Here is a 114,371-nt window from a genome sequence, read left to right on the forward strand (position 1 = left end):
CAGCCTCGTTCGCGGTCTCCTAGCAGACAATCCCGAAGTCATCACAGTAATGTCAAGCAGCTCCTATATCTCTATCACTGAATTTGAATCTGACAATCTTGCATTCATGTTCTACATTCTGTTTTTGATTGGACTCAGTGTTTTCTTTGTCGTTATAGGAATTATTGGCCGCAAGAAAAATATTGCTGCCTACGAAGAAATCTATGCAGCCTATCCAGAGGCCAAGAACAATCTCAATATCCTGCTGGAGCAAGCGTCTTTCCACGACGATGTGCTGAAAACTGCTGTTTATAAAGACCATCTCATTAGCTACTATCGAGGTTTCAAGGCGATTGATCTCAAACAGGTCGTCCATCTCTACCACCATATTCTCACCATGCATCGCGGCTTCGTTGCTTCAAACAGAAACTCAACCTTAGTTGCTGTTCGAAACAATCAAAAGAAATACCAAATGCCTATTAAGAACATTGGTAAAACAACTGACACCAAACTCCAGTCAACCTTTGACTATCTCTACAACCACTTCCCTCATATCAGATTGGGAGTGTAATAGCACATAAAACTCAAGCTAGAAAATCTAGCTTGGGTTTTTTAGATACAAAAAACAGGAGCAGGATACAATCCAGCTCCATTTGTTTTTATGATATGCTTGTCAGAACGTTTTTCAGCAAGTTACTTGCCTTCTTTTTCCTTTCTGCGCTTGGCCAAGGCGCTGTTAATCTTCTTGGTCTTAAGATTTGTATCCAAGTAACGAAAGAGCCATACAAAGAGATAAATCAGAATAAAATTAAACCAGAAATGCCAGCTGGCAATTAAAAATCCCCAGTTATTATAGACCATGAAACAGCATACTAAGACTGCGACAGCGGCGAAATGCAGTAAAATCGAGACTGAAAAAGAGAATCGGTCTTCAAGAGTTTTTAACATTGAACTGATAATTCCAATCAAGCCGCTCATCACCATGACACTGACGATATTACTTGTTGTGGGCGGATTTTTTTGAATAGAGAGAGCAAGGACAATCAGATAGACTGCACTCCCTGTTTGGATGCCCATTAATATAGCGTGTAGACATTTTTTTATACTCATCACTTACCTCCTAGATTCCCAGATATTCCATCAAGAGCTTGACATAGCGACGGCTGACTTCGGTTTTGATTTGATTGGTCAGCTTGGCCGTCATATTGCCAGAAAAGCTGTCAGACAAGGACTCCAAATGGTCAATATTGATGACAGCATGCCGGGAAACCTGGATAAAGTTCGAGCTGCTAATCCGCTGCTGAAAGCGAGTCAAGGTCTCTGTCGTCTGGTAAATGCCATCTCTACTGTAAATCATCAGAGTTGTCTGGTTGATGTCTGCTAGGATAATATCTTCAGTTTTCAGCATGACCAGCTTATCATCCGACTTGATAGGCAGGACGCCACTTGGCCCTGCCTTGTACTGCTCTAAATAATCTAAGATGGCCTTGGCTTCTGCCCCTAGCTGGTCTGCCTTGACCACAACCAGCGGATCCTTGGATGAAATGGTTGGATCTGTTTCAAATTTTGCTTGCAAGAGGAAGCTCCCTATTCACATTCTATTGTAGTTTCAGCCGGCGGATGGCAATCATATTTTGCACCATCCAAATAAGCGCTATTGCAACTAAAACTATTCCAACTATATAGAAAGTTTCTGTCCTTGTCAAGAGCTCCTGCCATTCAATGCGAATTCCCATTGTTTTTTCAAAAGCTGCTTGTGACTGGCTGCTATTAGTAAAAGTATCTGCTAGACTTTCTTTCATGAGAACCTGTCTAAAAAGAGATGCCATGTAGTTAGAAGGCGTAAGCTTCATCAGGTTTTGCGCCATATTCGGCAAGGTTCCAATGGGGATATAGGTACCCACTAGAAAACCAGAAGTTGCTCCGACTACTGTTGCCAATTTCCCCAGACTATCCAGTGATTTGAAGCATTGAACAATCAGAGCATTTATCAGTGTGGCCAAGAGACTATTTAAGAGCATCAGAAGAACCAGGTAAGGAAGGATTCCCCACTCAAAGGAAATGTTATCCGCCAGCGTAAAATAGCTGAGCATAAAGGCAAACATAATGACCTGCATCAAAAAGCCGATAATAACAGAGCTGACAAGATAACTAAGCTGCAAGCCCCATGGTCCCAAGTCTGTGATAAAGAGGTCGTCTGTCACCTTCCGCTCCCGGTCTTCGACCTGCCGAGAGAAAGCTGCTAGGGTGGTCGTTAATCCTGTAACTGCCATCACGCCGCCAATCAGCCACAAGTCCATCAGCTGGCTGGAATGGTCTTTGTAATTATTTTTCAAAAAAACGATATAAAGCACAAAGGGAATAATGGCTCCGAAGAGGGACAAAATTACCCCACTGCGGTTGCGGAAATAAAGTAAAAAATTACGTTTTATCAAAGCGAGCATATTAGCGTACCTCTCTTCCTGTCAGTGCCATAAAGGCATCGTCCATGGTTCCGGGTTGGAATTCAAATTGTTCGATATAGGGACCAGCCTGAGCCAATAAGGTCAGAGCTTCTTGAGTCGTTTTAGGGTGGAGGATAAATTCCCCTTCCTTAACTTGCTCCCAAGCGCAGCCTCTTGGCAAGCTTTTCTCTAAACCTGTTGCATCTTGACTCAAAATCCTTAAGACATTGCGGGCATAGTTTCCCTTAATCTGGTCTGCAGAGCCTTGGGCAATGACCTGACCATGATCTACGATATAGATCTTATCTGCATCATCAGCTTCATTGAGATAGTGGGTTGTCAAGACAATGGTCATCTGCTCCTCTTTCTGAATCTGCTTGAGCAGACTCCAGATACTCTCCCGAGTTTGAATGTCCAGGCCTGTCGTAGGCTCATCCAGAAAGAGCAGGTCGGGACTGTTGAGCAGGGCTCGCGCAATGTCCACCCGACGCTTTTGGCCACCAGACAGCGTTCCATAAGGCTGCTTGGCAAAGGCTGATAAACCTAGCTGAGACACCAAGCGCTCAATTCTACCTGCCGGTATCTCCTTGTACTGCTTGGCTCTGATGGTCAGATTTTCCAAAACTGTCAGCCGGGCGTCCAATACACTATTTTGGAAAACCACACCCAGCCTAGGCTTTTCAGCATAGCAAATCTGCCCCGACGTCGGCTGCAAGAGACCAATCAGCATCTGAATAGTAGTTGATTTTCCTGCTCCGTTTGGTCCTAAAATAGCTGTGAAACTGCCTCTCTCAATCTGAATATTCAGATCATTAACTGCCACCTTATCGCCATAAACCTTGCTAAGATTTTTCGTTTCTACTAACATGATCTTTTCTCCTTTTCTTTACTTCTGAGACTATGATAGCAAGTCTTTTTTGAAAAATCTCAGCTTTTTGGACAAGCGGTAAAATGAGGGAGATGAGAGGTGAAAATCCAGACATCAAAAAATCCCCGACCAGAGGTCAGGGATTTGCTCTTAGCGGGCGACAATCTTGCGGTAGCTACGTGAAGTCAGTAAGAAAACTAAAATATAGGTCAGGAGGAAGACACCGCAAGTTGCAAGTGTTGTCTGAATCAAAAGAGGAAGATTGGTCACACCCAATAGGGCAACTATCAAGCGCAGCATATGAAAGACCGCTGCTACATGTAGAAAAGCAAAGATGAGAGGTAGGAAGAAAACAGTCAAAATCTGCTTACGAATGGTACTTCTAGTCTGCTTTTCATCTAAACCAACTTTTTGCAAGATGATAAAGCCATCTCGGTCTTCATATCCTTCAGAGATTTGCTTGTAGTAAATCACGAGAACAGCTCCTAGAAGGAAGATAACCGAGAGGAAGACACCGATGAAGAGCAAGGTTCCAGTAAGTTCCTGATAGCTCTTTTCTGCACTATAACGGTCACTAGCCATTGCGAAGCTACTATCTTGAGCTTGTTCCTGATCCAAAGTGTCCCTCAACCCCAGTTGGACTTGCTCGACAAACTTTTTACTGCCCTTAGTCTCTGAAGCAACTCCAATGTAGTAGTAATGATCCACATCGAGATTAACCTCTTTGCTATCATTGACCACCATATAGAGCCCCTGTTCCATGGTTACATCGTTTGGATTAGGAATTTCCCCATGCGTGAAATTCGACGATAAAAGCTGCTTAATCTTCCAGTCCTTACCATTCACTCGGAGAGGCTTATCCTTATTCAAGGAAATATTTTTCCCGTAAACCAGGGTTTCATCGTCTGCTAAGTCTATCTTTTCCCCTGTCATTTTTTCATAATCTTGACGATTGATGACCGTAATCGTACCAGCAGACTTAGTCAAGATACTTGTATCCGACTCCAGCTCTCTTTGCATTGGAACTGTCACATCATTACCAGCCAGTTTCGTAATGAAGGCTGATTGGTAGAGATAGGTAGTATAGCTTAGCTTCTTCAGACCTGAGTCCTGAGCTACTTGCTGAACCTTGTCCAACAGAGCCTCCTTCTGATCGGTCGATTTCGGCAAGACGACGCTGACATTGTAATCCTTTGGATGCAAGGTAGTAATATAATCCTGACCTCCAACATAGATATTAATTGTACCAACCAGAGTCACAAGGAGCATGGTAGATAGAATGGAGATAGTTGCCAATCCTGCTGCATTTTTACGCATCCGCGAGATGAGATTGGAAACAGAAATGAAATTCTGCGTTTTATAGTAGTAGCCTTTGCGCTTTTTGAGAAATTTCAATAGTGTAATTGTACCTGCATTAAAAAGCAGATAGGTTGCGATAATAACCATGACCACAGCTATAAAGAAATTGCCGATAGCGGCGACAGGTTTGGTAACGGTCAAAGCCATATAATAAGCTACACTCATGAGCAGGAGACCCAGCAAGGTTTGCAGAAAAAGGAAGCGTCCCTTCTTCTCGCCAGCTTTCTTTTCTTTCATTAGATTAAGAGAGCTATAGCGTAGAAGACGCGTAGAGTTGAGCAACAAAATCACCGCAAAAGCAATACCCAGACTGGCTAGAGTCATCAAAACATTCTGCCATTGGAAGGTCGAGGCAAGAACTGCCGGCATTCCCATCAATTTCAAAAGGACTGCGTAGAGCATCTTATCTAAAGCTAGGCCAGACAAGATACCCAGACCGACTGTAACCAGATAAAAGACACAGAGTTCAAAGAAGGTCATGACTAGCAGATGCTTTTTCTCCATGCCCAGCAGACTATAGACTCCCAACTCTCGGGAGCGGTTTTTCATGACGAAGCTATTAGCATAGGTAATGAGGATAAGGACGGCAATCTGAATGACATGGATGCCAAACTGCAAGGTCATGCGAGCAGCTGCACCGCCATAAGAGGTCTCCATATTGGGGCTATAAGCTAGTGAGACAAAACTATACAAAATCGCTGTTGCCAGTACCGTCGCCAAAGCAAATGGATAATACAAACTGCGATTTTTAACTAGATTTGACAAAGCCAGTTTACTCGTTAGTTTGAACATAATTGCCCACCTCACTTGCCATAACTGTCAGAGTATCGGAAATCTCTTGGAACATCTGCCGCTCGGTCTTGTCACCACGGAAGATTTGGTTGTAGAGAATCCCATCCTTGATAAAGAGTACCCGCTTGGCGCGACTAGCCGCTGCTGTCGAGTGGGTCACCATGAGAATAGTTTGACCACGGGCATTGATGTCGTCAAAGACATCCAGCAGGGCTGCTGAAGATTTGGAATCCAAGGCTCCCGTCGGCTCATCCGCCAGCAGAATCTCAGGATCTGTGATGATGGCCCGAGCTACTGCAACCCGCTGCTTCTGGCCACCGGAAATCTCATAAGGAAACTTCTCTTGCAGCTTGTTAATCCCCAGCTCGTTGCAGGTCGTGACCAGCTTTTGCATCATCTCGGTAATGGGACGGCGGGAGAGGACCAGGGGCAGGAGAATATTATCCTTGACCGACAGGGTATCTAGCAGATTGAAGTCCTGAAAGACAAAGCCTAATTTCTCCCGACGGAAGCTGGAAGCCTGGCTGTTTTTGATGGTTGCCGTGTCAGTTCCGTTGAGAAAGACGCGGCCCTCTGTTGGCTTGTCCAGCATGGCTAGGATGTTGAGCAGGGTGGATTTCCCAGAGCCTGACTCCCCCATGATGGCGACATATTCGCCTTTTTCTACTGTAAAGTGAATGTCCTTCAGTGCCTCTACTTGGCTGCCCTGAAAGCGGGTTTTATAAATCTTTTTCACGTGCTGTACGTCTAATAATGTCATCTTGCTTCCTTTCTGTTTAGCAGGTAATTATCAGATCCCTGCTTTTAGCAGTTTTTATAAACTGCCTCCTATTTGATAAGTCTATTTTATCTCAATACCAATCGCCTAGCCATAACCTAAGCTTACATTTTAAAGTGCAATCTTACACTTTTGTAAGATGAGATGGGCTTTATTTTACCCAAAAGGCAACCAAAGCAATTAGCCAAAGGTGGGCTGGATAGAAAATATAGAAGAAATATTTGCTCCACTTGCTGCTGGATCCTCGCTCACCGTTATAGAAGTGCAAGAGGGGAAGAACACTGATAAAGAGCCAGTCTGAATTATAGAGCAGCATTGATAGCGTGTCCTGCAAGGTTGGATAAATTTGAATACTCATGGCAAAGAGAACTCCCGCCCAAACTACATAGGACAAGTTTCTGAAAAAGACTTGATTTCTAAAAAGGTAGGTCAAGAGCATGAAAGGAAGCAGAGCCATGCCGCCTTCGCTAAAGACAAGCCCAGCCAGCAAGACTAATACTCCTGCCGCTATCCGCAAGCCACGCTTCCTACCCTTAGCAGCTCCGTCATTGTCAGAAAAGCCAAAGAAAAGACTCAGCATGAGGACCCCGCAGGCCAAGGTCAGGAAGATGTTGTGAGTGAGGTAGATGCCCTTTTCCTGAAAGAGGAGTGTCAGGATACAGTTTCCTGTCTGCATCAGGGCTGCCCAAAAGAAGAGCCGCATATTGTAAGCCAGGCGGTTGCGAGTGTGGAGAAAACCTTCCACTGCCATGAAGGCAAATGCTGCTCCGACACAGCGGGTTAGGGCATGCAAAACGCCATCCCAGCCATCCGGCACCAGCCCCGGTATCTGGCTGATATGGTCAAAAACCATAAGAAACGCCATGAAGAGCTTCAACTGAAGAGCATTCAAACCTTTTGATTTCATTTTTCTGTCTCCTTCTTATTTCTTGCCTCTATGATAATAAAAAAGAAAGGTCAGTACCATAACCTAACCTTTCATTTGCTAGTTTTATTCTTACAATTTTGTCACTTTTAAAAATCTTGCAGGAGCATTCGTAAAACTAGGACAAAACCTAGTGGTTTTTATGAAAGCTTTCATCTGTCTGCAACTGTTCTAGAAAGCCTTTGACCGCTTGTCGGTCTGCTTCCGTTCCAGAGCCCTCTATGTTACGAATATGGCGGAGGCCGTACTGCTCCACTATCTTATCCGTCGCCCCGCAAAAGGTCTGCGGATAACGCTTCTGATTGCCATTAATGACAAAGCCTTTGATTAGATGCTCATACTTTCTGATGAAACGCTTGGACGTCCACGGAATCTGCCCTGCTCCGCTATTTCTGCTGACCAAAATACAGGGTCCCTCCAGCTTTTTCCAGACTGACTGGCTAGGCAGTCCCAGACTATTAGCAAACTTCTTTCCCAAACCAGTCAGACTATCATAAACCACTACTAGCAACTTTCTTCCTCCTATTCAAAGATCAATTTCTTCTCAGGAAAGGCGATGGAAACCGTCGTTCCCTGACCAACTTGAGAGTCTATAGCAATCTTGTGTCCCAGCTGGTCAGCAATTTTCTTGGACAGATAAAGACCTAAGCCTGAGGACTGCTGGGTCAGACGACCATTGTAGCCTGAGAAACCACGCTCAAAAACCCGCAGCAAATCAGCATTTTGAATCCCCAAACCTGTGTCCTTGATGTAGAGGCTGCCCTCATGAAAATAAATCTCTATACTGCCTTCTTTGGTGTATTTAAGACTATTGGACAGGACCTGCTCTAAAATCACAAGAAACCACTTTTTATCAGTGACAATCGTGTGGTCTAGATCATGAAGATTGAGACTGAGTCCTTGCTGAATAAAGAAAAGAGCGTATTTCTTGACTACTTCTCTGACCAAATCAGCCAGATTTTCCTGCTTCAGCACTAGATCGTCATGGAAGCTTTCCAGACGGAGGTACTGGAGCACCAGATGAACGTAGGACTCGATCTTAAAGAGCTCCTGCTCCAACTGAGACTTGGCTTCCTTATCCTTCAAGTCACCAATTAAAAGTGAGCTGGCAGCAATAGGTGTCTTGACTTGATGAACCCACAGAGTATAGTAGTCCAGTAAATCATTGTATTTTTCCTGTTCAACCAAGAGCTGATTCTTCTGTTCGTACTCCAACTCTTCCACTCGTTCCTGCAAGAGCTTTTCTAGAGGAGTCTGAGCCTGAGCAGAGAGCTGCAGCTTCTGGCTGCGATAACTCTTAAAGACCGTCCAAGCATCTGCTCCGATAAACAAGAAAGACAGAAAAGCCAGCAAGAGCGCAACGTATTCCAGCAGACTGCGGTAAGCATCAAAGACAAAGGCAAAGAGCAGAATAAAGCCTAGCAGCAAAATCAACAGAGCTAGAAAAAATCTCCGCGAATAAAGGTAAGACTTAAGAAAGAAAAATTTATCCTGTATGTCCATTGATGAGACCGTATCCTATTCCTTTTTTGGTTTCGATGAAATTCTTCAGTCCGTGCTCTTCAAGCTTCTTACGCAGGCGAGCCACATTGACCGACAGGGTATTGTCATCGATGAAAAAGTCACTATTCCAGAGTTCCTTCATCAGATCATCACGCGCCACAATACCATCCGAATGCTCGAAGAGGACCCGCAAAATCTGAAATTCGTTCTTGGTCAAGGTCACCACTTTCCCATCAAAGACCAGATCTGTCGACTTGAGATTAAGAATGACACCCTGATGCTCCAGGAGACTCTGGTCGTTTCCAAACTCATAGGAACGGCGCAACAATCCCTGAACCTTAGCCAAAAAAACATTATTGTCAAAAGGCTTGGTCACATAGTCATCTGCCCCCATATTGATAGCCATGACAATGTCCATGGACTGATCGCGAGAAGACAGAAACATGATGGGCACCGTTGAAATCTTACGGATTTCCTGACACCAGTGATAGCCGTTAAATAAGGGCAGGCCGATATCCATCAGCACCAGATGCGGCTCCTCTCGAACAAAGACAGTCAGCACATCCATAAAGTCCTCAACTGCCACTACCTGAAAGCCCCATTGTTCCAGCATTTTCTTAATCATCTGACGAATGACTGGATCATCTTCTACTAGTAAAATCTTGTGCATCTTTCCCTCCCGATTGCTTGCTAGTAACATTATACCAAAAAATGCGATTGCTTGTTTATCATCCTCAGTCTAAGGTAGGATTTTTCTGGAAAAGAGAAATTCTATCTAAAAAATATGCTATACTAACTAGTAGAAATTGGAGATATAACATGAGCAATATTTTTACTTACCTTGAAGAAGTCCAGCATGACAGTATTTATGATAAACCTTTCAATGAACTGGATCTGCTAATTCTGACAGAGCTAACCTACTTGCCTTTTGACCAACTAGTGCATGAAGACATGTCCCCCTACTGCGACTGCCGGCTGCTGGATTTGGCCGATCAAGTACCGCGCGACCTCTCCATGATGGTCAGCAAAAACCGACTGAAACTGCTGGATTTGGCCACAGCCTCTACCCGCTTTAAAAATCTAAAACTGATGGGCTATGTCAACGATGTTGACCAAGATATCCAGAAGCAATTCGCTGCCTTGATTTTCAAAATCAAGCCCGATACCTATGTCCTGGTCTTTCGCGGAACGGACGACTCCATTGTCGGCTGGAAGGAAGACTTCCACATGACCTATATGGCTCAAATCCCTGCTCAGAAAATGGCTGCCCGCTACCTGCAGAAAGCCTTAGAAAGTCTGCCTGGTAACTTTATCCTAACCGGTCATTCCAAAGGGGGAAACCTGGCTTCTTATGCAGCCAGTCAGATGGAAGCATCGCTCCAAGACCGTATTGAAGCCATCTACAGCTATGACTCTCCCGGTCTCAATCACTCTGTCACCGAAAGCGATGGCTATCAGGTCGTGGTTGAAAAGATGAAACGCTACCTGCCTCAGAACTCCATCGTCGGCATGATGCTGGAAACACCTAAGGAAGCAAGAATTGTCAAAAGCAGTGCCATCGGTGGCTTTGCCCAGCACGATACCTTTTCGTGGAAAACCAAGGGAGACTCTTTCCTATTGCTGGATACACTAGATGCAGAGAGCCTGCAGATTGACAAAACGTTTAAAAATTGGGTAAGCACCGTTTCAGATGAAGAACTTAAAGACTTTTTCGATCTCTTTTTCGGACTGATTTTGGATGCTGGTATCCAGTCTGTCGACGAACTGTCCAATGTTGAAAACTTTAACAAAGTCCTTGATATCCTGAAAAATGCTCAATCTCTATCAGACCAAGAACGTGACATGCTGCTACGCTTGTCCAAGCTCCTACTGGATATGCGTGTCCAAAGCTGGAAGGATGACATTAGCATACCTAATCTTTCTGAAATTGGCAAAGATATCCGAGAAAACCTATCACGCTGGAGTAAGCAGTTGCCTTTCGGCCAGTCTGAGACTGATAAAGTGGAAGAGACTGCTGCAGAGGTTCAAGAGTAAAATCACAAATCTCTTCTATAGCTTGGCTAACGGAAGAATTGACCTATTCATACCAAAAACAAAACAAGCTCTTATCTTGACAGCTTGTTTTTTCTTTGTTAAAATGTAACAAAAACATTTACAACTAAGTAGTAATAAAAACAGAAAGGAAACCATCATGAAATCTATCAAAGGAATCGCTCTTATCGCTGTCAGCATAATCCTGACCATATTTGCTTGGGCTTCAGCTGGGATGACCAACTTTATCGTACCCGGTCTGGCCTTAACTACCCTTTCGCTGACCTTTTTACTTGCGACTCGGAACGCCCTATTGGAAAAATGGTTCCATGGCATCGAAAAGATGTACGCCTATCATAAGTTTACAGCTATCTTTTCCGTCGTCCTGCTCGCTCTCCACAATGTTGCCATGGGCGGCAGTCTCTGGGGATCTCATCTGGCAGCCCAGCTTGGGAATGTCGGCATCTATCTCTTTGTCAGCATTGTTCTGGTGGCCTATCTTGGCAAGCACATCAAATATGAGGCTTGGCGCTGGATTCACCGCTTTGTGTATCTGGCCTATATCTTTGGTCTCTTTCACGCTTATATGCTGATGGGCGGTCGACTCCTGACACCGACCTTGCTAGGCTTCGTAGTCGGATTCTACGCTATCATCGGTTTAGCTGCTGGCTTTTATATCATCTTCCTCTATCAAAGTTTGGCCTTTCGACATCTGGGGAAAATTCTGCAGGTCAAACGACTGAACCACGATACCGTGGAGTTGAAAATCCAACTCAGTCAAAAGCTAGACTATCAGTACGGTCAGTTTGCCTTCGTCAAGATTTTCCAAGAAGGATTTGAAAAAGCGCCACATCCTTTCTCTATCTCTGGTGGCCATGACAATATCGTCTACTTTACTATCAAGAACTCTGGCGATCACACTAAGAAACTTTATGACAAGATCCAAGAGGGAACCAAGGTCACCATTGACCGAGCTTATGGTCACATGATTCTGGACCAAGGGCAGGAAAAACAAATCTGGATTGCTGGTGGGATTGGCATTACGCCCTTCATCTCCTATATCCGAGAAAATCCTAATCTGAATCGTCCAGTCAGCTTCTACTATGCTTATACCGGAGCAGAAAATGCTGTTTACCTAGACCTACTCAAAGACTATGCAGCCAAGAATCCGCAGTTTGACCTTCATTTGGTCGATAGCAAGGTCTTTGGTTATTTGGACTTCAAGAATTATCCTTTGGACGACAAAACTACGGTCTTCATGTGCGGCCCTGTCAAGATGATGGATAAACTAGCCAACGAATTTAAAAAGACCAATCCTAAAGCAGATCTGGTCTATGAAGGCTTTAAATTTAAATAAAGAGTATAAAACATCAGGAGCAACGATAAGGTTGCCCCTGATGTTTTATTGTCTAGTAATAAATTGAAATGAACCATGATACAGCTTCGGAAGTCTACCTAATTCGGAAAAATCTTCTCCAAGGAATCAGGAACAATTTCAATAGCTGATGTTACTGTTTTTTAGGCATGTTTGAAACAAAAATATAAGACATTTTCAAAACACTTACCAGTTTATCACGTTTCTCTTTTAAGTTCTGCAGGAACGGATCCCGTACTTCTGCTGGAACTTCTAAATCATCTGAACCATACTGAGATAATTGATCACTAAGAGTCTGTTTTGATTCCTCAAAAGCTTTCAAACCTTCTTCCGCTTCTTTGTCAAAATCTGCTCTTTCAGACTCGGGGAGTTTTTCTTTAATTTCTCCACTATATTTGATGTAATTATCCGCAAGCTTATTGTATACGGTTTTCAAATCGCCAATTGTTGTTGCATTAGCGATTTCTTCGTCTGTAACCAAAACAAAGTCAGGTGTTTCTAAATTGGCACTTGACGAAGTGCTTGAGCTGCTTGAGTTACTTTCTTTACTACTTGATTTTGAAGACTTTTTAACTGAGCTAGAAGCAGCCTTGCTTTCTGAAGATTTAGAAGTAACGGATGAATGATTATTTGAACATGCTGCTAAGGTAACTGCTGCTAAAAAAATCACGCTGGCTGAAAAAATCTTTTTCATTTTTATCTCCTTAAATAATAAGTAATTTCATTATAGAATAAAACTAATGAGCTGTCAAAAAGTTGCTGAAAACTTGTCATCCAACAAGCGACTGCCGACCATAGTCTGTTAGGTCACTCCCCAAGCGAGCGTAGAGGCCTTGGGCAGTCTCTTCTTCATTGAGGATTTGCTGTAATTCTGCATCTGTCACACCAACCAACTCAATAAAATCTACCCGGCCGTGGACTGTCTCCAAAGGCTGGGCTTCTACATCCGGAACCGTTATGAAACCTGTCAAAGCAGATTCCTGTTCACGGTCAAAGCCTAGAAGCTGTCCAGTATAAATGTACTCAAAAGGCTGATAAACCTCTCCGGTCTCAAAGGTCCGGCGCGCCAATTCCTGAAAAATCGTGACGATATTGATAAATTCATCATTAGCTGGGTAATTTCCTTTCTTCAGTCGCATGGTAAATTCAAAACCATAGCCACTATAGTTTGAATCTTCACTGAGCTTTTCATACAGTTCAGACAAGCCATAACTAACCAAATGCCAAGAGTCACCTGCATCATAGACATCTACACCATCCAGCGGATCCGGCCCGCCAAAACGCCATTTTACAATGGCCTCAATATGATCCACCGGCTCTTGATTATTATATATCCGAGCAAATTCTGTTGAGATGGCTTCCCATCCCGGAGCTTCCACATAATCTTCTACCGGCTCGACATCCTCTACTACTTCTTCGTACTCTTCATAGACAACTTCCTCAGCTTCCTGATTTTCCGACTGTTTTTTAAAGAAATCAAAAATTCCCATTTTTTCCTCCTTGAATTAGTTTGAAAACAGTATAGCATAAAAAATAAGGAATTACTTTTATGATAGAAGGAAATTTATTTTTTTATTTATCGTTTTTCGATATATTTTTCTTGAAATACAATAAAAAATAGATTATAATAAGAATAAAAGGAAAAGAAAATCTACTGCCGGCTGATTTTCGATAGAGGTAAGCATCATGAAAAAGATTGAATTAAAAAATAACTCTTTGCTCAAAGATATCGTTACTCTTCTGAATCTTATCATAGTGGGTTATGCTGCTATTCTGGTCTTTCTTACTATCCTAAGTGTGATTTCTTACACCGGTCTTTCCGACAGGTTGGAAATAAAGCTCAATGTTCAATTTCTGCCCTCAGCTGATTTTTCAAATTTGTGGAGTATTTTAGCCTTTGTTATAAATCTTCTCACAGCTTCTTTGACTATTTATCTCATCTATCTTGCTCGTAATTTCATCAAAAATTTGATTGGTGGAAAGATTTTTGATTCATCAAACACGCAACTAGCTGATAAGGCATGGAAAGTATTTCTGGCTCTGACCTTTCTTTCCGTTAAGGTTGCTGCATCAGGCAATCCCATCGCCCTCCCCTTCTCTTTTAACGCCAGTATGAACTTTACACCTCTCTTGGGTGCTCTGATTATTTGGCTGATGATGAAAATTCTGGAAAAAGGGATTGATATTGCTGAAGAAAATGAATTTACCATCTAGGAGGCTGCTATCATGATTATCGTTAATCTTGATGTCCAGCTGGCCAAGAAAAAGATGAAACTGGGTGAACTGGCCGATATCATCGGTATTACCAACGCCAACCTTTCCATTCTCAAAACGGGCAAGGCTAAGGCTATTCGCTTTAGCACCCTCAATGCTATCTGTAAAGCCCTTGATTGCCAGCCCGGAGACATCCTAGAATTTACAGATGATGAAGAATAAAAAAACTCCCGTCCTAGCCGATTCCATTCAGCTGAGGAGGGAGTTTTGCTTTTCTATTCAATCATTTGTGTTTCGGCTAGTTTCTTATACCAGTGAGCGGATTTCTTCGGATAGCGTTCCTGCGTTTCAAAGTCAACGTAGAATAAGCCGTAGCGTTTTTCATAACCGTTAGACCAAGAAAAGACATCCATCAGAGACCAGATAAAGTAGCCCTTGACATTAGCCCCGTCTGCAATCGCATCGGATAAAACTTCCAGATGCTGCTTGACGTAATCAATTCGAGCATCGTCGTAAACTGTATTGTCCACAAATTCATCTTTATAACCCAGACCATTTTCCGTGATATAAATCTTCTTGTAGTTTGGATAATCTTTCTTAATCCGCATGATTTGGTCATAGAGACCTTGCGGATAGATAATCCAATCCCAATCGGTTTTCGGAATATGGGTTGGAGACTCTCTGCGCCCCACACCCTTAATCTGGTACTTGGAGCTTCCCTTTTCGCCTTTTCCGTTATGGATAATTTCCGTTTCACCATCAAAGTCACTCATCCAATCACTCATATAGTAGTTGATGCCGAGGAAGTCATTGAGGTCTTTAGCTGCTTCTAGAGAAGCAAAGTCTTCATCTCGTAGATCCAGCTGACCACCATTGACCTTAAGGATATGATTCACTCCTGCCAGAGTTACATCTGAATAGTGCCCCAGATAAGTCGCATCTAGGATAAATTTGTTATGAATAATATCTTCCAATTCTGCCGCTCTGACATCTGCTGGATTTTCTGGATCGTAAGGATATTTTGTCGGAAGTGCATGAACAACACCAATTTCACCCTTGTAGTCCTTGTCCTTATAGAGCTTAACGGCACGGGCATGAGAGACCATCATGTTATGATGGGATTGGAAAACCTTGGCCAAGTCATACTGGATACCTGGAGGGAATTTTCCTACTAAGTACTGACCATCACCAATTGGGCCAATTTCATTGAAAGTCGTCCAATAGCGAACTTCTGGAAATTCTTCAAAACAGAAAGCCGCATAGTCCACAAAGTGCTCAATATTTTCTCGATTGAGGAAATCGCCATTTGAATGAAGGGCCTCTGGTGTATCAAAGTGGTGAAGGGTCACAAAAGGTTCTACATGGCGTTTGTGGCATTCTGCGAAAAGATTATGGTAAAATTCTACACCTTTTGGATTGACCTCGCCATAGCCTGTCGGGAAAATCCGTGACCAAGCAATGGAGATTCGGATACCATTGACACCATACTCTTCAGCCAATTTCAGATCCACTGGGTATTTGTGGTAAAAGTCACTGGCAGGTTCTGCCGTGTACCAGTAGTTATCCTCTAGATATTTATCCCAGGCAACTGGTCCTTTTCCATCTGTGTGGGTTGCTCCCTCAGCTTGATAGGCTGCTGTTGCACCACCGAAAATAAAATCTTTAGGTAAGCTTTTTGTCATCTTATTTTCCTTTCAATAGCCTTTGAGGTGAAACAAGTGAGTAAATAGGTAAGTAACAGGGGAATTGAACTTTGCTTCACCTCAAATGAACTAACAAATTAGTTGTTGAATTGCTCCTGAACGAAGGCCAGAGCTCCTTTACCATCACGGGTTAGTTTGATGTATTGGGAACCTTCTGTCTTAGCCAGTTTGATACCCAATTTATCAGTTTCGGCCTTCATATCTTCAAAGTTGGAGGCAACTTGAGGAGCCAGGATAACCAGGTCAAACTCAGGCAGCATTTCACGGTGAGCACCGTAGCCACCCGCTGCTGCTTTGACAGGAACATTGTATTCAGCTGCTGCTTTATTCAAAGCGTTGGCCAGCAATCCACTAGTCCCACCGCCTGCACAGAGCACCAGAACATTGGTTTCTTCGCTAATATTGTTTTGCGCTGGAGCTTCTTCATCCACTCCTGCTTTTTCAAGGATAGCATCCGCTTTAGCAGTGTTAAAGTTAGCTGCTACTTTTTCTTTAAGAGCATCGTTAGCTTTGCCAGAACGTTCTTCTTCTAGGATTTGTTCATCATAAACCTTGACAAATGGATAGTAAATAATCACATCCACTACGACAAGAAGTGCTGCTAGTACAAAAGACAGAAGCTGGAAGTTGGTACCCAGCACAATTCCCAGAGGTCCAGGTGTCACCCAAGGAAGGTTGGCTGAGAAGGAGTTCATGTTTAACGTATCAACAAAGAATTTGAAAATCCATACGTTTGCGATAGGAGCAAAGATAAATGGAATAAAGAAAATTGGATTCAGTACGATTGGAGCACCAAAGAGAATGGGCTCATTGACACCAAAGAAGGTTGGGACAACAGATGCTCGACCAATTGCACGATTACGCTCGGACTTACAGATCCACATGAAGAGGAATGGAACAATCAAGGTCGCACCAGTACCACCCATGGTAACGATGAACATTTGAGTACCAGAAGTGATGACCTTATCCGCATGCTGACCAGCTTGAACCAGAGCCAAGTTAGCATCGATATTGGCATAAGTAATGGCAGCAATGGCAGGCTCAACGATAGACGGACCGTGAATTCCTACGAACCAGAAGAAAGCATAAGCACCAAAGATAAGCGTGATTCCCAGATAGCCATCAGCTGCTGAGAAAAGCGGAGCAAGAAGCGTTCCGATGGATTCTGCAACGGTTACTCCTAGACTTGCTTTAACAAGCAGTTCCAAACCGTAGAGCAGAACGACTGAGACAGTAAATGGAATCAAGTCTTTAAATACTTGCGAAATATTTGGTGGAACTTCTTCTGGCATGCGGATTGTGACATTATTTTTTACACAAACCTTGTAGACATTAACCGTAACGAAGGCTGCGATGAAAGCTGTCAAAAGACCTTTGGTTCCCATGAAGGCAGTTAGGAAGCCACCTTCCTTGGCAGGTTCAGCCGCCATGAGGAGGAAGCCGACCATAGAAGCCAGCATAGTAGACAAGAAGTTAATCTGGTTTGTCGCAGGCAGGTCGCGATTGACAGAGTCTGTCAGCGCCTTAGCAGTGGTCCCACCCACAAAGAAAGCCAGAATCCCCATCGAATAGCTATAAGGGGTCATTAGGAAAGTTTCAATGTCCTTAGACCAGTGGAACCCCCAAGCATTTGGCACATAGGCAATCAAGATAAAAATAGATGAGAAGAGAATGACTGGCATACCAGCGATAAAGCCATCCCGAATAGAACGGAGATAGATATTCCGAGAAATCTTCTCAAAGAAAGGCTTCCCTTTCTCAATAAGTCCGATGAGTTTATTCATTATTTTACTCCTCTTTTGTATAGTTCAATCAAATGGTGCATCATGTCTTTTAGCAAGATAGTAGTCATTAAGTGATCTTGGCCGTGCATCATGGTCACACTGTAAGCCAAGTCCTCACCAGCAGCTTCTTTTGTCAAGAGACTGGTCTGAGCATGGTGAGCTTCAGCGATGCAACCATTGGCTTCTTCTACCAAGGCATCTGCCTTAGCAAAATCCCCAGCCTCTGCGGCTTTCAAAGCTTCCAGGAGCTTGGATCGAGCGTCACCAGCGTAGGCTACAATTTCAAAACCGAGCAATGTTACTTCTTCTCTATTCATGAGAGTTCCTCCTTGTATTCTTATGTAAAATGTTATTATTGTTTTCTATTTATAAAAGACGTTGAATATGCAACACCAGGTAGACCCGTTCGCTGCGGTAGAGATCAATTCCCGTCTTCTGGGCAATGATTTGGTAAATATCACTTCCGACCTGATAGGCTTGAGGGTAGGTCATCTGGATCTGACTTTCCATTTCCAGCAGGGAAACATTGTCATCACGGCTTCTGTCCAGATAGTCCAAAAAGTAGTTCAGGTGAATCATAAAACGGTCATAAAAATTGCTGTTTTCTGCACTTCTTTTAATGCCATTTTTCTTCAGCTCTGCTTCAACTGCAGCCAGAATATCTTTTCGCTTGCCCAAGTGACTTTGCCCCTCGGGATTGGTCTCCCCTTCGGCATTGATAAAGTGATAGGCAATGCGATTGACCTCGTCGCTAGGGAAATGATCCAACAACCGCTCGCGGTATATCGCTACTGCTTCCTGAGCAATCTGATAAGGGACAGGGTATTTGTCAGAAGCATCCGGCAGGTCACTCTCCTTGTACCGCCCCTGCTGCACAGCCTGATAAGAACAGTAGATGTGATCCGTCAGCGTGACATAGATATACTCCTGGACAGGGTAATCATACTTCTTAGAAAGGGTGTCAATCACATCATAAGTCACTGTGATAAAGTCTAGCGGAACATCTTTGAGCAAGGCCACAAAGTTTTCTTTAGACTCTTCCGTTCTTAGGCGAAAAATTTTCTCAATCTTACTTTCCAGAACGATGTCACCCTTCTTTTTATTAAAAGCTATGCCACTCCCAATCAGAACAACCTCTTCACCATTTTCATGTTTAGCTAGAGCAACATTGTTGTTCATAGGATGTATGATTCGATACATATCTCCTCCTCTTCATTTTCTAGGGTTCTGTCAAAACAAAAAGACCACAAACAAACCGAGGCTATATCTTCCCTCAATTTATTTGCGGTCACGCCTAATCCAACTTAGTAACGCTCACCCTGTTCAATTTCTGATTTCATTATAGCATATCAGTCTCAGAATGTAAACCCTTACTTTATTTATTTTTTAACAAATTTTAGGCTCTTTCTTTCCAAGAGGTAGCTGTTTTTTGAAGAACCTTGTTGAGCTCATCAATATTTTCAAATCCTGTTGTACGAAGCCACTTGCGGGCTGCTTCTTCACCTTGCTCAATGTAGTCTTTAACGCTGCCAGCCCAAGTCGCACGTCCACAAAGAACGCCGTTGAAGTTAGCACCTGACTCATGAGCAAACACAAGAGTTTCTTGGAAGAGTTTTGCTGATACACCAGCACTCAAGTAGATGTATGGCAAGTTCGTTGCCTCATCCTGTTCCTTGAAGAAGGCAGCTGCTTGTTCTTTAGTATGCACCACTTCACCATCACCAAAGCCTTCAACATATTTGACGTTGACTGGAACTTCTACTTTCAAGACATCAATGTTGAAACGTGGATCTGAGAAGACCTTCATAGCACCGATAACCTTGTGAGGTTTTACTTTAGCGTATTCAGCGCTGGAAGCATCCGCAATCTTTTCATCGTAAGCTAAGATTTCAAGGAAGAAAGGAATATCTTCTGCCACACACTCAGAACCCACACGCTCGATATAAGCCTGCTTTTGCTGGTTGAGTTCTTCAGAGCTGTCTACATCATAGTAAAGAAGGAATTTCACCGCATCCGCACCTTGTTCTTTGATGCGTTTTGCAGACCAAACATCCAGACAGTCTGGCAGGCGCTTGGTGCTTGAAGTATCATAGCCTGTCTTTTCATAGGCCAATAACAAGCCAGCATTCTTGTCCAAAGCTTTAGTAGCAGGCAGTCCATACTCAGGATCCAGCAACATAGATGAAGCATAAGGAGTCAGCTCTTCTGCAACCAAAACTTTCAGTTCTTCCATTTGAGCTACTGTTGGTTCTGCTTCCTGGTGTTGGGCCATGAGGCGTTTCAAAGCACCGCGTTGGTCAAATGCCAAAGCAGAAATGATGCCATTCTCATCAGAAAGTTTTTCCATGTACTTGCGTTTTTGTTCTGTTAATACCATTCTTTATACCTCTTTTACTGTGATTTGATTGTATAAGCCGTCGTAGTTTTCAACATTGACATGACCGGTCATTTTTTCTTGGGCATTGAGCATGCCGAGAACGTTGGCTTTTTTGAGCAGAGAAACATCATCCGCTTGATGACTCAAGGCTGAAGAAATTCCTGCAACAGTTGAGTCGCCAGAGCCAACTGGATTGACTACTTGGATTTTAGGAATATCTACTTTATAGAAAGTGTCCCAGTGCTTAGCAAAAGCACCATCTGCACCCAGTGATACGATGATCCACTCGATTCCATCAAAGAGCGGTTCTGAAAGGACAGCTTTTAACTCATCCAAATCTTTTGAAACTTCGCGCCCCAATAACTGAGAAAGCTCCTCGTTATTCGGCTTGATGGCAGTTGGTTTGAACTCTGATTTGAGCACAGCTTCCAGAGCTGCTCCAGAGCAATCCAGCACCACCTTATTGCCAGCTTGATTAGCCATTTCAATCAGCTGGATATAGTATTCAGTCGGCAGGCCCGCTGGCAGACTGCCCGAGATACTGACAACATCTGCCTCAGCCATCAAAGACCGGAAGTGTTCTTGGAAATCCCTTGCCTCATCTGCTGTAATAGTCGGACCGGCTTCCAGGATTTCTGTTTGCTTACCTTCGTGTAAGATAGCAATACAGTTTCTCGTATCTCCCGAAATGTTATAAAAGCATTGTCTAACATTAGGATGAAGGTTTTGTGATAAGAACTCTCCATTAGTCCCACCAATCAGGCCCGTCGCAGCAACATTATCTCCAATTTCTGCCAAGACCCTGGTTACGTTGAGACCCTTTCCACCTGCAGTTTTACTGACTTCTGCAGCACGATTAACAGTATCAATTTTCAATTCTTCTAAGGGATAGGAAATATCGATAGAAGGATTCATGGTCACTGTAAGAATCATCTAGCTACCTCTCTAATCGTGGTACTCTCCACGATCCCATTTTTCAAGAAATTCTGTAAAGAAGTTGGCATCTGTTTGATGAGCGTTGTGAGTCTCAACGTGCTCAATCTTAGCAATTAATTTTTTATTTTCTTCAGTTGGCTTGTACTCCGCATGAATGAAAGCTTCAATGATGTCACACATAAGGAGCTCACCAGTGATTTTTCCGCCAAAACCGATAACGTTGGCGTTGAGCTCTTCTTTAGCATAGAGAGCCGAGGTCATATCGCGTACCAAAGCTGAACGAACACCAGGCACCTTATTTACAGCATTGTTAATGCCGACACCAGTACCGCAGATACAAACACCAAGATCTGCTTGTCCACTAACGACTGCCTCCCCTACTTTTTTACCAAAGATTGGATAGTGTGTTCGTGTATGGTCATAAGTACCAAAATCAAGAACTTCATAGCCTTTTGATTTCAGAAAATCTGAGACTGCCATTTTTTCATTGGTAACGATATGGTCACATCCAATTGCAATTTTCATTTGATTTCTCCTTTTCTTAGCACATCTTGTTAAGCATGTCGACCCGGATTTGGTGACGGCCGCCGTCGTATTTACCATTGACAAAGCCTTTGGCAATGTTCTTAGCCAGCCCTTCACCAACGATTTTAGCTCCCATCGTAATCATGCGAGAGTTGTTATGGCCACGAGTCATATAAGCAGAGCGTTCATCTGAGACTTCTGCCGCAACCATGCCTTTAATTTTGGTCGCTACCATAAATGGACCAGCACCATAAGCGTCAATGACAATACCAAGATTTTCCTCTTGTTTATTCACCTCTGCTGCAACTGCAAGGGTCACATCAACAAAATCTTGACCTTCTTTCGTCACATCCACCACTTCAAAGTTTTCTCCGACGAGAAAATCCTTGACCACATCTTTCAGCTTGCTTCCAGCAGCATCTGCTCCAATAATAATTGCCATGAGCATTCTCCTTTGTTTGATTTTTTGCACAGAATATTGTTTATAAAAAAACACTTTCTGTTTCCTATAAGCATACTATACTCCTTTAAAAGTTATTTGTCAACAGATTTTTGTTTATTTTAATCAAAATATTTTTAAAGATGATTAAAATAAACAAAAAAAGCCCTAAAAAGAGCTTTCTGATAATTTTTTTATTCATTTAAAATAAACTAGGAAATAATCTTGGTATAAACTTCCAGTTCTTCCTGAGCATTTTCAGACATCTGGTCTGTGATAACAGCTGTAATATCAGCCAAAGGACAGATAGAAGTGAAGTCTTCCTTGCTAATCTTAGAAGAATCAATCAGTAGGTAGGTCTCTGTCGAGCGCTCCAAAGCTAGCTTCTGGGTGTAGGCTTCTTCAAAAGAAGAAGTCATAATCTGACCATTTTTGATACCATTGCCGCTGAAAAACATCTTGGTAAAATACATCTTGTCCATGATGGCATTGGTCATCTCGCCGACAAAGGCTTGAGTCGCTTCCCGCATCTCCCCACCCAAGAGAAAGACTTTGAAGGTATCCGACTTCTTCTTCAGAAGATCATGAAAAATCGGAAGGCAGTTGGTAATCACGCGCAGATGATGATTACTGATTTCCTCAGCCAGCACTTCCACAGAAGTCCCTGGTCCAAGAAAAATAGTATCGCCATCTTCAATCAGCTCCACAGCCTTCTTGGCAACAGTCCGCTTTGCCTCGATATTCTGATAAAGCTTCTCTTCATGAGGGATTTCTCTGTACTTGAGGTGCTGATTACTTTTAGCCCCACCATGAACTCGAGTCAGCAGCCCTTTACTTTCCAGCTCAATCAAGTCCCGCCGAACCGTCATGTCTGAAACCTTCATACTCTCTACAATCTCAGCAACCGTCACTGTCCCAACTCGATCCACCAGCTTAACTATTTCGTCCTGTCTCTGATTTTTTCCCATACTTTAGCCTCTCTACACATTGGTTTTGTTTATTATAACTCATTTTTCTGTTTTTTTCCATATTTTTTGTTTGTTTTAAACAAAAATGAGGATTTGCGATATGGTATAGGACATAAAAAAAGCACCTTGCAATTATCTGCAAGATGCTTTCTCCAGTTGATAGAACGATATATTTCACTATAAAGAAATTTTGATTCCTATTGATTTACATTTTTAAATGTTAGTTTAGCATCTGGGTCAATACTAGTTACGATATTTGTATAATAGGTTTTTGCTGATTCTGTGATCAGTTCCTTATATTGCTCAAGATATTCTTCTTGCTCTTTATTGCTAAGAGCTTTAACTACATCCTCTCCAGTACCAATATTTTCAGTTGCTCCACTCAACAATTCTCCGCTTGGAGCAAGTATCTTATATTGTTCTTTAGAACTTTTCGACAACTCTATTCCTAGAACTTGATATTTAGGGATGGTTAGCTCATACTCATGCTCAGCGATTTTCTTAACCTTAATTCCTTCTTTTATCCCAAACTTAGCATCGTAATTAAGAATTATGACACCTTTTTTTATAGAGAGCGGAATACTGATATTGGTACCAGGGATTTTCTTATCTTTTTCAACCAGTTCAACTCTTTGAATACCTGTATTTAAAAAAACACTTTCATTGACTTTCTCCAGACGAGTAATTTGCATATATATCTGTTTGCGCTCGTCTGAGGCATTTATCCCCTGGAAATATCCAATGATATTATAAGTTTTCGCAACAACAAAAAAGATAGCAAGAACGGCTACCACAATCCATATGTAAACCTTAGCCCCCAAAACTTTTTTTATGAAATCCTTAACTATTTTCATTATATTACTTCCTCCGAATCAAAAATGCTGCTCCAAAGCTAATAATAGCTATAAAGGCTGCTAAATAAGGATTCAGCGGAAAGAGAATGACAATTAAAAGCAACAACAAAACAAGTGATGCAATTTTTACTATTTTCATAATATAACTCCTAAAACTTTTTCAATAAAAATTATACAAATATATATACCTTTTGTCAAGCGGTTTCAAAGAGATTATTACATCAAAAATCCCCCAGCAGCCTCCTGCTGGGGGATTCTCATTAGATCAAAGATTGCTAGCCAATCAAACTTCCATTTGGGACTTTTTCATCCACAGTAAGGAGAGTCAGTTGGTCGCCGTGCTCGGCTGATAGAATCATACCCTGGCTGATGCGGCCCATCATTTTGCGCGGTTTGAGGTTGGCTACGATTTGGACTTTCTTACCGACCAGTTCTTGCTCGTTTGGATAGTATTTAGCAATACCAGAGAGGATTTGGCGGTCTTCACCGTCACCAGCATCCAAGCGGAATTGAAGAAGCTTATCTGAGCCTTCAACTTTAGACACTTCTTTGACTTCTGCGACACGGATTTCTACCTTATCAAAGTCGTCAAACTTGATTTCCTTGCGGTTAAGTTTGAGCTCGACTTCTTCTGGATTCCATTCTTTTTCAACCTCAGGTTTGTTGCCTTCCATTTGTCCCTTGATATAGGCAATTTCTTCTTCCATATCCAGACGTGGGAAGATTGGTGTTCCTTTTTCTACAACTGTCAGGCCTGCTGGGAGCTGGTCAATTGCTAGGTTTTCCAGCGAAGTTGCTTGAGGCAAGCCAAGTTGGCTGAGGACAGCCTTGCTTGTTTCCATCATGAAAGGCTCAATCATGTGGGCCACAACACGAAGGCTGGATGCCAAGTGGCTCATGACTGCCGCCAGTTCTTTGACCTTGGTTTCATCCTTAGCCAGAACCCAAGGAGCAGTTTCATCGATATATTTATTGGTGCGGGAGATGAGTGTCCAGACTGCTTCCAAGGCGCGTGGGTAGTCTACTGCATCCATGTGTTTGTAGTAGTCAGCGATAGATTGAGCTGCTACCTGAGCCAGAGCTCCATCAAAGTCTGTTACATTTTCTTCGTAGGCTGGTACTTGACCGTTAAAGTACTTGTTAATCATGGAAACAGTACGGTTAAGCAGGTTCCCAAGGTCATTAGCTAACTCATAGTTGATACGACCTACATAGTCCTCAGGTGTAAATGTTCCATCAGATCCAACCGGAAGACTGCGCATGAGGTAATAACGCAGGGCATCCAAGCCATAGCGTTCTACCAACATTTCGGGATAGACCACATTGCCCTTAGACTTGGACATCTTGCCATCCTTCATGACAAACCAACCGTGAGCAATCAAGCGGTCGGGCAGCTTAATATCCAGCATCATGAGCAGGATTGGCCAGTAGATAGAGTGAAAACGCAGAATGTCCTTGCCCACCATGTGGAAGACTGTTCCATTCCAGAATTTATCGTAGTTAGCATGATCATCCTGACCGTAGCCAAGGGCTGTCGCATAGTTGAGAAGAGCATCAATCCAGACATAAATAACGTGTTTAGGATTAGATGGCACCGGCACGCCCCAAGTAAAGGTCGTCCGAGATACGGCCAAGTCTTCCAGACCAGGCTCGATAAAGTTTTTCAGCATTTCATTGAGACGTCCATCCGGCGTAATAAAGTCTGGATGAGATTTGAAAAATTCTACCAAGCGGTCTTGGTACTTGCTGAGACGGAGGAAATAAGACTCTTCTGATACCCACTCCACTTCATGTCCAGATGGTGCGATTCCGCCAGTTACCTTTCCATTTTCATCACGGAAGACTTCTGCCAGCTGGCTTTCTGTGAAAAATTCCTCGTCAGAAACGGAATACCAGCCTGAATATTCACCCAAGTAGATATCATCTTGAGCTAAGAGACGTTCAAAGACGTCAGCCACAACCTTTTCATGGTAGTCATCGGTCGTCCGGATAAATTTATCGTAAGAAATGTTCAGCAGATTCCAGAGTTCCTTGACCCCAACTGCCATACCATCGACATAAGCTTGAGGACTGATACCAGCCTCCTCTGCCTTGGCCTGAATCTTCTGTCCATGCTCATCAAGACCAGTCAGATAGAAAACATCGTAGCCCATGAGACGCTTGTAGCGAGCCAGAACATCACAGGCAATAGTTGTATAGGCAGATCCGATGTGAAGCTTACCGCTTGGGTAGTAGATAGGGGTCGTAATATAAAACGATTGTTTTTCAGTCATTTTTAATCCTTTCAATGCTAATGAAACCTTTTTTAATAGCACTTCATTATATCATATTTTGTTAAGTTTGCGAAAAGACATTCATTTACAATAAAATCAATTAAAAAACCTAGAAAATATTCTAGATTTAATAGGTCACAACATTCAAGTTGCCACTTTCATACTCTGCGATGAAGATATTCGAAATATCGGTGTATCCGTCTTTAGCCAGTCTCTCCACCAGCCACTCTTCTGTTTTGTCAATAGACTCTAAAATATCAATCTGGACAACACCATCTGTGATAAGGGGATATTTAGGATTCTCTTCACCAGCTTGTACAATAATCAGCTGGCCGTTTTGCTCTATAACCGCCCGTTTGACCTGCTTGAGCTGAAAAATACCTTGGCTGCGTAGCTTCAAAGCTACATCTGCTGCTGAAAGACCAACAGAACGGCAGGCTTCGGGACTCAGTTCTCCATGCTGAATCAACGTTGTCGGCTTGCCATCAATCAAATGCTTAACCGCACGAACATTGTTATTGAGCCACTTTAGGGTCAAGACCAAGATAGTCCACATGATGAGAATGACCGCATACTGGAGGATGTTAATGGAGCTATTGTAAATCACCCCACCGATAATACCACCAAGAACATAGTTTTGAATCTGGTCGATCGCTGAATTAGGCGCCAGATTGCCTTTTCCCGTCACGTTGATGACAAAAACCAGTGAGAAAAGCCCCAGCGCTAGTTTAATTAGGATTTCAAGAAAATTCAATGTCATTTTTCAACCTCCACTATTTCGATATCTGTCGTCTTATGCAAGTCAATTTTTTCAAGCAGATATTTATCCGGCTCACTGCCGCTCATAGCCCGATAAAAGTTCTTTCCGACCTTCAAAATCGCTCCATCCGTCGCGGCTGAAGTATTGACATAGACCTCCGACTTATCCACGCCCAAGTCTTCTGAAATGACCTCAATAAAATGCAGAGAGGTTTGAAACTGGTTGTTAGAGTCTTGGTCAGTCTGAAAATTACTGATGCCAATCAAGACCATAGCCACCAAGGCCAAAACAGAAATGATGGCTAGTTCCCGGAATTTTGAATCACGCTTATTGCGATAGGCCTTAAAAGCAAAAAATCCTGTCACAAGCAGCAACAAGACAGAAAGTGCAACTGTCACCCAGTTTTGCTGACTAATCTGACTCAAAACATAATCATAAGAATAGAATTTCATGGCTTCCCCCTATTTTTTCTCGCTATATTATAGAAAAATTTTCATCTTTTTTCAAGCTTTCTTACAATCAATTTGCTATAAATCAGTTCTAAATTTTGTTATAATAAACTCAGTAAATTTTACTAGAAAAGGAAATTTTATGAAACTCATTTCTTGGAATATTGACTCTCTCAACGCTGCATTGACTAGTGATTCTGCCCGCGCTCAGCTTTCTCAGGCTGTCCTTCAAACCTTGCAAGCAGAAAATGCAGATATCATCGCTATTCAGGAAACAAAACTGTCTGCTACTGGCCCGACAAAAAAACACTTGGAAATATTGACAGATCTTTTCCCAGACTATGAAAACACTTGGCGCTCCTCCCGAGAGCCGGCCCGCAAGGGCTATGCTGGAACCATGTTCCTCTACAAAAAAGAACTGACGCCAACCGTAACTTTCCCAGAAATCGGCGCTCCGTCAACCATGGATGTTGAAGGTCGCATCATTACGCTGGAATTTGACGGTTTCTTTGTCACTCAAGTTTATACGCCTAATGCTGGCGATGGACTCAAACGCTTGGATGACCGTCAAGTCTGGGATGCCAAATACGCTGAATACTTGGCAACACTAGATGAACAAAAACCAGTCCTCGCTACTGGCGACTACAATGTGGCCCACAAGGAAATTGACTTGGCCAATCCAGCCAGTAACCGCCGTTCACCAGGCTTTACTGACGAAGAGCGCGCTGGCTTCACCAACCTGCTGGCTAAAGGATTCACCGATACCTTCCGCCACTTACACGGCGATATCCCTAACCAATACACTTGGTGGGCGCAGCGCAGCAAGACTTCTAAAATCAACAATACAGGCTGGAGAATCGACTACTGGCTGACAAGCAACCGTGTAGCTGACAAGGTGACCAAGTCTGATATGATTGACTCCGGTGCGCGCCAAGACCACACACCGATTGTCATGGAGATTGAGCTCTAAGGAGAAAACGAATGGACTATCAAGCTGTCATTCCCGAATTTGTGGTATCCAACATCGAAAAGTCGCGCCACTTCTACTGCGACTTGCTGGGATTCTCTGTCGAATATGAGCGTCCAGAGGAGAAATTTCTCTTCCTCTCACTTGAAGACTGCCAACTTATGCTAGAAGAAGGCAGCGTAGAAGAATTAGCCCAACTAACCTATCCTTTCGGGCGCGGTGTCAATATTTCCTTTGGCATTGAAGATGTCCCTCAGCTCCACCAAAAACTGCTGGAAGCAGACTACCCCATCCATCGTCCGCTGACGAAAAGAGAATTTCGAGTGGGAGATAGCTTTATTTATCCCCATGAATTTGCGATTTTGGATCCAGATGGTTATTTTTTAAGATTTAGTGAATAAGAAAGCGAAGTCATCAGACCTCGCTTTTTAAATGTCTTTAAAGTTATAGAGTTGCGGATAGTGATCGCACTCGGGATTTTTAGGATGGCAGATGGCACGTCCAAAGTAAATCATGGCCTGATGGGCTGGCAGCCAACGTTCCGGTGGAAGGACCTCCATAACTCGCTTTTCTACTTCCAGTGGCGTTGCCGACTTTTTAACGATATCATGGTGCTTGCAGATGCGCTCCACATGGGTATCGACAGCAAAGGCTGGAATGCCAAATCCCACACTCATGACTACATTGGCCGTCTTGCGACCAACACCAGCTAGACTTTCCAATTCTGTCCGCGTTTGTGGTACTTGACCGTCAAAGTCATCCAAAAGCTGCTGAGCACATTTCTTCAAAAACTTGGCCTTGTTGCGATAGAGCCCTAGGCGGGAGATGTATTTAGCAATGTCTGCTTCACCAGCCATAGCCATGTCTTGAGGACTTGGATAGGCTTCAAACAGATCCGGCGTTGCCTTATTGACCGCAGCGTCCGTCGTCTGAGCCGACAGCATGACCGCTACCAAAAGCTCAAAGTGATTGCGAAAATCCAGACTGGGCTTGGCGTCAGGGAAAAGAGCAATAATCTCTTCAATCACATGACGAGCCCGTTTTTTTGATAAAACCATGATTCTTCTTTCTAAGATTGAGATAGATTTATTATATCATGAAAGGAAGAAGCATCCAAAAACCATGATTGAGAATGCAGCTGTTCCTAATACTTTACAAACCTAACTCTTCATACGCCTTTCGGTAGCCAATCTGCAAGATTTGGTTATCTCGAACCAGAAGCGGTCGTTTAATCAGCATGCCGTCTGTAGCCAGTAAATCTGCAGCTTCCTGAGCTGTGAAATGTGGCACCTTTTCTTTGAGCCCTAGCTCACGGTATTTGAGACCGCTAGTATTGAAAAAAGCCTTGAGCTCAAAGCCCGATTTCTGGATCCAGTCTAGGAGCTGGTCCCGGCTAGGTGTATTTCGGACAATATCCACTGCTTCAAAGTCCACTCCTAATTGATTGAGCTCAGCCTTGGCCTTGCGGCAGGTAGAGCATTTTGAATATTCGATAAATTGTAACATTGTTTTTCCTCCGTCCCTATAATAGCCCAGCTAACTCCTTCTTGTCAAGCCGAGACTCATTAGAAAAAGCCGACAAGAGAAAGGCTCATCGGCTGGTACAGACTTATCACCTAGGGAAGTACAGTCTGTTTTTCTGTTATTTCTTAATCAAACGCACGCGCACAATATTGTCGCTATTCTCAAATTTATCAACCAGCTCCTGAATCTTGCTTTCGTCCGACTCATCCAGATCCAGCAAAGTATAGGCATAATCACCCTTGGAACGATTGATGATATTGTCAATATTGATATTCAAATCACTAACCGCTGTTGAAATTCGAGCCACAATATTCGGTACATTTTTGTTAATCAGGGTAATCCGATAAGGCGCTGAGAGTGCCTGACGGACATTAGGGAAATTCACAGAGTTGATAATCTCGCCCGTTTCCATGAAGCGGCGAATGGTTTTGCCAGCCATAATGGCACAGTTGAGCTCAGCTTCTTCGGTCGATCCGCCCAGATGCGGAAAGACTGTAATCTGCGGATGACGGAGCAGCTCATCTACACCAAAGTCTGTGATATAGCGCTTGACTACACCAGCTTCTATAGCTTCAAAGAGGGCAGCGTTGTCCACCAGCTCGCCGCGGGCAAAGTTGATAAGAGTCGTTCCTTTTTGCATGAGACCAAAAGCAGCCTGATCAAAAGTAGCTCGTGTATCCTCAGTCAGGGGCACATGAATAGTGATATAATCACTCTTCTCAAAGATTTCCTTAATGTCTGCTACCCGCTTGACATGGCTAGAGATATTCCAAGCCGTTTCAATGGATACATAAGGATCATAGCCTAAGACGTTCATCCCCAGACGATAGGCATCGTTAGCAATACGGCCGCCGATAGCTCCTAACCCAATGACTCCCAAAGTCTTCTCTGCAATCTCTGTCCCAGCAAACTGCTTCTTACCAGCTTCCACTTGCTTGGGAACATCATCTCCAGAAAGGCCGTTAGCCCAACTGTTAGCCGCGATATAGTCACGCGCAGACAGGAGAATGGAAGCCAAGACTGCTTCTTTCACCGCATTGGCATTAGCTCCTGGCGTGTTGAAGACCACAATTCCCTGAGCCGTTGCCTGGTCGACAGGAATATTATTGGTTCCTGCACCTGCCCGCGCAATGGCTTTGAGCTTGCTTGGAAATTCCTGTCCATGCAGGTTTTGACTGCGCAGGATATAAGCATCTGGATTGTCCGACTTATCTCCGTCAATCTGAAAAGCATTGCCCAGCTCCTTGAGCCCGATTTGATTGATGTTGTTAAAGGTTTTGACACTAAAGACCATAGTTTCCCTCTCTTAAGAATTTTCTTCTTCAAATTTCTGCATAAAGGTAATCAAGTCCTTGACACCTTGGAGCGGAAAGGCATTGTAGAGACTAGCTCTCATGCCGCCTACGCTGCGGTGCCCCTTGATATTCTTGAATCCCGCTGCTGCAGCCTCTTTGTTAAATTTAGCATCCAACTCTGGGCTAGGAGACACAAAGGGAATATTGGCGACTGAGCGCTGCTCCTTATAACGGACTGGACTGCGGTAAAAGTCTGACTGCTCAATGAAGTCGTACAAAAGGCCAGATTTTTCACGATTACGCTTTTCCATTTCTGCTACGCCACCTAGCTCCTTAACCCACTCAAAGACCAGTTTGGCCATATAGATGGCAAAAGTCGGTGGTGTATTGTAAAGAGAGCCATTGTCCGCCTGAATGCGGTAATCCAACATGCTAGATAGAACTGGTTCGTCATCTAGCAGGTCTTCTCGGATGATGACAACTGTCACGCCGGCAGGTCCGATATTCTTCTGAGCCCCAGCATAAATCAAACCGAAATCCTCTACTCGGTACTGAGCAGCCAGGATATTAGAAGACATGTCCGCCACAATCGGCACGCCATTAGTCGCAGGAAGGTCATAAATAGCCGTTCCTTCGATGGTATTATTGGTTGTCAGATGCACATAAGCCGCCTGCGGATTAATATCCTTTTCATCAAAAGAAGGAATTTCCGTGTAATTTAAATCCTCTGACGAAGCCAAAAGAATAGGCTCAAATGGAATGAACTTAGACAGCTTGACTGCTTCAGTGTAAGCTTTCTTTCCCCAAGATCCAGCCACTAGGTAGTAGGCCTTGCCGCCTTGGGCTAGATTAAGGGGAATCATACTAAACTGAGTAGAAGCTCCACCCTGCAGAAAGAGGACGCGGTAATTGTCCGGAATATCCATGAGCTCACGCAGCAAGCTCTCAGCTTCTTTGATAATATCGTCAAATTCTTTGGATCGGTGGGACAGCTCCATCACACTCATGCCACTTTGGGCATAGTCTAAAAACTCAGCCTGAGCTTTTTTCAAGACTTCCTTGGGCAATACTGCCGGTCCAGCAGAAAAATTGTAAATCGTCATATCCTACCTCCAAAATTTATTTTGTATATCATATCACAAAGTTTAGAAAATATCTATTTTTTCTTAAAAAGAAGGAAATTTTTTAAGAAAACACGAACAAAATAAAGAAAAATAATAAAAGAAGCTATGAAAGCTTCTAATCATTTTAGATCTAGTTTTAAATAAAGCAACTATATCAATACAAAACTACCGCTGATAAATGTTTAGTTTCTAATCAATTTTTTTGGCATCAATAAATCATACAAATAACCATGTTTAAGCATATCCAAATTAAACACATATGGAATATGAGCAAATGCCTCTGCTAATGGCAAACGAGCCGTTTTCCAGCCCACCCCATCTGTCACCCACACAAACTCAACATCATCTGGTGAATTGACGACGAACTGGCTCAGTTCAGTAAACTCTCCAGCAACAGCCTTCAGTTTGCTGCCGCCTCCGCCATAGTAGTTTGTTTCAATCAACCAAATTTTATGTTTTTCCTTTGAATAAACAGCTACATCAAAACGGCGTTGTGATTTATCAACTGGTACTTCTATATTCCACTTTTCTTTTATGAAAGATGGCGTGGCTTGGGATTTAAACTCTAAATCATGCTGCTGACAAACTTTAGCAACACTTCGTTCAAGGATGCCTTCCATAGTCGTTCCACTTCGATTTTTACGAGCATTACTATCTAATCCCGCTTCTACACCATAGACATAATCGACAAGTGATCGGCTAGCTTCCTTTTGTAAAAAGTACAACAAACCGGCTTGGTCAATAAAATCTATATAAACTTTTATATCACTTTTGTCAATCTTCTTAAAATCTAATTGATGAAAACTCATATTATCATCTTCATCCAAGGAAAGAATATCTAAAACTTTATCACGGCTGGCAATCAAGCTAGGAACAGCCCTCAGTAAATCAGGCTGTTTTGAAAATAAATTAAAGGCCTCTTCATAAATATTATCTTTACCAATTAAATAATTTAGAGTGTTTAATTCAAGTTCAAACTCTTTTGTCTCCCGTCTAACCTTAGTCCAATTTACATAGTACTCTGGTGTACGGTTGGTAACTGAAAGAGTTGAGAGGAAATATTGTAATCTTTCGTCTGATGATAGTTGAATATAATTCTCTAATTTCATATTTCCTCCTTTGGTATAGGTAAACCAAACTCCTTTAAAGGAATATAATTAAAGCGATAGTAACATCCTACACTTATAATATAATCTAAGACATCTTTATAATTTGAATTTAAAAACCATTCATCAAGTAAATAATAATATTTAACTTCTTTATTTATAGGTGAAAATAACTTTTTATATTGCTTCAACTTAAAACCACATGTTTGTAATTTTTCATCAACACTTCCTTGAGTTTTTTGCGTTTTCTTTTCAATGATAAAAACAGTATTATTATCCATTACAAAAATGGAATCATCTGGTAACAATTTTTTGGAAATAATCGCTTTATAGTTCAGGTCTACTTCATCAAAATAACGATATAAACCATGTTTTTGAAAAATTTCTGCTACTTTTTCCCCTTCAAAATTTACTATCCACCGTGCTGTGGAGCTCCTTTTTATTTTTCTTACCTCGCCTGTTCGTTTCACAAGTTTAATATCAAAATCATTTTCCACAACTTCATATCCACTTTGTTTTGAAATAAAATTTGGCAAGTCTGTTTTAAATTCAAAAGCTAGCCCTGTTTTCGTATTTGCACCACCTACACCACCTTTTTTCATCTCTCTTCCTCCAATCTTCTTTTGGCTATTTCTAAATAATCTTTCTCTGCATCAATACCAATAAATTTACGACCTAACCGCTTAGCTACAACTCCTGTTGTTCCACTGCCAACAAAGGGATCAAGTATATAATCATTTTCTTTAGTGCTAGCTAAAATGATCCGTTCCAATAAATATTCTGGCTTTTGCGTTGGATGTTTTCCGGCCCACTTCTCTGCCTTTTTAGTTAGCGGTCCTATCCACACATCCTTCATCTGTTTACCGCCATTAATATCTTTCATCAAATCATAATTATAGTAATGCTTAGCCTTTTTATCATCTTTACGAGCCCACAAAATCGTTTCCGTGGAATGAGTAAAATAGCGGCAAGATAGATTCGGAGCTGGGTTGCTCTTTTGCCAAGTAATATTATTTAAAATTTTAAAACCTTCTTGTTCCAAGGCCATACCCACAGAGTAAATATTATGTAAGCTGCCTGAAATCCAGATAGTACCATTAGGCTTTAAAATAGGTCTGACTAATCGTAACCACTGTCGATTAAAGTCATGTTTCTCCTCAAGGCCAGAAACCTTATCCCAATCACCTTTATCAACAGAGACAATGTTACCGCCAGAATTTGAAAAACCACCGTTACTCAAAAAGTATGGTGGATCAGCAAAGATCATATCCATACTTTCTGGCTTCATTTGTGATAAGAAGTCAAAGGTATCTGCATGAACCAGAATAGCCCTTTCCTTATTATAGTATGGTTTTGTCATTAAAACACCCCCATACTTATATTCGTAATTATTCATAATTTGTTACTATAATTTCTGAAATTTTTCCACGACTTGAGCTCTTAGCACCATTAGTTCGCTGAGCTTCCACAAAATAAATATTAAAATCCTTGTATAATTCTTCTACCAAAGGACTCGAGGAATTTGACAGCATAGCATAGACTCCTCGCTCCGTCAATTCCTTAAAAGTATTGCGTAACCGAATCTGTTCCTCATAAGAAAAGCCCTCGTGGGTATAAGAGGTAAATGAGCTAGTTTCGTTTAACGGAATATAGGGCGGATCAAAATATACAAAATCGCCTGTTTGAGCATCCTTAACTGCCTCCGCAAAATCTGTTTGCAAAATTTCTACATCATTCTCATTTAGATATTCACTGATTTGATAAAGTAAATCTACATCCACTATTTTGGGATTTTTGTAGCGACCATAAGGAACATTAAACTGATTTTTAGAATTGACTCGATACAATCCATTGAAATCAACCCGAAGCATGTAGAGAATTCGCGCCGCTCTCTCTACCCCTGTCATCCTGCTAATTCGACCATCGCGATCTGCCGAACGCAATTCTAAATAATAATCTTTGCTATTATTCTCTTTATGCTTTATCAGTAAATTAATCAATTCAGCTGGATTATTTTTTATCTGACGATAGGCATTTATCAGTTCCTCGTTAAAATCATTAATGACCGCTTTTTCTGGAGCCAAATCAAAAAATAAAGCTCCGCCGCCAACAAATGGCTCAAAATAGCGACCATAAGTCTCCGGCATATAGCTCCTTAACTCTCCTAAAAGTTGACGCTTTCCCCCGGTCCATTTAGTAAACGGTTGGAGATTATAATATTTTAATTTTATATTAGTGTCTAAAGACATGATTATTCCTTTTAAGTGTAATGAAATTATTATATCACATACCAAACAAAGAAGCCGCTAAAAAGAAAAGTTGAAATAAGATTTCAACTTTCTCTTAGTTCATGATAAACCGCATAGAGCTCGCTCTTGTTCTTGCCGTATTTCTTGGCTACTTCCTTGATGGCCTGATTTTTTTTGCTGCCGGCTTCAACTAAAAGATCAATTTCAGCTAGGATCTGCTCTTGAGATATGTCTTGAAGAGCATCTTCTGCTGCCCCAGCTACAATCAAGAGACACTCTCCTTTAGGCGGATATTCAGCCGTATAGGCCAGCAACTCTGAAATCAGCCCTCGTTGATACTCTTCGTGAATCTTAGTCAACTCACGCGCCAAAACGACTTGTCGATCACCATAAACTGCCAGCATATTTTCCAACGTAGCCCGAACCCGATGAGGGGATTCGTAGAAAATCTGGGTCTCAGGATAGGATTTTTTGCTAGTAAAAAATTCCTTCTGCTGGCCTGTCTTTCTAGGCAGAAAGCCATAGAAAATATGTGGTTGGGGGGCCAATCCGCTGGCAATCAAGGCTGTAATTCCAGCACTAGGACCAGGAATCGGCACTACAGTAATTCCAGCTTCTAGCGCTGCCTGAACCAAATCATGTCCAGGATCAGAAATACTTGGCAGACCTGCATCTGAAACCTGAGCTATATCATTTCCGCTTTGAAGCATGTCCAAGAGGATTGGAATTCTTTCCTTGGCATTGTGCTCATGAAAACTGATCTGCTTAGTCTCAATCCCAAAATGCTTGAGCAGAAGGCCCGTATTTCTCGTATCTTCAGCCGCAATCCTGTCAACCTCTTTCAAGGTATTGACCATGCGGAGGCTCATATCGTCCAGATTACCGATAGGAGTCGCGACCAGATAGAGTTTGCCGTAGGCAGTTTCGCCCTTAAAACTTTTTTGAACCTGCATCACTACTCCCTAAATAACAATTCATCGCAGAACATGCACTCTGCGTCATTCTCCCGGCGCTGACCATAGAAATCCGTACAGACATGAAAGCCGTCATAATAAAGCTTACGCAGATTATCCCGGTTTTTCTTGGTCTTGGTCGGAGCTTCTTTCTCCACCTCTCCCAAGCGCTCCCTCAACTTGTCATTTTCCAGATGCAGAGCAATATTTTCCTCTACCACACTCTTGAGATTTTTCTTGACAGCCTCCACCTCAGCAAGGGTCACTAAAAGCGTCTGTGAAAAATCATCTAAGGCGTCAAATAAGTCTTTTTTATCCATTTTATACTCCTGTGCTGCCTCTTTTTACTTTCCCTTCAAAGTCATATATTCTAAAGCGTTTTGAAAAGATACGTTGGCCCGCCACATCTTCCGAGACAGCAAAAGCTGCTCCAAGGCCTGTCGACCGCTCTCTGTTGCTATCTCTTTATAAAATAACACTTCCAAGAGCTTGAAGACCTGTTCCTGCTTCTCCTTATCATCAGCCAGCTTTGCTAGACGCGAAACCTGCAGAAATGCCTGACTGGAGCGATTTTGAAAATCCTTGACAAAGCGCTCGCATTCGCTGACTAATTCAAAAAAGGCATTATTATGAGCCAAGCTTTCCGCTTCTGACTGAGTCTGACTATAAGCAGCTAGTAGCTCCGCTCGACTTTTAATCAAGCCATCCTGTTCCAAGCTGTGCTGCAGAACAGCTGTATTTTTCAAGAAATGATAAACCTGAGTCCGACTCCGAATCGTCGGCAGAATCAGCTGTTCATCAGCAGTCAGGAGAAAGATATAAATCTCGCTCTGCGGTTCCTCAATGACTTTGAGCAAGGAATTGGCTGCATTAACATGCATCCGATCCGCATCGCAGATAATGAAAACCTGCCGACTGCCTTCTAAGCCACTTTGAGAGAAGTTTTGGACCAACTCCCGAACTCGGTCTGTTTTAATAATGTTATTAACCGGTCGCACCACAGTTACATCAGAAAAATCTTCTTCTGCAATCAAACGACAAGAACGACAGGACTGACAAGGCCAGACGCCTTGCTTATTCTCACAAAAGAGACTTTGGGACAGAATTTGGGCCATTTCAAAACTGCCAAAAGCTCCGGTAAACAAGTAGGCATGACTAAGCCGCCCCTGTTCCAGAATATGCTGAAACTGCTCAAACAAGCTGGGCTGGCTTTGCTGTATATCTTTTATCTTCATGACGGATTCCCAAATCGTTCCTGAATGATGGCCAAACTATCAGCCACCACCTTATCCAAAGGTTGGCTAGCATCCACCTTGACAAAGCGCTCGGGCTCCTTATCAAGAATCGCCAAATAGCCCTGCCGAACCCGCTGGTGCAAGTCCAAACCTTCCAGATCAAGCCGATTCACCTCTCGACTCTCGCTCCTAGCAATCCGCGCCAGCCCTTCTTCCACATCAATATCAAAATAGAGGGTCAAATCAGGCTTGAGTCCATCTGTTGCAAACTGATTGAGCCATTCAATATCTGCCACATCCAGACCCCGTCCGTAGCCCTGATAGGCCACTGAACTATCGATAAAACGGTCCATCAAGACAATTTTCCCTTGCGCCAAAGCTGGCAAAACCCGCTCAGCCAAGTGCTGACGGCGGCTGGCAATGTACAGCAAGAGCTCAGTCTTAGCATCCATAGCCGTATGACTAGGTTCCAAAATCACTTCGCGAATGGCCTCCGCAATCTGGACGCCGCCCGGCTCCCGCGTCGTAATCAGGCCAGTGCCATAATTTTTCAAAAAAGGAAGCAAGGCTTCCAACACACTCGACTTTCCAGCCCCTTCCGGACCTTCCAGCGAAATCAAAATACCATTTTTCATCTTTACCTTGAATCTCTAACTTCTATTTTTTGTTCTTTATAAGAAAATGCACATAAGACTTGCCCTAAAGCTTGATATAAGCCACTGTTGAAGCATGTCCAAACGGCTGAGCAGCCTGATAAGAGCCGACTCCGTCAACTCATTATTTTCATCCCACTCTTTTTTATCTATTGTTTATTTTACCAAAAAAAAAGCTAAAAGCCCATCATAAGAAAAGACTTTAAAAATTTTTTCAAAGTGTTTCATAAAGGCTAAATTTTTGGTAAAATATATTCAGAAGAAATTTCTGGAAACAGATTTAGGAGGATCTTATGTTTAAATTAAAAAACGTACTGGCCATCATTTTTGGGGCTGGAATTTTTTCTTTTGGGATTCATTATTTGGTCATTCCCTTTCATTTATATGAAGGTGGCGCGACAGGTCTGACCTTGATTGCCTACTATCTATTTAAAATCCCTGTCTCGACGACCAACCTGATTATTAACATCCCTCTCTTTATTATTGCTTGGAAGCTACTGGGCTCAAGAACACTCTACCTCAGCATTCTAGGGACCTTCTCCGTGTCTGCTTGGCTCAAGATTTTTGAAATCCTACCTGCCTCCAAACACCTGCAAGACTATTTCCTCTCAGCTCTGGACGGGGATGTTTTATTGGCCTGTCTTGGAACAGGGATTGTTTTAGGGATTGGACTGGGCATCATCTTCAATGCTGGCGGAACGACGGGCGGTACTGATATTGTAGCCCGCATCTTTAATAAATACACTAGCATTTCCATGGGCAAACTCATGCTGACAGTTGACTTTGTAGTCATTACCTTGGTTCTCCTTGTTTTCAAAGACCTACGCATGGTGTCTTATACCCTAATGTTTGTCTTTATCACCTCGCGCGTCATTGACCTGATCGCAGAAGGAGGTTTTGCCGGCAAGGGATTCCTTATCGTTACCAGCAAACCGGCAAAACTGGCTGAAGCTATCAATAACAAGCTGGATCGTGGAGTGACCTTCCTCAAGGGGCAAGGCTTCTATAGCAAGCAGGATCTCCAGATTGTCTACTGTGTTGTTTCCCGTAACGAAATGCAGCAAATGAAGAAACTAATTAACCAAGTCGATCCATTTGCCTTTACTACTATTACCGAAGCCCATGAGATTTTGGGTGAAGGCTTCACTTTAGATGCCAACAAACAACCTATTGTACGTTAAAAACCTCATCCAATGATGAGGCTTTTTTATCGCTTATAAAACTTTCGCTGAAGTATGTGTAATCTCAGCCAGCTCAATCGCATGCTCCTCAAATTTTTTCTTGAGAAGCGCCGTATCTATATTACCAGCTAATTGTACTTCAATGACAACTTTGCCATCCTTGCGTGGGATATTGACGGTATTGGAGATGTTGAGATTTTCTTCCACCAGAAGACGGATAATCTGCTCAAGAACCCCCACCTTATTCTCAGTGACAAAGCGCAGACGGACTCCCTCTTCACCATAGCCAGACACTTCTAAGAAAGCCTTGAAAATATCACGGTCAGTAATAACCCCGTAAAGTTGCTCATTGTCCACGACAGGCAGGATACCAATCTTATTTTTCAGCATCAGATAGGTCGCATCTTCCAGACTGGCAAACTGAGAGATCGTAACCACATCACGAATCATAACATCACCAACCTTGGTTTTGTTGAGAAGATAATTCATCTCATAAATGGACAGGCTTGTTGCCTTAGATGGACTAGCTTCTGCAATCGTTCCTTCTGTCACCAGTCCCACTAGTTGGTCGTTCTCAATCACCGGCAGACGGTGGAGCTTCTGCTCACGCATCATATCTGCCGCATGAGCAATTGTTGTATCTGGGCTGATATAAACCACCTTACGTGTCATAAAATCTTTAACTGCCATAAGAGTTCCCTCTACTTCCTATCCATAATTCTTATACTTATTATACTTTATTTTGAAGCTGATTTCAAACGCTTCCAAGTTCTTTGCCTAAGTTTTCAAAATTTAGAAAAGTCCAGCTATTGGGAAAATTGAAGATGGACAATGGCTAGATATACTATTTTAAGCATCTAAGAGAAGAAAAAGGTCCAATGGACCTTAAAGAGCGAAAACTCGCTGCCGCGAGTTCCTATCTGCAACCTGAAACAGTCCCCTGGGCATCTTGACGAAAACCTTGTTTTCTTTATCTGCAACTTAAAAAGGTCCATTGGACCTTTTCAAAATGTTAAGTTACTATCGTAACTTTCTATCAACAACCTAAAAATGTCTCCCAGACATTTTTAGCCACCTAGATATGCTTTGCGGACTTCGTCAGAAGCGAGGAGTTCTTGACCGGTTCCGGACAGAACGATTTTACCTGTTTCAAGGACATAACCGCGGTTAGCGATAGAGAGAGCCTTATTTGCATTTTGCTCAATCAAAAGAACTGTCGTTCCTTGTCGCTGAATATCTTGGATAATATCGAAGATTTCCTGGATAAAGATCGGCGCCAAGCCCATAGAAGGCTCATCCAAGAGCAAAAGCTTAGGCGTAGACATCAGAGCCCGTCCCATAGCCAGCATCTGCTGCTCACCACCTGAAAGGGTTGCAGCATCTTGGTTTTTACGCTCTTCCAAGCGTGGAAAACGAGAGAAGACCTTTTTGAGATTAGCTTGATTTTCTTCGCGATTTGTTTTGAGAAAGGCGCCCATTTCCAAATTCTCCAAAACGGTCAAACCTGGAAAGACATGACGGCCTTCTGGTACTTGCGAAAGTCCAGCTGCTACAATTTTTTGAGCAGGAACTTTTTGAATTTCATTGCCTACAAATTCAATTTTACCAGCACTTGGACGAACCAAGCCTGAAATAGTCCGGAGAATGGTCGTTTTCCCAGCGCCATTGGCACCAATCAGTGAAACGACTTCTCCTTCGTTTACTTCAAAGCTGACATCACGGACAGCCTGAATCATGCCATAATGGACAGAGAGATTCTCAACTTTAAGCATGGACATTAGGCTTCACCTCCTAGATAAGCTTCAATAACACGTTTGTCATTCTTGATTTCATCAGGTGTTCCGTGCGCAATCAAGCGTCCGTACTCCAGCACATAGATTCGCTCAGTGACTTCCATTACCAGACTCATGTCATGCTCAATCAGCATGATGGTAATGTTAAATTCGTTTTTAATCCGTCGAATCAATGCAGTCAGCTCTGCTGTCTCCTGAGGGTTCATCCCTGCAGCCGGCTCATCCAAGAAGAGGATCTTTGGCTCCGTTGCCAAGGCCCGAACAATCTCCAAGCGGCGCTGCTGACCATAAGCTAGGTTCTTAGCCAAGGTTTCTGCTTCCTTGTCCAAGTCAAAAATTTTCAGCAACTCCAAAGCCTTGTCTTTGAGTTCTTCTTCATTTTTGTAGTAGGCTGGCAGGCGGAAGAAGGAAGCCAACACATGAGCCTTATGATGATTACCAAAGGCAATCAGAACATTATCCAAAACACTAAGGTCCTTAAAGAGCCGGATGTTTTGGAAAGTTCGCCCTAGACCTAAAGCAGCAATCTTGTAAGGAACCTTACCATTGAGCAAATGACCATCTAGTGTCACTGTCCCTTCACTAGGCTCATAAACACCAGTCAAGAGGTTGAAAAGAGTCGTTTTTCCTGCACCATTAGGGCCAATCAAACCAACCAGCTCACCCTCGTTGAGTTCCAAGGTCACATCGCTGACAGCAGTCAGACCGCCAAAGTTTTTAGTTAGATTTTTTACATCAAGAAGTGCCATTATTCTTTGACCTCCTTGTTCTTTTTGAAGAGCTTAGACAGGCTGAGCTCCCAAGTGCCTAAAAGTCCACCTGGACGGAAAATCATGACCAAGATCAAGGCCAAAGAATAGACAATCATCCGAATGCTGGATACATCCTGCAGCAACATATTGAGAATGCCCAATACTACTGCAGCTACAATGGTTCCAGTCATAGAGCCTAGACCACCAAAAACGACAATAATCAAGATATTGATAGTGTTGGTAAATGAATAGTCCTTAGGAACAACTGAACCAACGAAGCCAGCTTGAAGAGAGCCAGCAATAGAAGCCGTGATAGCTCCCAAGACAAAGGCTGTCACTTTGATTCTAGTAGTATTAACCCCAACAGACTCGGCAGCAATCTCATCCTCACGGACAGACAGAGTACTGCGGCCAATCGGACTGCGCAGGAAATTCAAGGTCAAAATAGTTGTGATAACAACAAAGACATAGACCATCTGCCAAGACGTAAAAGGCGGTATGGATAGAATACCAGCTGCGCCATTAGTCAAAGTACCGCCATTAATAATCAGAATCCGGATAATCTCTGAGACACCAAGAGTCGCAATCGCGAGATAGTCCCCTTTAAGACGAAGCGTTGGCAAACCGACTGCCAAAGCCACAATACCAGCAATGACAGCTCCCACCAGCATAGCAATAAAGAAAGCTCCATAAGTTGGCGATTTAGAGCCAATAATTGCTACAGCGTAGGCACCGATAGCCATAAATCCAGCATGGCCAAGAGAGAATTGACCCGAAAATCCGACGATGAGATTGAGCCCCACAGCCAAAATAATATTAATTCCAATCTGCTCTAAGATTTGAATGTAAAAAGCATTGAGAACACCGGCACTAACCAATACAGTCATCAGCAGGTAGCCGATTAAGACAAGGCCAAGCCAGAAAATATTTACCTTTAAATTCTTTTTCATACCTTACACCTTCTCTTTCACATTTTTGCCGAGGATACCAGCTGGTCGGATCAGAAGAATGACAATCAAAATCGCATAGACAATAGCATCGCGGAAATCAGATAGTCCAAGCGCTGTCGCAAAAGTTTCCAAAAGACCAATAACAAAGCCACCAAGCGCAGCACCAGGAATGATTCCAATACCACCGAGAACGGCTGCTACAAAGGACTTAATACCTGGAGTCATCCCCATCAAAGGCTCCAATGAATTATAGTAAAGAGCAATTAGAACACCAGCAGCTCCTGCAAGAGCTGAACCCAAAGCAAAGGTGAAACTGATCGTGCGATTGACATTGATTCCCATCAGCTGAGCAGCATCACTGTCTACGGATACAGCGCGCATGGCCTTACCCATCTTTGTCTTCTGCACGATGAACTGCAGAGCCACCATAAGGAAAATCGAAATTCCCAAAATCAGCAACTGAATATTTGAGATAGAAATCGGCCCTAAGTTAAAGCGTACTGTTTTAATAACCTGCGGGAAGGAACGGGTATTGGCACCGACAAAGAAAATCATGCCATACTCGAGGAGAAAAGAGACCCCAATGGCTGTAATCAAAGCCGCGATCCGAGTCGAATTTCGCAGAGGACGATAGGCTAAAAACTCAATAACCACACCAAGAATCGCTGTCCCAATCATGGCTAAAATGAGAGAAAGGAAGAAATTAAACTTCAGGATATTAATCAAGTAATAACCCATAAAGGCACCAATCATATAGATATCGCCGTGGGCAAAGTTAATCAGTTTGATAATTCCATAAACCATAGTATAGCCTAAAGCCAAAAGCGCATAAACACTGCCCAGGATTAGACCGTTGACTAATTGTTGGAGCATTAGACACCACTCTTTCTATAATAAAATAAGGAATGGGACAAAAATCAGCAGACTAGGTCGTGATTTTATCATCCCACTCCCAAAATACGAATAATAGTTGATTGAGAAACGAAGAAGAATAGATTATAAAACGATACTCTTTCAAACCCGTAGATTCAGAAAGAAATCATCTACTAATTTGCTCAAGCAACAAGAAATAGAAAACAAGTCAAAGACTGGGATAGCCCCAGCCTCATAACTCTTATTCCGCTTTAACTGTTTCTACAGTATCTACTTGACCGTCTTTCAAGCCAATCATCAGAGCTGTTTTCACTGGATTGTGGTCTTTATCAATAGTGATTGAACCGGTCACTCCATCGAAATCTTTAAGCTTAGCCAAGTTGTCTTTGATATCTACAGAAGTTTTAGCACCTTTGGCTGCTTCTGCTGCCATATAAACAGAGTCATATGCCAGAGCTGCAAACATAGATGGCTCTTCTTTGTACTTAGCTTTGTATGCTTCAACAAACTTCTTAGCTTTTTCTGACATTTCACCAGAAGTTGTAAAGCCAGATACATAGTAAACATTTGTAGCTGCAGCTGGAGTTGCTTGCTCAACGAACTTAGCATCACCAAAGCCATCAGGACCAACGATTGTTTGGTCAATACCCAAACCACGCGCTTGATTGACAATTTTACCAGCTTCTGTATAGTAACCTGGAACAACCAGAGCATCAAATTCTTTGCCCTTAATCTTTGTCAAAGCAGCTTGGAAGTCTGTATCCTTGGATTGGAACGTTTCTGTTGCTACAATCTCACCTTTGAATTCCTTCTTGAAAGCATCCGCCATTCCTTTAGCGTAGTCACTGGATTGATCATAGTAAAGAACGACTTTCTTAGCTTTCAAGTTGTCAGTGACATACTTAGAAATGATTTTACCTTGGTAGCTATCAATGAAGGTTGCACGGTAAAGATAATCTTGCTTGTTGGTCAGGTCATCCTGTGTCGCACTTGGTGTAATGATTGGTACACCCGCTTTAGCAGCATTTGCAGTAGCTGAAGCTGTAGCTCCAGAAGTCGCAGGGCCAATGATTGCATTTACCTTGCTTTGGGTAACCAAGCTAGTAGTGATGGTAGATGCTTCAGCTGTTTCTGATTTGTTATCCTTATCAGTAACTTCAATCTTCTTGCCATCCACACCGCCAGCAGCGTTGATTTCATCAACTGCCAACTGAGCACCATGTTGTTCAGCTGTACCGTAAGCTGCTACTTCACCTGATTCTTCAAAGTTGAAACCAAATTTAATCGTATCGCCAATTTCTGTACCAGTTGCTGTTGAGTTGTTGTTAGATACTTCTCCACAAGCTGCGAGAAGGGCCGCACTAGCAAAAGCTACTAAGGATAGTGCAAATTTTTTCTTCATTCGGAAATCTCCTTAAGTGATTTATTTGATGATATAGTAAGAATATATCGAATTATCTGACAATTGTCAACCCTTTATAAAAATTTTATCAAATGATAACGTTTTCTTGCTCTCTATACAGGCTTCCAACAAAGTTTTGATCTAGTTCTTTTATGTGAGAAATCCGAACTTGCTTAACATAGCGCTCCTTGGGCAGATTCTCCTGTAAGTTCTGGGCTTCCTCTTGCTTGACATAAAGATGCAGATAGCGATGCTTCTTAGAATGATAAATAATATCACCGAAGTTCGCCAGTTTTTTGGCATCTCGATTATAGTAAAGATAGACAATCAAGCCCACTCTTTCTTCTCTCTCTATCATAAAACTCCTTTCCGGTCCATGTAGTTCTTAGATGATTATAGCAAAGATAGGGCAAAAAAACTAGCCCTGAAAAGCTTTATGGTCTGCTTAAATCACCTGAACTTGCTAGCTCGTCAGATTCAAAACAGCAAAAAAAGAGCCACTTTTGGCTCCTCATATGTTAGTTCAGATTGCTATTTTCCATGATTTCGTCAATAAAGCCGTATTCCAAGGTTTCTTGAGCGCTCATCCAGTAGTCGCGTTCTGCATCCTTGTGGATTTGCTCAACGGACTTGCCAGAGTTTTCAGCCAAGATTTTTTCCAAGGTATTACGAGTTCTAAGCAAGTGCTCAGCTACAATGGCCATATCCGTTTGCTGAGTGCCACTTCCAGCTCCTCCCATTGGCTGGTGAATCAGATATTCTGCATTTGGCAGCATGAAGCGTTTGCCCTTAGCACCACTAGAAGCAATAATCGTTCCCATGCTGGCAGCTACACCCATAACAATGGTCTGAACATCAGACTTGATGAAGTTCATAGTGTCCACAATGGCCAAACCTGCTGAGACAGATCCCCCCGGCGTATTTACATAGAGATAAATGTCTTTAGTATTGTCCTGAGCATCCAAGAAAAGGAGCTGGGCAATGACTGAATTAGCCATATTATCCTCTACTGGACCAGTCAGCATGATAATCCGATCTTTTAATAGCCGAGAATAAATATCATAGGAGCGCTCCCCTCGGCTGGTTTGTTCAATAACTACAGGAATCATAGTTTTCTCTCTTTCTCTTTTTAAAATTTTCTATCAAACTAGGGAATAGAATTTCAAATTATGGAACTATTATATCCTTTTGGTCAAAAAAGGTCAAATAGAAACTTTTACTTGGTACCGAAAAGACGATCTCCTGCATCTCCCAGTCCTGGTACGATATAACCATAATCATTGAGATGGTCATCCAGAGCAGCTGTGAAAATATCAACATCTGGGTGAGCTTCCTGCAAGGCTTTTACTCCTTCAGGTGCAGAAACTAAACAGACAAATGTAATGTGGCTAGCACCACGTTTCTTCAAAGAATCCACCGCCAAGATCGCAGAACCACCCGTAGCTAGCATTGGATCTACAACAAAAATCTGACGTTGGTCAATATCTTCTGGCAGCTTGACTAGGTATTCAACCGGCTTCAAAGTTTCCTCATCACGGTACATTCCGATATGGCCGACCTTAGCTGCTGGAACCAAGCTCAGAAGTCCATCTACCATGCCAATACCAGCTCGCAAGATTGGAACAATAGCTAATTTTTTCCCAGCAATCTGCTTTTGAATGGTTTTCGTAATCGGTGTTTCAATTTCGACATCTTCAAGTGGTAAATCGCGCAAAACTTCATATCCCATGAGCATTGCGATTTCATCAACTAATTCACGAAAAGCCTTGGTAGAGGTATCTGTACGACGCAAGATAGACAATTTATGCTGAATAAGCGGATGAGCAATAACTTCAAGTTTTCCCATGATTGGATTTCCTTCTTTCAATTTATTCTTCTTATTATATCAAAAAAAGTGTGAAAAGGCTTGCTATAAGCAAACCTCTTTAAAAAATAGAACTATGTTAATCTCTTAGTAGTGAAATGGTCGAAAACTCTCTCTGGTCTCAGTCAGAAATTGAAAAGCCTATGAGCCTTCAGCCTATCGGACTTAACAGCAAACAACACCCTCATCCCTTCTATCTGCTGCTCTTTTACCAAATGGCTACTTGTCTTGATAAACTATCTAACTGGTCTATTTCAGTTTGACTCAGACAGAAATCTTGGGCCTGAACATTACTCTGTGCCTGGCTTAATTTGCTAGCTCCTGGGATAGCCAGCACTGTGTCCCCATGAGCATGAATCAGCCAATTTAAGGCAACTTGTGCAGGTGTTTTTTCATAATTTTGGCCAATTTTTCTTAAAAGCTCTATGAGCGGGCGCGTCTCCTCAATATTTCTCTTGCTCATCCTAGACCCCAGTTTTCTTGGCAGGCCTACTTGATTAATCAAATCAGGATTGTCATGAAAACGTCCAGTCAAATAGCCTTGACGCAGAGGGGAATAAGCTATCAGAGAAATCCCCCTTTCCTTGGCTGCATCTAGCACTCCCTTTCGTTCAATATGCCTATCTAATAGATTGTACTTGACTTGATTCGATACCAGACGAAGCCCATAGTCCTTCAGCAGTTCGTCTGCCTTTATCATCTGCTTAGCCGTGAAATTACTAACGCCGATATTTTTAATCTTATGCTGATGCAATAAATCTGCCAAAACCTTTATCTGCTCGTGCAGGGAAGAGATGGACGTTGGCTGATGAATCTGGTATAAATCAATCGATGCTGTCCTTAAGCGTTTTAATTGTTGAGAAACTGCTCCATCGATGGTCCGAGCACTCCTTAAAAGAGGAAACCATTTCGTCGCAAGAGCTGGAGCCTCATGGATACGTTTCTCTTTTATGAGATTCGTGATTTCTTGGCCAAGGAATGATTCTGAAGTGCCTCGCCCATAAATCTCAGCTGTGTCTAGCCAGTTGATTCCGTGATTCAAGCTATAGTCTAAAATGTCTCGAACCAGATGTCCATCTACCTTGTTCCAAATAATTCTGGTATCATTTCCAAACTGCCAGGTCCCCAAACCTAGTGGAGATAAATATAAATCACTCTGTCCTAATCGTCTTAGTTTCGCCATCGCTGACCCCTTCTTGAAGTTTTTTTGATATTAGGATATACTTGTATCCAATTATCAGTTTGATTATAGCGAAGCAGGAGTGCAAATGCAAAGCATAGCCCCTATTTTGAAACAAGAGATACTTTTCAAGACTTATGTATACTTTAGTTCACCTTAAGGAGAAATCATATGGATGGTAAACAACTCCAAGTTCAAGAAACCCAGCAAATCTTAAGCAATGCCTTATTAGCACTGTTAAAAGTAAAACCTTATAGCTCTATCTCAGTAAACGATATTCTCAGCCAATCCCAAATCTCTCGTCGCACTTTCTATCGACATTTTCGCAATAAAAACCACCTCCTCCACTTTTATTTCAGACAATTAATGCAGGAATACTTGATACAAAAAGAAACGCTTATCACTGAGAAAGACCCCTATCAAGCTTTGTTGGCTTCATTTAAATTCTGGTATAGCAAGCGAAAATCCTTGAAATTAGTGATTGACAATCAATTATTCGAACCCTTTATTGCACATTGGAATGATAATGCTCAGGCTATTTCTGAAAAGTTTTATGACAGTGATGATTTGAATGAAGGCATCTACTCCTTACGATTTTTTATCGGGGGTTATTGCAATGCTTTATGGATATGGCTTGGAAAAGAAAAGCCTGAAACACCTGAAGCAATGGCTCGGTATTTTCTTAACATCCTTTCCAGACTTGACTTTAAAAATACAGCACAATAAGAAAAGGGAGTGGGAAAGAACTTCAAACAAGTTAAAAAAATTCATCTTCTCACTCCCGCACAGTTGATTCGGTCATCTTTGGAACTTAAAAAGCGACGGAAGATGTCAATCAACCACTGTATCATCTATTTTTTCTAATTTAGATTCAAAAGCCTGGACTTTTTGCCCAGGCTCTTTTTAGATATAGTCTTTTAGTTTGCTTTTCATCGCGATACTCTTCAAACTCAATGACCAAGATAGTTCTGTCATAGCCATTCTCTATAGCGCTTGATATAAAGGTGTTTAACAAGGGTTACACTAACCATATAAAGCGCAATAATCAAGAGGAGGAAAAGGAAATAAGTGCCGTTCAGCGGAGCCGTCTTCAGAACTGACGCAAAGAGGCTGTATGGCAGGGAAGTAACAAAGAGGGCTGCTGCCATGGTCGTCACAATGACAGACAAAGCAGGACGGCTTTGCACAAATGGCAGCTTAGGTGAGCGCAGCATGTAGATAACCATGGTCTGGGTCCATATGGACTCAACGAACCAGCCTGTTTGAAAAAGAGTGATAAAGGTTTCTGCTTGCCCACTACCAGCTTGATAGTTGCCACCTGTTATCATAGGTACGATAATAAAGTAGAGCAACAAATAGGTCAAAACATCAAAAACGGATGAGATAGGACCAATCCAAGCCATAAAGCGGGTAATAGAGTTAGCAGACCAAATCCGTGGTTTCTTGAGAAATTCACTGTCAACGTTATCGAAGGGCAGAGCTATACAAGACAAGTCATAAACTAGATTGAGGACAATCAGATGAACTGGTGCCATAGGAAGAAATGGCAAAAAGATACTGGCAAAGAGGAGAGAAAAGATATTCCCAAAATTGGAACTGACCGTCATCTTAATGTACTTGGTCATGTTGGCATAGACCTTGCGCCCTTCTACCAGCCCTTTCTCCAGAACCATAAGGTCCTTGTCCAGCAGAATGACATCTGCTGTTTCCTTGGCAATATCGACAGCTGTATCAACAGAAATACCCACATCTGCTACCTTCATAGAAGGTGCATCATTGATACCATCACCCATGTAGCCAACCTTGTGGCCATTAGCCTTGAGTTGGAGAATGATCCGAGCTTTTTGGTCAGGTGAGAGCTTGGCAAAAACCGTTGTATGCTCCACTGCCTGACTCAATTCTTCATCAGATAAGGCATCCACCTCTACACCTAGTAAGATATTATATACATCTAACCCAACCTTTTCACAAACTGCCTGGGTCACCTTATCATTATCACCGGTCAAAATCTTAGTAGCAACGCCGTACTCAGCCAAGATTTCAATAGCTGGAGCCGCAGATGACTTAGGTGGATCTAGAAAGGCCAGATAGCCCGTCAAAATCATGTTAGATTCATCCTTGACTTCATAGTCGTAATCTTCTTCTAAGTCTGACTTGTAGCTAACACCAAGCACACGCAGCCCTTGCTCATTGAGTTGAGCTACTTCCGCAAGGATTTCCTGACGAATCTCCTCAGTCAGTACTGTAATGCGTTTCTTGTATTCTACATGGCTAGAGATAGCCAGCATTTCCTCCAAGGCCCCCTTGGTCACCATGCTGATAACATCCTCATCATCCTTGACGATGACACTCATACGACGACGCTCGAAATCAAAGGGCAGTTCATCAATTTTCTTAAAGGTTTGGTCTAGATTACGGACAATCTCATGCTTTTCTGCTTCTTTCTCCGTCCGATTGATAATGGCCCGGTCCATAAGATTTTTGAGACCAGTTTGATAGTAGGAATTGAGAAAAGCACGACGGAGCACTGCTAAGTCCAAATCTCCATGAATATCCAGCGGGTATTCTAACACAATCTCGTCTTGGGTCAGTGTGCCCGTCTTATCCGTACAAAGGATATCAATAGCTCCTAGGTCTTGGATGGCATTCAGCTTCTTAATCACGACCTTTTCCTGAGCCATGATAATAGAACCTTTAGCCAGGCTCGCTGTGATAATCATAGGCAGCATTTCTGGAGTCAGGCCGACCCCAACACTGAGGGCAAAGACACCTGCTTCCAGCCAGTCGCCGTCTGTCAGACCGTTGATGAAGAACACGACTGGAACCATGACGAGCATCAGACGAATCAAGAGCCAGGAAATGCTATTCATCTCGCGCTCAAAAGAGGTCGGCTCATCGTAGGTGTTCAGCGTCTGCTCAATGGCTCCCATCATGGTCTCATCGCCAACCACCAGCACCAGAGCTGTAGCTCTTCCGGAAATAACGTTTGTTCCCATAAAGGCCAGCGACTCTGTTTCTAAAAGGCTATCAAGTTTTTGTTCATCTGACTTGGCTAGGCACACCTTTTCTACCGCATCACTTTCACCTGTTAGTCCAGACTGCTGAACAAAGAAATCACGCGAGTCCAGCAGCAAGACATCTGCAGGAATCATGTCTCCGGCACTAAGCTTGATGATGTCTCCTACAACAAGCTCATCAATCGGAAGTTCCTGCTCTGCTCCTTCACGGATAACCGTAGCCGTGTTGACAATCAGCCGAGACAGATTGCTAGCAGCGCGGTCGCTCCGCAATTCCTGAACAAAACGAATGCCTCCAGAAATCAGCACCAGAACAACAATGATGATGGAAGTCGTCGGATCTTCCTCACCAGGCTTAGCCAGCCAAACATTGGTCACTAAGGACACGAGGGCAATCACCAATAAGATGACTGTAAAGGGGTTAATGATAGACTCGTAAATTTTCTTTAGAATAGAGTCTTCCTGACCCTTTGTGATGATATTTTCACCATAGAGGTCACGATTTTCTTCGACCTGCTCTTCTGTCAGGCCGCGAAAAGAACTCTTGTAAAAAGCCAGAGTTTCTTTTACAGGAAGCTGCAGAGCAGCAACTAATCTTTCTTTTACTGTTTTCATTGGTTTCTCCTTGATGTATGATTGATAATTTTCATACACAGGGACCAATCACTTTATAAGGACAGAACGACACAAATCAGCGATTGGCTGTGTATGTGCGGTTCCGGATAATCGTCAATTTGCATCGCGTGTCTCCTTTCTTAATTTATAAAAACAATTAAAAGTCCCAAGATGCCTGCAAGACGTCAAAAGTGGCATTCATCTTCTGTGTCCAATCTTGCAATTCTGGAAAATTTTCTTTTAAAGAAAATCCAATAACTTCTTCACGTAAATTCCACCAATCTACAAGAGCAACTACTTGGATTGTTGCAATATTTAAAGAGAGCCCCTGCTCAGTAGCCAGTTTCTCTAACAAAGACAAACTCCGTATATTTCTCTCTTCAATTTGCTGATGTCTGTCTTTCCACCAATGTTCTTTTTCATGGAAAAATTTTTCCGCAACAATCGGCATTGTATTTTCCAAAATTCCTTCAGCAATGGACAGTATATTTAAAACATGCCATTTATCCATTCCATTGGGGAAAAGTGAGACTTCCTGACCTAGTTCGTCTAAATATTGAGAAATTAAATCACTACCATATAACCATTCTCCACTGGAAGCTTGAAAAGCAGGAATTCTACCTAAAGGATTATCTTGATTGTGCGGTGAATTTCTATCAAAAGCCACCTGAACTTTCTGAATATCCACTTGCTCCTCTAAATGATGATGTAAAATTGTAACATATACTTTACGCGCAAAAGGACTGGTACTAGAATACCAAAATTTCATCACTATTCCTCCTTCTTTTTTCTTAAGAGGCAGGCCAATCAACTATTTACTCTCTTGAAATATTTTCAGCAAAAAAGAATACCCTGCCAATTTCTCGGCAGGGTTGTTTGCATGTCAGGTTATTCGCTTCATTGTTTTATGCACAGATAAAGCAAGCATTTACCGTTCAAGCTTCAACTCCATAAGGCGATGAAATGAGCTTAGTCTTGACCTTGGCGATCAAGACTGTTGACCAACGAGTAGTGTCTCCACTGCTTTGCGGTAGTCATCCGTATCCTTATGGTAGCCTCACCTACCGATTTTCCACTATTACTATACTCCTCTTTCAAAGGATTGTCAATCATTTTTCTCACTTGAAACAAATTTCAAAAAATTTTTGATTTATTTTGGCAGTACCTCTGCAATACGGGAGCAGATTTCTTCAACCATGGTCTCTGGAGCAGCAACATTTAGGCGGGCATGGCCTTTGCCTTCTTGACCAAAATCACTTCCTCTATTCAGGACGACCTTTGCCTCTTCTCGCAGCAGCTGGAAGAGCTGGTCATCTGTCAGGCCATAATCTGAAAAGTCCAGCCAAATCAGATAGGTCCCTTGAGGCTTCATGACCCGTACGCGAGGTGCTTCCTTGGCAAAATAATCAACCACAAAATTCACATTCTTCTCAAGAACTTCCTTGAGCTCCATCAACCAAGACCAACCGTATCGATAGGCTGCTTCTGTCGCTAAAAATCCAAGACCAGGAATTTCATGCTGGTTATTGGCTAGCTGGCGTTTCTTAAACTGATGTCGTAAGCTTGGATTCTCAATCACTGCATAGGAATTTTTAGTTCCAGCAATATTAAAGGTCTTAGTTGCACTGGCTAAAATCAAGCTAAAGTCCTTAAAGTCAGGCGAAACAGTATTGAAAGACTGATGTTCATGGCCAAACAGCGTCAAGTCTTGGTGGATTTCGTCTGAGACCAGGAGGACGCCGTACTTTTGGCAGAGGCGGCCAATTTTCTCTAACACTTCCCGTTCCCAAACTCGACCTCCGGGATTATGAGGATTACATAAAACATAAATCTTGACTTCATTGTCTGCAATGTCCCGCTCCAACTGCTCAAAGTCAATCTGAAAGAGACCATCCTGCTCTATCAAAGAATTGGTAATAAGCCGACGATTATTGAGCTTGACACTGCGGGCAAAAGGAGGGTACACAGGAGTGTTGATGAGAACGGCATCCCCTTCCTCGCTAAAGGCTTGGATAGCCGTCGAAATAGCAGGAACAACTCCTTCTATAAATACCAAGGCTTCCCGATCAAAGGTATAGTCGTGCTCATCCCGCTCCCAATCTAGAACAGCATTGATTAGCTCTTCACTAGCATAGGTATAGCCATAGACTAACTGATTAGCGTAATCATGAACAGCTTGCTGGATTTCAGGCAGGACTTCAAAATCCATATCTGCAATCCAGGCTGGCAGAACTTCTTTGTCCTTCTCCGCTTCTTTCCATTTATAAGTATGATGCCCTACACGACAGGGGGCTTTTTCAAAATTATATCTTCCCATATTATTCATTCTCCAAGGCTGCACGTAAATCGTCTACCAAATCTCGACTATCCTCAATTCCAATCGACAGGCGCAGCAAATCATCAGTCAAGCCATAAGAATGACGCACTTCCACTGGAATGTCTGCGTGAGTCTGGGTCGTCGGATAGGTAATCAAGCTCTCCACTCCTCCTAAACTTTCCGCAAAGGTAAAGACTTTCAGGCTATTTAAGAGATGAGGAATCTTCCCTTCGTCCACAACTTTAAAGGAAATCATACCACCCTTGCCTGGATAGAGAACTTCTTTTACCGCAGGAGACTGCGTCAGAAAAGCGACTACTTCTTGTGCATTCTGAGTAGAACGTTCCATGCGGAGAGCAAGTGTCTTGAGACCACGCAAAAGCAGATAGCTGTCAAAAGGAGACAGGACTGGCCCAGTTGTGTTGAGGTTATAGAAAAGTTTGTCATAAATAGCAGCATCATTAGTCATGATGGCTCCAGCCAAGACATCATTGTGCCCACCCAGATACTTGGTCGCAGAGTGCAGAACTATATCAGCTCCATCCTCCAGCGGTCTTTGGTAAATAGGACTATAGAAGGTATTGTCCACAATAACAGCTGCTCCTCGCTCATGAGCTGCTTGGGAAATGCGGGCAATGTCAAACTCTACCATAAGAGGATTGGTCGGTGTCTCGATATAGACAATATCTATATCCTCTGTTAGACTATTCAGAAGTTCTTCTTCTGTATTGGCATAGGTAAAGGCAAAGCGCCCTTCTGCTTCAGCCTGAGCAAACCAGCGGAAAGAGCCGCCATAGAGATCCCGAACAGCCAAAACCTTGCTGCCAACTGGAAAGGCACTAAAGGCAAGCACAATAGCCGACATACCAGAGCTAGTCGCTAGAGCATAATTTGCACTTTCGGTAGCAGCCAGAGTCTCTTCCAAGCTAACCCTTGTTGGATTCTTGGTTCGAGTATAGTCATATCCTGTTGACTGGCCAAACTCAGGGTGCTGGTAGGTCGTTGAAAAATGCAGGGGTGTTGTTAAAGCACCGGTTGTTTCATCTTTTTTAACCCCAGCCTGAGCCAGTAGTGTATTTAATTTTATGTCCTTACTCATATTAACCTTCCAATCCTTCGCTAATATTTCACCCTCTATTGTAACATCTTTTGAAAACATTTTTCTTTTTTCTTTTCAAGAGCTAGCTATAGTTTGAAACTATAATGTTAAAGTTTTAGAAAAGCAAAGCTAAAAATTAAAAAGCCTAGTGGCTTTTTAATAGATATGAAAGCGTCGTCGCAGACTAGCCGCTTTTGAACCGATAAAGCGATCCATAAGACGAACTTTGAGTGCCAGTCCGCCATAAACAGCGAGGCCGATACCGCCAATCAGAGCGATATAGACAAAGCTGGAAATCCGACCGCTTGGATGAAGGAAGAGACCGATAAGAAGCTCTGTCACCAAGACAAAGATGGTCATCAGAACTGTCAGAATCACTGACAGGAGACTCCGTTTAAAGAGATTCTTAGGATTCAGACCTGTTACCTTGCGAATTTCCTGATACATGAGCAGGATTGGGATAATCAAGCCAACTGTCGTCGCAAGAAGAGGACCATAAGCTTTAAAAATATAAATCAAGGGTACTTGCAGCACCAACTTGACTCCTACTCCATAGAGGAAATAAATAATAGCTTTTCGATTTTGGAAGAGGGCCTGAATCATCGGAGCCAACACCGTATATAGACTGAGGATAATGGTCTGCAGCATAGCAAAGATGAAAAGTCCCAGTGCTAAGCCATCTGGCTTGCCATAGAAGACAGTATACAGAGGCTCCGCAACCAAAACAGCACCAATAGTTGCTGGCAGGATAAAGAAAATCAGCATGCTGAGATTATCCTGCACCAAGCGTGCAGCCGATCGGAAATCACCTTTGACATAGTTCTCAGTCAAGAGAGGAATCCCGACACCGCCGATAGAGGTAGCCACTGCAATTAAAATCATGGTAATTTTATTAGGATTGGCTGAGAAATAGGCAAACTGAACCAGCAGCTCGGATTTGCTGTACTTGCTAATCCAACCCATGACATGGATAAAGGTAGCTTGGTCAATAATCTGAAAAAGCTGAATGGCAGATCCTGTGATAATGAAAGGAATGGCCTCCCGAATGGTATCCCAGAGCAGGGCACGGCCGTTAATCTCCCCTGCATTAGCAGGCTTATGAAGGATAGAAGTCAGCATACCTGTCTTCCAGAGATAGAAGGCTAAGACAGCCATGCTAGCCAACATGCCGATAAAGGCGGCGAAGGTAGACTGGGTAACCGCTTCTACATAGTTGCCAGAACCGATTTTCATGATGAAAAAGGCTGTCAGCAGCATCCAGATAACCCGAATGACCTGCTCCGCAATCTGACTGATGGCATAAGGCTTGAGATTGTTAAAACCTTGGAAAAAACCTCGGATAACACTCATCGATGGGAATATCAAAACGGCCAGAGACAGACTCTGCATGACTGGAACCAAGTCTGAACCACCGCCTGACATAGAAGCGAAAACTGGTGAGAGCAGGTACATAATCACTGCAAAGACAGCTCCCAAAAGCAGCATAAACTTGAGAAACTCTCGAATGAGAGTAAAGCTATGCTCTTCCTTGTCAATGGTATTGTACTTAGCTACCTGCTTGGCCACTGCCACTGGCACGCCGGCTGTAGAAATCAGTAAAAACCAGGCATAGATATTGTAGCCCATAGTAAAAAGGCCGTTGGCCTCAGCGCCGTGCTTGCCCATCCAGATATACCAAGGAATGATATAGATGGCACCCAGAAGACGACTGATAAAATTGCTGGCAGTTAGCCAGGCAGTTCCCCGCAGCATCTGCTGCTGCTGGCTTGTTGTTTCTTGGCTCATAGAAAACCTCTTCTATTTATTCTTCTTTTATTATAAACTTTTCCTTGCCTCTTGTAAAACCCAGCCATAAGGTTTACAATAGATTTATGATTAAAATTGAAACCGTATTAGATATTTTAAAAGAAGACCATAATTTTCGTGATATTGTCAAAGACGGAGAATACTTCTTCTCTTACAGCGGCTTGACTTTCGATAGTATCAGCTATGACAGCAGGGAAGCGGATGCCTCTACCCTCTTTTTTGTCAAGGGTGAGGCTTTTAAGAAAGAATTTCTAGAAAAAGCCGTCTCAGCTGGCCTGCGCTTTTATATCAGCGAGACAGACTTTCAAGTGGGCATTCCGGTCCTCTTGGTCAACGATGTCAAGCAGGCCATGAGTCTCTTAGCCATGGAATTTTACGGCCATCCGGAGAAGAAACTCAAATTACTTGCCTTTACTGGCACCAAGGGTAAGACAACTACAGCCTATTTTGCCTATCAGATACTTTCCCAAAATCATCGTCCTGCCCTACTCTCGACTATGAATACCACTTTGGATGGTGAGACCTTCTTCAAGTCAACTCTGACAACACCAGAGAGTCTGGATCTTATCAAAATGATGGCCCAAGCCCTTGCTAATGGTCGGACTCATCTCATCATGGAAGTTTCCAGTCAGGCTTATCTCAAGAAACGGGTCTATGGCCTAACCTTTGATGTCGGTGTCTTTCTCAATATCAGCCCCGACCATATCGGTCCAATCGAGCATCCCACCTTTGAAGATTACTTCTACAATAAGCGGCTCTTGATGGACAATAGCCGAGCAGTTATCGTAAATAACGGCATGGATCATTTCCAAATCGTGAAAGAGCAAGTCGCTTCTATGGAACATGATTTCTATGGAGCAGGCTCAAGCAATACCATCATAGATTCTCAGGCTTTCAGCTTTGAAGCTGCTGGTAAATTAGCTGGCCGCTACGATATCCAGCTCATCGGCCGCTTCAATCAGGAAAATGCAGTAGCGGCTGGTCTTGCCTGTCTACGACTGGGTGCTAGCCTCGAAGACATCAAAAAAGGAATTGCCGCAACCCGAGTCCCAGGCCGTATGGAAGTTCTGACTCAGAAAAATGGTGCCAAAATCTTCGTTGATTATGCTCACAATGGCGTCAGCCTGAGCAACCTGCTGTCTGTGGTAGAGGAACACCAGAAGGGTAAGATTATCCTCCTCTTGGGTGCTACCGGCAACAAGGGTGAAAGCCGCCGCAAAGACTTCGGTCTCTTACTCAATCAGCATCCTGAGCTAACCGTTATCTTAACCGCGGATGACCCCAACTATGAAGATCCTCTAGCCATTGCGGAGGAAATCGCATCCTACATCTCCTATCCAGTGGAAAAAATAGCCGACCGTGAAGAAGCCATCAAAAAAGCTCTCAGTCTGACTGAGCGAGAGGGAGATGCCGTCATTCTAGCTGGCAAAGGAGCAGATGCTTACCAAATCGTAGAAGGAGAAAAAGTAACCTATCCAGGGGACTATACCCTTGCTGAAAAGTATTTATAAGAAAAAAGGCGTGGATATCGCCTTTTTATTGTCGTTTTGTAAAAATTAACGCCATTTAATCAGAACGTACATCAAGCTGGAGCCAAACATATCCGCCAAGGCGTGTATGAGAAAGAAAGGCAGGAGGTTCTTGACCTTGTACTTGTAAAGGAAATAGTAAAAGAGACCGTACACCACTCCGATAACCAAGGCCCACAGCATGCCCTGATAGGTGTGGAAAGAAATCCGAATGATAGTAGAGTAGGCCAGCGCCCACCACTTATACTTATCCTTAACAGAGGTCATAAGACCCAGAAAGAAGAATTCTTCATAGAAGCCATTGAGAAGTCCGTAGAGGATGGCCATAGGTGTCAGTTCAGCAAATTTCCGGAAGATTTCCAGAATATCTACATAAGACCAGAGAGTTGGATCAAAGTAATTGTACTCGCCGCTCAGTGTCGTTACAATGTCACCAAAGAACCCTACCACTACAAAAATAAGAGGAGTCCAAAGGAGAACCGACCAGCTCAGACGGATAGGAAGCTGCTTAAAGTCAAAGCGCCGGAGCAATAGATAAAGAATGGTCAAGACCAGCATCAGTAGTTGAAAATTGAAATTGCTAGAAAAAGCCGCTCCTTCAGTGGCTGTATTGGTCACTGTTTCAGTCGCTCCTGTACTGGAAGCTGGTGCAAAGCTAGCTAGATAAAGCTCCGTTGAGCGATAAATAAACTGCCCAAACATGAGCAGGGTAATCACTGCAATATCAAACCACCTCAGCTCTTTCAAAGGCTTTGAGGGGCGTAGGTGTGTCAATCGTTTCATCATCTTTCCTTTCATGATCTGTAAATTTATATCAACATTTCGGGTGCTTTTTTATATTTCTATCTTAGCATGAAAAGCTTAAATTTTTATTATTTACAATTTTATAAAACTTTTTTATTGCTGCTATTGGAAACAAAAAAGAGAGTTAAATTTTAACTCTCTTCTCGCTATTCTTATTTATCCAAGCTGTTTTTGATACCTTCAACGGCACCTTCTACAGCTTCTTTAGCATCTTCAGCAACTTCTTTGGCTTTGGCAACTGTTTTTTCTACAAAGCCTTCTGCTTCTGTCTTGTTATCTCCTGTAACTTTGCCCACGCCTTCTTTAACAGCACCCTTAGCTTCATCGAATTTATTTTCTAGTGACATATGATTGCCTCCGTTCTTTTTTACGGTTTCTGATACCGTTTACAGTAGTATATGTTTTTTCTTTCCAAAGGTCAAATATTCTGCTCATTCTATGGGAAGGTCAGTCCAGCTGGAAAGTCAATCTCTCCTTATCAAAGCTGGCCTGTAACTCATACTTGCCTGCTTCGTTTTGCCGGATATAGCCCAAGATTACTAGGCTATCGACAAAAATGTCCCGCCGCTTCTGCATGAGCTCATCCTTGCGGACATACTTGAGAAGAAAGGTCGTCATATACTTGAGTGCATACTCTGGATTGACATCGCCCAAGACAGCATAGAGGGGCTTTTGTGCCTCAGACAGGGAATACTGGCGCTGCATCTTGTAAAAATAATTTGCCAAGGTCAGCTTATCCCGCAGAAAATCTGTCTCTTCCAGCAAAACAGCCGCATTGGTCTGATTGGAAAGCTGAGTCTCAAAGCGTAGCTCCAACAATTCCTGATAGAGCGGACTATCATCACGGATAAAGATTTCCTGATCCAAACGCAAATCATCCAAACTTTCCAAAAGAGGTAGCGTCAGGTAATATCGCTTGTTCTCCCGCTTGATGTAGCCAGCCTTGATAAACTCCTCTATCGAGCGGTCAATACTAGCCACGCCCTCAAATGAGCTCTTAATCTCCCGCAGAATCACTGCCTCATGCCGATCCAAATAATCAATCAGCTCCTGAAAAAAAGGCTGGCGCGTCAAACGACTGGGATTGATGATTTTAATCATGAAGTTCTCCTTTGTAGATGAGTTTTCTTGACTGAGCCAACTGGCTAGGATTCGTCCCAGGCTGACCTAGGGGAACCACTAAGCCCAAGTCCCGATAATATTCCTGCCAAAAATCAGAAATCAGATTTTCCTCATCGCCAAACTGCATGGGAATCGTATCAAAAACCGGCAAAATCTCCGCAATATACTCCGAACAGTAAAAACCATCGGACTGCGGATAGAAGCTGAAATTGTATGGCTTTCCTAGATGTAATTTGGCCCTTTTAAAGACTGCTTCTGCTTCAATAGCTGGATAGCAGTACACGTCATAAACATCCTCATCTTGTAAAAAATCAGACAAATCTTGATTGACAACACCATTCTCATGGGTTGCATGATAAATCTCACCATTAAAAAAGATGGCCACGTGGCTATATGAACCAGTTGCTGACCGAATGGCTGCTGCAATTTCTGAAGATCCGACTGTAAAAATCAAATCTCCGTCTTGTAAATCTTGAATCTTCATTTCTCTCGCCTATCAAAAAAGGAGCCGAGACTCCTTTTTAAGTATGAGGGGAATAGCCCTCATCTAGTAACTTATTTAACCAAATAAGCTCTTTAAGCATTAAAGCTTTCTGTCAGTTGAGGCACCACTTGCTTCTTACGAGAAACAGCGCCTGCTAGGAAAGCATGGTTGTTTTCAAGAACAAAGTTAAAGGCTGCTTCGACCTTGTCCATATTGCTTCCGATAGCCAAAATTTCTGAGTTTGAGTTGATAATGTCTGTAATCATCAAGACAAAGTCAGAGTAACCATTATCAGCGATTGCTTTTTCAATAGCCGCTTCGATTTCTGCTTGACGCTCCAAAACTTCAGCAATATCAACTGTGTTGACCTGTGCCACACGGACATTGTTTCCGTTGAGCTCAAATGTTTTCGCATCGATGTCAATCAATTCTTCTGCAGACTTGCTAGCCAAGTTTGTACCTGCCTTAAGCATTGCCAAACCATACTCTTCCAAGTTGACACCAGCCAGCTCAGCCAATTCTGGTGCAATGACCTTGTCAGTTGGATGAGTTGTTGGTGACTTAAGCAAGAGAGTATCAGAGATCAAACCAGACAGCATCAATCCTGCAATTTCTTTTGGAACTGCTACACCTTGCTCCTTGAACATACGATAAACAATAGAGGAAGCTGAACCAACTGGCTCCAAGCGCATGTAAAGTGGACTAGCTGTTTCAAAGTTAGCAACACGGTGGTGGTCCACCACGCCATAAACTTCAACTTCAGCGATATCTGCCACAGACTGCTGGAATTCATTATGGTCTGTCAGGATGACTTGCTCAGCCCCTTCTGCCTTGGCAGATGTAATCACGCGCGGTGCAGCCACGCCAAAGTAATCCAATACAAAGGCTGTTTCTTCATTAGGCTCACCCAGAGCAACAGCTTCTGTATCCAAGCCATAAGCTTCACGAGCCAAGTAAGCAAAAGCGTAAGATGAACCAATGGCATCTGAATCAGGATTTTGGTGACCGAAAACTAAAATTTTAGACATGATAAACCTCTTCTTTTATATAAACTTATTGCATTTATTTTACCACAATTACAGGCATTTCACAAAAGCAGAAGGACATTTTCTGAAGAAAAATGGACTGGTCAACCCACCAGCCCATTTATTCATACTCAAAGTAGATTAGCTATTATGCACCCGATTCATATACTCTGTATAAGATTCAGTCTGCATGAGCTCCTTGGCATTCTTGACCCGATCAGCTGTTGGAGGCTTAACCCCTTCCAGCTTGTAAGGGATGCCCAGCTCCCGCCATTTGAATTCACCCATGGTATGGTAAGGGAGGATTTCAAACTTATCAACATTCTTCAGCGTCTTTACAAATTTACCTAGCTCAATCAGGTCATCATCACGGTCGGTCAATCCCGGCACCAAGACATGACGGATCCAGACTGGTTTTCCAATGTCAGACAGGTACTTGGCACAAGCCAAGATATTCTTGTTGGTCTGGCTGGTCACAATTTTGTGCTGTTCTTCGTTAATCTCCTTGATATCAAGCAGGACTAGGTCGGTGACTGCCATAAGCTTATCAAATTTTTTCAGATAGCGAGGCGTATTTCTGAAGGGTAGGGCACAGGTATCCAATGTACAGTGGATGCCCAGCTCCTTAGCCTTGGTAAAGAAGGCAATCAGAAAATCAATCTGCAACAAGGCTTCTCCTCCGCTGACGGTAATGCCGCCTTTGTTGCCCCAGAAACCCTTATAACGAAGAGCTTCTTGTAAAACATCATCCACTGTCCGCAGCTGAGATTTGTTGGTCTCCATCTCCCATGTGTCCGGATTATGGCAATACTGGCAGCGCATATGGCAGCCCTGCAAAAAAACAATAAAACGGATACCCGGTCCATCAACAGCTCCAAAACTTTCGGTGGAGTGGACCATGCCCGTTACCTTTCCATAATCAACTGCTTCTTCAATTTTCTCTTCAACCATCGTGCAACCTCTTAACTCTGAAAACGTTTTATAACTAACTACATTATAACATGATTAAAGCAAAAATAGACTTAATTTGCCTATTTTTTAGAAAACAAACTGTTTTTCAGTTTCATTTTCAGTGTTTTACAACAGATGAAACTTTAGGCCGAAAGCTGATTAAGATCTGCTATTATATAATAGTAAATAAAAATCAGGGCAGATTCTCTATTCCACCCTGATTTCACTTTTTAAATTGATTTTAGTTAATTTCTGCTTCTCTTTTTGAGAGTAAAAGCAAACATCAGCAAGGTCAATCCCAAGACTGCCCAGCTACTGGTATTTTGGCCGGTCTGCGGGAGTCCCTTCTTCTTGCTGCCAGCAGTCTGACCTTGTCCAGTTTGATTGGACGATGGAGAATTGGTCTGAGACGGGGCTCCTTGATCTGCTGCTACAGAAGATTGTCCAGTTGATTGAGACGGCTGGGAGCTGTCTGATGTTGAAGCTGCAACATCCTTAGAAAAGTCCAGCTGAACCACTACTGGATCATGGTCTGAAGCTCTGCCATGTTCCTCCATGAAAGAGGCATTAATATGGACAGGCGCAAAGACTGCCTTGCCTGCCAGGTTCTTCGAAATGAAAATGTTGTCCAAACTTTGGTTGCTGCCGCGGTAGAAGTAGGAATAACGGTCAGCCGCATCATGCTCCTGCATGAGATTAATCAGTTCATTGCCCGCCAGTGCTTTAGCTGTTTCGGAAAATTCAAAATCATTGAAATCTCCAGTCAGTACAAACTTAAGGTTAGGATTTTGTCTCAGCCCTTCTTGAACAAAGCTATTTAAAATTTTAGCCTGCTCTATCCGAGCAGCCTGCGTATGCTGAACTGCTGGCTGAGCGGAGCCATAAACGGCATCATCCCCAATCTTGGACTTCAAATGATTGGCGATAACGACGATATGCTGTCCCTTGAATTCAAACTCAGCTGCCAAGGATTTACGAACCTTTGTAAAGGCTGGATTTGTTGGAGCAATCCGGGCAGGATTCTTAACCAGATGACCACCGGAGAAGCTAGCCGCTTCGTCACTCGTACCGGCTTCTTTTTCGACTAACTTCACCCGATTTGGATCGTAGAGAAAGGCCACACGGATATTAGAGCCGGGCTTGCCGCCATCTTGACCGTCAAGTGGGGCAACTTCGGTGTACTTATAAGTTTTTCCGCCCAATTCTTTGATGCGGCTCGCTAGTTTCTCACCGCTTTTGACACCACTGGTCGTTCCGTCATTGACACTGCCATTCTCATCTTGAACCTCGATGAGCGTGATGATATCTGGACTATGGATTTCATTGATGAAGGAATTAGCGATTCTAGTCACTTTTTCCTCAGGCGTTTCACCTTTTTTAGCATTAGCAGAAAAATTCTCGATATTGTAGGAAGCAATAGTCAGCTTGTCTTCGCTTGGATAGATAGGAGAGACCTGTCTCTGCAAGCCCCCGTCCACCAAATCAGGCAGCTGAGTCGGCTCCAACTTGTAAATCTTCCCACGATAGGTCACGACTCCGACCACATCTCCATTGAAATAATCCTTGGCCTTGGCAATGAATTTATTGCCAACATAGACTGGAATGGTTGCTGTATTTTGAGCGTTTGGACGAAGATTGAGACCTCCGATATTGTTTAGCGGTAAGGCTTGGTAGCCTTCCGGCAAGAGATAAATATCTCCACGGTACTGCGGGCCTAAAACGCGGGGACTCTTCACCGTCGTCAACATTCCTTCCAAACTTTCCCAGTAGTCCAACGCTTCACTTTGAGGCTGATAATTATTAATATCGTTATCGACCGTATCCTGAGGCATATTAGCCGCGATGTCTACTGGAGCAGGTAGGTCAGCTTTCCCTTCCTTGGTCACCTTGGAAGCGACAAGCATGGTGACTGTCAAACTACCACTGGGCTTGTTAAAAGTCTGTCCCTGACGAACGCTGAGCTCTTCCATATAACCTTCTTTGACGCGTCCTTCAAGACTAAGTTTGTCTCCGACATCAACTTTTTCTTTAGAAACAACATAAAGAGCATCAGAAGTCCTGCTATTTCCATCAGGAGTCAGGTCTTGAACATAAAAACCATAGCGGTCTGTTTTCGTCACAACTACATTGGAAACTTGAACCTCTTTGTCCTCATAGGGAGAGGTTTGTGATTCTCCCTGAATGGTTCCCACATTGGGCACAACTTCAGGTCCGCTAGCCGCGGCTTGTGCTGCAGCTGGGGCTTGGTCTGCCTTTTCCACTGCCTCTGTAGAAGCTGCCTTTGACTCTCCCGATTCTGCAGATGAACTCTCTGCTTGACTGGCAACCGACTCATCGCTTACAGTCGGATTCTCTGTGAGAGCTGCCGCATCTGAAGTCGACGAACTTACCGCTTCTTCTGCTCCGACCGGTTGGCCAGAAAAAAGCAGGGACAGAAAAGCAGCTAGCAAGACCACTGTAGGAAAAAGCTGCTTGTAAGAAACTTGTTTTTTCATGAACTTCTCCTTTTCTGTATAAATGTATATTATCCTATTTAATTTTTATTATAAAGAAAAGAATCAAATTTTGCAAAGGCTTTCTTAAAATTCTGTATTAGTTTATCTATGTTCACAAAAATACTTGTCTAGGCTGGCCCAACACAGAAAAAAGAATCTGGAATTTTTTCCAGATTCTTTCGAGACTTTAGTTTTCACCTACTAAGATAGCCAAGGTTTCGTAAGGCTGCAGGGTCAGCACATGGTCAATCTGAGTCTTGCCGTAATTGGATAGGAGAACCCGACTATTTTGATAATCCGGCAGGATGTCCAGCGTAATCGGATCAGCATAAAAGTTGTTAAGGACTAAAAGTTTTTGTCCTTGCCACTCCCGCTCAAAGGCATAGACCTGGGGACTGTCCTCATAGGCTGGCTGATAGCTTCCTTCTGCAATGATCGGCAGTTCCTTACGCAGGGCAATCAATTTCTGATAAAAGGTAAAAATCGGTCCCTTGATTTCATTTTCCACATTGATGAGAGGATAGGATTTGCCCGCCTTCAGCCATGGAGTTCCTGTTGTAAAACCTGCATTGACCGAATCATCCCACTGCATAGGCGTCCGAGAATTATCACGAGATTTAGCCTTGATGATCCTGAAGGCTGCTTCTGGCGATTGACCTTCAGCAAGCAGACTCTGGTAAGCATTGAGAGACTCGACATCCACATAAACTTCCATGGAGTCGTAGTCAGGATCCACCATCCCAATCTCCTCACCCATGTAGATATAAGGCGTCCCTCGCGACAGATGAATACTGGCTGCCAACATGGTCGCCCCTTCATTGCGGAAATCCTCTACATCGACAAAGCGATTGAGAGCTCGCGGCTGATCATGGTTGTTCCAAAAGAGGGCTGACCAGCCATCATGATCGCTCATTTCCTTGCCCCAAGTATGGAAGAGGCGTTTTAACTCTTCAAAGTCAAAGGCCTTAAGAGTCCACTTCTGTCCAGCTTCATAGTCCACCTTGAGATGATGGAAATTAAAGGCCATAGATAGCTCCTGCCGGTCTGGTGCGGTGTAAAGAATGCAATTTTCAATCGTCGTAGCGCTCATTTCGCCAACCGTCATAAAGGAATCGTCCTGCCCAAAGGTCGCTTCATTCATCATACGCAGATAGTCATGCACGATTGGCTTATCAGTATAGGCCGGCTTGCCCTCCTGCTCTGGACAGTCCAACAGCACCTCATCTTTTCCGATGACGTTGATGACATCAAAGCGGAAGCCCTTGACGCCCTTGTCCCGCCAAAAATTCACCACTTTAAAGAGCTCTTGACGAACATTGGGGTTGCGCCAGTTAAGATCAGCTTGAGTGACATCATAGAGATGCAGATAATATTTGCCCGTATCGCCAAATGGAGCCCAGGCGCTGCCGCCAAACTTGGACAGCCAGTCCGTCGGCTCATCCCGCAGGATAAAGAAATCCTGATAGTAGGAATCCCCAGCCAGTGCCTTTTGGAACCACTCATGTTCAATTGAGCAGTGGTTAAGAACCATGTCTAGCATGAAGTCAATACCATACTGCTGGCCGACCTTGACCATCTCTTCAAAATCTGCCATATCTCCAAAGATAGGGTCTACCGCAGTATAGTCAGAAATATCATAACCATTGTCCCGCTGCGGACTCGGATAGAAAGGATTGAGCCAAATCATATCTACTCCCAGCTCTTTCAAGTAGGGAAGTTTTTCAATAATCCCTCGAAAATCTCCCAAACCATTGCCAGTTGTGTCTTTAAAAGATTTTGGATAAATTTGGTAGACAACCTTTGTTTTATCAAGTGTCATATTTTCTCCTTTTTTGAGAAAAGGGACAGATTTTAAAGCACCGTCCCTTTCTATAAGTCATTTCATTTTTCTTTAAAGTGGCTTAACGTTCATCAACTGACTTCCTCGCTCAACTACCCGAGGAAGTTGTTCAAGCACCTCCACCTGATACTTGTCTGAGTTCGTAACGATGACTGGTGTTTCTGTTACATAGCCTGCTTTCTTGATCATGTCTATATCAAAGGAAATGAGCTTGTCGCCTGCCTTGACCTTATCTCCCTGAGACACATAGCCCTCAAAGCCTTTGCCTTCCAGATTAACAGTGTCCATTCCGATATGCATCAGGATTTCAACACCTTCATCTGACAAGATGCCGATGGCATGCTTGGTTGGGAAGAAGACTGTTATTCTACCATTAACTGGTGAAACCAACTCACCTTGGCTAGGAACAATGACAACCCCGCGCCCCATCAAACCTTGTGCAAAGACAGGATCTGTTGCCTGACTCAATTCTTTGACTTCTCCTGCCAGCGGACTAGTAATCGTTACAGGAGCTGATGAATCAGCTGCTTGCACCTCTGGAGATGACTCGGCTTTGGTTGGCCCAGCAAATTCTGCCTCTTCCTGAGCTGCAAATTCTGCTTGCAATTCTGGATCTTCCTCTGCCTTCGTTAAGAAGCCTGTCTTGTGGAAGAAGAAAGTCAGGAACATTGGTACAAGGATTGCTACAAGCATAACTAGAAGGAAAGGAAGCCAATAGTTTGCTTGAATAGAAAGGATGGCTGGTAAGCCACCGACACCAATACCAGTTGCTGTAACATTAAAGCTAAGGGACAAGACTCCGGCAATAGACGAACCAATCATCCCCGCAACAAATGGGTAAACGTACTTGACATTGACCCCAAAGAGAGCCGGCTCAGTAACTCCAAGGTAAGCAGAAATGGTCGCTGGAAGCGAAATTTGTGCCTCTCTTTCATCACGACGATGCATGAGATAGTAGGCAAATACAGCTGAACCTTGAGCAATATTAGACAGAGCAATCATGGGCCAAAGAGCTGTTCCACCATAATCATTAGCTAACTGTGTATCAATCGCATTGGTCATATGGTGAAGACCTGTAATCACAAACGGAGCATAAAGGGCACCAAATACTGCACCAAACAACCATTTGAATGATCCTGTCAAACCAAGAAATACGAACTTAGACATTCCTTGTCCAACCCACCAGCCAAAAGGACCTAAAATCGTGTGAGCCAAAATCAAAGCTGGAAGCAGAGAAAGCAAAGGAACAAAAATCATAGAAATCACTTCCGGAATCCGTTTACGCCAGAAAATTTCTAAGTAAGAGAGAGACAGACCAGACAAGAGAGCCGGAATGACCTGACCTTGGTAACCATATTTGTGAAACTCAAGTATCCCAAAATACCAAGTGTAGTCTTTAGCAATCACAGCTTTAGAGGTATTGGCTACATCATAAGCATTCAGCAAATGTGGAGAAACCAAACAAATACCTAAGACAATCCCAAGAATCTGACTGGTTCCCATCTTACGGGAGATAGACCAAGTAATCCCCACTGGTAAGAAGTGGAAGACTGCTTGTGCCGGCAGCCAAAGAAAGTCATTAACATTGCTCCAGAATTTGGACACATCCACAATTGTATTATAAACCGGTTGTCCATTTTTTACTTGTGCAACTCCATCAACAATCTTTCTACCCAAAGCTTCAATATGCACGCCCTCAAGGACATTGCGGAAGCCAAGGATTAACCCTCCGACAATCAAGGCTGGAATCAAGGGTGTAAAAATTTCCGCCAGAGTGGCCATAACCCGCTGAAGGGGATTTTGCTTGCTCTTGGCAGCAGACTTGGCTGCTTCTTTTGATACTCCTTCAATACCTGATACAGCAGTGAAGTCATTATAAAAGATTGGCACATCATTTCCAATGATGACTTGGAATTGCCCAGCATTTGTGAAAGTTCCCTTGACCACTGGAATTGCCTCAATAGCCTTGACATTGGCCTTTTTATCATCTCCAAGTACAAAGCGCATCCGCGTTGCGCAGTGACTAACTGCTGTGACATTCTCTTTGCCGCCGATTGCATCTAGCAGATCCTTGGCTTCCTTCTCAAATTTTCCCATTTGACTACTGGCTGAATGAGAATCCAGCACTCTCCTTATATTTTTTACGAGTTAGTTTTTCAACACATCTCTACAAATTATTGTAATCGATTTCAAAGATGTATGCAAGTTGTTTGTTGAAAATATCCCTCATTTTTGATAAAATTTTCTATGTTGTATGCAAAAAAGAAAACAAGTGAAGTTTATGATGAAGAAATACAAACAATTGTTCAAACAGATTGAGAAAGATATTTTAGACGAGCGTTATGCTGTCGGAGACTTCTTACCCAGCGAGCATCAGCTGACAGAAGACTACCAGGTCAGCCGCGACACTGTGCGCAAGGCTCTGGCTCTGTTGCAGGAAGAAGGATTGATTGAAAAGGTCCGCGGACAGGGTTCCAAAATCATCAAGCAGGAACAGTTCGACTTTCCAGTGTCTAAGCTGACCAGCTATCAAGAAGTAGTCAAGCAGAATAATATGCAGTCCAAAACCAATGTTGTCAGCTTAGAAAAGATTACCGTAGATCAGAAACTGTCCGACATCACTGGCTTCCCTCCCTACCGACTGGTTTGGCGAATCGTCCGTCAGCGAGTTGTAGACCAAGTCGCCTCTGTATTAGATATTGACTATTTAGACAAGGGCATCGTCCCTGACCTGACAAGGGAAATCGCTGAGCAGTCCATTTATGCCTATTTGGAAAATGACTTAAAGCTCAACATCGCCTATGCCAAGAAAGAATTTACCATTGACCACGCCAATGACCGAGACAAGATTCTCATGGACCTCGGCAAGGACCAGCAAGTCGTCTCTGTCAAATCCCAGGTCTATCTGGCAGACGGCCGCCAGTTTCAATATACCGAGAGCCGTCACAAGCTGGACAAATTTCGCTTTGTGGATTTTGCTAAGCGCCAGAAAGAATAACCTTGAGTTCCCCATCCAGACCACAAAACTACCCCTGCCTTCCAGCTGGCAGAGGTGGTTTCTTTTATGAGTAGTCTAAGGCTGCTTTGTTTTGGAGCGACAAAGAGCCTCAAAATTCTTTTTACTTGTTTTAGGAGATTTATATGAAAAAATTAGTTAAGGGCTTCTGCTGCTTTTTAAACGTTACTGATTCTTATTACTTCCTTTCCTGCTTTTGCGCCTGAGGGGAATGTCAATACTTGCTTATCATATAGGGTAACTTTAGATGTCATTGGACTGTCCTCATTTCTATTTTGATGCTATTAGTATAATCCCAGAAACTTAAGACAGACTTATAAAAAACTTGAAAGAAACTTAAAAGGCTGAGTTTATTTCTCAGCCTTTTCTGCTTCTTCAATAATGTCAGAAATTTCAACCTTAACCTTCGTAACACGGCCATTTTTAACCTTGTCATTGGTCAAAATGAGTAGCTTATTTTGACTTTCGACTTCGTAGCTAATGCGTTCTTTCGGATCTGGAATAGTCCCTACACAAGTCAAGTAATAACCAGCTATCGTATCCACATCGTCGCTTTCAATTTCAACTTCAAAATATTCATTAAAGTCATTGAGAGTCATGGTTCCTAATACGATGTAGGTATTCTCACCGATTTCATGGACTTCGATTTCAGCCTTGTCAGTCTCATCATCAATCTCACCGACAATCTCCTCCAAGAGATCTTCCAGTGTGACCAGACCAGCCATTCCGCCATACTCATCCAAGAGAATCGCCATTTGATTTTGCGTATTGCGCAGCTCCTTAAGCAAATCATCGACAAACATGGTTTCCGGTACAAAGAGCGGCTCCTGCAAAATCTTACGCAGAACGATATTGTCAAAACCATTGATGAATCCTTCATTAAGCAATCGCTTGGTATGAATCAGACCGATGACATTGTCCTTATCCCCATCATAGACGGGAATCCGCGAAAAACTCTGTTTGAGAATGCTTTCGATAATTTCTTTGGTGTCATCCTGAATGTCCACCATAAAGGCATCCGTCCGCGGCACCATCAGTTCACGCGCCATCAGCTCATCCAGAGAGAAAATCCCCTGCAGCATCTCAATCTCATCTGCATCCAAGGTCTCCTCACTATTGGTTAGCATATACTCAATCTCATCCCGTGTCATCTTTTCGTCTGCATCATCAAACTTCATCGGGGTTATCCGGCTCAGTAGATTAGTCGACGCTGACAGCAACCAAACGAAGGGACTGACAATCTTGCCAAGAAAAATAATAACTGGTGCAGCCCGCACAGCTAGATTGTCTTTCAGGTTCATGGCAATGCGCTTCGGATAAAGCTCGCCCAAAACAATAGAAATATATGTCAACAAGACCAAAGCCAAGAAAGTTCCGATAGCACGTACTGTTTCGGAATTTCCCATCCAAGAAGAGAACAGTTTTCCCAGATTATCCGCAAAGCTGGCCCCAGACAGGATATTGATAACTGTAATCCCAACCTGAATAGTTGATAAGAAGTTATTGGGGCTTTCTAAGACTGCCAAGAGACGGATATACTTGAGGTCCCCCTCTTCAGCCTTTTGCTCCACACGCGCTCGATTGAGCGATACCATTGCCATCTCAGCTGCTGAGAAAAAGGCATTTAACAAAGTCAATATAAACAGTAGTAAGGCTTGCCATAAAATATTCTGACTGCCAGGGTCTTCCATTGATTCTTTCTCCTCGAAAAGTATAGGTAAATCTGATTATATCATATTTTTAAATTTAGTGCACAGGAAATGAAAATAAGACGGAAGGCCTTCCTTCCGTCTTATTTTCTGGTATCGAGACTCTGGAATCAATCGATTTCCAAACTCATCCTTATTTATTAATAATCCCAAACTCTTCGTTCTTCTTCTGCTGCTGGGCTTCCTTGTGATTATCATAGAGGTTAGCCAAGAACTTGGCGATTTCCTTGAGGATAGAATAGGTCGGGATTGCCACAATCATCCCCAGCACACCATAGATATTGCTGGATAAGAGCAAGAGCACCATGATGGTAATAGGATGGACCTTCATCACACCGCCAACGATACGGGGGTAGAGGATATTGCCATCGACCTGCTGGATAATCAACATGTAAATCAAGGCCGCCACCATCTTCTGAGGATCGGTAAAAGCATACGTAATGACCATGGGAATCAAGCCGATACTCGGTCCTACATAAGGAATCAGATTAGCCAGACTGGAGAAAATAGCAAAGACCAAAGCGTACTTGAGCCCAATCACGCTATAGCCAATATAGGCCAGAGCACCGATAATCAGGGCATCGATTGAAATTCCGCTGATATAGCGGGCAACAGTAGCATTGAGATTAGTCAGCAAACTAGAGATATTGAGCTTATCGCGCTTGAGGACTGTCCGCTCCAGCATGGGCAAAAGCTTATGGCCGTCCATGAGGAAGTAAACCAAGAAAATCGGTGTCATAATCAAAATCATCAGCGTATTGACGACTGCTGACAGAACACTACCCAGACTGTTGGTCACACTGTTGAGAATATTCTGCAGAATATCCACATAAGACAGATTGAGCTGCTGGATGGTGGACTGGATATTCAGATTTCGAAAGAGCGGATTTTTAGATAATTGATTAACAAAACTTTGAATTTCCCAATAAAGTCCTTGCGTTGAATTAATCAAACTGCTCAGCTGATTAATCAAAATCGGCAAGAGGTAAATAACGCCCAAAGCAATTAAGCCAAACAAAAGGCTGAGCGTGATCAGAATCCCAATCATTCGGTTGATTTTGAGCTTGTCCTGGAGAAATTTCACCAGCGGATTCGTAATATAATAAAGAAATCCTCCCACAAGAAAGGGAATCAAGATGGTATTCACAACGCTAACAATCGGGGTTATCATATCCCCCATTTGGCGCCAGATAAAGAAGATAATCGTTAGCAAAAGGACCTCACTGGTCCAAAACATCAGCTTACTTTTATGAAACATTTGACTCCTCCTATCAGTTATTTTACCATAAATTTTGTTATAATAAAGGAGATTTAACGAAAGAAAGAGTAAAAATGGAAAAGATTATCAAACTGGAAAATGTGAGCTTGGCTAAACAAGGCCGAACCATCTTAAAAGATCTCAACTGGCAGGTGAAAAAGGGGGAGCATTGGGCTATTCTCGGTCTCAACGGTTCTGGAAAGTCTACTCTCCTGCGCTTGCTCATGGCTGAGCATTGGAAGACTAAGGGCAAGGTGACGGTTCTCGGTACAGAATTTGGCGCCGGCGACATTCCTCAACTGCGAACTAAGATTGGAGTAGTTGGCTCCTTCATTGCTGAACGCCTGCCCAGCCGTCTCATAGCTGAAGAAATCGTCCTGACAGGCAAGTATAAAAGCAGTATTCTCTACGCTCCTTACGGGCAAGAGGAGCTGGACCAAGCTAGGGAAATGCTGGCTTCCATTGGCGGGCAAGAATTGATTGGCCGAAGCTACATCAGTCTGTCTCAAGGGGAAAAGCAGCTCCTGCTGATTGCACGCAGTCTCATGGAAAAGCCAGAACTACTTATCCTAGACGAAGCGACCAGCGGTCTGGATCTCTTTGCCCGCGAGCGCCTGCTGGATCAGATTGGTAAGATTACACAGATGGACCAAGCTCCAACCATCCTCTATGTCACCCACCATGTAGAGGAAATCACTGCTGCTATGGATCATGTCCTGCTCCTAAAAGAAGGTGAAATCATAGCCCAAGGTCCTAAAGAAGACATTTTTCAAAAAGAGGTCATGGATCGATTTTATCCCCAGCCAGTCGAGCTGATTGAGCTGGGAGAAGACCGCTATTTCGTCAAGGTGGAGGGCAGGTCCTCATGAAGCAATTTTCTAATACCATCTTCAACCTAGGCTACTTCCTGATTCTGACCATGACTGCGATTGCCTTACTTTTCCTGTCTGGACAGATTCTGCTGTCCCATACTTACATCCCTTTAAGGATTGCTGAAGGGGTCCAATTCGTCAGTAATCCTTGGTATTTCTACCCTATACTCTTACTTTTTCTCCTCAGCCTCTTTTTAATCCGGCCCCTGTTGGAAAAGGTTCAGACCAAGCATCTTTTTTGGTTTTTGTCCTTCCTCTTTATAGCAGCAGCGATTTTTCTGATAACGGCCTACGATGGCCGCATCCGAGCTGACGCCAAGCACGTTTTCAATGCAGCGCTGGCCTTCAACCGAGGAGATTACAGCTCGCTGACAACCGTCGGAAGCTACATGTATCGCAATCCCCATCAGCTAGGACTGATGACTCTGGAGCGACTTTATGCTTTTATTTCTCCGACGACTCAGTTTGTTTTTAGCATGAATGTCGTCTGGACTTTACTCAGTCATTTCTTAATTTACAAAATCACAGCTCTCCTCAATGCCAGAGAAATGATTCAGAAATACACGATTCTACTGACCTTTCTCTTTTTACCACAGCTCTTTTTCATCCTCTTTGTCTACGGTACCATTCCCGGGCTCTTCTTCTGTCTGCTCAGTCTCTATGCTTTTATCAAGCTGGATCAGAAAGGAAACCTGCTCTATGCCTTGCTGGGAGCGGCCAGTATCAGTCTGGCCTGCCTCCTGCGCAACAACTACATCATCTTTGCCATCATGCTGATTGGAGTCTGCTTCCTGTCCATCTTTTATAAATGGTCTTGGAAGAAACCCTTAGCTATCATCCTGATTTTAGCCGGTATCGTCCTTTCAAACAAGGGTCTGACGGCCTACTATGAGCAGCTGATTGGGGGCAAGATTGGTGTCGGTACCCCAAAAATCGCCTACATCACTATGGGCCTGCGGGATGATCCCAATCGGCAGACCTTGGGAGGCTGGTACGATGCCTACAATACCAAGATTCTCAAGCGCAACAAATACGATGAAAAATTGGCTACAGAAATGGCTACTCGGGATTTGAAGGACATTTTGATTCACTTCAGTAAGCATCCGGCTTATGCGCTCAAATTCTTCTACGAAAAGGTCAAGTCGACCTGGACTGAGCCAACTTTTCAGTCTATTTGGACTGGACCTCAGATTGAGCGCCAGCAATATATGAAACCAGCTGTCCTGCGCAGCATTTATGAGGAAAGAAAAGGTTATCAGATTGTTAATTTCCTGCTCTTGACCCTGCTAGCTAGTATCTATCTGCTCTCCTGTTTCTTTATCCTGCATAAATTTTTCGTCGCCGAGGAAAAGCTGACGCCTTTTGACCTCTATCCCTTCATCTTTCTCTTGGGGGGCGGCCTCTTCCACTTCTTCTGGGAAACCAAGAGCCAGTATGTCTATATCTATGTCCTCCTTCTCATCCCTTCCGCCGCTCAATCCATAGTCGACCTGAGCGATTGGTGGAAGAACAAAGGAAAAGGGAAATCAACAGACCAGCTTGAGAAAGACCTATAAAACTTGAACATTTGACAAGAATTCCTTATAATTTTATAGGAACATTAAGTGAAACAAAGTTGAATTTGTAATTAAAATTTTTTGTATTCTGCGAAGGGAGAATAGTGATTTATGTTTTCAATATTAGGTGCAGTATTATTTGGAATTATAGCAATTATGACAGTTCTTGTTGCTTGCGGTCTGCCTTTGGGCGAATATACAATGGGTGGACAACATAAAATCTTACCTAAGAAATTTAGACTTGCGGCAGTCATTTCGATAGCTATTCAAATTTTTGCCATGATCATTATTTTGCAAGCCGGAGGTTTTATTCCCCTGTGGCTGTCTTTCAAGGTTACTAAATATATTTGTTTCTTCTTTGCCGCTTACCTATCCTTGAATACGATTATGAACATGATTTCAAAAAGTAAGAAAGAAAAATATGTTATGACTCCGATTTCACTTATAGCCGGAATATGTTTTTGGATAACAGCATTTCAGATGTAGTATATGAAATGAAGATCATCTACAGTGCGCCAAATTGGAATTTGTAGAGGTGAGAAAAATGTAATGGCAACATATTCAACTTAAATCGAAATAATATAAAATTATGAGGAGATTATAAGATGAACAATTATATAAAATTAAATGAAGATAGATGGAATAATGTAAAAAATGACTATACTGAGCCATTGACACATGAAGAATTAGAAGAAGTTAGAAAACATCCAATTTCTGTTGCATTAACTGTCGGGAAAAAAGTTCCAAAAGAATGGTTTGAAAAAGCAAACGGAAAAAAGATATTAGGTTTAGCTTGTGGTGGTGGACAGCAGGGACCAGTTTTTGCTATAAAGGGTTATGATGTAACCATAATGGATTTTTCTAAATCACAATTACAAAGAGATGAGTTGGTTGCTAAAAGAGAAGGCTTAAAAATCAATACAGTTCAAGGCGATATGACAAAACCATTTCCATTTGAAAATGAAACTTTTGATATTATTTTTAATCCGGTTTCAAATGCATATATAGAAGATTTAGAAAACATGTATAAAGAAGCCTCTCGAGTATTGAAAAAGGGTGGACTGTTAATGGTCGGATTCATGAATCCATGGATATACATGTATGATGCTGACATTGTATGGGACAAACCTGATGAGGAATTATTTTTAAAGTTTTCAATACCTTTTAATTCAAAAGAGCTTGAAGAGGAAGGCAAGATATCCATAAATCCAGAATATGGATATGAATTTAGCCATACCTTAGAAACTCAGATTAGAGGACAACTTAAAAATGGTCTCGCTATGATAGATTTTTATGAATCATGTGATAAAAGAAATAGATTATCACGTTATGGAAATGACTATATAGCTACACTTTGCATTAAACTATAATGTTATAGAACATACTTCAGGAGAATAGCCCATTTTATTTTCCTTAAGGGTTAAAATCTAAAAATCCCAGTTTGTCTAATTGAATAAAAGAATTTTTAAAACAGTAAATCACAAAGGTTTACTGTTTTTTTGCTCATTTTGAGAAGTCTTAACCACCTGTGAAAACAGGTAACTTGTACACCGGCTATATGCAATTTCCCTCCAGCGACATCTAAAGAAGTTCGCTGAACATTGTTCGGGGCAATGCTATGTTCGTTTGACTAATGCCCGTAAAAACAGGCTTTTATCTTATTCTAAAACTGCCATCTGAGAACGGTTTGACACTTAACTTATCAAAGACAAGGTCATTTTTTCCCAATCACGTATATTAGAAACTATCTTTTCATTTAGGCCAACGATATTCACATAGTCCCCTCTCCCCCAAAACTTTCGATTGTCATAATATAACCCCTCTTGTTTTTCAATCTGAACAGGAGGGATTGTTTTGAATGGAAATGAATAAGACTTAGTTTTGTGTTATTAGCATTTTCATCACTTCATTTTAATCGTAATCAGCATACCTCCACCAAGCTATTGTTGCGATAAGACCTAGAATACTTACCCCAAATAAACTGACAATGCTCCCAAAATTCAATAGCGCTTTTCCAGCAATACCACTTGCGAGTGCAGGAATCGCCCATGGAATGTATTTCCCAAAGTTAAGAGCAGAACCAAGCTGAGAAAAAATAATAGTAAAAATGATAAATGCCAATGGTGACAAATATCCCCGGCCTAAACAAGCAAAAAAGGCCACTGGAGTAGAGAGTACAATCGTAAGAGTAGTACACAAAACAAAAGTAAGTATACCTTTGAGAATCACCGTTAAGCTCCCGCCCTCAAGTCCAATCAGATTGCCAGCTAATAATCCCAATAAAAGTGCAAAAATTGATAGAATATAGCTCCATAGAGCGACAACGATAAACTTGGATAATACGATTGTATCTCTTTTCATCGGGAGCGCTAATAGGTCTATCATCGTTTTATCAGAATATTCTCTACCAAAAACCCAAGATGCTGTAAATCCAAAAATGAGCAATCCCCCAACAGAAATGACTTGTGATACGGTCATTAAGTACGACGACCAGTCTGTTATCCTTATCATTTCCATTTTTGCAGAAATCAAACCAAGATTTTTGAAATTCTCTGGATATTTCATCATAGTTGCAAACAACCCAACAATAAAAGGAACTAAACAGATAGAACAAGCAGTTACGATGGAAAGTTTTGATTTTATTAACTTTCCCCATTCAATTAAAATACAGGAACTAAGCTTTTTCATTTGAAATTCCCCCATTATAGTCATTCAGTATTCTTAAGAAATAATGCTCTAAATCTTCTTTTTCAACAATCAGTGTTTTAGGTGGATAACCTGCATGGACTAGCAATGTAGCAATTTCTTCCGGATACTCCACAGATTTTTTATCAATTAGTTCTAAGAAATGGATATTATTTTCTGTGTCTGATTGAATGTTTACCTGATAGCCATGGTTAGATAACACTTCTTTCATGGCCTTATTATTAGAGCCACTTACTAATAACTTCTTTTCTAAGTACTGTTCTAATTCATTGCTTTCAACTTCTCTTATAAGTCTGCCCTCATGTATAATGACTATTCTAGTAGCAATTTTAGATATTTCTTCCAGATTATGGCTTGAAATAAGAACAGTTGTACCTAGATTATTCGCCAATTCCTTTAATAGTTCCCTCACTTCAATAACTCCAAAAGGGTCTAATCCATTTGTTGGCTCATCAAGAATTAGGATTTTAGGTTTATGGATAATCGCTTTTGCAATTCCTAAACGCGCAACATTTCCTAAAGAAAGATGCTTCTCCTGTTTATGTTCATATTGCTTTAGTTTTAATTTCTCAATTACCCAGTCAATATTATCTTTATTAACCCCTCTTAATTTACTAACGATTTCTAAATTTTCTCTCACAGTTAAGTCTGGATAAGAATAAGGCGTCTCAATAATATAACCTATTTCGTTTCGAAGTTCTAAATTATTCAGATCTAACTTTTTTCCTTGAATATAGCATTCTCCTGATGTAGATTTTATCAATCCTAGCATCATTCTCATCGTCGTTGTTTTCCCTGCACCATTCAGTCCTAAAAACCCTACTATTTCACCAGGTTTTATTGATAGATTCAAGTTGTTGACAACATTTTTTGTTCCATATCTTTTAGAAAGGTTTGCGGTTCTAATTGCTTCTTTCACCATTACCTATCCTCCTTAGTAATTTGCTCAACAATTCCTTGTATGACTAACTTCAATGTAGTATCAAATTGTTCTTCACCGATTTCCTCGATGTGTAATATAGTCATAGCAATCGTTCTAAATAAAGCAGAGACGATTTCTACCGATACATTTTCTCTAATATTGATTCGGGATACAATTTTTTTTACCATCCTATCATCTATCAGATGATGATTTGTTATCGCCTCTTTCGGCAATTTTCTTATGAGTAATTCCATTTCATGATTTTTAAATATGGTATACATAAATGAATAGCGAAAATCTTGATAAAAATCATAAAGTAACTGTACAAGACGATTTGTATCTATCTTGACTTCCATACCTAATTGTTCTGTCAGGTGATTCATAACATCTATTTGATATTCTTCTAAGACCGCAAAAAATAACATTTCCTTTGAAGAATAAAAATTATAAAAAGAACCTTTGGAGATATCCACCATTGCTGCCATTTGGTCAACTGTGGTTTTCTTAACCCCATATCTTTGAAGGCATTCCTTTGCAACTTTATGTAATTTCTTTCTAATTACTTCTTTTTCTTCAGCAGTAAAAGCAGTAGCCATAACTTCCTCCTAAAAACATTGTGACGTTTTTTGTTTTTATAGTCATAGATTATCATATAAACTGAAAAATGTCAAAAGTCTTATATCTTCTATGTAAGAAAATATAAGATTTTAAATTTACACACACCTTAATTATCTTCATTTAGACCTGATTATTCGATTTTCACGATTTAAAAAATAAGGATACAGTACTGAAAGCTCCTATTATCTGGCTTTTCTCTCTGTATCCTTATTGTATCTCAAGTTCCTTCTCTCAATTTTTCAATCATGACCAAAAAAGGCGGATTATTAATCTGATTGATGGTCTTGTAGAGGGCAACAGTGAAATCCTGCTGAGGCAGTTGACTGACAAAGTCTAGGACCGCATCTTTTTCAACTTCGCCACCTTCATGCCCGTAGTAAATCATGATAGCTGCGCGGCCGCCTTTTTCTAAGCCCCAACAGACCTTTTCCAAAGCTTCCAGCGTCGTATCTGGTCGGGTAATGACAGACTTGTCCGCCGAAGGCAGGTAGCCAAGATTAAAAATGGCAGCCTTGAAATGTTCTGTGTATTGGTCCAGAGTCTCATGTCCAGCCAAGATTAGCTGAACATTGTCCAAGCCAGCTTCTGTCAAGCGCTGGCGGGTTTTTTCCACAGCCTGCTCCTGAATGTCAAAGGCATAGACTTGCTTAGCCAACTGAGCTAGAAAGAGGGTGTCATGCCCGTTGCCCATAGTAGCATCCACTACGACATCTTCCTTGGTCACGACTTCTGCCAAAAAGGCATGGGCCATCTGTAAGGGTCTTAACATACGAATCTCTGCTCCTTTGCTTTACAGCCTTGCTTGCTGCCACGACGACGCATTTCTGCCTCGATGGCATTGAGAACTTCCCATTTATTGAGGCTCCACATGGGGCCAATCAACATATCTCGCGGGGCGTCTCCAGTGATGCGGTGGATGACGATATGCTCGGGGATAATCTCCAGTTGGTCGCAGACGATGGAGACATACTCCTCCTGACTGAGCAGCTGCAGCCGCCCCTCATGATAATCCCTCTGCATGCGGGTATTGGTCATCAAGTGAAGCAGGTGGAGCTTGATCCCCTGAATGTCATTGTCCGTCACACAGCGGCGGACATTCTCCAGCATCATCTCATGAGTCTCACCCGGCAGGCCGTTAATCAAGTGAGAGACAATCTCCGCCTTGGGAGCCAGCTTACGAACTCGCTGGACCGTCTCCACATAGAGCTCATAAGAATGGGCACGATTGATGAGGTCCGAGGTCTCCTCATAGGTAGTCTGAAGGCCCAGCTCTACGGTCACATGCATACGCTCGGACAAGTCAGCCAAGTAGGCGATGGTCTCATCAGGCAAACAGTCCGGCCGAGTTCCGATATTAAGTCCAACGACACCTGGCTCGTTTATGGCTTGCTCATAACGCTCACGAATCACTTCAAGCTTCTCATGTGTATTGGTGAAGTTCTGGAAATAGACCAGATACTTACGAACATCTGGCCACTTGCGGTGCATGAAGTCAATTTCCTTATAGAACTGCTCGCGAATAGGCGCATCTGGTGCCACAATGGCATCGCCCGAGCCTGAAACGGTACAGAAGGTACAGCCTCCATGCGCTACCGTACCATCCCGATTGGGACAGTCAAAGCCCGCATCAATAGGCACCTTAAAAGTTTTTTCACCAAAAAGTTTTCGATAATAATCATTCAATGAATTGTAAGATTTCATACCTTTCATTCTACCACAAAAAAGAGTTTAGAAACAAAAATTCCCTCTTTCACAAGGAAAGGAGGAAGTCATAGCTCCCACTGATAATGCTTGAGATCTACACAGCCATTGGCCTTCAAGTCCACTCCTTCCGCCCAGATCAAGTGTATCTGGTCTTCCCAGCCTGGTGCGAGGCGCCCTGCTGTATTGACTACCCGGTGGCAAGGATGCTTGCTACCATAAAGTTCCGACTGACTGAGAATCTTTCCCACCAAGCGAGCGTTTTTAGGCTGCCCAATCAAACGGGCAAGCTGGCCATAGGTCGCCACGCGCCCAGAGGGAATTCTATCTACTAATGCCAAAACAGCATCGATGAGTTCTTGATTCAAAACGGAAATGACCCTCCTTTTTACAAAGTGGATCAAAAAGGCCGGAACACTATCCTTCGTTTTAGAAGCTATATTATAAAGCCTCTTTCATTGATGATGTACTCATATCATTTCCGAGCAACTTCCATTCCACTTATAGATATAAAGCTTTCTTACCCTCCAGTTCATGGCAAGATCGTTCCTAAGATAGAAGCAATCGAAACTTACTTCTACAGCTTTATTGATTAGCTAACCCTCTAAAAACTTCCAATAATGAAAGTTTAAGAGGTTATAAGTTTTTATACATTCCATTCTACCACAAAAGCCGGCAGTGACTCGAAAAATCCCTTCTTCCATAAAAAAAAGGGATATAATTATACTCAAATAATATATATAAAACAAAATATAATCAATCTACAGATTTTAATGCTTCTAACATGTTTATATTTTTTAAACAGAAATTTACTACAGAACCTAACCTAGAATAGATAAAATTAAATTATCTCTTTATAGATATACATCGTCTCTCTTATCTATTTTGCAATTCATATTATTATTAGCGACAATCTCGCTGTCTCCTGATTTATATCGTTTAAAAGAATTACACATCTCTATATAGGTCATTTTATGCCTCCATAATTTTTCTCAATTTAGTCATCATAAATTTTAGCCAAAACATTATAATCACAAGTATCAAAAAATCTGAAATAGAATAAGAGGACCACAGGCCAGTTATTCCAAACAAAATTGGTAAAAATAACGCTAAAGGTATTTGAAAAATTATTTGTCTCAGAATAACTAAAAAAGTAGATATCCGCGAGAAAGAAATATATTGAAAATAGTTAGTTCCGATATTGATGATTCCTTGTACAGGTAACGAAATCATGACAAGTCTTAAGGCTGTACTAGAAAACTTTATAAATTTCGGATCGCTTGAGTTAAAAAGTGTAGCTATTTGCACTGCAAAAATTTGAATTACAAGGAACAAGCACAGAGAAAAAATTGTGCTGATTATTAGTGAAAGACTAAGTGATTGCTTTATTTTACTATAATTTTTTGCACCATAATTAAAGCTAATTACAGGCTGAACTCCATTTGTAATAGCATTCATCAAAGAAATAATATAGCGATAGATTGAAGAAGTTATAGATAAAGCTGCAATACCATAAGTACCTGCATAATCAAAAGCAACCCTATTATATAATATCAGTAATATCACAGATATGACCGTTGTAAGAAAGAATGGCAACCCCATTGCAATAATTTTATTGATAAGCTTTTTATCAATAAATAATAAGCTCTTCAAATCTATTTTTAAATCGTTAGATTTTCCAGTGTACTCTCTGAATGTCAAGATAAGTGCAGCAAGATTAGCCAGAACTGTAGATAAAGCTGATCCAAAAAAACCAGTATGAAATACAAGAATTAGAACTGCACCAGTCCCTGCATTCACAAGAAATGAAATAGCATTGATATGTAAAACTTCTTTAATCTTACCTTGAGCCCGCAAACAGTACAAAAGAGTGTGTGAGACAAAATATATAGGCGCTCCAATAAGAAATGTAAGGCAAAATTCTTTAACATAATGATACAGTTCTTGTGGTGCCCCAAAAATAATCAATAAACCTTCTAAGGAAAACCATAAAAGTATCGACTGTAGAATTGATAAAATTAAAGAAACTTGGATAGAGGAATCTAAAATTAATCGGGCATTTTTGTAATCCTTTTTGCCAAGTGAGATTGTCAACAAGGATGCTGTTCCTTCGCTTGCTAGAGCTGAAAAAGCATAGACCAAGGCATATATCATAAATGTATATGTATTAGCAGAATTCCCTTCAAGCCCTAAGGTCTGTCCAATGAATATGCCATCAACTAAATTATAAGATCCACTTACTATTGCTGTAACTAATGAGGGAATAATTAGTTGAACTAACAGTTTTTTTACAGATATATTTTCTAATTTATTCATGACTATGTCTCATTTGTTCAAAGCTCTTTCTATTCCTAAAGATTCTTCCAGTCATATACTCTTTTAGAAAACATTTCCCATTTTGATAAAGAGCATAGACACAATACGCAATACAAATTACATAATAACATTTTCATTATATTGCTTCCAGTACCAAAAATTTACAAAATGTAGCCAAAATATCTCGCTTTTGCAGAATAATCAAAAGCAATTTAGAAATTTTTTTACAAACTGTAATTTTTTTGTTAATATTGAATCTAATTAATTATACTTAGACTAAAATTTTTTAATAACAACAATAGAAGTACTAGGCTACATATTGACTGACAAGGAGAATAACGGTAATGACCAAAGATACGCGAGAAAATATTATCACTGCTTTCTTTCGACTTTCTGAAAAATATCCTGATAAATCTAACTTTTCTTTTTCTGAGATTGCAGAAGAAGCAGGCATAGCGAGACAAACAATCTATAAAAATCATTTCAACTCTCCTAACGAAATAATTGAAGCTATTCATCATGACATTGACGAACGAATAATGTCAAAAATGCTAGATTTTGTACCAGGTTCAAATGGATCCGATAATGCTCTTTTTATTGACTTCCTTGCTTCTGAAATAATACCATTAATTTATGAGAATAGAATCTGGCTAAAATATCTTTATTCAACTGCAGCTGATCCTAATTGGGAACTTTTTTTAAAGAAACAATATAAGACTTGGATTAGCCAAAACATTCAACTGTCTAGTAAAATGGGTTTATCTAGAGAGTTTACTGAAGAATTACTTGTTAATTATACTCTATCAATTATAAAGTCATGGATTACACAAGCAATTCCAGAATCTCCTGATGTTTTTTCTAAAAAATTCAAATTACTTTGCAAGCTATCTATTCAAGATATTATGCAAAATGCTTAAAACTAAAAAAACACCAAATGAACTACTTACCATGTCCATTTGGTGTTTTTCAATAATTCAATTATAACTCATTTTTTAACGGCCAGTGTATGATAACTGTAAATCCAAAACTAAGTTTGAATTCTAAAACTCAAGAATTATGCCATAAATGATTTTTCGACTCTGTAACTCTGTTCCTATTGATTATTCTTATCAAAGTAAACGCTATTTCTGCTTTCCCTTGAAACGCCACTGAAAACGTAGCTTGTCATAAAAGGGAAATTCGATATTGAGAATGGCAAAGCCCATCAAGGCTCCTCCGATAACATCTGTCGGATAATGCACGCCCAGATAGACTCTGGATGCCATAACAGTGAAAATATAGACCAAGAGCAGACCTTGTACCAAGCGTTTTATTTTTTGGTTTTGAATCCGTTGCTGGACAATGATAATCAAGGTCCCAAGAACAATGGCTGTCGCCATGGAATGTCCGCTAGGGAAAGAGTAACCGCCCTCTTCAACCAAATGCGAAATACTGGGCCGACTTCTTTGGTAAACGAGTTTAATCAGCTTAATCAAAATCCCATGTAAGACCAGATTTCCCGCTAGCAAGGCAGCTTCCAGCTTCCATTTTTTATATAGGAAAAACAGGACAAGAGCTGAAACCCAGATGATAATTCCGATCGGATCAATCACACTGGTTACAAGTTTGAAAAAAGTCGTCAAAGCTGCAGGCAAGTCTCCCCGCAACCAGGTCTGAATCGGGGTATCAAAACTGGTCAGCTGCTCAGGATAAAACTTGACCATGTAGCCTAGCATGACGAAAAGTAAAAGGGCAAAAGAGCCCTTTGTTAGATAAGATTGTTTATTTTTCATAGCGTTTTAGAACGGGCTGCAAGAGCGTGTAAATCAGCCAAAAGACGAGAGCCCAGATCACTCCTTCTAATAGGTTAAAGGGGACAATCATGGTCAGCAGATACTTGGAAAGACCAAATGCTTTATTAATATCAAAACCAGCAAACCTCGCATAGAGAGGCACTGCATAAATAACATTTAGAATGATCATAGTAATCGTTAGACCAAGTGTTGCTACCAAGGAAGCCTTCACATAGCTAGATAAGCTCTTTCTTTTTTTCCACAAGAGGGAAAAAGCACAGACAAAGACAGCTACTGCCAGCATATTTATGGGGAGACCGATTAGAGTGCCTACGCCATTATTATTCAAAGCTAGCTTTAAGACAGAGCGAATCAAGAGCACTGCCAGAGAGCTTTTTAAATCCAAGACTACCAAAGCCAGTAAAATCGGAATAATTGAAAAATCCAACTTTAGAAACTCAGTTATCAAGGGAATCTCATAAAGCATGAGTAGAAATGATAGAGCAGACAAAACTGCTACAATCGCCAACTTACGAGTATTTGTCATCACAGGTTCCTCCAATTTATAAAAATTAGAGAAGCCGGAAAGGCCACTGAAAAAAGCTTGTCAGCTAATGATTATTTAGTATAGGGCTCAGCCCTTAAATAAAGATTAAACGGCAAGAATGCTTCACTGCCTCTCGTCTTCTCCCATCCAGACTATACTGTCGGTTGTGGAATCTCACCACATCAGCTTGCGCTCGCGGACTTGATTTGGCATTGAGGAAAAAACATTTTCCAGCCAAAAATTACCGCCGGTCGGGAATCTCACCCTGCCCTGAAGACATCATTATCATAACAAAAAAAGCCTGCCAGAGCAAGCAATTTGATTGATGTAATTAAAAATGTTTCAACAATAGTATCCTATCTATTAGGAAAATTAACTGCTTAGATACATTCATTCCGCTACTTCAGCTTGTCCGCTTCATACTCGTGTATCAAATCTAAGCCAGCAAAATTCTGCTGACGCAGGGCTTCATAAACAATCATGCAGACTGTATTTGAAACATTGAGGCTGCGGACATGCTGGTCATTCATGGGAATACGCAAAGCCTTTTCTGGATGACGACGCATAAATTCCTCTGGCAATCCCTTGTCCTCTCGTCCAAACATAAAATAGTGCGAACCTTCTGCTTCAAAATTTTCCTCAGAATAGACCTTCTCTGCAAACTTAGAAATCAGATAAAGACGGCCATCCATCTGCTCCATAAAATCGTCTAACCTCTCATAATAGGTGATGTTCAGCTTATCCCAATAGTCCAGCCCAGCCCGCTTCATCTTGCGATCATCAATGGGAAAGCCCATGGGCTTGATGATGTGAAGCGGCGAATTAGTCGCGGCACAAGTACGGGCAATATTTCCGGTATTCTGCGGAATCTGAGGCTCAAAAAGAACGATATGATTTTTCATAATAAGAATATTTTTCCTAGTATTTTTCTTTAGATAAAAAAATAGCCACACTGCCCGGAGTCAAGCTCAGCAAACAGCGTGGTTAAGGCTTCATTAACTTACATCACAACAGGTTTGAGGTAAACCAATGAAGGTACTCATTTAGTATAACACTTTCAGCCTACAAGTCAATAAAAAATGCTCAAAAAATTCTAGTTTTTTAAAAATTTTCATAGGAAGATACCATTTTAGTGAAAAAGTATCCGAAATTCTGTAAATAACTGGACTATTCTGTATTTTATAGATGAAATTTAAATGAAAAAAGAGTATGATAGATACATACTTTGGAGGAATCTAAACTTATGAAAATTATCGTTGTTGGCGGCGGGAAGGTCGGAACGGCCCTCTGTCGCTCCTTAGTGGCTGAAAATCATGATGTTATCCTGATTGAGCAGGATGAGGCTGTTCTAAACCAGATTACCAAGCGCTATGACATTATCGGTATTGCTGGCAATGGAGCTAACTTCAAAATCTTAGAACAAGCGGATGTTAGTCACTGTGACATCTTCATCTCTATGACTGAGCATGATGAGGTCAATATGGTCTCAGCTGTTCTGGCCAAACGAATGGGCGCTAAGGAAACCGTCGTTCGGGTGCGTAATCCTGAATATTCCAACCCTTACTTTAAGGAGAAGAACATCCTAGGCTTCTCGCTGGTGGTCAATCCTGAGCTCCTAACTGCTCGCTATATCGCTAATATCATTGACTTTCCTAATGCCCTGTCAGTAGAGCACTTTGCCAATGGCCGAGTGGCACTGATGGAGTTCAAACTCAAGGAAGACAGCAATCTCTGCCAGATGAGTATTTCCCAGTTCCGCAAGAAATTTGGAAATATCATTGTTTGTGCCATTGAGAGAAAAGGGCACTTGGAAATTCCTGATGGCGACTTCACTTTGGAGGCCGGCGACAAGATTTATGTCACAGGTAACCGCCTGGACATCGTTCAATTCCATAATATGGTACGACCTAGAGTGGTTAAGAGCCTGATGATTATCGGAGCAGGAAAGATTGCCTACTACCTGCTCAATATTCTCAAGAATAGTAAAATCGAGCTCAAAGTCATTGAATCTAACCATGAACGGGCAACCTTTTTCAGTCAGGAATTTCCTGATCTCTACGTCGTCCATGGAGATGGTACTGCCAAGGATATCCTACTGGAGGAACGCTCCAATAACTTTGATGCCATCGCTACCCTGACTGGTGTAGATGAAGAAAATATCATTACTTCCATGTTCCTTAATAATCTGGGTGTACAGAAAAACATCACCAAGGTTAACCGGACTAGTTTGTTGGAAATCATTGATAACCAAGACTTTGCCAGCATCGTGACTCCTAAAGGTATCGCCGTTGATACGGTTATGCACTTTATCCGCGGTCGCTACAATGCTCAGTTCTCTAACCTAGAAGCTCTGCACCATGTAGCCAACGGCCAAATCGAGACCCTGCAGTTCCAAATCAAGGAAGAAAACAAGATGACTGGTATTCCTCTATCTCAGCTTCATCTGAAGAAAGATGTCCTGATTGCGGCCATTATCCGCCAAGGTAAAGCCATCTTCCCTACTGGCGATGACAATCTGCAAGTTGGAGATAAAATTGTCGTGACCACTCTGCTGCAAAATATCACGCAGATTTACGATCTGTTAGCGAGGTAGGCCACATGAATAGATCTATGATTCGCTACCTGCTGGCAAAATTACTGCTGATTGAGGCGGCTCTGCTAATCGTGCCCATCATCGTCGCTCTAATCTACGGTGAACCTTTAAAGGTCTTTCTCTCTATTGGGGCGACCATGGCTATCCTGCTAGTTTTAGGTGGCATAGGCTCTTATTTAAAGCCCAAGGACCTACATATCTACGCCAAGGAAGGGGTACTGATTGTAGCCCTTTGCTGGATTCTCTGGTCCTTCTTCGGAGCCCTGCCCTTTGTCTTCTCTGGTCAGATACCGGACATCATCGATGCTTTCTTTGAGGTCAGCTCTGGCTTTACAACCACGGGAGCGACTATTCTCAACGATGTCGGCGTTCTCTCTCATTCGCTGCTCTTCTGGCGCAGTTTTACTCACTTAATCGGAGGGATGGGAGTGCTGGTCTTTGCCCTAGCTATTATGGACAATGCTAAAAATGGCCACTTGGAGGTCATGAAAGCAGAAGTTCCGGGCCCAGTCTTTGGCAAGGTTGTATCTAAGCTCAAGAGTACGGCCCAAATCCTCTATATCATCTATCTGGCTCTCTTTGCTATCTTTGCGCTGCTTTATTTCCTAGCGGGTATGCCGCTCTTTGACAGCCTTGTGATCGCCATGGGAACAGCTGGTACAGGAGGATTCACCGTATACAATGACGGTATTGCTCACTACAACAGCTCACTGATTACTTATCTGGTCAGCTTTGGGGTCTTGGCTTTCGGTGTCAACTTCAATCTCTATTATTATCTGCTGATTCGCAAGTTTAAGGCCTGCTTTGGTGATGAAGAGCTTAGAGGCTATCTCTGGATTGTCTTTCTTTCCACTGCCTTGATTGCCTTTAATGTCTTCCATCTCTACCAAGGCTTTGCTAAGAGCGTGGAGATTTCCTTCTTCCAGGTCTCCAATATCATCACAACGACTGGATTCGGCTATGGTGATACGGTCAAGTGGCCCCTCTTTTCTCAGGTCATCCTGCTCCTGCTCATGTGTATCGGGGGCTCGGCCGGATCAACAGCTGGGGGATTCAAGGTTATTCGGGGGATTATCATTTCCCGCATTGCAAAAAATCAAATTCTCTCTACCCTATCACCCAATCGGGTCCTAACCATGCATGTTAATGGTGCAGTCTTAGACAAGGATACCCAGCACAAGGTTCTCAAATATTTAGCAACCTATGTTTTGATCGTGCTGGCACTGATTTTCATCGTCAGCCTGGATAACAACAATCTCATGACAGTTGTCAGTGGTGTTCTATCCTGCTTCAACAATATCGGTCCTATGATTGGGACGACGGATACTTTTTCTATCTTCAGTCCTTTTTCTAAGCTATTGCTGTCCTTTGCCATGATTGGCGGACGTTTGGAAATCTACCCAATTCTCCTGCTCTTCTTACCTAAGACTTGGTCTAGAAGATAGCAAACACTCTGAGATTATAGATAAAAAAAGTCACACTAGCTAAATAGCTAGTGTGACTTTTTGCTTGTAGTGTTTCTTTTCAGACTGAAATAGTCTGGTACAGGGTCCTCTCCCGGCTGGGACCAGGGATGACAGCGGAGAATTCGCGCCACGCCCATCAAAACTCCTTTGGCACCATGCTTCTGGATAGCCTCTATCATATAGTTAGAGCAAGTGGGCCGAAAGCGGCAAGATGGAGGAAAAGCAGGGGAGATGAAGCGCTGATAAAAGCGGACAGGAGCAATAAGCAGTTTCTTTATCATTTCTTGGTCTTGGTTACAGCCAGTGTGTGCAGCTGGCTGACTTCTTTTTTACTGAGCTTACGATACTCACCAGGCTTGAGGCCCGTCAGGTCCAGATGACCAAAGCGAGTCCGTGAAAGCTTATCCACTTGCAGTCCGACAGCTTGGAACATCTTCTTAACCTGATGGTTACGGCCTTCATGGATGGTCAGCTGAACGACCGAGCGATTTTTCGCCGGATCAACCTTAATAATCTCATAAACTGCTGGCTTGGTTTTGCGCCCCTCGATTTCAATACCTCGAGTCAGAGGACGAAGAACTTCTTTATTAGCCAATCCTTTGACACGCGCCACATAGACCTTGTCAATCTCATTTCGGGGATGAATCATCTCGTCGGTAAAGTCTCCGTCATTGGTCAGAATGAGAATGCCAGAAGTATCCCAGTCCAAACGACCGACCGGATAAATCCGCTCCTTGACCTGAGGCAAAAGATCCACGACCGTCTTACGTCCCTTGTCATCACTGACAGAGGAAATGACCCCGCGCGGCTTATTGAGGAGATAATAAACCTTCTCCTCATTGTAGATAGGTTGGCCTTCTACTTCCACACGGTCGCCAGACTTGACGTTCGTCGCCAGCTCACGTACCACTTGGCCGTTTATACTGACCTTCCCCTGCCTGATTAGCTCTTCTGCCTTACGGCGGCTGGCTATCCCAGCATGAGCGATGTATTTATTGATTCTCATCGATATCTGTCCTTTCAATAAAGAGCTGGCTTTCTTCAGCAACTAGCTCTGTTTCTTCGACAATCGGCAGCTCATCTAGGTGATTGATTCCCATATAGTCTAAGAAATAATCCGTTGTCACATAGAGATTTGGCCGGCCAATGACTTCCTTTTTGCCATCCTCTCGAACCAGTTCAAAAGCCAAGAGTTTGGCCAATGCACCACTGGAATTAACCCCGCGGATGTCATCTATTTCGACCCTTGTAATCGGCTGCTTATAGGCAATGATAGACAAGGTCTCCAGCGCTGCCCGCGACAGACTTTGATTGATCGGCGCCCGTGAATAGGCCCGCAGAATCTCAGCAAACTCTGGCTTAGTGACCAGCTTGTATGTCTTTGAAGTTTCCAGCAGGGTCAGGCTAGAGTCTGGATTGGCTTCATATTGCTCAGCCAACTTCTCCAAACTCTGAATAACCCCGGTCGGCGGCAAAGAAAGGATTTCTGCCAATTGATGAACCTTGAGTCCATCTTCTCCCGCCACAAAAAGCAGGGCTTCAATCTCTGCTAACTTACTCATTTCCTCTTCCTACTAAATAAATATTTCCAAAATTTTCTTCCTGAATGACTTGCACTTCCTGCACCTTGACCAATTCCAATGTCGCCAGAAAGAGAGTAATAACTTCATTCATGTCCTTGGTCTCTGCAAAAATCTCCTGCAGAGCCAGACGGCTCTTACCAGCACAGCGCTGGCGCACCACATCCATCATGTCCTCAATCTTGTACTCATCTCGCACAATGGTTGTATGGCTCTTAGAAAACTCCTCTTGCTTCTTGGCGATAACCTTGGAAAAAGCCAAGAAAAGATCTATCGTTGACTTGTCATGTAGGAGCTCAGCATCTTCATAAACCAGCTCTAGCTTAGGCTTAGAATAATAAAGCGCTCGGTCATCATGTTGGAGCGACATTTTCTCACCTAAGAGCTTGAACCTGCGGTATTCCTCAATCTGACTCAAGAGGTCTTGCTCCAAATCATCTTCCAGCTCAGCATTATCCGCCACCTTAGGCAGGAGCTTGCGACTCTTAATCAGCATGAGCTGGCTTGCCATGACCATGTACTCGCCCGTCACTTCCAGCTTCATGGCCTGCAAGGTGGCCACATAAGCCAGATACTGCTCAATGACCTCCGTAATGGGCACATCATAAATATCCACCTGGTACTTAGATACAAGGTGGAGCAGCAGGTCCAGCGGGCCTTCAAAATCTTTTAGTTTGATATCCATTTTTATCTATATTTTTCTAGTGTAATCATGGTTTTCAAGCCCAAATCTTGGGCAATATCATAGAGGCCAATCCCTTTCTCCCGCTGGCGCAAAATAAACTGCTCACGCAGGCTTTGGGCAGATAGACTGGCTTGTCCCTGCTCAATCAAGAAGGCCTCTAGCTGACGGAAACCCCACTGACGAGAATAGGATTTGCCGTTTTTCTCAAATAAATATGTCCCCGTCAGATAGTCTTCCAGCTCACCCGTCAGGCTCTCAGGAATCTTGATGACCCGCTTCTGACCGGCCTTTTCAATCTTCAAAACCTGAAAGTCCAGATTAACATCTGCCACTCTGACCTGCAGAATCTCGCTGGGCAACAAGCCCATTTCCAAGATAAGAAGAGCCATCAGCCGCCCCCTAGGAACGCTTGATTCCTGCCAAAAAGCAGACAGGTCCAGCAGTTCATTTTCCTGCTCCTTCGATACGGATACCTTGGGCAGGACTAAGCGGTGAAACTCCTCAATGAGCTGCTGCTGATAAAGGAAATAGAGAAATTGATTGACTGCTGAGAGCTTCCGCTTCTGAACAGCCGCCTTAAAATCCTTGATAGAGGCCTGATAAATCCGCAGATTGGTCTCGGTAATCCGGCCATGTACTTCCTCGATAAACTGCTCCAAATCATAAGAATAGGCAATTTTAGAATTTTCTGAGATGTTTTTTTGATTTAAAAACGGTCTAATGTATTCTTTCATTTTTTGCGAATTTCGTACTTCTTGCTAAAGCCGTGCAACAAAGAATTGACAGCTTTCAAAATAGACTTTCTAGTAATAATTCCGTAAAAATGTTGATCCTCGCCCACAACCGGCAGAAAGGACTCGTCGACCAGCTTATGAAGCACATCTGATACAGTATAATCTGGCCCAACTGTCAAGTCGTCCATTTTGGTCATGTGGACGATGTCTGTCATCATGAATTCCTCTTCTGGCAAATCATGGCGCATGCGATAGGACATGATGTCTGTCAGGGAAATCGTGCCAACAAACTTTTTATCTGCCGTCACGACTGGTACACGTGAGTAGGTCATCTGGCTCAATAGTAGGATAGCATGATCCACATTATGGGTATCAATCATAACCGCCAAATTTTCCCCAGGCGTCAAAAAAGTTTCTTCATGTTCCAGCAGATAGTCTTCAAATTCCTTAGCAATCATCGGCTAAACTCCTTGGACAAGCTTGGATATAGTTCATGATTTCGCGTATAGTAATCAACTTTAAAGCGGTCATCATCAATCTCTACCTTAGCGTAGAGGCGTTCGTTTATCAGACCACGTGGCTGGCTGATGGAGCCCGGATTCAGAAAGAGCGTTTTGCCTTCCATTCGAGCATCTGGGATATGCAGGTGACCATAAAGGCAGATGTCTGCATTAACCTCTTGCGCCCACAAATCCAGTTTTTGAAAAGAAAAGTTGATATGAAAGAGGTGTCCATGGGTCTGGGCAATAATGGTCCCCGCCAAATCCGTCACCAAGCGTTCTGGATAGCCGTCGTAAAAGTCCATATTCCCTGCAACAACCTGAATCCCTTGCCATACCTCATCATCAGAAGGAAGCTCAGAGTCTCCGTTATGGAAAATCGCATCTACCTTTCCAATATAATGATTCCTAATTTCTTCTACAATAGCACGGTCGCCATGAGAATCACTCATGACTATAATGGTTTGCTTTGCCATGCTGGAAATACCTCCACTAATTTCTTAACTGCCTGAGCCCGATGGGATTGCGCATTTTTTTCTTCTATCGTTAGTTCGGCAGACGTTTTTCCTGTTTCTCCCACTAAGAACAAGGGATCATAGCCAAAGCCATTTTCCCCTTTTGGCTCATGGGCAATGTAGCCCGGCCAATCCGCTTCAACTACCAAAGACTCCCTGTCAGGACTAGCCACCACTAGGGTCGTATGAAAATGGGCAGAGCGATCCTTAACATCAAACACCATAGCCAATTCATGCAGGAGCTTGATGTTGTTTTCATCATCTGTCGCGCCTACTCCAGCAAAGCGAGCCGACCAGACGCCAGGCAAGCCGCCTAAAACATCGACCTGCAGACCTGAGTCGTCAGCTAGCACCATTTTACCGGTCAGTTTACTGATCGTCTCCGCTTTGAGCCGCGCATTTTCCTCAAAGGTGGTTCCAGTCTCTTCCACATCTGGCAAATCAGGATAATCATTGAGATTTTCAACCTTATAACCCAGCTTATCAAAGAGTTTGCGAAACTCTGCTGTCTTTCCTTCGTTGCGAGTCGCAATCAAGATGGTATCTCCGACAGCCATCTCGGACTCCTGCCCCTGACCAAAAAAGTCGGTCATCTTAACCCCATCCTTGGACAGGAAGAAGACCTTGCGCAGCAAGTCCTTTTCTGTAATTAAAATAGCTCCCTTATGACTGGTCGCCTTAAAATCCCGCTTCTGACGGTCGTTAATCATATTGAGGACAAACTGGATATAGGACATAGGCGAGCCGTATTTGACTACAACTGTGGTAAAGGCGTTGTATTCTTCATCCAAATCTCGCTCAATCAGCTCACACAACTCTGCATCAATATGCTCCAAGAGCCTGTAAGGGATGTCATTGAAATGATAGCCAGCCTTGCGAAAGCGGGTCCATTCTCCGATATACCAATTGTTCTCGTCAATGTATTCATAAATTTTATTTGTCATAAGCTTACATGCTCCACATTCACTTTCAGGCCCAGCCAGCTTTCTGCAATCTCCGAAAAGCTTTTGGCATTGGCAGTTGTGTAAAATTGGTGATTGAGCTCCTGTTTTTCCCGGCTGCGGTTGATTTCAAAGTAATTAAGCAGGACAGAAATATCCCGTACGCACTCTGCCCCGCTGTCAATCAGCTTCACATTTGGTCCCATCCTATTTTGAATAATAGGCCGGAGCAAGGGATAGTGGGTGCAGCCCAAGACCAGGGTATCTACTCGGCCAGCCAGAGGTTGCAGGGTTTCATAGACAACTTTTTTGGTAAGACTGGAATGAAGTTCATTGGACTCTACCAAAGGTACAAACTTAGGGCAGGCCAAGCTTTCCACCTGCATCTCCGGCGAGAGCGCTTCAATCTTCTGACGATAGATATCAGAAGAAACTGTCATTGGCGTTCCAATAACACCGATGCGGCCGCTGGCAGTTGACTTAATAGCCGCGCTAGCCCCCGGCAGAATCACGCCCAGTACGGGAATATCCAGCTTTTCCTTCACTTCTTCCCAGACAACAGCAGTCGCTGTATTGCAGGCAATGACAATCATCTTAACATCCTTGGTCAGGAGGAAGTTGACCAATTGCCAGGTATAAGCGCGAATCTGCTCAGCAGGCCTTGGACCGTAAGGAGCCCGCGCCGAATCTCCGATATAAATGACCTCTTCGTGGGGGAGCTGCCGCATGAGCTCACGGACTACAGTCAAACCGCCCACTCCTGAGTCTAAAAAACCGATTGGTCGATTATCCATAAGGTCTTCTTTCTAAAACAAGGGACTGGAAGCCGATTCCAAATCCCCATTTTTTTATAGATTTTCTCTACTGGTATTAAAAGCCAGCCTCTAGAAAATTATTTTTTCTTTTTGCTCTTAGCAAGCGCAGCTTTCTGCTGGTTGATAATTTGACGATAGACTTGCTGCACTTTCGCTTCATTTGGCCGTTGACCGCTAGCGCTAAGCAAGGTCCGAACTGCTTCTACATTTAAACGCGGATTTTCTGCAAATTCTTTCTCCACTTGCCGACGAAGCAGATACATACCCAAAATCACGCCTCCAGCAAATGCTGCCAAAATCAAGAAAATTGCTAAAACTAAATTCATATCGAGAACTCCTCTATTTCCATTTTTACATTGCTCTTCATTATATCAAATTTTCTTTATTTTTCAAAATCAAAGCCATATAGTGTCGCAAAATAATCTTCTGGTTTTTCTGCCCGACGAATCATGCGAACATTGCCATCTTGCTCCAAGAGAATTTCGCTGGAGCGGAGCTTGGCATTATACTGATAACCCATAGAGAAACCATGCGCACCTGTATCGTGAATCACTAGTGTATCCCCAATTTGGCTGACGGGCAGCGGGCGATTAATGGCGAATTTATCGTTATTCTCACAGAGGCTGCCGACAACATCCACAATCTCTGTCTCACTCTCAGACCGATCCATATTGGTAATGTGGTGATAAGAACCGTACATGGCAGGACGTAGCAGATTGACCGCAGAGGCGTCTACTCCCAGATAGGTTCTGTATGTCTGCTTCTTATGGGTAACCTTGGTGACCAGCAGGCCATAAGGTGCCAACATAAAGCGGCCCAGCTCCGTATAAATCTTGACCTGTCCTAGACCAGCTGGAGTTAGAATAGCTTCATAGGCCTGACGAACTCCTTGACCAATGACCGCAATGTCATTTTCCTCGCCATCAGGCTGATAATTAATGCCGACACCGCCAGATAGATTGATAAAGTCCAGCTTAACTCCTGTCTCAGCCACTACTTCTACAGCCAACTCAAAAAGCTGACGGGCCAATTCAGGATAGTAGTCATTGCTGACAGTATTTGAGGACAAGAAGGCATGAATCCCAAATTTCTCAGCTCCCAACTCCTTGAGCTCTTTGAAAGCTTGAATCAGCTGGTCCTTGGTCATACCAAACTTGGCTTCTTCTGGATTATCCATGATGCTGGTTCCCAGCTCAAAGACACCGCCAGGGTTGTAACGGCAGGAAATAATCTTTGGAATACCCGCTGACTCCTTCAAAAAAGCAACATCTTCATAGGCATCCAGATTGATAGTCGCTCCAAGGTCACGCGCAAACTGAAATTCCTCAGCTGGTGTGTTATTGGACGAAAACATGATATCCTGTCCAGCAAAGCCCAGCTTTTGGCTCATGAGCAGCTCAACATAACTGGCACAATCCACCCCGCAACCTTCTTCTTTGAGGATTTTTAAAATAGCAGGATTGGGAGTGGCCTTGACGGCAAAATACTCTTTAAAACCTGGATTCCAAGAAAAGGCCTCATGCAGGGCACGCGCTCTTTCCCGAATTCCCTTCTCATCATAAAGATGGAAAGGTGTTGGAAACTGCGCCGTAATCTCCGCTAGCTTTTCACGACTGACAAAAGGAGTTTTCATACTATTCTCGCTTTCTATTTGCTGGCTTTATTATACCATAAATCCATAGGAGAAACAAAAAGCACTGGGCAAGCGCCCAATGCTTTAGTCTTATTTAGCTGAGTTATTTGTTTCTTCCAAAAATACGCAGCAAGCTGAGGAAGAGATTAATGAAGTCCAGATATAGATGCAGAGCCAGCGAAATTGCCCAGCCATTCCCTGGATTGCCATTGGTCTGCTCATAGACATAGCGGATCTTCTGATTGTCCCAAGCGATGAGTCCTGAGAAAATAAGGACACCAACGATACTGATGATAAAGTCCAAGCCACTGCTTCTCAAGAAGATATTAAGTAAGCTAGCAGCGATAATACCAATCAAACCGGCCATACAAGCTCTCCCCATTCCAGAAAGATCCTTTTTAGTCACCTTGCCGATGAACCCCATGGCAAAGAACATAACAGTCGTTGTCAGAAAGGCTAAGAGAACAGTTGACTGAAGATACAGCGCCATGATAATACTTAAGGTAAAACCATTGATGGCTGAATAAGCTAAAAACATAGGCAACGCCGCTGGGCTATTGCTCCGAGCAGTTCCAGATGCTACCAACACAAGGATAAACTCAACTGCAATAGCTGCATAGAAAATCCAAGTGGAGCCTGTCAGAACAGAGATAATAATGTCCTGAAAGAAGTTCAGCATCAAGAGGGATACGATTGCTGAGATTCCGATACCGACACCAACGATAGAATAAACCTTGGCATAGAAAGAATTAATATCTGATTGATCTTGAATAATAGAATGATTCATAGTTACTCCTTTTATAATAAAACATTTACGGTTTCAGCATCTTTCGATGAAAGAGCTTGCGATTACTGCCCTTGCGTCTCCAAGGTGCCGTTGCTTCTTTGACGGCCCAATACTTGTCCACCATCGTCACAACGAATGATTCTTTGTAGCGAGGCGGTGCCAAAGTCAGGCCCCACATATGCTTGACGATAATGTCCTCTTCGACTTTATTAAGCTTAGTAATCTTACGAGCATTGCGAACTGCCAACCTCGGATGAACCCAAGCATGACTCTTCTTAAACTTGGTCACACGCCAGTCATAGTAGAATAAGTCATGAAGCAGGGCACCGCGTGCCGTGCTGCGGGCATTCCAACCAAATTTTTTGGCAATTCTGTAACTAGTATAACTTACATTGATGGAATGTTCAAGTCTATTGGAATGAATATGATGGGGAATTTCTTTCAGGCGCTGAACACTGGGCTTTTCAATCAAGTGCCCAACATAGGCCATAAATTCCTCGTCCTTTTTGTAAGGCATAGAATCACCTCCCTTGCCAACTATTATATCTCTTTTTCTGATTTTTAGCTTAAATGAAAGATTAAAATACCAGCAGCGACAGCAACATTGAGACTTTCTGCCTGCCCATTCATGGAAATATGGACCAGAATATCAGCTGCTTCCGTCATTTCCGGACTAATCCCCTGCCCTTCATTGCCCATGACTAGGGCAAAGCTCTCTCTGCTGTTCACTTCTCTGTAGTCAATAGATGTTGATGACAAGGTTGAAGCCAGAATCGGTAAATGGGAAGATTGAGCCAGCCTAATAAAATCAGCTGTATCCATCCGATAAACAGGTAGATGAAAATGACTCCCCTGCATAGAGCGCAGCGTTTTTAGGTTATAGATGTCTGCCGACGAGCTAGAGATGAAAACCCCGTCAAAACCAGCTGCATCCGCAGTCCGAATGATGGTGCCGACATTTCCTGGATCCTGAACATCCTCCAAGAAAAGATAGCGTCCACTTAACTCCGCCGGTATTGCTTCCCTTTCAAAAGCCACTTCCGCGACAATTCCCTGTGGCGTCTTACTATCAGCTAAATCTGCTAAAATTTCCGGACTGACAAAGATTACCTGAGAAAAATCACCTAATCGCTCTGCGTATTCTGCTAAAGCAAAAATCCGAATCAGCTCTTCTCCGCTGCTGACAGCTTCCTCAAATAGATGCCAGCCCTCAATCAAATAAGAATCCTTGCGGTATTTTTTGTGATGAAGTTTTTTAGCTTTTTTTACCACATTATTGGCTTTTGAGGTTATAATATTCATAAGAACATTATACCACAATTTAGCAGACTTGCACTCATACTGAGGGCTTAAATCCCCTCGGTCCGCTCACTAAAGGAGGATGCCATGCAGAAGGTAAAAATGATAGCCCAAGGACGAGTACAAGGGGTCGGATTCCGCTGGGGAGTTTATTCTCTAGCGCTGGAAATCGGAGGTATTACCGGCCGGGTCTGGAACAATGATGACGGTACTGTTGGCATTCTGGCTCAGGCTGATGACCCAGCTCTGATGGCCAAATTTATCCAAGAAATCCGCAAGGGACCGACACCTTTTTCTAAGGTCAGTTATTTGGATGTGACCATGGCTAATTTCGACTCCTATCCTGACTTTAAAATTTCAAATTAGGTCTGCAGAACTATTGTATATTTTGCAAAAAAACAGTAGAATAGATAGGTATTATTTTTTAGAAACAAAGGATATGAACTCGTGAAACATTTCAAACGCTTTTTATTCTCCGGTATGGGACTGGCTGCGCTTCTTTTCCTGTCTGGCTGTGTGGGCCGCGACAAGGCCGGTAATCCTTCTGGTCTGATTTGGGACGTGATTGGTCAGCCTATGGCGGATGGTATCCAATTCTTTGCCAAGAATTCAGGTCTGGGTTATGGTCTGGCGATTATTATCGTTACGCTCATCGTGCGGATTATCATTCTTCCGCTGGGAATCTATCAGTCTTGGAAGGCGACGCTTCAGTCTGAAAAGATGAACTACTTTAAGCCGATTTTTGCCCCAATCCAAGAGCGAATCAAAAATGCTGAAACTCAGGAAGAGAAAATGCAGGCTCAGCAAGAACTGATGGCTGCTCAAAAAGAAAATGGACTCAGCATGTTTGGCGGTATAGGCTGTCTGCCTCTGCTCATCCAAATGCCTTTCTTCTCAGCCCTCTTCTTTGCAGCTCAGTATACTCAAGGAGTTGCAGGCAGTTCCTTCCTCTGGATTAAAGACCTGGCCAAAAGCGATTGGGCTTTGACTGCCATTGTCGGTATCCTCTACTATATCCAGTCTGTGCTCTCTCTGCATGGCATTGAAGATGAAACTCAAAGAAACAGCATGAAACAAGCTTCTTATATGAGCCCTATCATGATTGTTGGTTTCTCATTCTTCTCTCCTGCCGCAGTCACTCTCTACTGGGTAGTCGGTGGATTTATCCAAATCATTCAGCAATTTATCATCAACTATATCATTCGACCTCGCCTGAGAAAACAAGTAGCAGAAGAATTTGAAAAAAATCCTCCTAAAGGTTTGAAAAAAGCTAGCCGGGCTAAAGATGTCACTCCAAAAGCTCAACCGGCTATTGAGCAAAAGAACAAAAAGAAAAAGAACCGCAATGCTGGTAAGCAACGGTCAAGATAAAGAAAAATTCTTCTAGCTAATACTAGAAGAATTTTTTTAATCTCGAGTAAGAATCGGCGTAACCGATACAAAAAGCTCAGCAAAGAAAGCAATAACTGATGAACGAGGTGACGCTATCATAGTAAAACGGTAAAGCCAATCAAACCCTTCTTGTAAGAAACCCAAATCCTGCCCTTAAAAATCCGAACCAGACTTTCTGCCATGGATAGGCCAATCCCGTAGCCAGGCTGCTTCTGATTGTGCGATTCGTCTTCGCGATAAAAACGGTCAAAGAATCGACTGTAATCAACATTTTTACCGTCCGCGTAACTATTGGCTACCGTCAAACGAGCTCGCTTCCCACGCTTGGCCTTGGTCAGGGTGACAAAAATTTGTCCATCTTCGTCACAATACTTGCAGGCATTGTCAATCAGGATACTAACCAATTCATAGAGTTCATCTTCAGTTGCCTTGACATGGATGTCTTCCTGCAGCTTGATCTCGTACTTCTTGCCTGCCTTCTCAATGACAGACTTGAAGTTTCCTGCTACTTTTTTAACAACTTCTGAAAAATTCACATCTACCAAAGTAACATCTGGCTGCTCTTCCAGACGGGCCAGAACGACCATTTGATTGATTAGATTACTGAGGCGCTTGACCTGGTCCTTGGTGCTTTCTGTCCATTCATTTTCGCCAGTCATCAGCTCTTGCAGCTCCGTATTGGCTGAGATGATGGCCAATGGCGTCTTCAATTCATGTCCAGCATTGGTAATGAAACGTTTTTGGTTTTCATAGTTTTTGATATAGGGACGGATGGCAAAGTTGGAAAATCCAGACACGACCAAGACAAAGAAAATAAAGCTATAGAAGCACAACTGGATAGACAGCCAGAAAAAGTCATTGCGGCTTTCGAGATAATTAGTCGAATCTAAGACCACCAGTAAATAGCGCTTGGTCTTGGAATCCTGCGTTATCTGGTAGGAATAAAATTGACTGCCTACCTTAAAAACCCCACTGCTGCGGCTGTTCTTAATCACTTTGTTAGCATAGCTGAGCGCCTGCTCCTTAGATAGATTGGAAAGATGGTCTAAGTTGGTGGAGTAAAGTGTTTTGTCTTCCTTATAGACCACACTGAAATAGCGGTATTGGTAGATGGTATCAATGGTGATACGGTCGTTTTGCAAGCTCTCTGCTGTTTCTTCTACGCTGGGAAAATCGCCATTATTGGCAGATAGAATATTGAGAACGGCTTGGATTTCTCCGTTGGTCTGCAGAAAGCGAACGGAGTTTAAGACAGCAATCATGGTCAGCAAAATACAAACAATAGCCGCCGAAGCCAGCAGAATGAACCGAATTTTAAGCTTCCGAAACATGGCTATCTCCTTCCAGCGGCACCAGAGTGAAACTGCCGCCTTCCTCACCCAAGATAGCAAGGTCAGCATGAATAGCCTTCAGCTTCTGGCGCAAATAGGAAATATAAATCCAGACGAAGCCTTCGTCCAAATCCTCATCCTCGTCTTTGGACCAAACATGACGGAAGATTTCCTGAGTAGAAAGACTCTTCTGGGCATTAAGCATGAGAAATTCCATCATTTTAGATTCCTTACCGGCTAAGCGAATTGAGTTGGAGCTAATGAGTTCATGCTCTCCGACATTAAGGCTGGTTTGGCCAATCCGCAGTAAATTGGGAGTAAAAGTTGCTACCCGTCTGGACATGGAGCGCAGGCGAGCCAGAAGCTCTTTCAGAGAGAAGGGCTTGGTCAGATAATCATCTGCACCGGCATCCAGCCCTGTAACCTTGTCATCTACCTCTGACATAGCTGTCAGCATGATGACGTGGGTAGTATTGCCGGTTTGGCGGATTTCTTTCAGCGCTTCAATACCTGTCTTGACCGGCATCATGATATCCAGAATCATCAAATCATAGGCATTTTCCTTGGCTAAGTCCACAGCCTCCTGCCCATCAAAGGCTGTATCAACCTGATAGCCTTCATGGATCATCGCTGTTTCCAAGACGCGGGACAGCTGCTGCTCATCTTCAGCTAATAAAATCTTCATCATCTCACTCACTTTCTCGAATCAAATTGCGGATGGTCTGCATGGTCACATCACAGGAAGCCAGCTCGTCCGCACAGCGTTTCAGCTCGCGAACAATCCGCTTGCTGTCTTTAATCTCATGCTTGTACTTCATCTGATGCTCTAAGCTGGCCCAAGAGTCCATAGCAATGGTCCGAAGCTGGATTTCTACAAAATAGCGGCCGGGATTTTGACCATGACAGTCCTCGTAAGGAGTCTCAACCTCTAATATCAAGTGGTAGGAGCGATAGCCATTAGGCTTGGCAGCTCGGATATAGTCTTTTTCCAGAACAATCTCACAGCCCTCCAGCTGACGAAGCACCTCAATAGTCTGATAGATGTCCTCAATAAAACCGCAAACAATCCTAATCCCAATCGCATCACGAATTTCTTTCAGGGCTGACTCTGGCACCCTAGGCAGATTCTTGCGTTGACATTTCTCTTCCATACTGGCTGCCTGCTTGATCCGTGCATTAAAATGCTCAAAAAGCTTCTGCCCTGTTTCCTGCTTGACTCGATCATTAGCCTCTTGAATACGCTGACTAAGATCCTCTAAAATCTTGGGCAGGTAGGCCCCATATTTCCCATAAATATCTTGCTCTTGCATACAGTTCTCCTACTTTTCTAGCTTATTCTCATTATAGCATAACCATCTGTCTTTTCTCTATTTTTCCCCTGCTCTTCTTATCTATCCTATACTCTCTGTCTTAAAAGAAACGAAAAAAGAACCAGTCTTCCAGCCAGTTCCTTTTGGTATTTATTAAACGGTTTTTTCAACCTTGATAATTTTAACGTCGTAGCTGCCAACCGGTGTTTCGACTGTTGCAGTATCGCCTGTTTTCTTGCCAATTAGAGCTTGACCAATTGGGCTTTCATTGGATACCTTGCCTGCGAAAGCATCTGCACCAGCAGAACCAACGATAATGTAGACTTCCTCTTCGCTTTCGCCTACTTCTTGAATGGTAACTGTTTTGCCGATAGCTACCTCGTCCTTGGCTACAGCATCACTGTTTACAATCTCAGCGTAGCGGATCTTGGTTTCCAGACTAGAAATCTGTCCTTCCACAAAAGCCTGTTCGTCCTTTGCAGCTTCGTATTCACTGTTTTCGGACAAATCGCCGTAGGAGCGGGCAATCTTAATACGTTCTACCACTTCTGGACGACGCACCAATTTCAATTCTTCTAATTCTTTTTCTAGTTTTTCCTTTTCCTCTAGGGTCATAGGATAAGTTTTTTCAGCCATTTTTTCTCTTTTCTTTTATTTTCTTTTATTTTAAAACTAAAACAAGAGGCTGAGACAAGTCTGTATCAGTCCCTTTTTTATATAGCAGGACTGAGAAAGCTAGAACTAAATGCACTAGCTTTCTCTTATCTGCAATGACAACAGTCTAATTAGAACTGCTGCTGGATTGAGTGAGCTTGCTGTTGACATGCTCCTCAACATTTTTAGCGTGTTCCTCATAAGTATTGGCGAAGTAAACAGCGCCTGTTTCAACATTTGCCACAAAGTAGAGGTAGTCCGTCTTACTTGGATTAATGGTAGCCTCCAGAGCAGATAGGCTGGGACTATCAACTGGTCCAGGCATAAGCCCTTCTTTTTTATAGACATTGAAAGGCGAGTCAATATTGGTATCAATCTCAGCGTCCTCTTTCAGAGTCGTTTTCTTTCCTAGCTTGCCTTGAGCATAAAGGATAGCGATATTACTCTGAAGCGGCATCGCTTGATTGAGACGATTGTAAAAGACGCTGGCAATATCTTTGCGATCTTGGTCTGTTGAACCTTCTTTTTCTACCAGAGAAGCAAGTGTCAGAACTTCATTAACCGTTAGGTTCTTCGCTTCAATAGTAGAGTAGTAAGAAGACAGATTGGTATTCATTGCGCCCAACATCTGGTCAATCAAGCTTTCCAAATCCGCATCCTCACCATAGTTATAAGTGGCAGGGAAGAGGTAACCTTCTAAGCGATACTTGACTCCACTGTCCTTACTTGGCAAAGTGCCCAGCAGCTGTGGATATTTAGCCGCCATCTTGGAAATGAAAGCTTCATCCTGTACCTTAGCTAGGAAATCGTCCTTACTAAAAGGTGTCTTACTAGTCTTCTTAGAAGTTGCAGCTGCATTAACCGTCACAGCCTCTGCAATCTGCTCCAGTGTATAGCCTTCAGGAATAGTAACCTTACCAACAACTGGTGGTTGCGGCGTATCCGTTCCACCTTCCTGAAGCTGACGAGCAATGGTATCTAGATCCATACTCTTCTGGAGATTGTAATAGCCGGACTGGTAATTGTTAAAGCTTTTAATCTTAGAATAGAGACTAAAAACTTGGGCATTTTTAATCAGCCCCTTTTTCTCGAGGATTTCCCCAATTTGCTTAGAGCTTGAACCTTCTGGTACTTCAACCGTCACATACTCTGTTGCGTTTGCATCAACAGGTTTAAGAGCTGAAGATACATAAGTATAGCCGACAACTCCTGTGACCACAAGTCCCAGCAGGACAATCAGCAAAACCGTTGTCATAATCCTGCGGGCTAAGGTGTTTTGACGTTTTTTCTTGACCGTGTTGTTGGCCCGATTAGCCCGAGATAGAACCTCATTGGGCTTCTTATCTTCCTCATCCACTCGGCCATAGACCTGAGGGTGAGCCTTTTCATTCTCTGCAACCTTGTAGGAAACATCTACCGAAGCTGGTCTAGCTTCAAAGTCCTCCGCAGCTGCTGTTTCTTTTGCAGAAGCAGCGTCCGCTTCTGATTGGCTAGTTGAAGAGGGAGTTTGTTCTTCCTTTTCTCCAGCTAAGTCTTTCAAAATCTGCTCTTTAAAGCTCAGATTCTTCTCTTTGTCTTGTGATTTTTCAGTCAAAAATTTGACCTCCTTCATCATAATCCCTAACATTATATCTTAAAAGTCAGATAAATGCAATAAGAGTAGGATTTTCTAGCTTATTATTGGTTTTTTTGCAGTTTGAGACTAGGGTTTTCCCAGACCATATCAAACCAAGTAGCACCTGCGTAAGTTGATTGTGACAAACCTTCATTTACAAAAGCATGCTTCTCGTAGTAAGCGATTAGGTAATCATGACAGGTCAAATTGATGCCATGGCGTTCATCTGCTATAGCAATCTCTTTCATAGCTACCAATAGCTTGCGACCGACCCCCATCCCCTGAGCATCCTTCGAGATAGAAAGGCTGGTCAATGAGATAAAGCCGCCGTCCAGATGACCATAATCTTCAATCTCCTCTGTAAAGGAAATATCCTTTAAATAACGTTCTGGACAGACAGGTCCCTCCAGATAGCCTAGAATCTTACCATCCTTTTCCGCCACCAAAAAAGTCGAAGATAGGGTTTGGATATGAGCTGCTAGACTTTCTCGGCTAACAGCCTCTTCTGGACTGAAATTTTCCAATTCGATAGCATAAATGGCATCTAAGTCAGCCATTTGAGCTTGACGGATAATCATCACTTCTCCTTAAAATTGGGATTTTCCCACACCATATCAGACCAGACGGCTCCACCATGAGTTGAGTCAGAAATCCCTTCGTGGACGAAACCATTCATCTCATAATAAGGTATCAGCTCATCATGACAGGTTAGGCTAATGCCCTGTCGATTTTGCTGAACAGCTGTCTCCTTGAGAGCTGCAAGCAACAAGGTTCCGACCCCCTGCCTCTGAAAATCAGGATGGACGGACAGACTTTGGACGGCAATGAAGCCACCTTCTGGAGAATTAGCACCCACCTTGCTGAAGAGGTCATCTGTCAAATATCGCGCCTGAACAGCTGGTCCAACAATATAGCCCGCCAGCTGACCATGCAGCTCTGCTAGCAAAAAAGTATCTGGAATCTGCTCAATCCGCTCTTTGAGAACTTCTGAACTGGCTGCTTCTGCTGCTGGAAAATTCAGCTGCTCGATTGCAAGAATTTCTTCCCAGTCGCTCAAGTCAGCCTGTCTGATTCGAATCGGTGCTTCCATCAAGTCTCCTCCTACTGAACGTTGCTGGTCAGATTAGACAAGAGACGTTCAAAGGAATATTCATAGGTTTGGATGTCACCAGCTCCCATAAAGACATAAACGGCATTATCGTGGTCAAGAAGCGGAGAAACATTATCCACGTCAATAACCTTGGCCCGCTTCACAATCTTTTCAGCCAGATCTTCAACCTTGACATCGCCATTGTCCACCTCACGCGCAGATCCGTAAATCTGAGCTAGATAGACTGAGTCAGCCTGATTGAGGGCTTCCGCAAATTCGTCCAAGAGAGCAATGGTCCGAGTGAAGGTATGCGGTTGGAAAATTGCCACGATTTCCTTGCTTGGATACTTCTGACGTGCTGCATCCAGAGTCGCAATAATTTCCGTCGGATGGTGAGCAAAGTCATCAATAATAACTGTTTCGTTGACAATTTTCTCTGTAAAGCGGCGCTTAACTCCACCAAAGGTCTTGAGGTGCTCCCGAACTAGATTCAAATCAAGACCTGCAGTGTATAAGAGGCCAATTACTGCTGTCGCATTCATAATGTTGTGGCGACCAAAGCTTGGAATTTGGAACTCACCCAGTTCTTGCCCGCGGAAAGAAACTTTAAAGCCTGAACCGCTGGTAGATCGCAAGAGGTCGTGAGCAACAAAGTCATTGCCCTCTTCCTTGAAGCCATAGTAGTAAATCGGAGCCTTGGACGTAATCCGGCGTAGCTGCTCATCTTCTCCATAAATGAAGAGTCCTTTGGTAATCTGCTTGGCATAGTCATTGAAAGCGTTAAAGACATCTTCCAGACTCGTGAAATAATCCGGATGGTCAAAGTCGATATTGGTAATGATCGAATATTCCGGATGATAAGGCATGAAATGACGCTCGTACTCGTCTGACTCAAAGACAAAATACTTGGCATTGGCAGAACCACGGCCTGTACCATCGCCAATCAGATAGCTAGTATCCGTGATATTGGACAGAACATGGGAGAGAATCCCCGTTGTAGAGGTCTTCCCGTGGGCACCAGCCACTCCCAAGCTGACAAAGTCACGCATGAAGCTACCTAAAAACTCATGGTACCGTTTATAGCCAATACCATTTGCGTCTGCATAGGCAATTTCTACATTGTTATCTGGACGAAAGGCATTGCCGGCAATGATTTCGAAGTCTGGCTGGATATTCTTTTCATCAAAAGGCAGGATGGAAATGCCAGCCTGCTCCAGACCGCGCTGAGTGAAATAATATTTATCAACATCACTGCCCTGAACCTTATGGCCCATCTGGTGCAGCATCAAAGCCAAAGCGCTCATACCAGAGCCCTTAATCCCGATAAAATGATAGGTTTTCGTCATGATTACTCCTTAAGATACTAGGCCATAAAAGCAAGTTCAAAGAGGAAAATATCCGCAGACCCTCATCAGCCCGCAGGGATTTTCTTTCTTTACAAGCTTTTAGGCACCGCCAAAACACCAAAGAAGCCGGACCAATCAGTAAGTCCTAGCTTCTAGCATCGGTCTTTTTCAACCGATGATGGATGTTATATGCAGATAGATTTTACATTTACATAATCAACTAGCAATTTCCTTTATACATCAGAAAATTGCAGGCAGAAAAGACTCGAGCAAGCCAGCTTTATTCGCTGTCCAAGCCTGTCAAATTCAGTTCCTGAGCCTTGGAATGCTTCAACTGCTCCTCCTTAGCTCTATCCTGATTATAGATCTGACTGGTTTTTAAAAAATCATAATTGTTCTTCTTAGGCTTTTCTTCCGGCTCCTGTGGCTGAGGGCTGCTATACTCAGGCTGAATATCTGCCAAAATATAGTTATCCTGCTGAAGCCTATCGCCAAACTTCGTAAATTCGCCCGATGTATTCTTCTGAAAAGGGGCTGTTGGCTTCGGTCTTTCCGCATTAGAAGCTGTTGGAAGCTTTCTGCTGCGGACCTTAGTCGGAAGGTCGCTGGTCAGATAAGACGCTGAACGCTTCTTTTTCAAATCTGCCCGAGCCTCCTCGCGTGCCTGCTCAGCATAACGGATAGCTGGATCTTTCTTATCAATCGGCTTTTTAAAATCCTTGAAAGCAGACTGCTTTTGCAGCGGTCTTCTGATAGCCTGACTGGCAGCGATGGGAGCATGCCTGTTGGAGTCCACGATCGGCATCCATTCCAAATAATTACGGTCTGTATAGTCTCCGGTAATGTTGCTAATGAGATCCAGTTCATCATAAAGATTCATATGCGGCATTTCCGTCAGCATGATTTCATCATCTGACACCAGAGGAAATTGTTTATCAGTCATATCTTTTTCCTTTCAACCCTTCATTATTATAAACTATTCAGGCTATTTTTCAAGCTATTCTGCCGAAATTCCCAGAATTTCTCGAATTTCCTCCACAGAGAGACTGGATTTGGCTTCTGCTCCGTCCAGAATAGTCGAAACCAGATTGCGCTTGCTCTCCTGCAACTCCTGTATCTTCTCTTCAATCGTGCCTCGTGTAATCATCCGATAGACTTCGACATTGCGCTCCTGACCGATACGGTGGGCACGGCCTATGGCCTGGGCTTCAACCGCTGGATTCCACCAGAGGTCAACCAAGATAACTGTGTCAGCACCAGTCAGATTGAGACCGACACCTCCAGCCTTGAGGGAGATCAGAAAGGCTGAACGCTGGCCGTCATTGAAGGCAGTTGTCATGTCCTGACGCTCCTTGGCTGGAGTAGAGCCTGTAATCTTAAAGGACTCCATGCCCATCTTGTCCAGCTCACTCTCGATAATATCCAGCATACCACGAAATTGTGAAAATATGAGGACACGACGATTACCATCTTGTATCTGTTCAAGTAATTCCCGCAAACTTTCCAGCTTACCGCTCTCGCCCTCGTAATCTTCCATAAACAGCTTCGGAGTATCACAGATCTGACGGAGGCGCATAAGACCTGACAGAATCTCTATCTTGCTGCGGTTGATTTCATCTTCTGTCGCATGGATAATTCTGTCCTGCATTTGTTTGAGCAGAGCCAGATAAATAGTCTTCTGGCTATCTGCCAATTCATTGCGATAAGCTACTTCAATCAAATCTGGCAATTCCTGCAGCACATCTTCTTTCTTGCGCCGCATGACAAATGGTTTGATATAACGGGCGACTTTCTCAGCCGGCAGTTTTAAAAATTCTTTTTTGCTCGGCAAAAGTCCTGGCATGACAATCTGGAAAATAGACCAAAGTTCTCCCAGATTATTCTCAATCGGCGTCCCAGAAAGGGCATAAGTATGCTCCACTTCAAAATCCCGCAAATACTGGGCAATCTTGGTCTGGTCATTCTTCATGACCTGAGCCTCATCCAAAATCAGATACTGGAAGTGGTTGTCCTTGTATTCTTCCACATCCTGCCTGAAGGAAGCATAGCTGGTAATGGTAATCTGATGCTTCTCCGCAATCAGCTCATCACGAACATTTTTCAGACCATACACCACCGCCACATCCAAATGCGGAGCAAATTTAGCAAACTCATCGCTCCAGTTGTAAATCAGGCTGGATGGCGCCAAGATTAAGACTTTCTTAGAGTCATCTATACGCGAACTCAGAAAAGAAATTGTCTGCAGGGTTTTCCCTAGTCCCATATCGTCAGCCAAGATGCCACCGAAGCCATACTTATCCAGCATGGATAGCCACTTGACACCCGTCTCTTGGTAATCCCGAAGGTCAGCCTTGACTTGTAGCTCAGGAAGAGGGAATTCCTCTGGGTGAGTCAGGTCAAAGGCCAGCTGCTGTACATCTTTTGAAAACTGTACCCTATCCTTGCCCTTAAAAAACTCTGCCAGTTGATAAGCTGCCAGACTGCTGGTCTGAATGAAGCCATTTTTAGTCCGCTTACTCCGCAGCTGCTGCAAAGTCCGACTCATCTCCTTGGTCTCTTCATCAAAAATTAAAACTTTCCCAGTTTTACTGATAAAATAATCTTTCTCCAAAAATAAAGAATTTAGTGCAGAATCTATCTCAGACTGCTCAATACCCGCAAAATCAAAACCAACATCTAAGAGGCCGCCCTTCATCTTGACAGAGATCCTTGGACTTTCTGTCTGTGCCAGTGCCTCTAACTCTTCTGTCATGCTGACACAGCCCAAAGCCTCAAAGTTGGGAATGACTTCTGAGAAGAAATGATAAATTTCTTCCGGCTTCAGAGGCGGTCTCTGACTGTAAAAGTCTGCCACAAAACCTGCCTGCAGCATTTGCTTAAAGACTTGCTGCTCATGCTCAAAATTGCCCGCAAAAGGCAGACGTTCCAAATCTTTTCGAGTCGTCACCTTCCTGTCTCCATAGTCAAAGACAGTATCCAAAATCAGACGCTTGTCAGGACCGATGTCAAAGTCAAACTTGGCTGTAAAGTCATGAATCATCATACTTTCAGGTGCTTCTACCCGACCAACTTTTTTAAACTCAGACAAACTGGAAGCCAGCTTAGTCCTTTCTGACAAGTCGAATTGCAGGCGCTTCAACCGATCATGCTCTATAGGCAACTCCCGTAAAGCCTTAATCAGTCTTATCTGCTGAGGATTTAGCTGGTAGAAGGTATCTCCATAAAAGATAAACTGCCCATCATAAAGCATCTTATAATTCTTCTCAGCAATGACTAGCTCAAAATGCTCTTCATACTCTTCCACTTGGAAAGTATAAACTTCTGCCTCTTCATGTAAATCTTGGAAAAAGACTTCACTGTAGTCATAAAGGCTGTACTCTAAGCGGAAAGAAGATAGATTCATCAGGAAGATAACTCCCTCTTCAAAGATACTAGATGGGAAGAAAAGATTGCGCCCAGCATTTGGGAAAATCAAAGAAGAATCTTGCCCCTGATAGTCGGACACTAGTCCTTGCAGGAAAACGAGCAAATCTTGACTGGCTTCATCAAAATCCTCCAAATGAATAGCCTCATAGTAACTCTTACCAATCTGATAATGCCCGCCCTTTTCCAAGGTCCGAAGGAAGGAAAGAACGTCTCGTACAACATAAGAGCGCTCATCCGGTAAGCGGCTGATCCGAAGACTCCAGAGAAACTGCCCTGTATAAGAGTCCTCCTGACCAGTAGCTGAAAGCTCATAACGAACCTGTTGATCGGATTTCTCCGGCAAGACCTTATCCAAGAACAAGCTTCCGAAAGAAACCAGCTCTTGGGTCTCCTGACTAGTCATCTCCTCTTCTTCCATACTCTTTAGCACATCTTTTCCTGATGGGGCATTTTTCAGATAATACTCCAAGGCTGCCAGATGGGCACAGTATTTTTTCTTCTGGAAAAAGTCGCAATAACAAAAGATGACATCATCATCCAAGCTATAGCGCAGATTACACTCGTCCACACGAGCATATAAAAGTGAATCACTGACCTCAAGGATTACTACCTTATTGTTTTCAACCAGGGCAATTCCTTCTGTCCGAATCTTTCCAGGAATTAATTTTGCCATAATTACCACCTTACATTTATCTCACCATTATACCATACTTTTGACATAAAAAAAGAAAAGCAAGCTCTTATGCTTACTTTCATTTTTACATATAAACGTATGTTTGTCAAATTGCTGTTTTCCAACTCCTACTTTCGCTTCCTTGCAATCAAGTGAATCGGAGTTCCTTCAAAGACAAAAGCCTTGCGGATTTGATTTTCCAAGAAACGCAGGTAAGAGAAGTGCATGAGCTCTTCTTCGTTGACAAAGATGACAAAGGTCGGCGGTTTGGTTGCTACCTGAGTCGCATAGAAAATCTTGAGACGCTTGCCCTTGTCAGTCGGCGTCGGATTAATGGCGATGGCATCCATGATAACATCATTGAGCACTGCTGACGGAATACGGGTATTCTGACTCTGACTGATTTGCTTAATCATGTCCGGCAGCTTATGGAGACGCTGCTTGGTTAAGGCTGAAACAAAGATAATCGGCGCATAAGACAAGTACTGGAACTGGTCACGGATATCTTCTTCCCAGTCTTTCATGGTATGGTTGTCTTTGTCCAGCGTATCCCACTTATTGACAACAATAACAATACCTTTTCCAGCTTCATGGGCAAAGCCAGCGATTCGCTTGTCGTACTCACGAATTCCTTCTTCGGCATTCAGCACCATCAGAACGACATCTGAGCGATCGATCGCCCTCATAGCCCGCATGACAGAGTACTTTTCCGTATTTTCATAGACCTTGCCTGACTTGCGCATACCAGCCGTGTCGATCATGGTAAATTCCTGACCTTCACTGTCCGTAAAGACCGTATCAATAGCGTCACGCGTTGTACCAGCCACAGGACTAGCAATGACTCGGTCTTCCCCCAAGATAGCATTGATCAAGCTAGACTTGCCAACATTAGGGCGGCCAATCAAGCTAAACTTAATCATATCAGGATTTTCGGCCACTTCTTCATTTGGCAGGTTTTCAACAATAGCGTCAAGAACATCTCCTGTACCAATCCCATGGACTGAGGAAACTGGGAATGGATCGCCTAAGCCCAGCGCATAGAAATCAAAAATCTCATTGCGCATTTCAGGATTGTCCACCTTATTGACCGCTAAAATAATCGGCTTATGGGTCTTGTAGAGCATGCGAGCCACATACTCGTCCGCATCCGTGATACCTTCCTTGCCAGACACGACAAAAACGATAACATCTGCTTCGTCCATAGCAATCTCAGCCTGGTGTTTGATTTGCTCCATAAAAGGCGCGTCAACATCGTCAATTCCGCCCGTGTCAATAATACTAAACTTACGGTTGAGCCAGCTTGCTGTCGCATAGATTCGGTCGCGGGTCACCCCTTCAACATCTTCCACAATGGAAATCCGCTCACCGGCAATCCGATTGAAGAGCGTTGATTTGCCGACATTAGGACGGCCGACAATGGCAATAGTTGGTAAGGCCATGTTTTTCCTCTTT

Annotated in this window: 119 protein-coding genes and 2 riboswitches (1 of these 121 cut by a window edge); of the genes, 20 read left to right on the forward strand and 99 right to left on the reverse strand. The window is 42.8% G+C overall.

Features of this window, described 5'->3' with window-relative positions; genetic code table 11:
* On the forward strand, positions 1-550 hold the 3' portion of the coding sequence (locus J1C77_RS08480) for a hypothetical protein (RefSeq protein WP_002920657.1). Its footprint begins 404 nt before the window's first position; 550 of the gene's 954 nt are visible here — the last part of the coding sequence; the start codon falls outside the window, past its left edge; its stop codon occupies positions 548-550.
* Positions 551-672: 122 nt separating this feature from the next.
* Here the strand turns inward: J1C77_RS08480 and J1C77_RS08485 are convergent, their stop codons facing one another.
* The 10 genes from J1C77_RS08485 to J1C77_RS08530 all read right to left on the reverse strand — a co-directional run bounded on the left by J1C77_RS08485 (position 673) and on the right by J1C77_RS08530 (position 9,318).
* Entirely contained in the window at positions 673-1,089 is a 417-nt protein-coding gene (locus J1C77_RS08485) for a DUF3021 domain-containing protein (RefSeq protein ID WP_002905055.1), read from the reverse strand.
* 10 nt (positions 1,090-1,099) lie between these two features.
* Complete coding sequence (locus J1C77_RS08490; RefSeq protein WP_002920656.1) at positions 1,100-1,555, reverse strand: LytTR family DNA-binding domain-containing protein; 456 nt, start codon at positions 1,553-1,555, stop codon at positions 1,100-1,102.
* Positions 1,556-1,577: 22 nt separating this feature from the next.
* Positions 1,578-2,423, reverse strand: a complete 846-nt coding sequence (locus J1C77_RS08495) for an ABC transporter permease (RefSeq protein WP_002920654.1) — start codon at positions 2,421-2,423, stop codon at positions 1,578-1,580.
* 1 nt (position 2,424) lies between these two features.
* Complete coding sequence (locus tag J1C77_RS08500) at positions 2,425-3,291, reverse strand: ABC transporter ATP-binding protein (protein WP_002920653.1); 867 nt, start codon at positions 3,289-3,291, stop codon at positions 2,425-2,427.
* Between the two features lie 150 nt (positions 3,292-3,441).
* Entirely contained in the window at positions 3,442-5,442 is a 2,001-nt protein-coding gene (locus tag J1C77_RS08505; protein WP_002920652.1) for an ABC transporter permease, read from the reverse strand.
* Positions 5,423-6,202 carry an ABC transporter ATP-binding protein gene (locus J1C77_RS08510; protein WP_002899832.1) on the reverse strand — a complete coding sequence of 260 codons (780 nt, stop codon included), beginning with the start codon at positions 6,200-6,202 and terminating at the stop codon, positions 5,423-5,425. Before J1C77_RS08510 ends, J1C77_RS08505 begins: the two co-directional genes overlap by 20 nt.
* A 169-nt stretch (positions 6,203-6,371) precedes the next feature.
* Complete coding sequence (locus J1C77_RS08515) at positions 6,372-7,127, reverse strand: TraX family protein (RefSeq protein WP_002920651.1); 756 nt, start codon at positions 7,125-7,127, stop codon at positions 6,372-6,374.
* A gap of 148 nt (positions 7,128-7,275) precedes the next feature.
* Positions 7,276-7,656: a class Ib ribonucleoside-diphosphate reductase assembly flavoprotein NrdI gene (locus J1C77_RS08520; protein ID WP_002920650.1), complete on the reverse strand. Its 381-nt coding sequence runs from the start codon at positions 7,654-7,656 to the stop codon at positions 7,276-7,278.
* A gap of 11 nt (positions 7,657-7,667) precedes the next feature.
* The gene (locus tag J1C77_RS08525) at positions 7,668-8,648 is read right to left on the reverse strand and encodes a sensor histidine kinase (protein WP_002920649.1); all 981 of its coding nucleotides are present in this window, start codon (positions 8,646-8,648) and stop codon (positions 7,668-7,670) included.
* Positions 8,632-9,318, reverse strand: a complete 687-nt coding sequence (locus J1C77_RS08530) for a response regulator transcription factor (RefSeq protein ID WP_009659088.1) — start codon at positions 9,316-9,318, stop codon at positions 8,632-8,634. The genes J1C77_RS08525 and J1C77_RS08530 overlap by 17 nt, the downstream gene beginning before the upstream one ends.
* Before the next feature lie 41 nt (positions 9,319-9,359).
* On the opposite strand from J1C77_RS08530, the gene J1C77_RS08535 reads away from it, so the two are divergent.
* Both J1C77_RS08535 and J1C77_RS08540 read left to right on the forward strand, forming a co-directional pair.
* Complete coding sequence (locus J1C77_RS08535) at positions 9,360-10,682, forward strand: DUF2974 domain-containing protein (protein WP_002920647.1); 1,323 nt, start codon at positions 9,360-9,362, stop codon at positions 10,680-10,682.
* Positions 10,683-10,839: 157 nt separating this feature from the next.
* Complete coding sequence (locus J1C77_RS08540) at positions 10,840-12,036, forward strand: ferredoxin reductase family protein (protein WP_002920646.1); 1,197 nt, start codon at positions 10,840-10,842, stop codon at positions 12,034-12,036.
* A gap of 151 nt (positions 12,037-12,187) precedes the next feature.
* Here J1C77_RS08540 and J1C77_RS08545 read toward each other — a convergent pair whose 3' ends face one another.
* Positions 12,188-12,748 (reverse strand): hypothetical protein, encoded by a 561-nt coding sequence (locus J1C77_RS08545; RefSeq protein WP_002920645.1) that lies wholly within the window; start codon positions 12,746-12,748, stop codon positions 12,188-12,190.
* A gap of 76 nt (positions 12,749-12,824) precedes the next feature.
* Complete coding sequence (locus J1C77_RS08550) at positions 12,825-13,544, reverse strand: suppressor of fused domain protein (protein WP_002920644.1); 720 nt, start codon at positions 13,542-13,544, stop codon at positions 12,825-12,827.
* Positions 13,545-13,740: 196 nt separating this feature from the next.
* On the opposite strand from J1C77_RS08550, the gene J1C77_RS08555 reads away from it, so the two are divergent.
* Together J1C77_RS08555 and J1C77_RS08560 are read left to right on the forward strand one after the other, a co-directional pair.
* The gene (locus J1C77_RS08555; RefSeq protein ID WP_002920643.1) at positions 13,741-14,268 is read left to right on the forward strand and encodes a DUF2975 domain-containing protein; all 528 of its coding nucleotides are present in this window, start codon (positions 13,741-13,743) and stop codon (positions 14,266-14,268) included.
* Positions 14,269-14,280: 12 nt separating this feature from the next.
* Positions 14,281-14,490 (forward strand): helix-turn-helix domain-containing protein, encoded by a 210-nt coding sequence (locus J1C77_RS08560; protein ID WP_002905070.1) that lies wholly within the window; start codon positions 14,281-14,283, stop codon positions 14,488-14,490.
* Between the two features lie 53 nt (positions 14,491-14,543).
* Here J1C77_RS08560 and lacG read toward each other — a convergent pair whose 3' ends face one another.
* The 14 genes from lacG to J1C77_RS08630 all read right to left on the reverse strand — a co-directional run bounded on the left by lacG (position 14,544) and on the right by J1C77_RS08630 (position 27,339).
* Positions 14,544-15,950 carry a 6-phospho-beta-galactosidase gene (lacG, locus tag J1C77_RS08565; protein WP_002920642.1) on the reverse strand — a complete coding sequence of 469 codons (1,407 nt, stop codon included), beginning with the start codon at positions 15,948-15,950 and terminating at the stop codon, positions 14,544-14,546.
* Positions 15,951-16,048: 98 nt separating this feature from the next.
* Entirely contained in the window at positions 16,049-17,755 is a 1,707-nt protein-coding gene (locus J1C77_RS08570; RefSeq protein ID WP_002920641.1) for a lactose-specific PTS transporter subunit EIIC, read from the reverse strand.
* A complete protein-coding gene (locus J1C77_RS08575; RefSeq protein WP_002894735.1) occupies positions 17,755-18,072 on the reverse strand; it encodes a PTS lactose/cellobiose transporter subunit IIA in 318 nt (105 codons plus the stop codon). The genes J1C77_RS08570 and J1C77_RS08575 overlap by 1 nt, the downstream gene beginning before the upstream one ends.
* Before the next feature lie 49 nt (positions 18,073-18,121).
* A complete protein-coding gene (locus tag J1C77_RS08580) occupies positions 18,122-18,955 on the reverse strand; it encodes a PRD domain-containing protein (RefSeq protein WP_002920640.1) in 834 nt (277 codons plus the stop codon).
* Positions 18,956-19,151: 196 nt separating this feature from the next.
* Positions 19,152-20,132: a tagatose-bisphosphate aldolase gene (lacD, locus tag J1C77_RS08585; RefSeq protein ID WP_002894728.1), complete on the reverse strand. Its 981-nt coding sequence runs from the start codon at positions 20,130-20,132 to the stop codon at positions 19,152-19,154.
* 3 nt (positions 20,133-20,135) lie between these two features.
* Positions 20,136-21,065, reverse strand: a complete 930-nt coding sequence (locus tag J1C77_RS08590; RefSeq protein WP_002920639.1) for a tagatose-6-phosphate kinase — start codon at positions 21,063-21,065, stop codon at positions 20,136-20,138.
* 12 nt (positions 21,066-21,077) lie between these two features.
* Positions 21,078-21,593 (reverse strand): galactose-6-phosphate isomerase subunit LacB, encoded by a 516-nt coding sequence (gene lacB / locus J1C77_RS08595; RefSeq protein ID WP_002894723.1) that lies wholly within the window; start codon positions 21,591-21,593, stop codon positions 21,078-21,080.
* 16 nt (positions 21,594-21,609) lie between these two features.
* Positions 21,610-22,035 (reverse strand): galactose-6-phosphate isomerase subunit LacA, encoded by a 426-nt coding sequence (gene lacA, locus J1C77_RS08600; RefSeq protein ID WP_042762763.1) that lies wholly within the window; start codon positions 22,033-22,035, stop codon positions 21,610-21,612.
* Between the two features lie 209 nt (positions 22,036-22,244).
* Positions 22,245-23,000, reverse strand: coding sequence for a DeoR/GlpR family DNA-binding transcription regulator (locus J1C77_RS08605; RefSeq protein ID WP_002920637.1), 756 nt, complete (start codon positions 22,998-23,000; stop codon positions 22,245-22,247).
* A gap of 197 nt (positions 23,001-23,197) precedes the next feature.
* Positions 23,198-23,854, reverse strand: a complete 657-nt coding sequence (locus J1C77_RS08610) for a DUF4230 domain-containing protein (RefSeq protein WP_002920636.1) — start codon at positions 23,852-23,854, stop codon at positions 23,198-23,200.
* Between the two features lie 4 nt (positions 23,855-23,858).
* A complete protein-coding gene (locus J1C77_RS08615; protein WP_002920635.1) occupies positions 23,859-23,993 on the reverse strand; it encodes a hypothetical protein in 135 nt (44 codons plus the stop codon).
* Positions 23,994-24,129: 136 nt separating this feature from the next.
* The gene (gene metG, locus J1C77_RS08620; RefSeq protein ID WP_042762761.1) at positions 24,130-26,127 is read right to left on the reverse strand and encodes a methionine--tRNA ligase; all 1,998 of its coding nucleotides are present in this window, start codon (positions 26,125-26,127) and stop codon (positions 24,130-24,132) included.
* 127 nt (positions 26,128-26,254) lie between these two features.
* Positions 26,255-26,887 (reverse strand): DUF421 domain-containing protein, encoded by a 633-nt coding sequence (locus J1C77_RS08625; RefSeq protein WP_002920633.1) that lies wholly within the window; start codon positions 26,885-26,887, stop codon positions 26,255-26,257.
* Entirely contained in the window at positions 26,884-27,339 is a 456-nt protein-coding gene (locus J1C77_RS08630; RefSeq protein WP_002897090.1) for a DUF3290 family protein, read from the reverse strand. Before J1C77_RS08630 ends, J1C77_RS08625 begins: the two co-directional genes overlap by 4 nt.
* Before the next feature lie 139 nt (positions 27,340-27,478).
* Here J1C77_RS08630 and J1C77_RS08635 point away from each other — a divergent pair, with 139 nt between their 5' ends.
* Together J1C77_RS08635 and J1C77_RS08640 are read left to right on the forward strand one after the other, a co-directional pair.
* Complete coding sequence (locus J1C77_RS08635) at positions 27,479-28,306, forward strand: exodeoxyribonuclease III (RefSeq protein WP_032913420.1); 828 nt, start codon at positions 27,479-27,481, stop codon at positions 28,304-28,306.
* A gap of 11 nt (positions 28,307-28,317) precedes the next feature.
* A complete protein-coding gene (locus J1C77_RS08640; protein ID WP_002913080.1) occupies positions 28,318-28,704 on the forward strand; it encodes a bleomycin resistance protein in 387 nt (128 codons plus the stop codon).
* Between the two features lie 27 nt (positions 28,705-28,731).
* Here J1C77_RS08640 and nth read toward each other — a convergent pair whose 3' ends face one another.
* From nth to tmk, 12 genes are all read right to left on the reverse strand, one after another.
* Positions 28,732-29,361 carry an endonuclease III gene (gene nth / locus J1C77_RS08645; protein ID WP_002913275.1) on the reverse strand — a complete coding sequence of 210 codons (630 nt, stop codon included), beginning with the start codon at positions 29,359-29,361 and terminating at the stop codon, positions 28,732-28,734.
* Positions 29,362-29,455: 94 nt separating this feature from the next.
* Complete coding sequence (locus tag J1C77_RS08650; RefSeq protein WP_002920631.1) at positions 29,456-29,809, reverse strand: arsenate reductase family protein; 354 nt, start codon at positions 29,807-29,809, stop codon at positions 29,456-29,458.
* A 136-nt stretch (positions 29,810-29,945) separates the two neighbouring features.
* Positions 29,946-31,121 (reverse strand): 3-phosphoglycerate dehydrogenase family protein, encoded by a 1,176-nt coding sequence (locus J1C77_RS08655; RefSeq protein ID WP_002920630.1) that lies wholly within the window; start codon positions 31,119-31,121, stop codon positions 29,946-29,948.
* 12 nt (positions 31,122-31,133) lie between these two features.
* Positions 31,134-32,225 (reverse strand): 3-phosphoserine/phosphohydroxythreonine transaminase, encoded by a 1,092-nt coding sequence (serC, locus tag J1C77_RS08660; RefSeq protein ID WP_002920629.1) that lies wholly within the window; start codon positions 32,223-32,225, stop codon positions 31,134-31,136.
* Positions 32,226-32,428: 203 nt separating this feature from the next.
* Positions 32,429-33,355, reverse strand: coding sequence for a type II restriction endonuclease (locus J1C77_RS08665; protein ID WP_002920628.1), 927 nt, complete (start codon positions 33,353-33,355; stop codon positions 32,429-32,431).
* Positions 33,352-33,954: a PD-(D/E)XK nuclease superfamily protein gene (locus tag J1C77_RS08670; protein WP_002920627.1), complete on the reverse strand. Its 603-nt coding sequence runs from the start codon at positions 33,952-33,954 to the stop codon at positions 33,352-33,354. The genes J1C77_RS08665 and J1C77_RS08670 overlap by 4 nt, the downstream gene beginning before the upstream one ends.
* Positions 33,951-34,748 (reverse strand): DNA-methyltransferase, encoded by a 798-nt coding sequence (locus J1C77_RS08675; RefSeq protein WP_002920626.1) that lies wholly within the window; start codon positions 34,746-34,748, stop codon positions 33,951-33,953. The genes J1C77_RS08670 and J1C77_RS08675 overlap by 4 nt, the downstream gene beginning before the upstream one ends.
* A complete protein-coding gene (locus J1C77_RS08680; RefSeq protein WP_002920625.1) occupies positions 34,741-35,601 on the reverse strand; it encodes a DNA adenine methylase in 861 nt (286 codons plus the stop codon). The genes J1C77_RS08675 and J1C77_RS08680 overlap by 8 nt, the downstream gene beginning before the upstream one ends.
* An 83-nt stretch (positions 35,602-35,684) precedes the next feature.
* Positions 35,685-36,554, reverse strand: a complete 870-nt coding sequence (gene rsmI, locus J1C77_RS08685) for a 16S rRNA (cytidine(1402)-2'-O)-methyltransferase (RefSeq protein WP_002920624.1) — start codon at positions 36,552-36,554, stop codon at positions 35,685-35,687.
* Positions 36,555-36,556: 2 nt separating this feature from the next.
* Positions 36,557-36,874: a DNA replication initiation control protein YabA gene (yabA, locus tag J1C77_RS08690; protein WP_002894690.1), complete on the reverse strand. Its 318-nt coding sequence runs from the start codon at positions 36,872-36,874 to the stop codon at positions 36,557-36,559.
* Between the two features lie 24 nt (positions 36,875-36,898).
* Positions 36,899-37,789 (reverse strand): DNA polymerase III subunit delta', encoded by an 891-nt coding sequence (locus J1C77_RS08695; RefSeq protein WP_002905936.1) that lies wholly within the window; start codon positions 37,787-37,789, stop codon positions 36,899-36,901.
* Positions 37,786-38,424: a dTMP kinase gene (gene tmk / locus J1C77_RS08700; RefSeq protein ID WP_002920622.1), complete on the reverse strand. Its 639-nt coding sequence runs from the start codon at positions 38,422-38,424 to the stop codon at positions 37,786-37,788. Before tmk ends, J1C77_RS08695 begins: the two co-directional genes overlap by 4 nt.
* A 311-nt stretch (positions 38,425-38,735) precedes the next feature.
* Between tmk and J1C77_RS08705 the strand changes: the two genes are divergently transcribed.
* Complete coding sequence (locus tag J1C77_RS08705) at positions 38,736-39,623, forward strand: YitT family protein (RefSeq protein ID WP_002920620.1); 888 nt, start codon at positions 38,736-38,738, stop codon at positions 39,621-39,623.
* Between the two features lie 33 nt (positions 39,624-39,656).
* On the opposite strand, the gene J1C77_RS08710 is transcribed toward J1C77_RS08705, so the two are convergent.
* The 10 genes from J1C77_RS08710 to J1C77_RS08755 all read right to left on the reverse strand — a co-directional run bounded on the left by J1C77_RS08710 (position 39,657) and on the right by J1C77_RS08755 (position 48,440).
* Positions 39,657-40,313, reverse strand: a complete 657-nt coding sequence (locus J1C77_RS08710) for a CBS domain-containing protein (protein ID WP_002920619.1) — start codon at positions 40,311-40,313, stop codon at positions 39,657-39,659.
* Between the two features lie 377 nt (positions 40,314-40,690).
* A complete protein-coding gene (locus J1C77_RS08715; protein WP_002920618.1) occupies positions 40,691-41,401 on the reverse strand; it encodes an ABC transporter ATP-binding protein in 711 nt (236 codons plus the stop codon).
* Positions 41,401-42,165, reverse strand: a complete 765-nt coding sequence (locus J1C77_RS08720; protein ID WP_002920617.1) for an ABC transporter ATP-binding protein — start codon at positions 42,163-42,165, stop codon at positions 41,401-41,403. The genes J1C77_RS08715 and J1C77_RS08720 overlap by 1 nt, the downstream gene beginning before the upstream one ends.
* The gene (locus tag J1C77_RS08725; protein WP_002905928.1) at positions 42,165-43,118 is read right to left on the reverse strand and encodes a branched-chain amino acid ABC transporter permease; all 954 of its coding nucleotides are present in this window, start codon (positions 43,116-43,118) and stop codon (positions 42,165-42,167) included. The genes J1C77_RS08720 and J1C77_RS08725 overlap by 1 nt, the downstream gene beginning before the upstream one ends.
* Before the next feature lie 3 nt (positions 43,119-43,121).
* Positions 43,122-43,991: a branched-chain amino acid ABC transporter permease gene (locus J1C77_RS08730; RefSeq protein ID WP_002897070.1), complete on the reverse strand. Its 870-nt coding sequence runs from the start codon at positions 43,989-43,991 to the stop codon at positions 43,122-43,124.
* A gap of 241 nt (positions 43,992-44,232) precedes the next feature.
* Positions 44,233-45,393, reverse strand: a complete 1,161-nt coding sequence (locus J1C77_RS08735; RefSeq protein WP_002905096.1) for an ABC transporter substrate-binding protein — start codon at positions 45,391-45,393, stop codon at positions 44,233-44,235.
* Positions 45,394-45,481: 88 nt separating this feature from the next.
* Entirely contained in the window at positions 45,482-45,751 is a 270-nt protein-coding gene (locus tag J1C77_RS08740) for a YlbG family protein (protein WP_002920616.1), read from the reverse strand.
* 160 nt (positions 45,752-45,911) lie between these two features.
* Positions 45,912-46,529 (reverse strand): ATP-dependent Clp protease proteolytic subunit, encoded by a 618-nt coding sequence (locus J1C77_RS08745; RefSeq protein ID WP_223312420.1) that lies wholly within the window; start codon positions 46,527-46,529, stop codon positions 45,912-45,914.
* A gap of 80 nt (positions 46,530-46,609) precedes the next feature.
* Complete coding sequence (gene upp / locus J1C77_RS08750; protein WP_002920614.1) at positions 46,610-47,239, reverse strand: uracil phosphoribosyltransferase; 630 nt, start codon at positions 47,237-47,239, stop codon at positions 46,610-46,612.
* Positions 47,240-47,465: 226 nt separating this feature from the next.
* Positions 47,466-48,440, reverse strand: coding sequence for an aldo/keto reductase (locus J1C77_RS08755; protein ID WP_002920612.1), 975 nt, complete (start codon positions 48,438-48,440; stop codon positions 47,466-47,468).
* A gap of 168 nt (positions 48,441-48,608) precedes the next feature.
* Here J1C77_RS08755 and J1C77_RS08760 point away from each other — a divergent pair, with 168 nt between their 5' ends.
* Positions 48,609-49,163: a TetR/AcrR family transcriptional regulator gene (locus tag J1C77_RS08760; protein WP_002920611.1), complete on the forward strand. Its 555-nt coding sequence runs from the start codon at positions 48,609-48,611 to the stop codon at positions 49,161-49,163.
* Positions 49,164-49,408: 245 nt separating this feature from the next.
* Here J1C77_RS08760 and mgtA read toward each other — a convergent pair whose 3' ends face one another.
* From mgtA to J1C77_RS08785, 5 genes are all read right to left on the reverse strand, one after another.
* Positions 49,409-52,069 (reverse strand): magnesium-translocating P-type ATPase, encoded by a 2,661-nt coding sequence (mgtA, locus tag J1C77_RS08765; protein ID WP_002920608.1) that lies wholly within the window; start codon positions 52,067-52,069, stop codon positions 49,409-49,411.
* Positions 52,070-52,226: 157 nt separating this feature from the next.
* A complete protein-coding gene (locus tag J1C77_RS08770) occupies positions 52,227-52,838 on the reverse strand; it encodes a glutathione S-transferase family protein (protein WP_032912400.1) in 612 nt (203 codons plus the stop codon).
* Positions 52,839-52,988: 150 nt separating this feature from the next.
* Positions 52,989-53,145: riboswitch (M-box (ykoK) riboswitch) on the reverse strand.
* Between the two features lie 74 nt (positions 53,146-53,219).
* The gene (locus J1C77_RS08775) at positions 53,220-54,386 is read right to left on the reverse strand and encodes a MalY/PatB family protein (RefSeq protein ID WP_042762753.1); all 1,167 of its coding nucleotides are present in this window, start codon (positions 54,384-54,386) and stop codon (positions 53,220-53,222) included.
* Position 54,387: 1 nt separating this feature from the next.
* The gene (locus J1C77_RS08780) at positions 54,388-55,545 is read right to left on the reverse strand and encodes a cystathionine gamma-synthase (protein WP_002920604.1); all 1,158 of its coding nucleotides are present in this window, start codon (positions 55,543-55,545) and stop codon (positions 54,388-54,390) included.
* A 96-nt stretch (positions 55,546-55,641) separates the two neighbouring features.
* On the reverse strand, positions 55,642-57,270 hold the full coding sequence (locus tag J1C77_RS08785) for a putative polysaccharide biosynthesis protein (RefSeq protein ID WP_002920603.1): 1,629 nt from the start codon (positions 57,268-57,270) through the stop codon (positions 55,642-55,644).
* A gap of 86 nt (positions 57,271-57,356) precedes the next feature.
* Between J1C77_RS08785 and J1C77_RS08790 the strand changes: the two genes are divergently transcribed.
* Complete coding sequence (locus J1C77_RS08790) at positions 57,357-58,802, forward strand: UDP-N-acetylmuramoyl-L-alanyl-D-glutamate--L-lysine ligase (RefSeq protein WP_002920602.1); 1,446 nt, start codon at positions 57,357-57,359, stop codon at positions 58,800-58,802.
* Between the two features lie 45 nt (positions 58,803-58,847).
* Here the strand turns inward: J1C77_RS08790 and J1C77_RS08795 are convergent, their stop codons facing one another.
* The 9 genes from J1C77_RS08795 to treP form a co-directional block, all read right to left on the reverse strand.
* Positions 58,848-59,606 carry a CPBP family intramembrane glutamic endopeptidase gene (locus tag J1C77_RS08795; protein WP_173361593.1) on the reverse strand — a complete coding sequence of 253 codons (759 nt, stop codon included), beginning with the start codon at positions 59,604-59,606 and terminating at the stop codon, positions 58,848-58,850.
* Positions 59,607-59,776: 170 nt separating this feature from the next.
* Positions 59,777-59,971, reverse strand: a complete 195-nt coding sequence (locus tag J1C77_RS08800) for a CsbD family protein (RefSeq protein WP_049548017.1) — start codon at positions 59,969-59,971, stop codon at positions 59,777-59,779.
* A 100-nt stretch (positions 59,972-60,071) separates the two neighbouring features.
* Positions 60,072-60,725 (reverse strand): DUF1803 domain-containing protein, encoded by a 654-nt coding sequence (locus J1C77_RS08805; protein WP_002920599.1) that lies wholly within the window; start codon positions 60,723-60,725, stop codon positions 60,072-60,074.
* Entirely contained in the window at positions 60,718-61,230 is a 513-nt protein-coding gene (locus tag J1C77_RS08810; protein WP_002920598.1) for a YiiX/YebB-like N1pC/P60 family cysteine hydrolase, read from the reverse strand. Before J1C77_RS08810 ends, J1C77_RS08805 begins: the two co-directional genes overlap by 8 nt.
* A gap of 92 nt (positions 61,231-61,322) precedes the next feature.
* Complete coding sequence (locus J1C77_RS08815) at positions 61,323-62,258, reverse strand: manganese-dependent inorganic pyrophosphatase (RefSeq protein WP_002920597.1); 936 nt, start codon at positions 62,256-62,258, stop codon at positions 61,323-61,325.
* A 138-nt stretch (positions 62,259-62,396) separates the two neighbouring features.
* Positions 62,397-63,206, reverse strand: coding sequence for a pyruvate formate-lyase-activating protein (gene pflA / locus J1C77_RS08820; protein ID WP_002894645.1), 810 nt, complete (start codon positions 63,204-63,206; stop codon positions 62,397-62,399).
* Between the two features lie 245 nt (positions 63,207-63,451).
* Positions 63,452-65,701 carry an endonuclease/exonuclease/phosphatase family protein gene (locus tag J1C77_RS08825; protein ID WP_002920593.1) on the reverse strand — a complete coding sequence of 750 codons (2,250 nt, stop codon included), beginning with the start codon at positions 65,699-65,701 and terminating at the stop codon, positions 63,452-63,454.
* A gap of 187 nt (positions 65,702-65,888) precedes the next feature.
* Positions 65,889-67,520, reverse strand: a complete 1,632-nt coding sequence (treC, locus tag J1C77_RS08830; RefSeq protein WP_002920592.1) for an alpha,alpha-phosphotrehalase — start codon at positions 67,518-67,520, stop codon at positions 65,889-65,891.
* Between the two features lie 72 nt (positions 67,521-67,592).
* Positions 67,593-69,638, reverse strand: a complete 2,046-nt coding sequence (gene treP, locus J1C77_RS08835) for a PTS system trehalose-specific EIIBC component (RefSeq protein WP_002920590.1) — start codon at positions 69,636-69,638, stop codon at positions 67,593-67,595.
* Positions 69,639-69,825: 187 nt separating this feature from the next.
* Between treP and treR the strand changes: the two genes are divergently transcribed.
* Positions 69,826-70,539, forward strand: coding sequence for a trehalose operon repressor (gene treR / locus J1C77_RS08840; RefSeq protein WP_032909640.1), 714 nt, complete (start codon positions 69,826-69,828; stop codon positions 70,537-70,539).
* A gap of 368 nt (positions 70,540-70,907) precedes the next feature.
* Here the strand turns inward: treR and J1C77_RS08845 are convergent, their stop codons facing one another.
* Together J1C77_RS08845 and J1C77_RS08850 are read right to left on the reverse strand one after the other, a co-directional pair.
* A complete protein-coding gene (locus tag J1C77_RS08845) occupies positions 70,908-72,248 on the reverse strand; it encodes a hemolysin family protein (RefSeq protein WP_002920589.1) in 1,341 nt (446 codons plus the stop codon).
* A gap of 151 nt (positions 72,249-72,399) precedes the next feature.
* Positions 72,400-73,524, reverse strand: a complete 1,125-nt coding sequence (locus J1C77_RS08850) for an AI-2E family transporter (protein ID WP_002894636.1) — start codon at positions 73,522-73,524, stop codon at positions 72,400-72,402.
* Positions 73,525-73,598: 74 nt separating this feature from the next.
* On the opposite strand from J1C77_RS08850, the gene J1C77_RS08855 reads away from it, so the two are divergent.
* From J1C77_RS08855 to J1C77_RS08870, 4 genes are all read left to right on the forward strand, one after another.
* Positions 73,599-74,393: an ABC transporter ATP-binding protein gene (locus tag J1C77_RS08855; protein WP_002920586.1), complete on the forward strand. Its 795-nt coding sequence runs from the start codon at positions 73,599-73,601 to the stop codon at positions 74,391-74,393.
* Positions 74,390-75,952, forward strand: coding sequence for a hypothetical protein (locus J1C77_RS08860; protein WP_002905902.1), 1,563 nt, complete (start codon positions 74,390-74,392; stop codon positions 75,950-75,952). The genes J1C77_RS08855 and J1C77_RS08860 overlap by 4 nt, the downstream gene beginning before the upstream one ends.
* Before the next feature lie 111 nt (positions 75,953-76,063).
* Entirely contained in the window at positions 76,064-76,438 is a 375-nt protein-coding gene (locus J1C77_RS08865) for a hypothetical protein (RefSeq protein WP_002905901.1), read from the forward strand.
* A gap of 119 nt (positions 76,439-76,557) precedes the next feature.
* Positions 76,558-77,322, forward strand: coding sequence for a class I SAM-dependent methyltransferase (locus tag J1C77_RS08870; RefSeq protein WP_002913250.1), 765 nt, complete (start codon positions 76,558-76,560; stop codon positions 77,320-77,322).
* A 541-nt stretch (positions 77,323-77,863) separates the two neighbouring features.
* On the opposite strand, the gene J1C77_RS08875 is transcribed toward J1C77_RS08870, so the two are convergent.
* The 7 genes from J1C77_RS08875 to J1C77_RS08905 form a co-directional block, all read right to left on the reverse strand.
* Positions 77,864-78,640 (reverse strand): ABC transporter permease, encoded by a 777-nt coding sequence (locus J1C77_RS08875; protein ID WP_042763167.1) that lies wholly within the window; start codon positions 78,638-78,640, stop codon positions 77,864-77,866.
* Entirely contained in the window at positions 78,627-79,580 is a 954-nt protein-coding gene (locus tag J1C77_RS08880) for an ABC transporter ATP-binding protein (protein ID WP_002920584.1), read from the reverse strand. Before J1C77_RS08880 ends, J1C77_RS08875 begins: the two co-directional genes overlap by 14 nt.
* Positions 79,580-80,176: a TetR/AcrR family transcriptional regulator gene (locus tag J1C77_RS08885; protein ID WP_002909111.1), complete on the reverse strand. Its 597-nt coding sequence runs from the start codon at positions 80,174-80,176 to the stop codon at positions 79,580-79,582. Before J1C77_RS08885 ends, J1C77_RS08880 begins: the two co-directional genes overlap by 1 nt.
* Before the next feature lie 239 nt (positions 80,177-80,415).
* Positions 80,416-80,967, reverse strand: a complete 552-nt coding sequence (locus J1C77_RS08890; RefSeq protein ID WP_002920583.1) for a tRNA (mnm(5)s(2)U34)-methyltransferase — start codon at positions 80,965-80,967, stop codon at positions 80,416-80,418.
* Positions 80,961-81,908, reverse strand: a complete 948-nt coding sequence (locus J1C77_RS08895) for a TIGR01212 family radical SAM protein (RefSeq protein ID WP_002913245.1) — start codon at positions 81,906-81,908, stop codon at positions 80,961-80,963. Before J1C77_RS08895 ends, J1C77_RS08890 begins: the two co-directional genes overlap by 7 nt.
* A gap of 59 nt (positions 81,909-81,967) precedes the next feature.
* Positions 81,968-82,267: an MGMT family protein gene (locus tag J1C77_RS08900; protein ID WP_162091597.1), complete on the reverse strand. Its 300-nt coding sequence runs from the start codon at positions 82,265-82,267 to the stop codon at positions 81,968-81,970.
* Positions 82,268-82,871: 604 nt separating this feature from the next.
* Positions 82,872-84,215 (reverse strand): MATE family efflux transporter, encoded by a 1,344-nt coding sequence (locus J1C77_RS08905; protein ID WP_002920579.1) that lies wholly within the window; start codon positions 84,213-84,215, stop codon positions 82,872-82,874.
* Between the two features lie 344 nt (positions 84,216-84,559).
* On the opposite strand from J1C77_RS08905, the gene J1C77_RS08910 reads away from it, so the two are divergent.
* Positions 84,560-85,132, forward strand: a complete 573-nt coding sequence (locus tag J1C77_RS08910; RefSeq protein ID WP_002920578.1) for a TetR/AcrR family transcriptional regulator — start codon at positions 84,560-84,562, stop codon at positions 85,130-85,132.
* 204 nt (positions 85,133-85,336) lie between these two features.
* Here J1C77_RS08910 and J1C77_RS08915 read toward each other — a convergent pair whose 3' ends face one another.
* The 3 genes from J1C77_RS08915 to J1C77_RS08925 form a co-directional block, all read right to left on the reverse strand.
* Positions 85,337-85,987 (reverse strand): phosphatase PAP2 family protein, encoded by a 651-nt coding sequence (locus J1C77_RS08915; protein ID WP_002920577.1) that lies wholly within the window; start codon positions 85,985-85,987, stop codon positions 85,337-85,339.
* Complete coding sequence (locus tag J1C77_RS08920; RefSeq protein WP_002920576.1) at positions 85,977-86,534, reverse strand: ECF transporter S component; 558 nt, start codon at positions 86,532-86,534, stop codon at positions 85,977-85,979. The genes J1C77_RS08915 and J1C77_RS08920 overlap by 11 nt, the downstream gene beginning before the upstream one ends.
* Before the next feature lie 131 nt (positions 86,535-86,665).
* Positions 86,666-86,816, reverse strand: a riboswitch (FMN riboswitch).
* A 116-nt stretch (positions 86,817-86,932) separates the two neighbouring features.
* Entirely contained in the window at positions 86,933-87,436 is a 504-nt protein-coding gene (locus tag J1C77_RS08925; protein WP_042762743.1) for a tRNA (cytidine(34)-2'-O)-methyltransferase, read from the reverse strand.
* 341 nt (positions 87,437-87,777) lie between these two features.
* Here J1C77_RS08925 and trkA point away from each other — a divergent pair, with 341 nt between their 5' ends.
* Together trkA and J1C77_RS08935 are read left to right on the forward strand one after the other, a co-directional pair.
* A complete protein-coding gene (gene trkA, locus J1C77_RS08930) occupies positions 87,778-89,127 on the forward strand; it encodes a Trk system potassium transporter TrkA (RefSeq protein ID WP_002920574.1) in 1,350 nt (449 codons plus the stop codon).
* A gap of 5 nt (positions 89,128-89,132) precedes the next feature.
* Complete coding sequence (locus tag J1C77_RS08935) at positions 89,133-90,572, forward strand: TrkH family potassium uptake protein (RefSeq protein ID WP_002897029.1); 1,440 nt, start codon at positions 89,133-89,135, stop codon at positions 90,570-90,572.
* Between the two features lie 47 nt (positions 90,573-90,619).
* On the opposite strand, the gene yidD is transcribed toward J1C77_RS08935, so the two are convergent.
* The 14 genes from yidD to J1C77_RS09005 form a co-directional block, all read right to left on the reverse strand.
* On the reverse strand, positions 90,620-90,874 hold the full coding sequence (gene yidD, locus J1C77_RS08940; protein WP_080555777.1) for a membrane protein insertion efficiency factor YidD: 255 nt from the start codon (positions 90,872-90,874) through the stop codon (positions 90,620-90,622).
* A complete protein-coding gene (locus J1C77_RS08945) occupies positions 90,871-91,599 on the reverse strand; it encodes a pseudouridine synthase (protein ID WP_002894611.1) in 729 nt (242 codons plus the stop codon). Before J1C77_RS08945 ends, yidD begins: the two co-directional genes overlap by 4 nt.
* Entirely contained in the window at positions 91,586-92,155 is a 570-nt protein-coding gene (gene scpB / locus J1C77_RS08950) for an SMC-Scp complex subunit ScpB (protein ID WP_002894610.1), read from the reverse strand. The genes J1C77_RS08945 and scpB overlap by 14 nt, the downstream gene beginning before the upstream one ends.
* Positions 92,148-92,858 (reverse strand): segregation/condensation protein A, encoded by a 711-nt coding sequence (locus tag J1C77_RS08955; RefSeq protein WP_002905143.1) that lies wholly within the window; start codon positions 92,856-92,858, stop codon positions 92,148-92,150. Before J1C77_RS08955 ends, scpB begins: the two co-directional genes overlap by 8 nt.
* 2 nt (positions 92,859-92,860) lie before the next feature.
* Positions 92,861-93,592: a site-specific tyrosine recombinase XerD gene (xerD, locus tag J1C77_RS08960; RefSeq protein ID WP_002905881.1), complete on the reverse strand. Its 732-nt coding sequence runs from the start codon at positions 93,590-93,592 to the stop codon at positions 92,861-92,863.
* On the reverse strand, positions 93,589-94,050 hold the full coding sequence (gene cbpB, locus J1C77_RS08965; RefSeq protein WP_002894606.1) for a cyclic-di-AMP-binding protein CbpB: 462 nt from the start codon (positions 94,048-94,050) through the stop codon (positions 93,589-93,591). The genes xerD and cbpB overlap by 4 nt, the downstream gene beginning before the upstream one ends.
* A complete protein-coding gene (locus tag J1C77_RS08970; RefSeq protein ID WP_002905880.1) occupies positions 94,047-94,568 on the reverse strand; it encodes a metallophosphoesterase in 522 nt (173 codons plus the stop codon). Before J1C77_RS08970 ends, cbpB begins: the two co-directional genes overlap by 4 nt.
* Positions 94,547-95,551, reverse strand: a complete 1,005-nt coding sequence (locus tag J1C77_RS08975) for a nucleoside-triphosphate diphosphatase (RefSeq protein WP_002920569.1) — start codon at positions 95,549-95,551, stop codon at positions 94,547-94,549. The genes J1C77_RS08970 and J1C77_RS08975 overlap by 22 nt, the downstream gene beginning before the upstream one ends.
* Positions 95,548-96,342 (reverse strand): glutamate racemase, encoded by a 795-nt coding sequence (racE, locus tag J1C77_RS08980; protein WP_002899734.1) that lies wholly within the window; start codon positions 96,340-96,342, stop codon positions 95,548-95,550. Before racE ends, J1C77_RS08975 begins: the two co-directional genes overlap by 4 nt.
* A 98-nt stretch (positions 96,343-96,440) precedes the next feature.
* Positions 96,441-96,689 (reverse strand): YneF family protein, encoded by a 249-nt coding sequence (locus J1C77_RS08985; RefSeq protein ID WP_002920567.1) that lies wholly within the window; start codon positions 96,687-96,689, stop codon positions 96,441-96,443.
* Positions 96,690-96,745: 56 nt separating this feature from the next.
* Positions 96,746-97,996, reverse strand: a complete 1,251-nt coding sequence (locus J1C77_RS08990) for a diaminopimelate decarboxylase (protein ID WP_002920565.1) — start codon at positions 97,994-97,996, stop codon at positions 96,746-96,748.
* 103 nt (positions 97,997-98,099) lie between these two features.
* Positions 98,100-98,783 (reverse strand): Bax inhibitor-1/YccA family protein, encoded by a 684-nt coding sequence (locus J1C77_RS08995; protein WP_002920562.1) that lies wholly within the window; start codon positions 98,781-98,783, stop codon positions 98,100-98,102.
* Between the two features lie 25 nt (positions 98,784-98,808).
* Positions 98,809-99,300, reverse strand: coding sequence for an HD domain-containing protein (locus J1C77_RS09000; RefSeq protein ID WP_002899728.1), 492 nt, complete (start codon positions 99,298-99,300; stop codon positions 98,809-98,811).
* A 44-nt stretch (positions 99,301-99,344) separates the two neighbouring features.
* On the reverse strand, positions 99,345-100,085 hold the full coding sequence (locus tag J1C77_RS09005; protein WP_002920559.1) for a TrmH family RNA methyltransferase: 741 nt from the start codon (positions 100,083-100,085) through the stop codon (positions 99,345-99,347).
* An 84-nt stretch (positions 100,086-100,169) separates the two neighbouring features.
* Here J1C77_RS09005 and J1C77_RS09010 point away from each other — a divergent pair, with 84 nt between their 5' ends.
* Both J1C77_RS09010 and yidC read left to right on the forward strand, forming a co-directional pair.
* The gene (locus J1C77_RS09010; RefSeq protein ID WP_002897016.1) at positions 100,170-100,448 is read left to right on the forward strand and encodes an acylphosphatase; all 279 of its coding nucleotides are present in this window, start codon (positions 100,170-100,172) and stop codon (positions 100,446-100,448) included.
* An 81-nt stretch (positions 100,449-100,529) separates the two neighbouring features.
* Entirely contained in the window at positions 100,530-101,453 is a 924-nt protein-coding gene (gene yidC / locus J1C77_RS09015) for a membrane protein insertase YidC (protein WP_002918452.1), read from the forward strand.
* Between the two features lie 116 nt (positions 101,454-101,569).
* On the opposite strand, the gene J1C77_RS09020 is transcribed toward yidC, so the two are convergent.
* The 11 genes from J1C77_RS09020 to der form a co-directional block, all read right to left on the reverse strand.
* On the reverse strand, positions 101,570-102,805 hold the full coding sequence (locus tag J1C77_RS09020) for a sensor histidine kinase (protein WP_002899723.1): 1,236 nt from the start codon (positions 102,803-102,805) through the stop codon (positions 101,570-101,572).
* On the reverse strand, positions 102,789-103,490 hold the full coding sequence (locus J1C77_RS09025; RefSeq protein ID WP_032912158.1) for a response regulator transcription factor: 702 nt from the start codon (positions 103,488-103,490) through the stop codon (positions 102,789-102,791). Before J1C77_RS09025 ends, J1C77_RS09020 begins: the two co-directional genes overlap by 17 nt.
* Before the next feature lie 4 nt (positions 103,491-103,494).
* On the reverse strand, positions 103,495-104,115 hold the full coding sequence (locus J1C77_RS09030; RefSeq protein WP_002918445.1) for a GTP pyrophosphokinase: 621 nt from the start codon (positions 104,113-104,115) through the stop codon (positions 103,495-103,497).
* Between the two features lie 153 nt (positions 104,116-104,268).
* Positions 104,269-104,751, reverse strand: a complete 483-nt coding sequence (greA, locus tag J1C77_RS09035; RefSeq protein WP_002918441.1) for a transcription elongation factor GreA — start codon at positions 104,749-104,751, stop codon at positions 104,269-104,271.
* A gap of 145 nt (positions 104,752-104,896) precedes the next feature.
* The gene (mltG, locus tag J1C77_RS09040; protein WP_002897011.1) at positions 104,897-106,396 is read right to left on the reverse strand and encodes an endolytic transglycosylase MltG; all 1,500 of its coding nucleotides are present in this window, start codon (positions 106,394-106,396) and stop codon (positions 104,897-104,899) included.
* Between the two features lie 50 nt (positions 106,397-106,446).
* Entirely contained in the window at positions 106,447-106,962 is a 516-nt protein-coding gene (locus J1C77_RS09045; RefSeq protein ID WP_002918440.1) for a GNAT family N-acetyltransferase, read from the reverse strand.
* Complete coding sequence (locus J1C77_RS09050; protein ID WP_002920555.1) at positions 106,962-107,474, reverse strand: GNAT family N-acetyltransferase; 513 nt, start codon at positions 107,472-107,474, stop codon at positions 106,962-106,964. Before J1C77_RS09050 ends, J1C77_RS09045 begins: the two co-directional genes overlap by 1 nt.
* 11 nt (positions 107,475-107,485) lie before the next feature.
* On the reverse strand, positions 107,486-108,820 hold the full coding sequence (gene murC / locus J1C77_RS09055; protein WP_002920553.1) for a UDP-N-acetylmuramate--L-alanine ligase: 1,335 nt from the start codon (positions 108,818-108,820) through the stop codon (positions 107,486-107,488).
* 280 nt (positions 108,821-109,100) lie between these two features.
* Positions 109,101-109,763: a hypothetical protein gene (locus tag J1C77_RS09060; protein ID WP_002918437.1), complete on the reverse strand. Its 663-nt coding sequence runs from the start codon at positions 109,761-109,763 to the stop codon at positions 109,101-109,103.
* Positions 109,764-109,817: 54 nt separating this feature from the next.
* Positions 109,818-112,919: a DEAD/DEAH box helicase gene (locus tag J1C77_RS09065; protein ID WP_002920551.1), complete on the reverse strand. Its 3,102-nt coding sequence runs from the start codon at positions 112,917-112,919 to the stop codon at positions 109,818-109,820.
* 128 nt (positions 112,920-113,047) lie between these two features.
* Complete coding sequence (gene der / locus J1C77_RS09070; RefSeq protein ID WP_002920549.1) at positions 113,048-114,358, reverse strand: ribosome biogenesis GTPase Der; 1,311 nt, start codon at positions 114,356-114,358, stop codon at positions 113,048-113,050.
* Positions 114,359-114,371: the final 13 nt, after the last annotated feature.

It is taken from the genome of Streptococcus sanguinis, from assembly GCF_050223295.1.
Classification (GTDB): domain Bacteria; phylum Bacillota; class Bacilli; order Lactobacillales; family Streptococcaceae; genus Streptococcus; species Streptococcus sanguinis_X.

Bases quoted from the DNA above. Each gene is read 5' to 3' on its own strand.
- J1C77_RS08485 (WP_002905055.1), bottom strand. From the start codon at position 1,089: ATGAGTATAAAAAAATGTCTACACGCTATATTAATGGGCATCCAAACA.
- J1C77_RS08495 (WP_002920654.1), bottom strand. From the start codon at position 2,423: ATGCTCGCTTTGATAAAACGTAATTTTTTACTTTATTTCCGCAACCGC.
- J1C77_RS08500 (WP_002920653.1), bottom strand. From the start codon at position 3,291: ATGTTAGTAGAAACGAAAAATCTTAGCAAGGTTTATGGCGATAAGGTG.
- J1C77_RS08505 (WP_002920652.1), bottom strand. From the start codon at position 5,442: ATGTTCAAACTAACGAGTAAACTGGCTTTGTCAAATCTAGTTAAAAAT.
- J1C77_RS08510 (WP_002899832.1), bottom strand. From the start codon at position 6,202: ATGACATTATTAGACGTACAGCACGTGAAAAAGATTTATAAAACCCGC.
- J1C77_RS08515 (WP_002920651.1), bottom strand. From the start codon at position 7,127: ATGAAATCAAAAGGTTTGAATGCTCTTCAGTTGAAGCTCTTCATGGCG.
- J1C77_RS08525 (WP_002920649.1), bottom strand. From the start codon at position 8,648: ATGGACATACAGGATAAATTTTTCTTTCTTAAGTCTTACCTTTATTCG.
- J1C77_RS08530 (WP_009659088.1), bottom strand. From the start codon at position 9,318: ATGCACAAGATTTTACTAGTAGAAGATGATCCAGTCATTCGTCAGATG.
- J1C77_RS08535 (WP_002920647.1), top strand. From the start codon at position 9,360: ATGCGATTGCTTGTTTATCATCCTCAGTCTAAGGTAGGATTTTTCTGG.
- J1C77_RS08540 (WP_002920646.1), top strand. From the start codon at position 10,840: ATGAAATCTATCAAAGGAATCGCTCTTATCGCTGTCAGCATAATCCTG.
- J1C77_RS08545 (WP_002920645.1), bottom strand. From the start codon at position 12,748: ATGAAAAAGATTTTTTCAGCCAGCGTGATTTTTTTAGCAGCAGTTACC.
- J1C77_RS08550 (WP_002920644.1), bottom strand. From the start codon at position 13,544: ATGGGAATTTTTGATTTCTTTAAAAAACAGTCGGAAAATCAGGAAGCT.
- J1C77_RS08555 (WP_002920643.1), top strand. From the start codon at position 13,741: ATGAAAAAGATTGAATTAAAAAATAACTCTTTGCTCAAAGATATCGTT.
- J1C77_RS08560 (WP_002905070.1), top strand. From the start codon at position 14,281: ATGATTATCGTTAATCTTGATGTCCAGCTGGCCAAGAAAAAGATGAAA.
- lacG (WP_002920642.1), bottom strand. From the start codon at position 15,950: ATGACAAAAAGCTTACCTAAAGATTTTATTTTCGGTGGTGCAACAGCA.
- J1C77_RS08570 (WP_002920641.1), bottom strand. From the start codon at position 17,755: ATGAATAAACTCATCGGACTTATTGAGAAAGGGAAGCCTTTCTTTGAG.
- J1C77_RS08575 (WP_002894735.1), bottom strand. From the start codon at position 18,072: ATGAATAGAGAAGAAGTAACATTGCTCGGTTTTGAAATTGTAGCCTAC.
- J1C77_RS08580 (WP_002920640.1), bottom strand. From the start codon at position 18,955: ATGTATCGAATCATACATCCTATGAACAACAATGTTGCTCTAGCTAAA.
- lacD (WP_002894728.1), bottom strand. From the start codon at position 20,132: ATGGTATTAACAGAACAAAAACGCAAGTACATGGAAAAACTTTCTGAT.
- J1C77_RS08590 (WP_002920639.1), bottom strand. From the start codon at position 21,065: ATGATTCTTACAGTGACCATGAATCCTTCTATCGATATTTCCTATCCC.
- lacB (WP_002894723.1), bottom strand. From the start codon at position 21,593: ATGAAAATTGCAATTGGATGTGACCATATCGTTACCAATGAAAAAATG.
- lacA (WP_042762763.1), bottom strand. From the start codon at position 22,035: ATGGCAATTATTATTGGAGCAGATGCTGCTGGAAGCAAGCTGAAAGAT.
- J1C77_RS08605 (WP_002920637.1), bottom strand. From the start codon at position 23,000: ATGGGAAAAAATCAGAGACAGGACGAAATAGTTAAGCTGGTGGATCGA.
- J1C77_RS08610 (WP_002920636.1), bottom strand. From the start codon at position 23,854: ATGAAAATAGTTAAGGATTTCATAAAAAAAGTTTTGGGGGCTAAGGTT.
- J1C77_RS08615 (WP_002920635.1), bottom strand. From the start codon at position 23,993: ATGAAAATAGTAAAAATTGCATCACTTGTTTTGTTGTTGCTTTTAATT.
- metG (WP_042762761.1), bottom strand. From the start codon at position 26,127: ATGACTGAAAAACAATCGTTTTATATTACGACCCCTATCTACTACCCA.
- J1C77_RS08625 (WP_002920633.1), bottom strand. From the start codon at position 26,887: ATGACATTGAATTTTCTTGAAATCCTAATTAAACTAGCGCTGGGGCTT.
- J1C77_RS08630 (WP_002897090.1), bottom strand. From the start codon at position 27,339: ATGAAATTCTATTCTTATGATTATGTTTTGAGTCAGATTAGTCAGCAA.
- J1C77_RS08635 (WP_032913420.1), top strand. From the start codon at position 27,479: ATGAAACTCATTTCTTGGAATATTGACTCTCTCAACGCTGCATTGACT.
- J1C77_RS08640 (WP_002913080.1), top strand. From the start codon at position 28,318: ATGGACTATCAAGCTGTCATTCCCGAATTTGTGGTATCCAACATCGAA.
- nth (WP_002913275.1), bottom strand. From the start codon at position 29,361: ATGGTTTTATCAAAAAAACGGGCTCGTCATGTGATTGAAGAGATTATT.
- J1C77_RS08650 (WP_002920631.1), bottom strand. From the start codon at position 29,809: ATGTTACAATTTATCGAATATTCAAAATGCTCTACCTGCCGCAAGGCC.
- J1C77_RS08655 (WP_002920630.1), bottom strand. From the start codon at position 31,121: ATGGTCTTTAGTGTCAAAACCTTTAACAACATCAATCAAATCGGGCTC.
- serC (WP_002920629.1), bottom strand. From the start codon at position 32,225: ATGACGATTTACAATTTTTCTGCTGGACCGGCAGTATTGCCCAAGGAA.
- J1C77_RS08665 (WP_002920628.1), bottom strand. From the start codon at position 33,355: ATGAAATTAGAGAATTATATTCAACTATCATCAGACGAAAGATTACAA.
- J1C77_RS08670 (WP_002920627.1), bottom strand. From the start codon at position 33,954: ATGAAAAAAGGTGGTGTAGGTGGTGCAAATACGAAAACAGGGCTAGCT.
- J1C77_RS08675 (WP_002920626.1), bottom strand. From the start codon at position 34,748: ATGAATAATTACGAATATAAGTATGGGGGTGTTTTAATGACAAAACCA.
- J1C77_RS08680 (WP_002920625.1), bottom strand. From the start codon at position 35,601: ATGTCTTTAGACACTAATATAAAATTAAAATATTATAATCTCCAACCG.
- rsmI (WP_002920624.1), bottom strand. From the start codon at position 36,554: ATGCAGGTTCAAAAAAGTTTTAAGGGCGAAACTGCCTACGGCAAACTC.
- yabA (WP_002894690.1), bottom strand. From the start codon at position 36,874: ATGGATAAAAAAGACTTATTTGACGCCTTAGATGATTTTTCACAGACG.
- J1C77_RS08695 (WP_002905936.1), bottom strand. From the start codon at position 37,789: ATGAAGATAAAAGATATACAGCAAAGCCAGCCCAGCTTGTTTGAGCAG.
- tmk (WP_002920622.1), bottom strand. From the start codon at position 38,424: ATGAAAAATGGTATTTTGATTTCGCTGGAAGGTCCGGAAGGGGCTGGA.
- J1C77_RS08705 (WP_002920620.1), top strand. From the start codon at position 38,736: ATGTTTAAATTAAAAAACGTACTGGCCATCATTTTTGGGGCTGGAATT.
- J1C77_RS08710 (WP_002920619.1), bottom strand. From the start codon at position 40,313: ATGGCAGTTAAAGATTTTATGACACGTAAGGTGGTTTATATCAGCCCA.
- J1C77_RS08715 (WP_002920618.1), bottom strand. From the start codon at position 41,401: ATGTCCATGCTTAAAGTTGAGAATCTCTCTGTCCATTATGGCATGATT.
- J1C77_RS08720 (WP_002920617.1), bottom strand. From the start codon at position 42,165: ATGGCACTTCTTGATGTAAAAAATCTAACTAAAAACTTTGGCGGTCTG.
- J1C77_RS08725 (WP_002905928.1), bottom strand. From the start codon at position 43,118: ATGAAAAAGAATTTAAAGGTAAATATTTTCTGGCTTGGCCTTGTCTTA.
- J1C77_RS08730 (WP_002897070.1), bottom strand. From the start codon at position 43,991: ATGCTCCAACAATTAGTCAACGGTCTAATCCTGGGCAGTGTTTATGCG.
- J1C77_RS08735 (WP_002905096.1), bottom strand. From the start codon at position 45,393: ATGAAGAAAAAATTTGCACTATCCTTAGTAGCTTTTGCTAGTGCGGCC.
- J1C77_RS08740 (WP_002920616.1), bottom strand. From the start codon at position 45,751: ATGATAGAGAGAGAAGAAAGAGTGGGCTTGATTGTCTATCTTTACTAT.
- upp (WP_002920614.1), bottom strand. From the start codon at position 47,239: ATGGGAAAACTTGAAGTTATTGCTCATCCGCTTATTCAGCATAAATTG.
- J1C77_RS08755 (WP_002920612.1), bottom strand. From the start codon at position 48,440: ATGGCGAAACTAAGACGATTAGGACAGAGTGATTTATATTTATCTCCA.
- J1C77_RS08760 (WP_002920611.1), top strand. From the start codon at position 48,609: ATGGATGGTAAACAACTCCAAGTTCAAGAAACCCAGCAAATCTTAAGC.
- mgtA (WP_002920608.1), bottom strand. From the start codon at position 52,069: ATGAAAACAGTAAAAGAAAGATTAGTTGCTGCTCTGCAGCTTCCTGTA.
- J1C77_RS08770 (WP_032912400.1), bottom strand. From the start codon at position 52,838: ATGAAATTTTGGTATTCTAGTACCAGTCCTTTTGCGCGTAAAGTATAT.
- J1C77_RS08775 (WP_042762753.1), bottom strand. From the start codon at position 54,386: ATGGGAAGATATAATTTTGAAAAAGCCCCCTGTCGTGTAGGGCATCAT.
- J1C77_RS08780 (WP_002920604.1), bottom strand. From the start codon at position 55,545: ATGTTTTCAAAAGATGTTACAATAGAGGGTGAAATATTAGCGAAGGAT.
- J1C77_RS08785 (WP_002920603.1), bottom strand. From the start codon at position 57,270: ATGAGCCAAGAAACAACAAGCCAGCAGCAGCAGATGCTGCGGGGAACT.
- J1C77_RS08790 (WP_002920602.1), top strand. From the start codon at position 57,357: ATGATTAAAATTGAAACCGTATTAGATATTTTAAAAGAAGACCATAAT.
- J1C77_RS08795 (WP_173361593.1), bottom strand. From the start codon at position 59,606: ATGATGAAACGATTGACACACCTACGCCCCTCAAAGCCTTTGAAAGAG.
- J1C77_RS08800 (WP_049548017.1), bottom strand. From the start codon at position 59,971: ATGTCACTAGAAAATAAATTCGATGAAGCTAAGGGTGCTGTTAAAGAA.
- J1C77_RS08805 (WP_002920599.1), bottom strand. From the start codon at position 60,725: ATGATTAAAATCATCAATCCCAGTCGTTTGACGCGCCAGCCTTTTTTT.
- J1C77_RS08810 (WP_002920598.1), bottom strand. From the start codon at position 61,230: ATGAAGATTCAAGATTTACAAGACGGAGATTTGATTTTTACAGTCGGA.
- J1C77_RS08815 (WP_002920597.1), bottom strand. From the start codon at position 62,258: ATGTCTAAAATTTTAGTTTTCGGTCACCAAAATCCTGATTCAGATGCC.
- pflA (WP_002894645.1), bottom strand. From the start codon at position 63,206: ATGGTTGAAGAGAAAATTGAAGAAGCAGTTGATTATGGAAAGGTAACG.
- J1C77_RS08825 (WP_002920593.1), bottom strand. From the start codon at position 65,701: ATGAAAAAACAAGTTTCTTACAAGCAGCTTTTTCCTACAGTGGTCTTG.
- treC (WP_002920592.1), bottom strand. From the start codon at position 67,520: ATGACACTTGATAAAACAAAGGTTGTCTACCAAATTTATCCAAAATCT.
- treP (WP_002920590.1), bottom strand. From the start codon at position 69,638: ATGGGAAAATTTGAGAAGGAAGCCAAGGATCTGCTAGATGCAATCGGC.
- treR (WP_032909640.1), top strand. From the start codon at position 69,826: ATGAAGAAATACAAACAATTGTTCAAACAGATTGAGAAAGATATTTTA.
- J1C77_RS08845 (WP_002920589.1), bottom strand. From the start codon at position 72,248: ATGGAAGACCCTGGCAGTCAGAATATTTTATGGCAAGCCTTACTACTG.
- J1C77_RS08850 (WP_002894636.1), bottom strand. From the start codon at position 73,524: ATGTTTCATAAAAGTAAGCTGATGTTTTGGACCAGTGAGGTCCTTTTG.
- J1C77_RS08855 (WP_002920586.1), top strand. From the start codon at position 73,599: ATGGAAAAGATTATCAAACTGGAAAATGTGAGCTTGGCTAAACAAGGC.
- J1C77_RS08860 (WP_002905902.1), top strand. From the start codon at position 74,390: ATGAAGCAATTTTCTAATACCATCTTCAACCTAGGCTACTTCCTGATT.
- J1C77_RS08865 (WP_002905901.1), top strand. From the start codon at position 76,064: ATGTTTTCAATATTAGGTGCAGTATTATTTGGAATTATAGCAATTATG.
- J1C77_RS08870 (WP_002913250.1), top strand. From the start codon at position 76,558: ATGAACAATTATATAAAATTAAATGAAGATAGATGGAATAATGTAAAA.
- J1C77_RS08875 (WP_042763167.1), bottom strand. From the start codon at position 78,640: ATGAAAAAGCTTAGTTCCTGTATTTTAATTGAATGGGGAAAGTTAATA.
- J1C77_RS08880 (WP_002920584.1), bottom strand. From the start codon at position 79,580: ATGGTGAAAGAAGCAATTAGAACCGCAAACCTTTCTAAAAGATATGGA.
- J1C77_RS08885 (WP_002909111.1), bottom strand. From the start codon at position 80,176: ATGGCTACTGCTTTTACTGCTGAAGAAAAAGAAGTAATTAGAAAGAAA.
- J1C77_RS08890 (WP_002920583.1), bottom strand. From the start codon at position 80,967: ATGTTAAGACCCTTACAGATGGCCCATGCCTTTTTGGCAGAAGTCGTG.
- J1C77_RS08895 (WP_002913245.1), bottom strand. From the start codon at position 81,908: ATGAAAGGTATGAAATCTTACAATTCATTGAATGATTATTATCGAAAA.
- J1C77_RS08905 (WP_002920579.1), bottom strand. From the start codon at position 84,215: ATGAATAAATTAGAAAATATATCTGTAAAAAAACTGTTAGTTCAACTA.
- J1C77_RS08910 (WP_002920578.1), top strand. From the start codon at position 84,560: ATGACCAAAGATACGCGAGAAAATATTATCACTGCTTTCTTTCGACTT.
- J1C77_RS08915 (WP_002920577.1), bottom strand. From the start codon at position 85,987: ATGAAAAATAAACAATCTTATCTAACAAAGGGCTCTTTTGCCCTTTTA.
- J1C77_RS08920 (WP_002920576.1), bottom strand. From the start codon at position 86,534: ATGACAAATACTCGTAAGTTGGCGATTGTAGCAGTTTTGTCTGCTCTA.
- J1C77_RS08925 (WP_042762743.1), bottom strand. From the start codon at position 87,436: ATGAAAAATCATATCGTTCTTTTTGAGCCTCAGATTCCGCAGAATACC.
- trkA (WP_002920574.1), top strand. From the start codon at position 87,778: ATGAAAATTATCGTTGTTGGCGGCGGGAAGGTCGGAACGGCCCTCTGT.
- J1C77_RS08935 (WP_002897029.1), top strand. From the start codon at position 89,133: ATGAATAGATCTATGATTCGCTACCTGCTGGCAAAATTACTGCTGATT.
- yidD (WP_080555777.1), bottom strand. From the start codon at position 90,874: ATGATAAAGAAACTGCTTATTGCTCCTGTCCGCTTTTATCAGCGCTTC.
- J1C77_RS08945 (WP_002894611.1), bottom strand. From the start codon at position 91,599: ATGAGAATCAATAAATACATCGCTCATGCTGGGATAGCCAGCCGCCGT.
- scpB (WP_002894610.1), bottom strand. From the start codon at position 92,155: ATGAGTAAGTTAGCAGAGATTGAAGCCCTGCTTTTTGTGGCGGGAGAA.
- J1C77_RS08955 (WP_002905143.1), bottom strand. From the start codon at position 92,858: ATGGATATCAAACTAAAAGATTTTGAAGGCCCGCTGGACCTGCTGCTC.
- xerD (WP_002905881.1), bottom strand. From the start codon at position 93,592: ATGAAAGAATACATTAGACCGTTTTTAAATCAAAAAAACATCTCAGAA.
- cbpB (WP_002894606.1), bottom strand. From the start codon at position 94,050: ATGATTGCTAAGGAATTTGAAGACTATCTGCTGGAACATGAAGAAACT.
- J1C77_RS08970 (WP_002905880.1), bottom strand. From the start codon at position 94,568: ATGGCAAAGCAAACCATTATAGTCATGAGTGATTCTCATGGCGACCGT.
- J1C77_RS08975 (WP_002920569.1), bottom strand. From the start codon at position 95,551: ATGACAAATAAAATTTATGAATACATTGACGAGAACAATTGGTATATC.
- racE (WP_002899734.1), bottom strand. From the start codon at position 96,342: ATGGATAATCGACCAATCGGTTTTTTAGACTCAGGAGTGGGCGGTTTG.
- J1C77_RS08985 (WP_002920567.1), bottom strand. From the start codon at position 96,689: ATGAATTTAGTTTTAGCAATTTTCTTGATTTTGGCAGCATTTGCTGGA.
- J1C77_RS08990 (WP_002920565.1), bottom strand. From the start codon at position 97,996: ATGAAAACTCCTTTTGTCAGTCGTGAAAAGCTAGCGGAGATTACGGCG.
- J1C77_RS08995 (WP_002920562.1), bottom strand. From the start codon at position 98,783: ATGAATCATTCTATTATTCAAGATCAATCAGATATTAATTCTTTCTAT.
- J1C77_RS09000 (WP_002899728.1), bottom strand. From the start codon at position 99,300: ATGCCTTACAAAAAGGACGAGGAATTTATGGCCTATGTTGGGCACTTG.
- J1C77_RS09005 (WP_002920559.1), bottom strand. From the start codon at position 100,085: ATGAATATTATAACCTCAAAAGCCAATAATGTGGTAAAAAAAGCTAAA.
- J1C77_RS09010 (WP_002897016.1), top strand. From the start codon at position 100,170: ATGCAGAAGGTAAAAATGATAGCCCAAGGACGAGTACAAGGGGTCGGA.
- J1C77_RS09020 (WP_002899723.1), bottom strand. From the start codon at position 102,805: ATGTTTCGGAAGCTTAAAATTCGGTTCATTCTGCTGGCTTCGGCGGCT.
- J1C77_RS09025 (WP_032912158.1), bottom strand. From the start codon at position 103,490: ATGAAGATTTTATTAGCTGAAGATGAGCAGCAGCTGTCCCGCGTCTTG.
- J1C77_RS09030 (WP_002918445.1), bottom strand. From the start codon at position 104,115: ATGCAAGAGCAAGATATTTATGGGAAATATGGGGCCTACCTGCCCAAG.
- greA (WP_002918441.1), bottom strand. From the start codon at position 104,751: ATGGCTGAAAAAACTTATCCTATGACCCTAGAGGAAAAGGAAAAACTA.
- mltG (WP_002897011.1), bottom strand. From the start codon at position 106,396: ATGTTAGGGATTATGATGAAGGAGGTCAAATTTTTGACTGAAAAATCA.
- J1C77_RS09045 (WP_002918440.1), bottom strand. From the start codon at position 106,962: ATGATTATCCGTCAAGCTCAAATGGCTGACTTAGATGCCATTTATGCT.
- J1C77_RS09050 (WP_002920555.1), bottom strand. From the start codon at position 107,474: ATGGAAGCACCGATTCGAATCAGACAGGCTGACTTGAGCGACTGGGAA.
- murC (WP_002920553.1), bottom strand. From the start codon at position 108,820: ATGACGAAAACCTATCATTTTATCGGGATTAAGGGCTCTGGTATGAGC.
- J1C77_RS09060 (WP_002918437.1), bottom strand. From the start codon at position 109,763: ATGACTGATAAACAATTTCCTCTGGTGTCAGATGATGAAATCATGCTG.
- J1C77_RS09065 (WP_002920551.1), bottom strand. From the start codon at position 112,919: ATGGCAAAATTAATTCCTGGAAAGATTCGGACAGAAGGAATTGCCCTG.
- der (WP_002920549.1), bottom strand. From the start codon at position 114,358: ATGGCCTTACCAACTATTGCCATTGTCGGCCGTCCTAATGTCGGCAAA.